The organism is Kribbella sp. NPDC049227 (genome assembly GCF_043197265.1).
Lineage (GTDB): Bacteria > Actinomycetota > Actinomycetes > Propionibacteriales > Kribbellaceae > Kribbella.
Map to the genome: position 1 here is coordinate 111,560 of NZ_JBICST010000010.1, position 115,343 is coordinate 226,902.

General features: G+C 68.7%; 97 protein-coding genes and 1 tRNA gene (2 of these 98 running past the window's edge). 66 read left to right on the forward strand and 32 right to left on the reverse strand.

The window, feature by feature from the left end; translation table 11 throughout:
* From ACGFH6_RS39925 to ACGFH6_RS39940, 4 genes are all read left to right on the forward strand, one after another.
* On the forward strand, positions 1 to 616 hold the 3' portion of the coding sequence (locus tag ACGFH6_RS39925; protein WP_393395421.1) for a carbohydrate ABC transporter permease. Its footprint begins 314 nt before the window's first position; the window shows 616 of its 930 coding nt (coding positions 315-930); its start codon lies off the left edge, out of view; it ends in the stop codon at positions 614 to 616.
* Positions 613 to 1,506 (forward strand): carbohydrate ABC transporter permease, encoded by an 894-nt coding sequence (locus ACGFH6_RS39930; RefSeq protein WP_393395424.1) that lies wholly within the window; start codon positions 613 to 615, stop codon positions 1,504 to 1,506. The genes ACGFH6_RS39925 and ACGFH6_RS39930 overlap by 4 nt, the downstream gene beginning before the upstream one ends.
* Before the next feature lie 33 nt (positions 1,507 to 1,539).
* Complete coding sequence (locus tag ACGFH6_RS39935; protein ID WP_393395428.1) at positions 1,540 to 2,874, forward strand: GH1 family beta-glucosidase; 1,335 nt, start codon at positions 1,540 to 1,542, stop codon at positions 2,872 to 2,874.
* Positions 2,875 to 2,959: 85 nt separating this feature from the next.
* Entirely contained in the window at positions 2,960 to 3,958 is a 999-nt protein-coding gene (locus tag ACGFH6_RS39940; protein WP_393395430.1) for a LacI family DNA-binding transcriptional regulator, read from the forward strand.
* Here ACGFH6_RS39940 and ACGFH6_RS39945 read toward each other — a convergent pair.
* From ACGFH6_RS39945 to ACGFH6_RS39985, 9 genes are all read right to left on the reverse strand, one after another.
* A complete protein-coding gene (locus ACGFH6_RS39945; RefSeq protein WP_393395433.1) occupies positions 3,948 to 4,430 on the reverse strand; it encodes a 2,4'-dihydroxyacetophenone dioxygenase family protein in 483 nt (160 codons plus the stop codon). The two genes, ACGFH6_RS39940 and ACGFH6_RS39945, sit on opposite strands and share 11 nt — an antisense overlap.
* Positions 4,431 to 4,441: 11 nt before the next feature.
* On the reverse strand, positions 4,442 to 5,116 hold the full coding sequence (locus ACGFH6_RS39950) for an SDR family NAD(P)-dependent oxidoreductase (RefSeq protein WP_393395435.1): 675 nt from the start codon (positions 5,114 to 5,116) through the stop codon (positions 4,442 to 4,444).
* A gap of 106 nt (positions 5,117 to 5,222) precedes the next feature.
* On the reverse strand, positions 5,223 to 6,374 hold the full coding sequence (locus tag ACGFH6_RS39955) for a N(5)-(carboxyethyl)ornithine synthase (protein WP_393395438.1): 1,152 nt from the start codon (positions 6,372 to 6,374) through the stop codon (positions 5,223 to 5,225).
* A gap of 55 nt (positions 6,375 to 6,429) precedes the next feature.
* The gene (locus ACGFH6_RS39960) at positions 6,430 to 7,128 is read right to left on the reverse strand and encodes a hypothetical protein (protein WP_393395441.1); all 699 of its coding nucleotides are present in this window, start codon (positions 7,126 to 7,128) and stop codon (positions 6,430 to 6,432) included.
* A gap of 85 nt (positions 7,129 to 7,213) precedes the next feature.
* A complete protein-coding gene (locus ACGFH6_RS39965) occupies positions 7,214 to 7,948 on the reverse strand; it encodes a hypothetical protein (RefSeq protein WP_393395444.1) in 735 nt (244 codons plus the stop codon).
* A 77-nt stretch (positions 7,949 to 8,025) separates the two neighbouring features.
* Positions 8,026 to 9,552: a precorrin-2 C(20)-methyltransferase gene (locus ACGFH6_RS39970; RefSeq protein WP_393395446.1), complete on the reverse strand. Its 1,527-nt coding sequence runs from the start codon at positions 9,550 to 9,552 to the stop codon at positions 8,026 to 8,028.
* Positions 9,549 to 10,184, reverse strand: a complete 636-nt coding sequence (locus tag ACGFH6_RS39975; RefSeq protein ID WP_393395449.1) for a precorrin-8X methylmutase — start codon at positions 10,182 to 10,184, stop codon at positions 9,549 to 9,551. The genes ACGFH6_RS39970 and ACGFH6_RS39975 overlap by 4 nt, the downstream gene beginning before the upstream one ends.
* Complete coding sequence (locus tag ACGFH6_RS39980) at positions 10,178 to 11,281, reverse strand: precorrin-3B synthase (protein WP_393395452.1); 1,104 nt, start codon at positions 11,279 to 11,281, stop codon at positions 10,178 to 10,180. Before ACGFH6_RS39980 ends, ACGFH6_RS39975 begins: the two co-directional genes overlap by 7 nt.
* Before the next feature lie 10 nt (positions 11,282 to 11,291).
* A complete protein-coding gene (locus ACGFH6_RS39985) occupies positions 11,292 to 12,455 on the reverse strand; it encodes an MFS transporter (protein ID WP_393395455.1) in 1,164 nt (387 codons plus the stop codon).
* A gap of 154 nt (positions 12,456 to 12,609) precedes the next feature.
* Between ACGFH6_RS39985 and ACGFH6_RS39990 the strand changes: the two genes are divergently transcribed.
* The 3 genes from ACGFH6_RS39990 (at position 12,610) to ACGFH6_RS40000 (ending at position 15,254) form a co-directional block, all read left to right on the forward strand.
* Positions 12,610 to 13,092 (forward strand): MarR family winged helix-turn-helix transcriptional regulator, encoded by a 483-nt coding sequence (locus ACGFH6_RS39990; protein WP_393395458.1) that lies wholly within the window; start codon positions 12,610 to 12,612, stop codon positions 13,090 to 13,092.
* A gap of 97 nt (positions 13,093 to 13,189) precedes the next feature.
* Positions 13,190 to 14,620: an MFS transporter gene (locus tag ACGFH6_RS39995; protein ID WP_393395461.1), complete on the forward strand. Its 1,431-nt coding sequence runs from the start codon at positions 13,190 to 13,192 to the stop codon at positions 14,618 to 14,620.
* A gap of 22 nt (positions 14,621 to 14,642) precedes the next feature.
* Positions 14,643 to 15,254 (forward strand): TMEM175 family protein, encoded by a 612-nt coding sequence (locus ACGFH6_RS40000; protein ID WP_393395464.1) that lies wholly within the window; start codon positions 14,643 to 14,645, stop codon positions 15,252 to 15,254.
* On the opposite strand, the gene ACGFH6_RS40005 is transcribed toward ACGFH6_RS40000, so the two are convergent.
* The 3 genes from ACGFH6_RS40005 to ACGFH6_RS40015 form a co-directional block, all read right to left on the reverse strand.
* On the reverse strand, positions 15,247 to 16,824 hold the full coding sequence (locus tag ACGFH6_RS40005; RefSeq protein WP_393395467.1) for a carboxylesterase/lipase family protein: 1,578 nt from the start codon (positions 16,822 to 16,824) through the stop codon (positions 15,247 to 15,249). The two genes, ACGFH6_RS40000 and ACGFH6_RS40005, sit on opposite strands and share 8 nt — an antisense overlap.
* Positions 16,825 to 16,941: 117 nt before the next feature.
* Positions 16,942 to 17,700 (reverse strand): precorrin-6A synthase (deacetylating), encoded by a 759-nt coding sequence (gene cobF, locus ACGFH6_RS40010; protein ID WP_393395470.1) that lies wholly within the window; start codon positions 17,698 to 17,700, stop codon positions 16,942 to 16,944.
* Between the two features lie 9 nt (positions 17,701 to 17,709).
* Entirely contained in the window at positions 17,710 to 18,243 is a 534-nt protein-coding gene (locus tag ACGFH6_RS40015) for a helix-turn-helix domain-containing protein (RefSeq protein ID WP_393395472.1), read from the reverse strand.
* 78 nt (positions 18,244 to 18,321) lie between these two features.
* Between ACGFH6_RS40015 and ACGFH6_RS40020 the strand changes: the two genes are divergently transcribed.
* Together ACGFH6_RS40020 and ACGFH6_RS40025 are read left to right on the forward strand one after the other, a co-directional pair.
* Positions 18,322 to 19,878 (forward strand): serine hydrolase domain-containing protein, encoded by a 1,557-nt coding sequence (locus ACGFH6_RS40020; RefSeq protein WP_393395475.1) that lies wholly within the window; start codon positions 18,322 to 18,324, stop codon positions 19,876 to 19,878.
* 98 nt (positions 19,879 to 19,976) lie between these two features.
* A complete protein-coding gene (locus tag ACGFH6_RS40025; protein ID WP_393395478.1) occupies positions 19,977 to 21,059 on the forward strand; it encodes a hypothetical protein in 1,083 nt (360 codons plus the stop codon).
* Between the two features lie 40 nt (positions 21,060 to 21,099).
* Here ACGFH6_RS40025 and ACGFH6_RS40030 read toward each other — a convergent pair whose 3' ends face one another.
* The 3 genes from ACGFH6_RS40030 to ACGFH6_RS40040 are packed head-to-tail and all read right to left on the reverse strand — an operon-like array spanning position 21,100 to position 23,276.
* Positions 21,100 to 21,729, reverse strand: a complete 630-nt coding sequence (locus ACGFH6_RS40030; RefSeq protein WP_393395481.1) for a maleylpyruvate isomerase family mycothiol-dependent enzyme — start codon at positions 21,727 to 21,729, stop codon at positions 21,100 to 21,102.
* A 33-nt stretch (positions 21,730 to 21,762) separates the two neighbouring features.
* Positions 21,763 to 22,950 carry an RNA polymerase sigma factor gene (locus ACGFH6_RS40035; protein ID WP_393395484.1) on the reverse strand — a complete coding sequence of 396 codons (1,188 nt, stop codon included), beginning with the start codon at positions 22,948 to 22,950 and terminating at the stop codon, positions 21,763 to 21,765.
* Positions 22,947 to 23,276, reverse strand: a complete 330-nt coding sequence (locus tag ACGFH6_RS40040; protein ID WP_360446535.1) for a YciI family protein — start codon at positions 23,274 to 23,276, stop codon at positions 22,947 to 22,949. The genes ACGFH6_RS40035 and ACGFH6_RS40040 overlap by 4 nt, the downstream gene beginning before the upstream one ends.
* A 147-nt stretch (positions 23,277 to 23,423) precedes the next feature.
* On the opposite strand from ACGFH6_RS40040, the gene ACGFH6_RS40045 reads away from it, so the two are divergent.
* The 7 genes from ACGFH6_RS40045 (at position 23,424) to frdD (ending at position 28,911) form a co-directional block, all read left to right on the forward strand.
* Positions 23,424 to 23,801: a VOC family protein gene (locus ACGFH6_RS40045; RefSeq protein ID WP_393395487.1), complete on the forward strand. Its 378-nt coding sequence runs from the start codon at positions 23,424 to 23,426 to the stop codon at positions 23,799 to 23,801.
* A 68-nt stretch (positions 23,802 to 23,869) separates the two neighbouring features.
* The gene (zwf, locus tag ACGFH6_RS40050; RefSeq protein ID WP_393395490.1) at positions 23,870 to 25,366 is read left to right on the forward strand and encodes a glucose-6-phosphate dehydrogenase; all 1,497 of its coding nucleotides are present in this window, start codon (positions 23,870 to 23,872) and stop codon (positions 25,364 to 25,366) included.
* A 96-nt stretch (positions 25,367 to 25,462) separates the two neighbouring features.
* Positions 25,463 to 25,696, forward strand: a complete 234-nt coding sequence (locus ACGFH6_RS40055; RefSeq protein ID WP_131356142.1) for a hypothetical protein — start codon at positions 25,463 to 25,465, stop codon at positions 25,694 to 25,696.
* Complete coding sequence (gene frdA / locus ACGFH6_RS40060; RefSeq protein WP_360446539.1) at positions 25,696 to 27,438, forward strand: fumarate reductase (quinol) flavoprotein subunit; 1,743 nt, start codon at positions 25,696 to 25,698, stop codon at positions 27,436 to 27,438. The genes ACGFH6_RS40055 and frdA overlap by 1 nt, the downstream gene beginning before the upstream one ends.
* Before the next feature lie 2 nt (positions 27,439 to 27,440).
* On the forward strand, positions 27,441 to 28,184 hold the full coding sequence (locus tag ACGFH6_RS40065) for a succinate dehydrogenase/fumarate reductase iron-sulfur subunit (protein WP_393395494.1): 744 nt from the start codon (positions 27,441 to 27,443) through the stop codon (positions 28,182 to 28,184).
* Positions 28,181 to 28,561: a fumarate reductase subunit C gene (locus ACGFH6_RS40070; RefSeq protein WP_393395497.1), complete on the forward strand. Its 381-nt coding sequence runs from the start codon at positions 28,181 to 28,183 to the stop codon at positions 28,559 to 28,561. Before ACGFH6_RS40065 ends, ACGFH6_RS40070 begins: the two co-directional genes overlap by 4 nt.
* Positions 28,558 to 28,911 carry a fumarate reductase subunit FrdD gene (frdD, locus tag ACGFH6_RS40075; protein ID WP_393395499.1) on the forward strand — a complete coding sequence of 118 codons (354 nt, stop codon included), beginning with the start codon at positions 28,558 to 28,560 and terminating at the stop codon, positions 28,909 to 28,911. Before ACGFH6_RS40070 ends, frdD begins: the two co-directional genes overlap by 4 nt.
* A 233-nt stretch (positions 28,912 to 29,144) precedes the next feature.
* Here the strand turns inward: frdD and ACGFH6_RS40080 are convergent.
* A tRNA-Arg gene (locus ACGFH6_RS40080) sits at positions 29,145 to 29,216 on the reverse strand.
* A gap of 215 nt (positions 29,217 to 29,431) precedes the next feature.
* On the opposite strand from ACGFH6_RS40080, the gene ACGFH6_RS40085 reads away from it, so the two are divergent.
* The 11 genes from ACGFH6_RS40085 (at position 29,432) to prmC (ending at position 41,413) form a co-directional block, all read left to right on the forward strand.
* Entirely contained in the window at positions 29,432 to 29,617 is a 186-nt protein-coding gene (locus tag ACGFH6_RS40085) for a PspC domain-containing protein (protein ID WP_131356108.1), read from the forward strand.
* A 46-nt stretch (positions 29,618 to 29,663) separates the two neighbouring features.
* Positions 29,664 to 30,194, forward strand: a complete 531-nt coding sequence (locus ACGFH6_RS40090; protein ID WP_393395503.1) for a hypothetical protein — start codon at positions 29,664 to 29,666, stop codon at positions 30,192 to 30,194.
* Positions 30,195 to 30,323: 129 nt separating this feature from the next.
* The gene (gene argS, locus ACGFH6_RS40095; RefSeq protein ID WP_393395506.1) at positions 30,324 to 31,982 is read left to right on the forward strand and encodes an arginine--tRNA ligase; all 1,659 of its coding nucleotides are present in this window, start codon (positions 30,324 to 30,326) and stop codon (positions 31,980 to 31,982) included.
* Positions 31,979 to 33,385 (forward strand): diaminopimelate decarboxylase, encoded by a 1,407-nt coding sequence (gene lysA / locus ACGFH6_RS40100; RefSeq protein ID WP_393395509.1) that lies wholly within the window; start codon positions 31,979 to 31,981, stop codon positions 33,383 to 33,385. Before argS ends, lysA begins: the two co-directional genes overlap by 4 nt.
* Positions 33,382 to 34,674 (forward strand): homoserine dehydrogenase, encoded by a 1,293-nt coding sequence (locus ACGFH6_RS40105; protein ID WP_360446547.1) that lies wholly within the window; start codon positions 33,382 to 33,384, stop codon positions 34,672 to 34,674. Before lysA ends, ACGFH6_RS40105 begins: the two co-directional genes overlap by 4 nt.
* Positions 34,675 to 34,678: 4 nt before the next feature.
* On the forward strand, positions 34,679 to 35,755 hold the full coding sequence (gene thrC / locus ACGFH6_RS40110; protein WP_393395513.1) for a threonine synthase: 1,077 nt from the start codon (positions 34,679 to 34,681) through the stop codon (positions 35,753 to 35,755).
* Positions 35,755 to 36,687: a homoserine kinase gene (thrB, locus tag ACGFH6_RS40115; RefSeq protein ID WP_393395516.1), complete on the forward strand. Its 933-nt coding sequence runs from the start codon at positions 35,755 to 35,757 to the stop codon at positions 36,685 to 36,687. The genes thrC and thrB overlap by 1 nt, the downstream gene beginning before the upstream one ends.
* Before the next feature lie 338 nt (positions 36,688 to 37,025).
* Positions 37,026 to 39,101, forward strand: a complete 2,076-nt coding sequence (gene rho, locus ACGFH6_RS40120; protein WP_393395519.1) for a transcription termination factor Rho — start codon at positions 37,026 to 37,028, stop codon at positions 39,099 to 39,101.
* 108 nt (positions 39,102 to 39,209) lie between these two features.
* A complete protein-coding gene (gene rpmE / locus ACGFH6_RS40125) occupies positions 39,210 to 39,416 on the forward strand; it encodes a 50S ribosomal protein L31 (protein ID WP_130387310.1) in 207 nt (68 codons plus the stop codon).
* Between the two features lie 96 nt (positions 39,417 to 39,512).
* Entirely contained in the window at positions 39,513 to 40,589 is a 1,077-nt protein-coding gene (gene prfA, locus ACGFH6_RS40130) for a peptide chain release factor 1 (RefSeq protein WP_393395522.1), read from the forward strand.
* Positions 40,586 to 41,413, forward strand: a complete 828-nt coding sequence (gene prmC / locus ACGFH6_RS40135) for a peptide chain release factor N(5)-glutamine methyltransferase (protein WP_393395524.1) — start codon at positions 40,586 to 40,588, stop codon at positions 41,411 to 41,413. The genes prfA and prmC overlap by 4 nt, the downstream gene beginning before the upstream one ends.
* Before the next feature lie 2 nt (positions 41,414 to 41,415).
* Here prmC and ACGFH6_RS40140 read toward each other — a convergent pair whose 3' ends face one another.
* The 3 genes from ACGFH6_RS40140 to ACGFH6_RS40150 form a co-directional block, all read right to left on the reverse strand.
* Positions 41,416 to 42,183: a hypothetical protein gene (locus ACGFH6_RS40140; protein WP_393395526.1), complete on the reverse strand. Its 768-nt coding sequence runs from the start codon at positions 42,181 to 42,183 to the stop codon at positions 41,416 to 41,418.
* A 234-nt stretch (positions 42,184 to 42,417) separates the two neighbouring features.
* The gene (locus ACGFH6_RS40145; protein ID WP_393395529.1) at positions 42,418 to 43,032 is read right to left on the reverse strand and encodes a tetratricopeptide repeat protein; all 615 of its coding nucleotides are present in this window, start codon (positions 43,030 to 43,032) and stop codon (positions 42,418 to 42,420) included.
* Positions 43,033 to 43,056: 24 nt separating this feature from the next.
* Positions 43,057 to 44,070 carry an adenosine deaminase gene (locus ACGFH6_RS40150; RefSeq protein ID WP_393395533.1) on the reverse strand — a complete coding sequence of 338 codons (1,014 nt, stop codon included), beginning with the start codon at positions 44,068 to 44,070 and terminating at the stop codon, positions 43,057 to 43,059.
* A 117-nt stretch (positions 44,071 to 44,187) separates the two neighbouring features.
* Between ACGFH6_RS40150 and ACGFH6_RS40155 the strand changes: the two genes are divergently transcribed.
* From ACGFH6_RS40155 to ACGFH6_RS40215, 13 genes are all read left to right on the forward strand, one after another.
* The gene (locus ACGFH6_RS40155; protein WP_393395536.1) at positions 44,188 to 45,015 is read left to right on the forward strand and encodes an L-threonylcarbamoyladenylate synthase; all 828 of its coding nucleotides are present in this window, start codon (positions 44,188 to 44,190) and stop codon (positions 45,013 to 45,015) included.
* Positions 45,015 to 46,133, forward strand: a complete 1,119-nt coding sequence (locus ACGFH6_RS40160; RefSeq protein ID WP_393395539.1) for a glycosyltransferase family 4 protein — start codon at positions 45,015 to 45,017, stop codon at positions 46,131 to 46,133. Before ACGFH6_RS40155 ends, ACGFH6_RS40160 begins: the two co-directional genes overlap by 1 nt.
* Before the next feature lie 205 nt (positions 46,134 to 46,338).
* Positions 46,339 to 46,803 (forward strand): hypothetical protein, encoded by a 465-nt coding sequence (locus ACGFH6_RS40165; protein WP_393395542.1) that lies wholly within the window; start codon positions 46,339 to 46,341, stop codon positions 46,801 to 46,803.
* Positions 46,804 to 46,926: 123 nt separating this feature from the next.
* Entirely contained in the window at positions 46,927 to 47,142 is a 216-nt protein-coding gene (locus tag ACGFH6_RS40170) for a hypothetical protein (protein WP_393395545.1), read from the forward strand.
* Positions 47,143 to 47,239: 97 nt separating this feature from the next.
* A complete protein-coding gene (gene atpB / locus ACGFH6_RS40175) occupies positions 47,240 to 48,022 on the forward strand; it encodes a F0F1 ATP synthase subunit A (RefSeq protein ID WP_393395548.1) in 783 nt (260 codons plus the stop codon).
* A gap of 82 nt (positions 48,023 to 48,104) precedes the next feature.
* A complete protein-coding gene (gene atpE, locus ACGFH6_RS40180) occupies positions 48,105 to 48,329 on the forward strand; it encodes an ATP synthase F0 subunit C (RefSeq protein WP_131356058.1) in 225 nt (74 codons plus the stop codon).
* Positions 48,330 to 48,360: 31 nt separating this feature from the next.
* Positions 48,361 to 48,930: a F0F1 ATP synthase subunit B gene (locus ACGFH6_RS40185; protein ID WP_360446560.1), complete on the forward strand. Its 570-nt coding sequence runs from the start codon at positions 48,361 to 48,363 to the stop codon at positions 48,928 to 48,930.
* A complete protein-coding gene (locus ACGFH6_RS40190) occupies positions 48,930 to 49,727 on the forward strand; it encodes a F0F1 ATP synthase subunit delta (protein ID WP_393395552.1) in 798 nt (265 codons plus the stop codon). The genes ACGFH6_RS40185 and ACGFH6_RS40190 overlap by 1 nt, the downstream gene beginning before the upstream one ends.
* Before the next feature lie 88 nt (positions 49,728 to 49,815).
* Positions 49,816 to 51,453, forward strand: a complete 1,638-nt coding sequence (atpA, locus tag ACGFH6_RS40195; RefSeq protein WP_393395555.1) for a F0F1 ATP synthase subunit alpha — start codon at positions 49,816 to 49,818, stop codon at positions 51,451 to 51,453.
* 6 nt (positions 51,454 to 51,459) lie between these two features.
* A complete protein-coding gene (locus tag ACGFH6_RS40200) occupies positions 51,460 to 52,371 on the forward strand; it encodes a F0F1 ATP synthase subunit gamma (RefSeq protein WP_393395558.1) in 912 nt (303 codons plus the stop codon).
* A 5-nt stretch (positions 52,372 to 52,376) separates the two neighbouring features.
* Entirely contained in the window at positions 52,377 to 53,831 is a 1,455-nt protein-coding gene (gene atpD, locus ACGFH6_RS40205; RefSeq protein ID WP_393395561.1) for a F0F1 ATP synthase subunit beta, read from the forward strand.
* Position 53,832: 1 nt separating this feature from the next.
* Positions 53,833 to 54,237 carry a F0F1 ATP synthase subunit epsilon gene (locus ACGFH6_RS40210; RefSeq protein ID WP_393395564.1) on the forward strand — a complete coding sequence of 135 codons (405 nt, stop codon included), beginning with the start codon at positions 53,833 to 53,835 and terminating at the stop codon, positions 54,235 to 54,237.
* A 132-nt stretch (positions 54,238 to 54,369) separates the two neighbouring features.
* The gene (locus tag ACGFH6_RS40215; protein ID WP_393395567.1) at positions 54,370 to 54,801 is read left to right on the forward strand and encodes a DUF2550 domain-containing protein; all 432 of its coding nucleotides are present in this window, start codon (positions 54,370 to 54,372) and stop codon (positions 54,799 to 54,801) included.
* A 6-nt stretch (positions 54,802 to 54,807) separates the two neighbouring features.
* On the opposite strand, the gene ACGFH6_RS40220 is transcribed toward ACGFH6_RS40215, so the two are convergent.
* Complete coding sequence (locus ACGFH6_RS40220; protein WP_393395570.1) at positions 54,808 to 57,660, reverse strand: glycoside hydrolase family 2 TIM barrel-domain containing protein; 2,853 nt, start codon at positions 57,658 to 57,660, stop codon at positions 54,808 to 54,810.
* Between the two features lie 32 nt (positions 57,661 to 57,692).
* On the opposite strand from ACGFH6_RS40220, the gene ACGFH6_RS40225 reads away from it, so the two are divergent.
* Positions 57,693 to 58,715: a sugar-binding transcriptional regulator gene (locus tag ACGFH6_RS40225; RefSeq protein WP_393395573.1), complete on the forward strand. Its 1,023-nt coding sequence runs from the start codon at positions 57,693 to 57,695 to the stop codon at positions 58,713 to 58,715.
* Here the strand turns inward: ACGFH6_RS40225 and ACGFH6_RS40230 are convergent.
* Positions 58,687 to 60,438 carry a glycoside hydrolase family 127 protein gene (locus ACGFH6_RS40230; RefSeq protein WP_393395576.1) on the reverse strand — a complete coding sequence of 584 codons (1,752 nt, stop codon included), beginning with the start codon at positions 60,436 to 60,438 and terminating at the stop codon, positions 58,687 to 58,689. The two genes, ACGFH6_RS40225 and ACGFH6_RS40230, sit on opposite strands and share 29 nt — an antisense overlap.
* Before the next feature lie 237 nt (positions 60,439 to 60,675).
* Here ACGFH6_RS40230 and ACGFH6_RS40235 point away from each other — a divergent pair, with 237 nt between their 5' ends.
* From ACGFH6_RS40235 to ACGFH6_RS40290, 12 genes are all read left to right on the forward strand, one after another.
* Positions 60,676 to 63,042 (forward strand): Ig-like domain-containing protein, encoded by a 2,367-nt coding sequence (locus tag ACGFH6_RS40235; protein ID WP_393395579.1) that lies wholly within the window; start codon positions 60,676 to 60,678, stop codon positions 63,040 to 63,042.
* 14 nt (positions 63,043 to 63,056) lie between these two features.
* Positions 63,057 to 65,045, forward strand: a complete 1,989-nt coding sequence (locus tag ACGFH6_RS40240) for an ABC transporter substrate-binding protein (RefSeq protein WP_393395582.1) — start codon at positions 63,057 to 63,059, stop codon at positions 65,043 to 65,045.
* Positions 65,045 to 66,043, forward strand: coding sequence for an ABC transporter permease (locus ACGFH6_RS40245; RefSeq protein WP_393395585.1), 999 nt, complete (start codon positions 65,045 to 65,047; stop codon positions 66,041 to 66,043). The genes ACGFH6_RS40240 and ACGFH6_RS40245 overlap by 1 nt, the downstream gene beginning before the upstream one ends.
* 5 nt (positions 66,044 to 66,048) lie before the next feature.
* Entirely contained in the window at positions 66,049 to 67,143 is a 1,095-nt protein-coding gene (locus ACGFH6_RS40250; protein ID WP_393395588.1) for an ABC transporter permease, read from the forward strand.
* A gap of 10 nt (positions 67,144 to 67,153) precedes the next feature.
* Positions 67,154 to 68,155: an ABC transporter ATP-binding protein gene (locus tag ACGFH6_RS40255; protein WP_393395592.1), complete on the forward strand. Its 1,002-nt coding sequence runs from the start codon at positions 67,154 to 67,156 to the stop codon at positions 68,153 to 68,155.
* Complete coding sequence (locus tag ACGFH6_RS40260; protein ID WP_393395595.1) at positions 68,152 to 69,159, forward strand: ABC transporter ATP-binding protein; 1,008 nt, start codon at positions 68,152 to 68,154, stop codon at positions 69,157 to 69,159. Before ACGFH6_RS40255 ends, ACGFH6_RS40260 begins: the two co-directional genes overlap by 4 nt.
* A gap of 11 nt (positions 69,160 to 69,170) precedes the next feature.
* Complete coding sequence (locus tag ACGFH6_RS40265) at positions 69,171 to 70,712, forward strand: ABC transporter substrate-binding protein (RefSeq protein WP_393395598.1); 1,542 nt, start codon at positions 69,171 to 69,173, stop codon at positions 70,710 to 70,712.
* A complete protein-coding gene (locus ACGFH6_RS40270) occupies positions 70,706 to 71,773 on the forward strand; it encodes an exo-alpha-sialidase (RefSeq protein ID WP_393395601.1) in 1,068 nt (355 codons plus the stop codon). The genes ACGFH6_RS40265 and ACGFH6_RS40270 overlap by 7 nt, the downstream gene beginning before the upstream one ends.
* On the forward strand, positions 71,770 to 73,170 hold the full coding sequence (locus ACGFH6_RS40275) for a DUF5060 domain-containing protein (protein ID WP_393395605.1): 1,401 nt from the start codon (positions 71,770 to 71,772) through the stop codon (positions 73,168 to 73,170). Before ACGFH6_RS40270 ends, ACGFH6_RS40275 begins: the two co-directional genes overlap by 4 nt.
* On the forward strand, positions 73,167 to 74,375 hold the full coding sequence (locus ACGFH6_RS40280; protein WP_393395608.1) for a DUF5605 domain-containing protein: 1,209 nt from the start codon (positions 73,167 to 73,169) through the stop codon (positions 74,373 to 74,375). Before ACGFH6_RS40275 ends, ACGFH6_RS40280 begins: the two co-directional genes overlap by 4 nt.
* A 161-nt stretch (positions 74,376 to 74,536) precedes the next feature.
* Complete coding sequence (locus tag ACGFH6_RS40285) at positions 74,537 to 76,441, forward strand: hypothetical protein (protein WP_393395611.1); 1,905 nt, start codon at positions 74,537 to 74,539, stop codon at positions 76,439 to 76,441.
* Positions 76,434 to 77,552, forward strand: coding sequence for a glycoside hydrolase family 28 protein (locus ACGFH6_RS40290; protein ID WP_393395614.1), 1,119 nt, complete (start codon positions 76,434 to 76,436; stop codon positions 77,550 to 77,552). The genes ACGFH6_RS40285 and ACGFH6_RS40290 overlap by 8 nt, the downstream gene beginning before the upstream one ends.
* A gap of 7 nt (positions 77,553 to 77,559) precedes the next feature.
* Here the strand turns inward: ACGFH6_RS40290 and ACGFH6_RS40295 are convergent, their stop codons facing one another.
* From ACGFH6_RS40295 to ACGFH6_RS40305, 3 genes are read right to left on the reverse strand one after another with little or no spacing between them, the layout of a single operon-like run.
* Positions 77,560 to 78,873, reverse strand: a complete 1,314-nt coding sequence (locus ACGFH6_RS40295) for a four-carbon acid sugar kinase family protein (protein ID WP_393395617.1) — start codon at positions 78,871 to 78,873, stop codon at positions 77,560 to 77,562.
* A complete protein-coding gene (locus tag ACGFH6_RS40300) occupies positions 78,866 to 80,164 on the reverse strand; it encodes a RuBisCO large subunit C-terminal-like domain-containing protein (protein ID WP_393395620.1) in 1,299 nt (432 codons plus the stop codon). The genes ACGFH6_RS40295 and ACGFH6_RS40300 overlap by 8 nt, the downstream gene beginning before the upstream one ends.
* A complete protein-coding gene (locus ACGFH6_RS40305; protein WP_393395623.1) occupies positions 80,161 to 81,162 on the reverse strand; it encodes a zinc-binding dehydrogenase in 1,002 nt (333 codons plus the stop codon). The genes ACGFH6_RS40300 and ACGFH6_RS40305 overlap by 4 nt, the downstream gene beginning before the upstream one ends.
* A gap of 123 nt (positions 81,163 to 81,285) precedes the next feature.
* Between ACGFH6_RS40305 and ACGFH6_RS40310 the strand changes: the two genes are divergently transcribed.
* Together ACGFH6_RS40310 and ACGFH6_RS40315 are read left to right on the forward strand one after the other, a co-directional pair.
* A complete protein-coding gene (locus tag ACGFH6_RS40310; protein WP_393395626.1) occupies positions 81,286 to 83,001 on the forward strand; it encodes a hypothetical protein in 1,716 nt (571 codons plus the stop codon).
* Positions 82,998 to 85,667: a family 78 glycoside hydrolase catalytic domain gene (locus tag ACGFH6_RS40315; RefSeq protein ID WP_393395629.1), complete on the forward strand. Its 2,670-nt coding sequence runs from the start codon at positions 82,998 to 83,000 to the stop codon at positions 85,665 to 85,667. Before ACGFH6_RS40310 ends, ACGFH6_RS40315 begins: the two co-directional genes overlap by 4 nt.
* Here the strand turns inward: ACGFH6_RS40315 and ACGFH6_RS40320 are convergent.
* The gene (locus ACGFH6_RS40320) at positions 85,651 to 86,670 is read right to left on the reverse strand and encodes a LacI family DNA-binding transcriptional regulator (RefSeq protein WP_393395632.1); all 1,020 of its coding nucleotides are present in this window, start codon (positions 86,668 to 86,670) and stop codon (positions 85,651 to 85,653) included. The genes ACGFH6_RS40315 and ACGFH6_RS40320 overlap by 17 nt on opposite strands.
* A 190-nt stretch (positions 86,671 to 86,860) precedes the next feature.
* Between ACGFH6_RS40320 and ACGFH6_RS40325 the strand changes: the two genes are divergently transcribed.
* Entirely contained in the window at positions 86,861 to 89,305 is a 2,445-nt protein-coding gene (locus ACGFH6_RS40325) for a pectinesterase family protein (RefSeq protein WP_393395635.1), read from the forward strand.
* A 6-nt stretch (positions 89,306 to 89,311) separates the two neighbouring features.
* The gene (locus tag ACGFH6_RS40330; RefSeq protein WP_393395638.1) at positions 89,312 to 90,538 is read left to right on the forward strand and encodes a hypothetical protein; all 1,227 of its coding nucleotides are present in this window, start codon (positions 89,312 to 89,314) and stop codon (positions 90,536 to 90,538) included.
* Positions 90,539 to 90,540: 2 nt separating this feature from the next.
* Here ACGFH6_RS40330 and ACGFH6_RS40335 read toward each other — a convergent pair whose 3' ends face one another.
* Genes ACGFH6_RS40335 through ACGFH6_RS40345 form a run of 3 tightly spaced genes read right to left on the reverse strand, consistent with a single transcriptional unit; the run spans position 90,541 to position 94,634 of the window.
* Positions 90,541 to 91,827 carry a glycoside hydrolase family 28 protein gene (locus tag ACGFH6_RS40335; RefSeq protein WP_393395641.1) on the reverse strand — a complete coding sequence of 429 codons (1,287 nt, stop codon included), beginning with the start codon at positions 91,825 to 91,827 and terminating at the stop codon, positions 90,541 to 90,543.
* A complete protein-coding gene (locus ACGFH6_RS40340) occupies positions 91,824 to 93,230 on the reverse strand; it encodes a glycoside hydrolase family 28 protein (RefSeq protein WP_393395644.1) in 1,407 nt (468 codons plus the stop codon). The genes ACGFH6_RS40335 and ACGFH6_RS40340 overlap by 4 nt, the downstream gene beginning before the upstream one ends.
* A gap of 12 nt (positions 93,231 to 93,242) precedes the next feature.
* On the reverse strand, positions 93,243 to 94,634 hold the full coding sequence (locus ACGFH6_RS40345; RefSeq protein WP_393395648.1) for a glycoside hydrolase family 28 protein: 1,392 nt from the start codon (positions 94,632 to 94,634) through the stop codon (positions 93,243 to 93,245).
* 170 nt (positions 94,635 to 94,804) lie between these two features.
* On the opposite strand from ACGFH6_RS40345, the gene ACGFH6_RS40350 reads away from it, so the two are divergent.
* The 5 genes from ACGFH6_RS40350 (at position 94,805) to ACGFH6_RS40370 (ending at position 103,722) form a co-directional block, all read left to right on the forward strand.
* Positions 94,805 to 96,205 (forward strand): glycoside hydrolase family 28 protein, encoded by a 1,401-nt coding sequence (locus tag ACGFH6_RS40350; protein ID WP_393395651.1) that lies wholly within the window; start codon positions 94,805 to 94,807, stop codon positions 96,203 to 96,205.
* Between the two features lie 34 nt (positions 96,206 to 96,239).
* Entirely contained in the window at positions 96,240 to 97,247 is a 1,008-nt protein-coding gene (locus ACGFH6_RS40355; protein ID WP_393395654.1) for a LacI family DNA-binding transcriptional regulator, read from the forward strand.
* Positions 97,248 to 97,330: 83 nt separating this feature from the next.
* Complete coding sequence (locus tag ACGFH6_RS40360; RefSeq protein ID WP_393395657.1) at positions 97,331 to 99,454, forward strand: beta-galactosidase; 2,124 nt, start codon at positions 97,331 to 97,333, stop codon at positions 99,452 to 99,454.
* Complete coding sequence (locus ACGFH6_RS40365; protein WP_393395660.1) at positions 99,451 to 102,531, forward strand: glycoside hydrolase family 2 TIM barrel-domain containing protein; 3,081 nt, start codon at positions 99,451 to 99,453, stop codon at positions 102,529 to 102,531. Before ACGFH6_RS40360 ends, ACGFH6_RS40365 begins: the two co-directional genes overlap by 4 nt.
* Before the next feature lie 141 nt (positions 102,532 to 102,672).
* Positions 102,673 to 103,722: a methyltransferase gene (locus tag ACGFH6_RS40370; RefSeq protein ID WP_393395663.1), complete on the forward strand. Its 1,050-nt coding sequence runs from the start codon at positions 102,673 to 102,675 to the stop codon at positions 103,720 to 103,722.
* On the opposite strand, the gene ACGFH6_RS40375 is transcribed toward ACGFH6_RS40370, so the two are convergent.
* The 4 genes from ACGFH6_RS40375 to ACGFH6_RS40390 are packed head-to-tail and all read right to left on the reverse strand — an operon-like array spanning position 103,709 to position 110,836.
* The gene (locus ACGFH6_RS40375; protein ID WP_393395666.1) at positions 103,709 to 106,465 is read right to left on the reverse strand and encodes a hypothetical protein; all 2,757 of its coding nucleotides are present in this window, start codon (positions 106,463 to 106,465) and stop codon (positions 103,709 to 103,711) included. The genes ACGFH6_RS40370 and ACGFH6_RS40375 overlap by 14 nt on opposite strands.
* A 30-nt stretch (positions 106,466 to 106,495) precedes the next feature.
* On the reverse strand, positions 106,496 to 108,931 hold the full coding sequence (locus tag ACGFH6_RS40380; protein ID WP_393395669.1) for a glycoside hydrolase N-terminal domain-containing protein: 2,436 nt from the start codon (positions 108,929 to 108,931) through the stop codon (positions 106,496 to 106,498).
* A complete protein-coding gene (locus ACGFH6_RS40385; protein WP_393395672.1) occupies positions 108,928 to 109,725 on the reverse strand; it encodes an amidohydrolase family protein in 798 nt (265 codons plus the stop codon). The genes ACGFH6_RS40380 and ACGFH6_RS40385 overlap by 4 nt, the downstream gene beginning before the upstream one ends.
* The gene (locus tag ACGFH6_RS40390) at positions 109,718 to 110,836 is read right to left on the reverse strand and encodes a GntR family transcriptional regulator (protein WP_360440191.1); all 1,119 of its coding nucleotides are present in this window, start codon (positions 110,834 to 110,836) and stop codon (positions 109,718 to 109,720) included. Before ACGFH6_RS40390 ends, ACGFH6_RS40385 begins: the two co-directional genes overlap by 8 nt.
* Positions 110,837 to 111,014: 178 nt before the next feature.
* Between ACGFH6_RS40390 and ACGFH6_RS40395 the strand changes: the two genes are divergently transcribed.
* The 4 genes in view from ACGFH6_RS40395 to ACGFH6_RS40410 are tightly spaced (each overlapping or abutting the next) and all read left to right on the forward strand, a layout consistent with a single transcriptional unit that may run on beyond the window.
* Positions 111,015 to 112,283, forward strand: coding sequence for an ABC transporter substrate-binding protein (locus tag ACGFH6_RS40395; protein WP_393395676.1), 1,269 nt, complete (start codon positions 111,015 to 111,017; stop codon positions 112,281 to 112,283).
* Entirely contained in the window at positions 112,280 to 113,149 is an 870-nt protein-coding gene (locus ACGFH6_RS40400; protein WP_393395679.1) for a carbohydrate ABC transporter permease, read from the forward strand. The genes ACGFH6_RS40395 and ACGFH6_RS40400 overlap by 4 nt, the downstream gene beginning before the upstream one ends.
* Positions 113,146 to 114,024, forward strand: coding sequence for a carbohydrate ABC transporter permease (locus tag ACGFH6_RS40405; RefSeq protein WP_393395682.1), 879 nt, complete (start codon positions 113,146 to 113,148; stop codon positions 114,022 to 114,024). The genes ACGFH6_RS40400 and ACGFH6_RS40405 overlap by 4 nt, the downstream gene beginning before the upstream one ends.
* A protein-coding gene (locus ACGFH6_RS40410; RefSeq protein ID WP_393395686.1) for a hypothetical protein crosses the window boundary here: on the forward strand, positions 114,021 to 115,343 show its 5' portion. The gene runs 594 nt beyond the window's last position; the window shows 1,323 of its 1,917 coding nt (coding positions 1-1,323); the start codon lies at positions 114,021 to 114,023; the stop codon falls past the right edge of the window. Before ACGFH6_RS40405 ends, ACGFH6_RS40410 begins: the two co-directional genes overlap by 4 nt.

A 115,343-nucleotide genomic window follows, 5' to 3' on the forward strand; every position in this document is an offset into this window, starting at 1 on the left:
GCTGCTGCTCGATTCGCGCGGAGCTCGGCTCACGTCGTTCACCCGGCTCGGCATCTTCCTCCCGTACGCCGTCCCGGGCGTGATCGCCTCGCTGCTGTGGGGCTTCCTCTACCTGCCGGGAGTGAGTCCGATCCGCGCCGCGTTCGAGGCGGTCGGGCTGCCGGCGCCGGACTTCCTCGGCTCGGGCAGCGTGCTCTTCTCGGTCGCCAACATCGGCATCTGGGGCGGGGTCGGGTTCAACATGATCGTGCTCTACACCGCGCTGCGCGGACTGCCGGCCGAGCTGGACGACGCCGCCAGGGTGGACGGTGCGAGTGAGCTGCAGATCGCCTTGCGGATCAAGGTTCCGCTGATCGCCCCGGCCCTGGTGATGACGGGGATCTTCTCGCTGATCGCGTCGCTGCAGGTGTTCAGTGAACCGTCGACGCTGCAGCCGTTGACCGACTCGATCTCGTTCACCTGGGTGCCGCTGATGACGATCTACCGCGACGCCTTCGTCAACAACGACATCTACACGGCCGCCGCGGCCTCGGTACTGCTTGCCCTGGGCACCTTGGTCGTCTCGCTCGCGGTGCTGAGCTTCCTGCAGAAGCGCGCGTTCGGGGAGGAACGATGAGTACGGCGGTCCTGGAGCGGTCCGGCCCGACGGTGCGATCCACCGAGCGCACCCCTCGGCGTACTCGCTATCTGTCGACGGGGATCTTGTTGCTCGGGGCCCTCTACTGCTTGCTGCCGGTCGCCTGGGTGGTCATCGCCGCCACCAAGGGACCTGGTGACCTGTTCACCACGTTCTCGTTCTGGCCCAGCTTCAACGGCGGCTTCGGCTACAACGTGTCGCACCTGCTCGAGTTCCGCGACGGCATCTTCTGGAAGTGGGCCGGCAACAGCCTCCTGTACGCCGGGGCCGGGTCTTTGCTGTCCGTGGCGATCTCGGTGACGGCCGGGTACGCGCTGGCGAAGTACCGATTCCGCGGCCGGGAGACGCTGTTCCGGTGCATCCTGGCCGGAGTCCTCGTCCCGCAGATCACGCTGGCGGTGCCGCAGTACCTGCTGATGTCGAAGCTCGGCCTGGTGAACTCGTACTGGTCGGTGCTGCTGCCGAGCATCATCAGCCCGTACTGCATCTACCTGTCCCGGATCTACGCGGCCGCGGTGGTGTCGGACGACATGCTGGAGGCCGGACGGATCGACGGTGCGGGGGAGTACCGGCTGGCCTGGTCGATCGGGATGCCGCCGATGATCCCTGGCATGGTGACGATCTTCCTGCTGCAGTTCGTCGCGATCTGGAACAACTTCCTGCTGCCGTACATCATGATCTCCGACGACCGGCACTTCCCGATGACGGTCGGGTTGTTCTCGATGCTCAACCAGGGCGCCAGCCAGCCGGCTCTGTACTCGCTGGTGATCATGGGCGCGTTCCTGTCGGTGCTGCCCCTGATCGCACTCTTCCTGTTCCTGCAGCGCTACTGGCGCATCGACCTGGTCAGCGGCGCCGTCAAGGGCTGACCCGTTCCATCTCTGATCAACGAAGGGCTATCTATGAGTGACGCGCGCTTTCCCGACGGCTTCGTCTGGGGTGCGGCCACCGCGGCGTACCAGGTCGAGGGCGCGGTGGACGCGGACGGTCGTGGTCAGTCGATCTGGGACACCTTCTGCCGGGTCCCGGGTGCGATCGCCGGTGGTGACACCGGTGATGTTGCCTGCGACCACTACCACCGGTACGCCGAGGACATCGGGTTGCTGGCGGACCTCGGGCTCGGCGCCTACCGGTTCTCGATCGCCTGGCCGCGGATCCAGCCCGACGGCTCGGGTGCGATCAACCAGAAGGGCCTGGATCACTACCGCCGGGTGGTGGACGAGTTGCTCACCCGCGACGTCGTCCCGTACGTGACTCTCTATCACTGGGATCTCCCGCAAGCTCTGCAGGACAAGGGCGGTTGGCCCGCGCGCGACACGGCGTACCGGTTCGCGGACTACGCGGCGGTGGTGCACGACGCGCTCGGGGACGTCGTACAGCACTGGATCACGCTCAACGAGCCGAAGGTGTCGAGTCACGCCGGCTACGGCAGCGGCATCCATGCGCCAGGGATCAAGGACTCGGTACTGCGGGATCGCGCCGTCCACCACCTCCTGCTGGCTCATGGCCTGTCGCTGCAGGCGTTGCGCGACGGCCGGCACGCAGCAGGACAACAGGTCGTCGGCCTCACGCTGGATGTCAGCCCGGTCGCACCGGCGAGCGACTCCCGGGCCGATGCCGATGCGGCCCGGCGAGTCGACGTCGACAGCCACCGGTTGTTTCTCGACCCGGTCCTGCGAGGGACGTATCCGATCCACCTCGATGCCGTGCAGGACGGCGATCTCGGACTGATCAGTGCGCCGATCGACTTCCTCGGGATCAACTACTACCGGCGGATCCTCGTGCAGGCCGGTCCCACCGGTGACGAGACCGTCCTTCCCGAGGGCGTTCCGGTGACTTCGGTGAACTGGCCGGTCCAGCCGGACGGCTTGCGTGAAGTACTGGTCGACCTGCAGACCACCTACCCAGCCGTCCCGCCGATCTACATCACGGAGAACGGCGCGGCGTACGACGACGTACCGGCCGAGGACGGGACGGTCGACGACCCGCAGCGGGTGGACTACCTCCATGGCCACCTGAGTGCACTCCGTACTGCGATCGCCGCCGGAGTGGATGTCCGTGGGTACTTCGTCTGGACGCTGCTGGACAACTTCGAGTGGGCCGAGGGTTTCGCCAAGCGGTTCGGCATCGTCCACGTCGACTACGCGACCCAGACTCGTACGCCGAAGACCAGCGCGGGCTGGCTGGGGCGGGTGGCGCGCGCCAACGCCCTGCCGTCGGGAGACAGACCGGCCTGACATGATTGGGCCCGTGGCAGGCAGGGGGACGTCGAGAAGCGAGCCCGCCGCTCACCCGAAATCGCGGGGAGCGGCGCGGCGGGCGATGCGGCGTGGGCCGACCATCGACGACGTCGCCGAGCTGGCCGGAGTCTCGCGCGGCACGGTGTCACGGGTCCTCAACGGTGGCCACTACGTCAGCGCCGCCTCACTCGAGGCGGTCCGGCAGGCGATGGCCGACACCGGGTACACGGTCAACCAGAGCGCCCGCAGCCTGGTGACCAAGCGGTCCAACGCGATCGGGTTCGTGCTCTCGGAGCCGCAGGAGCGGTTGTTCGAGGACCCGAACTTCAGCGTGCTGCTGCGGTCGTGCACGCAGGCCCTGGCCGACCAGGACGTCAGCCTGGTGCTGATGCTGGAGTCCAGCGACGCCGACCGGGACCGGATCCTTCGGTACGTCCGCGGCGGACACGTCGACGGCGTACTGCTGATCTCGTCCCACTTCGGCGACCCGCTGATCGCCGAGCTGGCCGAGGGCGGCGTACCGGCCGTTGCCTGCGGCAAGCCGCTCGCACCCGGCGATGTCCTTCCGTACGTCGCTGCCGACGACCGTGAGGGTGCTCGGCAGATGACGCGGTACCTGGTCGAGCAGGGGCACCAGCGGATCGGGATGATCAGCGCGCCGCAGATCGCCGGGGGACAGGAGCGGTTGCAGGGCTACCAGGACGTGCTCGGGCGGAAGGCGCTCAAGCGGCTCGTGGTCTCCGCGACCGACTACAGCCAAGAGGCCGGCCGGCAGGCGATGGCGAGGCTACTCAAGGCCAGCCCGGATCTCGACGCGGTGTTCGCGGCCTCGGACCTGCTCGCGTCCGGGGCTCTGGTCGAGCTCCGGCGCGCCGGTCGGCGGGTGCCGGAGGAAGTGGCCGTCGGCGGGTTCGACGACTCCCGGATCGCCCGCGAGTCGGACCCGCCGCTGACCACGATCCGGCAGCCGCTCGAGCTGGTGGCCCGGGAGATGGTGGAGGTGCTGCTCCGCCGGATCGACGGCGCCGACGACGGTCCCCGCATCCTGCCGACCGAACTGGTCGTGCGGGCTAGCGGATGAACTGGTCCACGTAGTCGGCGCCGAGGCCGTTCGCGCCGTAGTGGTCGCGGCACAGCTGGATCTTGGTGAACGTGTCCTCGTAGCCGGTCTGGTTGCCGGCCTCGTCGACGTAGATCATCGCGCCGGAGATGTTGAAGAACGTGATCATCTCGGTGCAGTCCTCCGGTACCCGCAGGGTGTGGATCTCGCCCGGCGGCTCGTACACGAACGACCCGGTCTCCGCGACCCACTCGTGCTCGTCGTACTGCCACTTGCCCTTGATCACGTAGCCGAAGACGGCGCTCGGGTGCCGGTGCCGGGACACGATGCCGGCCCGGGTCACCTTCAGCAGGTTGCACCACTGGCCGGTGACCGTGTTCAGCATCAGCGGCCGGAACCACACCCCTGGCGCCTGCTGCACCCACAACCGGTCGTCGTCGGGCACCGCGGGTACGGCGATCTCCGCCGGAACTCCTGCTGAAACCGGGATCATCGACTGCTCCTTCACATGCTCTGGTAGCCGCCGTCCACGGGCAGGACGGCGCCGGTGACGAACCCCGCGTCCGGGCCGGCCAGGAAGGCGATCGCCCCGGCGACCTCCTCGGGCTTTCCCCAGCGGGCCATCGGCGTACGGGAGATGATCCGGTCGGCGGCGGCCGGATCGGCTTGCAGTGCGGCGGTCAGGTCCGTGGCGATCCAGCCGGGTGCGACCGCGTTCACCCGGATGCCGTCGGCCGCCCAGGCGACCGCGAGGGACTTGGTCAGTTGGACGATGCCGCCCTTGCTGGCGCTGTACGCCGGAACGAGCGGACCACCGAAGTAGCTCAGCATCGAGGCGAGGTTGACGATGCAGCCGCGGCTCTCGGCGAGCAGGTCGTGCGCGGCTTCGGCCGCCCGCAGCGCACCGGTCAGGTTGATCTCGAGGACCTCCCGGAACACCTCGGGCCGATGCTCGTCACCGCGGCGGATGATGCCGGCCGCGTTCACCAGGACGTCCAGCCGGTCGAGCGAACCGATCAGTTGCTCGAGTGCGTCGGGCTCACGCAGGTCGAGCTCCACCTCGGACGGGCCGGCATCAAGACCTGCGGCGACGACCTGCAGTCCGTCGGCGCTGAGTCGGCGTACCGTCGCCGCGCCGATCCCGCTGGTGCCTCCGACGACGAGAGCGGTACCGGACATGCAGCTCAGCTTCGTGGTCGCTCGTCCGAGCGGCAAGAAGTACCCGCACGCCGGATCGGCCCGATCCGGAGCACGGGCCGGTCAGGGCTCGTCCGGAAGCCCGGAATCAGAGCCGTGGATGGGGATAGTCGGCGGAGCGGTGCTGGAAGGACAGGATGCCGGGATTCCGGATGACGCCGGCTTCGATCTCGATCGCGGGGCCGAGGGTGGCGTCGGCGTGCCAGGCGTCGGGGCCGTCGAGCACCGGGCGGAGGAAGGGCAGCACGGCCTCGCTGATCTCCCAGGTCGCCGAGTTCCACAGGTACGACGGGCTGTGGTCGACGCCGTAGTAGGTGATGTGGTCACCGACCACGAACGTCGGGTCGCCGAACCCGGTCGGCCGGGCCCAGCTGAACCCCATGCCCAGGTCGCAGGAGACGTCGACGATCAGGCTGCCCGGCGCGAACCGCTCCAGATCCTCCTCGACCAGGAACGTCAGCGGGGCGTCCGGATCCTGCAGCACGCAGTTCACGACCACGTCGTGCTCGGCCAGGAACCCGGCCAGGGGCACTCTGCCCTCGTCGGTGAGAGCGTGGCTGGGGCGCCGCCCGTCGTCGTCGGCGTCGTCGTGGTCGAACTGGATGATCCGGGCCGAGTGGATCGGCGAACCGACCGCGGACACGCCGCGCCCGGTCAGGACGTCGACGTCGTGCACGCCGTGCGCATTCAAGGCGGTGACGGCTCCACGGGCCGTCGCGCCGAACCCGATCACCACCGCCCGCAGCCGGCGCCCGTAGTCGCCGGTCGATCCGATCAGCTCGAGCGCGTGCAGCACGGAGCAGTAGCCGGCGAGCTCGTTGTTCTTGTGGAACACGTGCAGGCTGAACCGTCCGTCGGCACTCCAGTGGTTCATCGCCTCGAACGCGATCAGCGTGAGTTCGCGGTCGATCGCCAGCTGGGTGACCTTGTCGTCCTGGACGCAGTGCGGCCAGCCCCAGAGCACCTGTCCGGTCCGGAGCTCGGCAAGATCCTCGGGCTGCGGCTTCGGCAGCAGTACGACGTCGGACACAGCGATCAGTTCGTCGCGGTCGACGACCCCCGCGACCGACTTGGCCAACTGCTCATCGGAGATCCCGAACCGCTCGCCGTACCCGGACTCGAGGACGATGCGCTGCCGCAGCTCCTCGTCGATCCGGTCGAAGTGGTGCGGATGGATCGGTAACCGGAACTCGTTCTCCTTGCGGGAACGGCCGATGACGCCGAGCGTTGACTGGTCCACGAGGGCCCCTTTGGTTACGGCCTGTTGTAGCACAGACCGCCCGGAGGCCGTTCGTTCAGTCGACGCTGGTGTCGATGCGGCGGTGGTACCGCTGGCCGGCCTTGCCACCGATCAACGCGGCGAGCAGCGTCACCACGACAGCCGCCACGACCGCGATCACTCCACCGGTGGTCAGGGTCTCGTTCGCGATCGGCACCGACGGCAGGTCCACCCGGTCCAGTACGTCGTACTGCGAACCGGCCAGCGCGGCGATCGCCGCGACGACGACCGTCACCAGGAAGCCGATCAGCCAGACGCCGAAGCCCTGCCGCGCACCGTCGAAGCGGGCCAGCCGTCCGGCGACGTACCCACCGTTGTAGTAGGCGATCGCGAGGATCAGCAGCAGGACCGCGCCGGACGCGATGCCGATGGTGCCGGCGTCGGACTCGGCCGCGTTCCAGTCGATGGTGGTCGCGTAGTCGACGGCCGCCGCGACCGCGCCGACGATCCCGGTCAGCAGCGCGATCAGCCCGATCGCGACCAGCCAGCCGAAGAAGGCCGAACCGCTCTTGAAGCCCCGGTACGCCGGATCCACCTCGGTCGCGGCGGACGTCCGGACGTTCGCCCGGTGCAGCGGCCGCGTGTCCCGGTCGTTGTCAACGTCGTCGTCAACGTGGCCCACCGGCCGCGAGTCAGGGTCGTGCTCGGCGCGGCGCAGCGTACGCGTCTCGTCGACCTGCTGAGTGTCCGTATCGTCCCGATATTGCTGGACCATGGTCAGTTCTCCTCACCAGACAGGCCCCGTGTCGCCCCTCCGGTACCCGTCCGGGCGCTGCCCATGCGTGGTCAGGCGGTGACAGCTAGTCCAACAGCGTGTCGATCTTGTCGTGGTAGCGCCGGCCGGCCTTGCCGCCGAGGATCGCGAACAGCAGCGCGAGGACGACCAGAGTCGCGGCGGCGACGATCCCGCCCATGGCCAGGGTGTCGTTGGACAGCGCCACGTCCGGCCGGTTCAGATCGTCGATCCAGCCGTACTGGCTGTTTCCGAAGGCCCCGGCACCGGCCGCGAGCACCGAGAACAGCAGCGCGAGCATCCAGACTCCGAAGCCCTGCCGGCCGCCGTCGAACCGCGCCAGCCGGCCGGCGACGTACCCGCCGGTGAAGAACGCCAGGGTCACCATCAGGACGACTACCGCCGCCGCGGTGATGCCCGCGGCCCCGGGCTGGGACTCGGCGTCAGCGCGGGAGTAGTCCAGGACCTCCGCCGTACCGAGCGCCGCGCCGGCCGCGGCCGCGAGCAGCAGCACCGACATCGCGATGGAGATCAACCAGCCGAAGAAGGCAGCACCGAACTTGAAGCCGCGGTAGGCGAGCAGGTCCGGATCGGTGATGGGCTCGGTGGTGGCCGTCGGTGCCGGCAGTTGGTCCGGGACGATCGTGACGTTGCTCATCGCACGGTGCGCGGCGGCGCGGGCCTCCTCGTAGCGCTGGGTGGTGGTCGCGTCCGAGTCGGGCGCGGCCGAGCCGGGGGCAGTCATGGTGGCGGTGTCGCCGCTGTACTGCGCTGTGGCGGTGTCGCCGTACTGCTGAGCCATCTCCGCTTCTCCTCACTGGTCAGTCTCGCGCCAGACCTACCCAACGGAGTCTGGTCCGACACTGCCGGAGGGCGGATTTAACCGGCCCCTGGCGTGGGCTCACTGTCCGTCGCCGGGTATCGGCGGGGAGTGAAAACCAGGGGGCCGGCCGGGCGGGGCACGGTGCGGGTCTGGGACGACCCGACCAGTAACAGGCAGCGCATGTCAACCTGCTCGGGGTCCAGTTCGGCCAGCGTCGTCACGGTGATCGACTCCCCGGGACCGCCCACATCCCGGCCGATGACGACCGTCGTACCGGGCGAACGGTGTTCGAGCAGCAGGTCGCGGGTGGCGCCGACCTGCCAGGTCCGGGACTTCGACGCGGGGTTGTAGATCGCGATCACCAGGTCCGCCGCGGCGGCCGCGGTCAGCCGCCCGGCGATCACGTCCCACGGCTTCAACCGGTCCGACAGCGACAGCACGCAGAAGTCGTGCCCGAGCGGTGCGCCCACCCGGCTCGCGACGGCCTGCGCCGCGGTCATGCCGGGCAGCACGCGGACGGCGATGTCGGCGTACTCCGGCTCGGACGCGACCTCGGTGACCGCACTGGCCATCGCGAACACGCCGGGATCACCGGACGAGACCACAACCACCTTCGAGCCCTTCCGGGCCAGATCGAGGGCGAACGCGGCCCGCTCGGACTCGACCCGGTTGTCCGACCCGTGCTTGCGCTGACGAGCGCGGTCCGGCAGCCGGTCGACGTACGGGCCGTAGCCGATCAGGTCGTCGGCACTCGCGATCGCCGCCCGGACCTCGGGTGTCATCCACTCCGGGCCGGCCGGACCCAGTCCGACCACGGTGACCTCGCCGTCCGTCGCGGTCCTGGGCGCCGGCGCGGTGAAGGTGTTGTTGATCGGACTCGGGAGCAGCGCGAGCGAGAAGTACGGCACGCTCTCGGGATCCACCTCGGCCAGCGGAGCCGTGCGTTGCGCATCCGTCGTCGCCCGTTCGACGTACCAGGCCTCGTCGGCGCGGCCGGCCAGCTCGAACGCCTCCCGCACGTTCTCGAACGTGCGCCCGAGCTTCATCACCGCGGCCGCATCCGTGTTCCGGAGCCGATCCGCGAGTACGTCGGGCGGCAGCGTGCCCGGCAGCACGGTGAGGATCTCGTCCCGCTCACACAACGGTCGCCCGAGTACGGCGGCCGCCGCGCTCACCGACGTCACGCCGGGGACCACCTCGCACGGATACCGGTCGGCCAGCCGCTTGTGCATGTGCATATAGGACCCGTAGAACAACGGATCGCCCTCAGCCAGTACGACGACGTCGCGGCCGGCGTCGAGATGCGCGGCCAACCGGGCCGCGCAGTCGGCGTAGAAGTCGTCCATCGCACCCTGGTAGCCGCCGGGGTGATCGGTCGTCTCGGTGGTCAGCGGGTAGACCAGGTGCTCCTCGAGCTGGCCGTCCCACAGGTACGGCGCCGCGACCGAGCGGGCGATGCTGCGGCCATGCCGCGCGCTGTGGAACGCGATCACGTCGGCGGCCCCGATCAGCCGGGCTGCCTTGACCGTGACCAGTTCGGGGTCGCCCGGGCCGAGCCCGACGCCCCACAGTCTGCCTGTCACTCTTCCTCGCTTGCGATGGCGTTGACGGCGGACGCCGTGATCGCGCTTCCGCCTCGGCGGCCGCGGACGACGAGGTACTCCAGGCCGAGATCGTTCGCCGCGAGCGCGTCCTTCGATTCGGCGGCACCGATGAAACCGACGGGAATGCCGAGGATCGCGGCCGGTCGTGGCGCGCCGTCCTCGAGCAGCTCGAGCAGTCGGAACAGCGTGGTCGGCGCGTTGCCGATGGCAACGACAGAACCGGCCAGGTGGTCGTGCCAGAGGTCGACCGCCGCGGCGCTGCGAGTGGTCTGCAGCTGTTGGGCCAGTTCCGGGACACCTGGCTGGCTCAGTGTGCAGATGACCTGGTTGTCCGCGGGCAAGCGCCGCCGGGTGATGCCGGCTGCCACCATCTGCGCGTCGCACAGGATCGGTGCGCCGTTCTGGAGTGCGGTCCGGGCGTTCTTGACCACGTTCGGCGACCAGGCCAGGTCCGTGACCAGGTCGGTCATCCCGCAGGCGTGGATCATCCGGACCGCCACCGGTGCGACGTCAGCCGGGAGGTCGCCGAGCGCCGCTTCCGCCCGGATCGTCGCGAACGACCGCCGGTAGATCTCCGCGCCGTCGCGCACGTACTCGAACCCGCTCACCACGTCCCCATCCGCTCACCGTCGATCACATATCCGTTGCCCACGGCAAGTACGTCGACGAACTCGCCGGCCGGCTTGCCACAGCGCCGCTCACAGCCGGACCAGTGCATCGGCCGCTCGTGCCGCGGCAGCCGCGGCGTTACCCGCCGCGCGTCGGCCCGGACATCTGCCAGCGCCTTCGCACACCCAGGCTGCCCCGCACACGCTGTCACACCGTTCCAGGCCGATTCAGGATCTGTGACGAACCCAACCCCGTCCAACCCGGCACCAGCCTCCGCCGGCACCACGACGGACCGCCAAGGAGTCACCCTCAAGTCCTGACCCAGGTGCGCGAGCACTGCGGACTGTTCCTGGCTGAGGCTCCCGAGTGGCACCGTCACCACCAGTGCCGCTCCATGCTTGCCTGCCGCGACCGTGCTCACCGCGGTCGGCAGCTCCTCCGTAGCCTGCAACCCCAGGCGGTCGAGGATCCGCTCCTCACCACGATCGAGCTCCGCGATCCGCCACTCCTGCCCCTCACGCTCCTGCAGGAACGCCTCAGCCGTTGCGACCATCACCTCAGCCACATCACTCCAGCCAACCCGTACACCGCGAGCGCCAAGGCTCAACAGCCCTTCACGCTCATCCACCGCCCGCACGAACACATCCGCCCGCACCCCGGCCAGATCCCCGCGCCCGTCATCCAGCGCGAACAGGAACCGCCCAGGCAGCTCAGCCAACCCGGGCCGGGCACACAGCTCCCGGTCCACCGCAGCCGCCACCGGCAGAACGTCGTACCGGCTGTCCGGGTCCAGACCGGACAGCGGCGACGCCAGAATGTTCCGCACCCGCTCATGCGGCATCGACGGCAACAGCCCGGCCTCGAACAGCCGCTGAGACAGCTCGATCGGCGCATCAGGTGCGAGTCCGCGGATCTGCACGTTCGCCCGCGACGTCAGCTCGAGCCGCCCGTCCCCGAGGTCCGCAGCGGCCGTCCGCAGTACGTCGAACTGGTCGGCGCGGACCACGCCACCCGGCAGGCGAACGCGGGCAAGGCCTCCGTCGGCAGCCTGGTGCACCGCCAGCACACCCGGGCACCGATCCGTCTGAGTCCTCGACACAACCGCGATGCTACGTCCCCGCCTCCTGTGCTCTGGACCACAGCAGCACTCCGGCGGTCAGCGCCGCGCACACCCCGCCCGCGATCATGACGGTCGACACCGACCAGCCGTCCACCACCAGACCGCCCAGCAGCGCCCCGGTGGAGAGCACGGCCTGGAACGAACCGGTGAACAGGACGGTCGCCGCCTCCCGCGAGGCCGGTGCGGCCTTGGCGAACATGTTCATCGAGCAGACCGGCACACCGCCGTACCCGATGCCCCACACGATCAGCAGGGCCACGGCCCCCGCCGGACTGCGCCCCAGGACCGGCAACAGGAGGGTCGCGGTGGCGATGCAGGCGGCGCATCCGGCGAAGGTGAGGTGGACGCTGCGTGCGACCGCCGTACCCGCGATGAGGTTGCCGACCAGGCCGGCTGCGCCGTACACCAGCAGGAACACACCGATCAGCTCCGGCCGGACGACCTCGCGGAGGAAGGGCGTCACGTAGGTGTAGGTGGCGAAGTGCGCCGTCACGAGCATGCAGGTGACAACGATCGCGCCCTTGCTGCGGCGGAGCGCATCCCGGAGTACGGCGAGCCTGGTCACCTGCAGCGGCGGTAGTGGCGGCACGGTGATGTAGAGAGCAGTCAGCGCCACCAGCGACAGCACCCCGAGTACGGCGAACGACGTACGCCAGCCGGCCAGCTCACCCAGGACCGTGCCCGCCGGTACGCCGAGGACCGAGCCGAGGGGGACGGCGGAGAAGATGACTGCGGTCGCGCGGACGGTCCACCGCTCGGGGACGAGTCTCGCGGCCAGACCGGCACCGATCGACCAGAAGCCGCCGACAGTCAGGCCGACGAGGAAGCGGGCCAGCAGTTCGATCCAGTAGACCGGCGCGGCCGCGGCGACGAAGCCGGCGATCGCGAGCAGCACCATCAGTGCGCACAGCATCAGCCGCCGGTCCAGCCGAGCGGTGGCGACGGTGATGACCGGCGCCGCGACGCCCGCGACCAAGCCGGGCATGGTCATCAGCCAGCCGGTGCGTCCGGGCGTGAGTGAGAAGGTGGACCCGATCGGGGTGAGCAGTCCGATCGGCAGGATCTCGGTGGTGGTGATCGTGAAGATCCCCAACGTCACCGCGATGACCCCGAACCAGCGAACGGTCGGCGTCGGTGTTGTCACGACAGTCATGCCACCCAGCGAACCGTCCCGGAACCCCTCACACTGGCGAATTCACGACACCGCCCTGCACGTCGCATTCCCGCTACCGGAGTCGTCGGAGCGCAGGGAATGATTCGGCACGAGATGATCCGGCAGTAGATGATCTCGCGTTACCCTGGAGGTTATGGCGAAGACTCCAGTCCGTACGGTTCCCGACCTCACCGGCTATCTCACACATGCCGGTCATGTCCTCGAGACGCAGTTGTCCGCTGCCCTCGCGGAGATCGGGCTGACGTTGCGGATGCAGTGCGTACTGCGGCACGCCCTGGAGGAGGAGCGCACCCAGATCCAGATCGCCGAACTGGCGTACATGGACAAGACCACGATGGTCGTCACCGTCGACGCGCTCGAAGAGGCCGGGTACGCCGAACGCAAGCCCTCCGCCACCGACCGCCGCGCCCGCATCATCGCGGTCACCCCGGCCGGCGCCAAGATCGCCGCCGAGGGTCAGCGCATCGTCGACCGGGTCCACGCCGAGGTCCTCGAGGCCCTCACCGCCAGCGAACGCAAACCCTTCGTCGACGCGCTCGTCGACCTGGTCGACGGCCACCTCTCGGTCCCGGTCGAAGCCGTCTCCGTCCGCCGCGCCCGGCAACGCACGCGGTAGTCCACACCACGAGGTAGTCCGCAAAAGGATCGTCTAGTACGGAACTATCTGCTACCGTCGTACTTGTTCTGCTTCGAGCTGGGCAAGGAGATGGGTGATGGCAGTGGAAACGGCGGTTCAGGCGGGGCGTCCGGTGGCGGCCGGACGGACGAAAGCCCTGCTGGTGTTGTGCGTCATGCAGTTGATGATCATCCTCGACGGCACCGTGGTGACGGTCGCGTTGCCGACGATCCAGAGTGATCTCGGGTTCTCGCAGGCCGGCCTCGCCTGGGTGATGAACTCGTACCTGATCGCCTTCGCGGGACTGCTCCTGCTGGCCGGACGGATCGGGGACCTGATCGGAAGCAAGCGGGTCTTCCTGGCCGGGCTCGGCCTGTTCACGGCAGCGTCCTTGCTGTGCGGTACGGCGGGCAGCGCGGAGGTGCTGATCGCGGGCCGGTTCCTGCAGGGAGTCGGCGGAGCGCTCGCCTCGGCCGTGATTCTCGGCATGATCGTCGGCCTCTATCCGGCCCCGGGTGAGCAAGCACGCGCGATGGGCGTCTACAGCTTCACCTCGGCCAGTGGTGCGTCGATCGGTCTGATCCTGGGCGGTGTGATCACCCAGACCGTCGGGTGGCACTGGTCGTTCCTCATCAACGTGCCGATCGGCCTCGTCGCGCTCGCGTTCGCCGTACGGCTCCTGCAAGCAGAGAAGGGCCTCGGCCTCACCAAGGGCGCCGACGTACTCGGCGCTGTCCTGGTCACCGCGGGGCTGTCGCTCGCCGTCTACACGATCGTCCAGACGGCCGAGCCCCACGCGGAGCTCACGCGCACGCTTTTCCTGGCCGCCGCGGCGGTCCTGCTCCTGGCCGCGTTCGTACTCCGTCAGGCCCGCAGCATGAATCCGCTGCTGCCGCTGCACATCTTCCGCAAGCGCCAGACCACGGTCGCCAACGTCGTAGTCGTCCTGCTGTTCGCGGCCGGCTTCGGCTTCCAGTTCACCACCGCGCTCTATGTGCAGCGGGTCCTGGGCTACGACTCACTCACCACCGGCCTGGCCTTCCTTCCGGCGCCGATCATGAACGCGCTGATGTCGCTGTCCGTCGCGCCACGCCTGACCGTCCGCTTCGGCCCGCGCACCATGCTGACCGCCGGCCTGGCAGCCTTCCTGGTCGCCCTGCTCTGGATCAGCCAGGCACCGGTCGATGGTTCGTACGTCGTCAACGTCGCACCCGTCCTCGCGGTGATGGGAGCCGGCATCGGCCTGGCCATCCCGGCAGCGATCATGCTCGCGATGTCGGGCGCCGACGCGGGCGACGCCGGACTGGCCTCGGGACTCAACAACACCGCGCAGCAGGCCGGTGCCGCGGTGGGGACCGCCGTACTGGCGACTCTGGCCGCGTCCACCACGACAAGCCGGCTGGCTGACGGTGCGAGCGACGTACTGGCGCTACGGGACGGCTACGGAGTCGCTTGGCTCGCCGCGGCGGCCTTCGTCCTCGGTGCGCTCGTGCTGTCGACCACTCTGCTGAGGGCTCCGCGGAACTGACCGGCCGCTACTGTGGTCGGCCGTGAGTAAGACGAGGAACCCGGACCGGCTGGTCCTGTTCAGCGACGCGGTCGTCGCCATCGCCATCACCCTGCTGATCCTTCCGCTGGTCGAGGTGGTCACCGAGTCCAAGGCGGACGGGCTGGACGCGCCCGAGGTGATCACCGAGCACTGGCCCCAGCTGTTCTCGTTCCTGCTGAGCTTCGTGGTGATCGCGAACTTCTGGCTCGGCCACCACCGGGTGTTCGAGCACGTCCGCGCGTACACCGCACCGATGATGCGGCTGAACCTCGCATGGTTGCTCACGATCGTGTTCCTGCCCTTCCCGACCGAGATCGTGGGCACCTACGAGAGCGACCGGTTCACCGCGGGGCTCTACACCGGGACGATCCTGGTGCTCAGCATCTGCCAGTCGGCGCTCATCTGGATGATCCGCGGCCATGCGGAACTCGAGAACCCGGACTACCCGGTCGGCACCCGGGAGCTGGTCGGCTCCCTGGCGCTGACCGGGTTGACGCTGATCGCCTTCCTGCTCGCGACCCTCGTCCCGGGGGTCAAGTTCTACGCGCTGCTCCTGTTGATCCTCGCCCCGGTGGTACAGCGGGGCTGGGACCTGCTGCGGAAGGTCAGCTGATCCCGGCCCAGAACCCGCAGTGGTGCTCGGTGCTGAGGTTCACCGGCCGGACGCCGGTCTGGTCCGTCGGAGCCAGTGAGAGCCCGGTGACTGTGCGACTCGTCGTGGGGGACCAGTGCGGCCGGTCGGGGCCGTTCGGGTTGCCGGTGCGGGCGAACGCCGTCCAGTAGTCGATCATCTGGTTCGACAGCCGCTGCTGGGGCTCCGGGAAGGGGAAGTCGTAGTTGCCCAGGCTGAAGAGGTACGGCAACTCCGCGGCGTGGATGGCGCCCAGTCCGTCGTCTGCGAGGGGCGAGTGCTTGTCTGCGAACTCGTACGCGTACACCGGTACGCTGCCGGCGGCGTGCTGGTCGCTGGCGAGCTGAGTACAGGACCAGATCCGGTCCGTGGTGACTGCAGTCCACGCTGCCGCGGCAGACTCGTACCGGTTGAGCGGGTACTCACGCAGTACCTTCCCTGCCTGCCGTGCGCCGACCATGTTGGTCACCAGTTGCGGGTAGTTCTCGGCTGTGACGTCGCCGAAGGCAACCAGCCACGCTGCGGCCTCGTCGTGGTTGTTGCCTGACAGGACCGGCACGCGGTGGAACAGTCCGGCCTTCAGCGCCTTTGCGGGACTCAGTGGCATCGCCGCGGTGCCGCCGTACGCGACCTGGGTGAACTGCAGCATGTCCTCGACCAGTACGTCGGACGTCGCGGCCCGGAGGCAGGCGAGCATGGACTGGCCGGGGGTGCAGCCGAGCTTGTCCTTGTTGCCCTCGGCCCATTCCTTGCCGTTGGCCTGGACTCTGCTCACCGGGATGAAGGGGGCGTCGGCCGCCTGGCCCGGGTACTGGCTGTTGTCGTCCCAGTTGAAGTCGCACGAGCCGCTCTGCATGATCGCCTTCGCGAACAGGCCTGTCGCGGTGGGGGAGGTGAGCTGGGCGCACACGCTCATGCCGCCTGCGGACTCACCGGCCACTGTGACGTTGCGCGGGTCGCCACCGAAGGCTCGAGCGTTCCGCTGCACCCAGCGCAGTGCCGCCTGCTGGTCCTGAAGGCCGTAGGTGCCGGACCCCGGCAGGCCCGGGTAACCGAAGAACCCGAAGATGCCGAGGCGGTAGTTGATCGTCACCACGATCACATCGCCGCGGGCGGCCAGCTTGGACGCGCCGTAGTTGTAGCCGGCGCCGGAGAAGAAGCCGCCGCCCGGGATCCACAGCACCACGCCTCGCGGCTTCGCCGACTTGGCTGCGGGGGTCGTGACATTCAGGTAGAGGCAGTCCTCGGTCGAGGCGCCGTCGGGCACTTCCGGGTTGGCCTGCTGCGGACACGGGTTGCTGATCTTGGACTGCCGTACGCCGTCCCACGGTTTCACGGGTTGCGGTGCCTTCCACCGCAACGGCCCGACCGGCGGAGCGGCGTACGGGATCCCGTTGTAGACCAGCGCGTCCCCGACGGCCGTGCTCTGCACGAGGCCGGCATCCGTCCGTACGACAGTCGGTTCCGCGGCCGCACTGGGCTGGGCCGCACTCACCAGAAGAGCAGCCGGAGCAAGCCCGGCCGCAAGTATCGCCAAGAGTTTCGTCGTCATACCCGAAACCCTCGCCGCAACCCCCTACCCACCGCTTCGTCCCGAAGTCCAGCCCACCTACACCTTTGGTCTAGCCGTTCCTCCGCGCTCTCGCCTCCGCCGGCGGAGGCGGTGTGTTTAGCTGCGTCTTCTGAGCAGGTAGGTGTCCATGATCCAGCCCTTGCGGTCGCGGGCTTCGGCGCGGACCTTCTCGATCTCGGGTGCGACCTCGCGGAGCGGGCCGGAGATGAGGAGCTCGTCCGGGGTCCCGAGGTACGCGCCCCAGTAGATCTCGGCATCCTCGTCGACGTACGACGTGAACGCCGTCTGCGCGTCCAGCATCACGACCACGTCGTCCACGTCCTCCGGCCAGGCCTTCGCGAGTCGCCGGCCGGTGGTGATCTGGATCGGCCGGCCCACCTGGTTGAGCCCGACCCGGTGCCGTGCGGCCAGCGTCGACACACTGCTGATCCCGGGAATCACCTCGACCTCGAACGCCAGTTCGCCGCGAGCCAGGATGTCGTCCAGAATCGCCAGCGTGCTGTCGTACAGCGACGGATCGCCCCAGACCAGAAACGCGCCAACCTCATCGTCACCGAGGTTCGCCGCGATCAGCTCGGCGCACACATCGGCCCGGCGCCGCCGCCAGTCGTCAACGGCTTCGACGTACGCCGAAGTGGTCCGATCCCGCTCGGGGTCGCGGCCGACCGCGACCCGGTAGTCCTTGTCCGTGGCGTACCGGCGCAGGATCTCCTCGCGCAGGTCCACGAGCTCCTGCTTGACCTCGCCCTTGTCCAGCACGAAGAACACGTCGACCCGGTTCAGCGCCGCGACGGCCTGCATCGTCACCTGCTCCGGATCGCCCGCACCGACCCCGATCACCAACATCTCCCGCATGCGCGCAGCCTAGACGTCGGGCAACGAGACCAGCGACAGGGTCAGCCGGTCCTTGCCGGGCTTCTGCTGGAGGTGGGGTTCGAGGAGGGCGTTGAGGCCCTCGCGAAGCGTGGCGAGATCATCGGCGTCGACGTACAGGGCGAGTTGGCTGTAGCCCAGCTGCCCGAGCCGCGGGTAGAGGTCGCCGCGCTCGACGAAGCGGTCGAAGTCGGCGGCGAGCCGGGTCAGCATCAGCAGGAACGCCTGCCGGTGCTGCTCCGGCGTCATCGCGCGCGCCTCCCGCTCGTCGATCCGCCCGACCTTCGTCTGGTCCAGCGACAGCGTGCGCTCGGTCGTACCGCGGACCCGCCGCTCGCGCACCACGGTGAGGTAGCCGGCCTCGATCAGTACGGCGACGTGCCGGTAGAGGCTCGTGGCCGGGACGTCCGGCAGGTCGTGCTTGAGCTCGGTGGTGGTCAGCTCGCGGCCCAACACCCGCTGCACGATCCGCCAGCGGACCGGATGCAGCAGCAGATCCGCCACCGGCGTCGGCGACTCCTTCATGGCAAGGCCTCCCATTGATCCCAACTTTGGTAATAATATCTCGAACGGAAGCATTTGCCCTCGACCGAGGAGACTGCCGTGTCGCTCCACTCGCAGTTCATCCACCGTTCGGACCAACCAACCACCCTCTCCCGGCGGACCGTGCTCCGCGCCGCGGCCGCCGCCGTACCGCTGGCCGCCGTACCCGCCCTGCCCGCCGTCGCCGGGAGCGTTCGTGAACCCGCCGCGATCGGCCGCCTCGCGGAGAAGATCGAGGCCGGGATGGCGAAGTACGCGATCCCGGGCGTCGGCCTGGGCCTGTGGTACCGCGGCCGGGAGTACGTCCGCGGCTTCGGCGTGACCAGCGTCGACACGCAGGCGCCGGTGACCGCCGACACCGTGTTCCGGATCGGGTCGACCACCAAGACGTTCACCGCCATGGCGATCATGCGGCTGGTCGAACGAGGCCGGATCCACCTGGACGCGCCGGTACGCCGGTATCTACCGGACTTCACCACCTCGGACTCCTCGGTCGCCGCCCGCGTCACAGTCCGCCAGTTGCTGAACCACTCGGCCGGCTGGCAGGGCGACTACTTCCTCGACACCGGTCAGGGCGACGATGCGCTGGCCGAGTACGTCGCCGGTATGGCGCAAGTCCCACAACTCACGCCGCTCGGCAAGGTGTTCTCGTACAACAACGCGGCCATCGGGATCGCTGGACGGATCCTCGAGGTCGTGACCGGCAAGCCGTACGAGTCAGCCGTCCGCGAGCTCGTCGTCGATCCACTCGGACTGGCCCACAGCCGGTACTTCCGCAGCGAACTGGAGGGCTTCAGCATCGCGGCGTCGCACAACATCGTCGACGGCAAGCCCGTGGTCGAGCCGGCCTTCGACGCGATGCCGCGCAGCCTGCACGCGGCCGGCGGGCTGATCTCGAGCGCCCATGACCAGCTGCGGTATGCCCGCTACCACCTGGGCCACTCCGGGTTCCCGCACCTGCTCACCGACCGATCCCGCCGCGCGATGCAGTCCAACCCGGGTCCCGGCGGCACGCTGTTCGTCGAGCTCAACGGCGTCGGGGTCAGTTGGATGTTGCGGCCGACCGCTGAGGGACCGACCGTCGTACAGCACGGCGGCGACTGGTCCGGTCAGCATTCCGGCTTCCTCCTGGTCCCGAAGCGCGACTTCGCCATCACGCTGCTCACCAACTCGGAGAGCGGTCCGTCTCTGGTGGCTGAGCTGTTCGCCGACGACTGGGCGCTGCGCGAGTTCGCCGACGTGAGCAACCTGCGCGCCGTACCGCGGGAACTGCCGCCGCACCGGTTGGCGGCGTGCGAAGGGAGGTACGTCTCGCAGCAGATCGGCTTCGACGGCCAACCGAGCGACCTCGGGCTGGACCTGGTCGCCGACGACGGCGAGCTGGTCGCCAAGGTCGGCGGCGAGGTCGCGCTCCGGCTCGCGTTCGACCGCAACGGGTACGCCCTCGCGCTCGACCCGTCCGGCCAACCAACCCACATCCGGGTCAACTTCGTCTTCGACGCGAACGGCCGGCCACAGTGGCTCCGCTACGGCGGCCGTCTCTTCCGCCACCAGCCCGCGAACCGTCGGACAACCGGCGTTCGCAAGCCGAACCTCACCCACCCGCGGCTCCTCTGACCGTGAACTCCTGGGGCCCTGTGCAGGCAGGGCCCGGGAGAGCACACTGAGCTCAACCGCCCCTGAACTTCGCCGACAGGGGAGGGAGCGCAGTCGTCATGGCTGTGTGGTGGGGGAACGCGTGGAAGATCGCGGCTGTCGCCATGGTCGTTGCGGCAGGTGGGTGTGGTGAGAAGCAGGCCGACACGGGCGACGCGTCGGAGGTGGTCCGGATTCGCAGTGTGAGCGAGGAGGGCGGCACCTCCGAGACCTTCGAGGTGATCGCTGATCGGAGCGGTAGGTACCGGCTTTCGGTGATCGACGGACCGAGCGTCAGGTATTCCCAGGTCTGGGACGGGAAGGCGCTGCTGATCTACCTTCCCGAGGAGTCCCCGAAGTACCAGCGCATGGAGAATCCCGACAAGGACGAGTTCCCCATCGTCACGTGGTTCTACCGGCCTGACACCGACGAGTTCCGGAAGCTTTGCCCCCAAGCGAAGAAGTTGGGCACGAGGACGTTGTTCGGCCGGACCGCGGTTCGGTACCACTGCGACGAGGTGGTACCGAGCGACACCGATCCGACCGAGCCGCTGGAGGCGCGGGAGATCGCGCTCGACGAGAAGACCGGCCTGCTCATGCGGAACGGCGGAGCCGACGTCGTGACCGAGGTGACGTTCGATCCGGTGATCAAGGCCGACACCTTCTCCACCGAGGTGCCGCCGGGTGAAGACACGCTCCCGACCGAACCGTCCGAGGAGGAGCCGGGGATGCCGCCCGCAGAGCTTCCGGCCGTCGGTGGCGGCTACATCAACACGGCCCTGTACGCCGCTAACCCGTACGTCGTCGTGTCAGGATCGGCGGACGGGATCCGCGCCACACTCGGCCGGGTGCTGCCGATGACGCACGACGGCAAACCGGCCGTGGTGGGCTTCCTCTTCGCGGCCCCGGATGAGGACTGGAAGGGCTCGCTGCTCAACCCCGAGGACGAGAAGGCCTTTGTCGACTCGGTCCTGAAGACGGCGGGAACGTTCCCCGCCCCGGTCGGCGTCGACATCAAGGGTGCGATGGCGGCATCCTTCGCGAGCAGCCCGACCGACGTGACGATTGCGCTGGTGACGGCCGCAGGTCCGTTCGCGCATGTGACGCTTGCCAGCGAGGTGTCCGACGCCGAGCTGCGCAAGTGGATCGCCGAACTGTCCTGATCCTCGGTCCGGGAGCGCACTGAGGGCGGCAGGCTGATGATCAGCGGGAGACGCCTGTCGTGAAGCGACCGGCCGCCGGGCCGGTGAGGTGGCCCGGCGGGAGTGAGCGTCCGGACAGGATCAGCAGCAGGTCCTGAGCCGCGCCGGTGAGGGGTTCGCCGGTGCCGAAGGTCCAGTCCAGGTCGGTCGCGCGCAGCTCGAGTCCGGTGAGATCGACGCCGAAGTACTTGAGCTGGCGTGGCTTCAGGTCGCCGAGGATGTGGCGCAGCCGGTCGGCCGGCACGGTCCGGTCGATGCCGAGGGCAACGGTGATGTCGAGGCCGTGGATCACGTCGTGCGACAGCGCGCCCTCGTACCCACCGCCCGGCGGCTTCCACCCGTGGTGGACGTTGTCGCGCAGACTGGCCGTCAGCTCCGCCGCGCTCAAGGTCGCCGCGTCACGCCGGGCGGCCCGATCGGCGAACCGGTCGAACTTCCCGCGCGCCTTCACCATCCCCAGCAGGAACTGCGGTGTGGAGTAGCGGAACGGCATGGTGATGTGGGCAACGACCTCGCGCACCTGCCAGCCCTCGCACAGGCTCGGCTTGTCCCAGTCGTCCGCGGACAGACCGGCGAGGACGCCGGCGAGGTCGGTCCGCTCACCCGCGACGGCCGCTCGGATGTCAGTCATGATCAATCTCCTTTCGTCCCACCGACGAACGGATCAGGCCCGGACAGACACCTCACTCAACCTTCGTCGCAGAAATCGGCGCTCCGCGTCCGTCCCGGCCAGTTCGATCGCCTCCCGGTACGCCGATGCCGCCTCGGACCACCGCCCGAGGCGCCGCAGGAAGTCCGCCCGGGTCGCCGGGAGCAGGTGATAGCCGGTCAACGGACCGGCGGCCAGGTCGTCCACCAGCCGCAGCCCCACGCCTGGCCCGTCGGCCATGCCGATGGCGACGGCCCGATTGAGCGCGACCACCGGTGTCTGCTTGAGCTGTCCGTACAGGGCCGCGATCTGCGGCCAGTCCGTGTCGGCCGCCGTACGCGCGGTGGCATGACAGGCGGCGATCGCGGCCTGCACCTGATACGGCCCCGGTGCGCCGCGGCGGAGCGTCGTCTCGAGGAGTGCCTCGCCCTCGGCGATCAGATCGCCGTCCCACCGAGTCCGGTCCTGGTCCTCCAACGTGATCAGCTCGCCGTCGGCGGTCAGGCGGGTCTCGCGGCGTGCGTCGTGGAGCAGCATCAGGGCGAGCAGTCCGGCGGCCTCTGGCTCGTCCGGCATGAGCCGCACGAGCAGCCGCGTCAGCCGGATCGCCTCAGCACTCAGACTGCTGCGGACGACATCGGAGTACCCCTCGTTGAACAGCAGGTAGAGGACAGCCAGTACTGCGGGCGTCCGCTCGGGCAGGAGATGCGACGGTGGGACCCGGTAGGGGATACCGGCGTGCTGGATCTTCTGCTTGGCCCTGGTGAGTCGCTTGGACATAGTTGTCTCCGGCACCAGAAACGCCCGGGCGATCTCCGCCGTACTGAGTCCGGCCAGCGTCCGCAGTGTCAACGCGACCCGGGCCTCCATGGCCAGCGCCGGATGGCAGCACGTGAACATCAACCGCAGCCGGTCGTCCGGCACCTCGTACGGCGGGTCAGGCTCGTAGGTCATCGCAGCCACCTCCTGCAGTTTGGCGGTGCCGACCGCTTCCCGGCGTAGCCAGTCGATCGCGCGGTTGCGTGCGGTGGTGGTCAGCCAGGCACCAGGCTTGTCCGGTACGCCGTCCCGCGGCCAGCGCTCCAAGGCCGCGGCGAACGCCTCCTGCGCGGCCTCTTCGGCGAGCTCCCAGTCACCGGTCACGCGGATCAGGGTGGCGACCACCTGGCCCCACTCCTGCCGGTAGATCTCCTCGAACGTCACCTCACCCCCGGCGGTGGCTCCAGCACCGGGCGGATCTCGATGGTGCCGTAGCCCGCTGCCGGGTGCTTGGCGGCGATCTCGATCGCCTCGTCCAGGTCGGCACAGTCGATCAGCACGAAGCCGCCGATCTGCTCCTTGGTCTCCGCGAACGGGCCGTCGGTGAGCAGCAGTTCGTCGTTGCGGACCCGCACGGTCGTCGCCTCCGCCGGCGGCCGCAGTCCGGCACCGCCCGCGACCACGCCGCGTTGCTCCATCTCCTCCGACCAGCCGCCGCAGCCGTCGTTCGCGTGTGACTCGTCACCACAGATCATCAGCAGGTACTTCATGGTCCTCCTCCACAGCCGGTCTCACCCCACCGACGAACGGTCCGGACGGAAACAGACAGCTCCACCGTAGTTCGTCCAGACCTGGCTGAAACGACCTGCCAGGACTAGCGTCGGGCAGCAGTGGACCACCCGGGGAGGGGAATGGCTATGAGCGGCCGAATTGTGCACTTCGAGGTTCCGTACGACGACGGTGAGCGAGCGCGAACGTTCTACCGCGAGGCGTTCGGGTGGAACCTGATGGAGATGCCCGAGATGGACTACACGATGGCGTCGACCGGACCGGTGGACGACCAGGCGATGCCGTCCGAGCCTGGTTTCATCAACGGCGGCATGTTCCAGCGCACGGAGGAGCTCACCCGCCCGGTGCTCACCATCGACGTGACCGACGTGGACGCAGCGCTGAAGACCGTCGAGAGCCTCGGTGGCAAGCAGGTCGGCGAGAAGCTGGCCGTCGGCGACATGGGCTTCGCCGCCTACTTCGAAGACCCGGAAGGCAACATCCTCGGGCTCTGGCAATCCGCCTGACGGCGGAGCGTCACCTCAGGCACTTAGACTGCGGATGTTGGCTTCGGTGGCGTCCGTGGGAGGACTGAATGCCTGACCGTACCCAGACCATCGCGTATCCGGCACCGGGGTCGCGGCCGTCGCGGCGCGACCCGGAGCCGCTGGCGCCGCACGTGATCGTGCTGTTCGGCGCGACCGGTGACCTGGCCAAGCGGAAACTGCTGCCAGGTCTGGCGTATCTGCAGCAGTCCAAGTTCGCTCCCGACGTACGGATCATCGGGTCGGCGACCGAGGACCTGACCACGGACGAGTTCCGGGCCCGGGCCAAGGAGGCCGTGGAGACGTTCGGGACCCACCGGATGAATGACGAGGAGTGCGCGCAGTTCTCGGACCGGCTCGAGTACGTGCCGGTGACCGCGGGCCCCGAGGCGCTCGCCGCCGCGGTCAAGTCGGCGGAGGCGCTGCTCGGCCCGGACGCCTGCCGGCTGCACTACTTGTCCGTGCCCCCGAAGGCGGCCCAGTCCGTGATCGCGATGCTGCGCGACGCGGATCTGGTCGACCACGCGCGGGTGGTGATGGAGAAGCCGTTCGGCGACGACCTGGCCAGCGCGATCGACCTGAACGACTTCGTGCACGAGACCTTCGACGAGTCGCAGGTGTTCCGGATCGACCACTTCCTGGGCAAGGAGGCGGCGCTCAACATCCTCGCGTTCCGGTTCGCGAACGGGTTGTTCGAGCCGATCTGGAACCGCAACTTCATCGACCACGTGCAGATCGACATCCCCGAGGCGCTCGGGCTGGACCAGCGGGCCACGTTCTACGAGCCGACCGGCGCGTTCAAGGACATGGTCGTCACCCACGTACTGCAGGTGCTGTCCTTCGTCGCGATGGAGCCGCCGACCGCACTGGAGCCGCGGGCGATCTCCGAGGAGAAGAACAAGGTCTTCCGCTCGATGCTGCCGATCCAGACCCAGGACGTGGTCCGCGGCCAGTACAGCGGCTATCGCAACGAGGACGGGGTCGCGCCGGACTCCGACACCGAGACCTTCATCGCGATGAAGGTCGGCATCGACAACTGGCGCTGGGCCGGCGTGCCGTTCTACCTGCGCACCGGCAAGCGGATGGCCGAAGGCCAGCGGATCATCTCGATCGCCTTCAAGGAGGCCCCGAAAACGATGTTCCCGGCCGGCTCCGGCGTCGGCTCGCAGGGACCGGACCACCTGACCTTCGACCTGGCCGACTCGTCCCGGGTCTCGCTGTCCTTCTACGGCAAGCGCCCCGGTCCGGGGATGAGGCTGGAGAAGCTCTCGATGCAGTTCTCCACCCAGGAGACCGAGAGCGCGGGCGACGTCCTCGAGGCGTACGAACGCCTGATCCTCGACGCCATGCGCGGCGACCACACCCTGTTCACCACCGCGGAAGGCATCGAGTCGCTCTGGGACCGCTCGGCCCTGCTGCTGGACGATCCGCCGCCGGTGAAGCCCTACCAGCCCGGCACCTGGGGCCCGAACGCGATCCACCAGTTGATCGCGCCCCGAGCCTGGCGCCTGCCCTTCGAACGCGAATGGCGAGAGCACAAGCAGTAGTTCTTCCCGGCGACTCATTGCCGCCGCGAAAACCTAGGCGCACTATCGAGGCGTGATGTAGGTCACAAACGCCTCGAGCGGTTAGGGGGTTGGAGGATGACCGGGACGAAGACCCACCTCACGGGGGAGCGGGCGCCCTGTGGGCGGCTGGGCGATGCGGACCGAAGCCAGGAGGACGACTTCGAGGGCTTCCGGCTCGACGACATGCACTACGCCTGCGGCTGCCGGCACATGCAGCACGAGTTCCATGACGGGAGTGTGCGGATCCGGACCGTCCGGCACGACGGCAAGGTCCTGTCCGACGAGCACAGCGGCGAGCACGAGGCCTGATGACCACCTTCCATGACGTCGTGGTCATCGGGGGCGGCGGCGCCGGGCTGCGTGCTGCCATCGCGGTGGCCGAGACGAACCCGGCGCTGCGAGTGGCGGTCGTGTCGAAGGTCTATCCGATGCGCAGCCACACGGTCTCGGCCGAGGGTGGCGCCGCGGCCGTTGCCGCGGACGACGACAGCCTCGACGAGCACGCGTACGACACGGTGTCCGGCAGCGACTGGCTCTGCGACCAGGACGCCGTCGAGGCGTTCGTCGCCGAGGCGCCGCGCGAGCTGCTCCGGCTCGAGCATTGGGGATGCCCCTGGAGCCGGCAGCCCGACGGACGGATCGCGGTCCGGGCCTTCGGCGGCATGAAGAAGAAGCGCACGTGGTTCGCCGCCGACCGGACCGGCTTCCACTTGCTGCACACGCTCTTCCAGACCGCGCTCTCGTACTCCGACATCGTCCGGTACGACGAGTGGTACGTCACGAAGATCCTGGTCGACGACGGCCGCGCGTACGGCGTGGTCGCGATCGAACTGGCCACCGGGCGGATCGAGACCATCACCGCGAGCACGGTGATCGTGTGCACCGGCGGGTGCGGCCGCGTCTACCCGTTCACCACGAACGCGAACATCAAGACCGGTGACGGCATGGCGCTGGCGTACCGGGCCGGTGCGGCGCTCAAGGACATGGAGTTCGTGCAGTACCACCCGACCGGCCTGCCGTTCACCGGCATCCTCATCACCGAGGCGACGCGGGCCGAAGGCGGCTGGCTGCTGAACAAGGACGGCTATCGCTACCTGCAGGACTACGACCTCGGTACGCCGTCGCCGACGCCGGTGATGCGCAGCATGGAGCTCGGCCCGCGCGACCGGTTGTCCCAGGCCTTCGTGCACGAGGTGGAGAAGGGCCGGACGACCGACACGCCGTACGGGCCGGTCGTCCACCTGGATCTGCGGCACCTGGGTGCGAAGCTGATCGACGCCAAGCTCCCGTTCGTCCGCGAGCTGTGCACGAACTACCAGAACATCGACCCGGTGAAGGAACTGGTGCCGGTGCGGCCGGTCGTGCACTACATGATGGGCGGGATCCACACCGACATCCGGGGTGCCACGTCGCTCGAGGGCCTCTACGCCGCCGGTGAGGTGGCCTGTGTCAGCATCAACGGCGCCAACCGGCTGGGGTCGAACTCGTTGCCGGAGTGTCTGGTGTTCGGCACCCGGGCCGGCCGGGCCGCCGCGGTGTTCGCCGGCCGCTACCGGGTCGCCGTACCCGAGGCTGTGCTGGCGCAGGGCCGGGACGAGGAGCGGCGGCTGTCCGGGGAGCTGGCCCGGCGTGCCGAGGGTCACGAACGGATCGCGGACATCCGCACCGAGATGCAGACCACGATGGAGAACGGCGCCGGGATCTATCGCGACGGCGACTCGCTGGCCAAGGCGGAGCACCGGCTGGCCGAGCTGCGGCTGCGGTACCAGCACGCGGCGATCGACGACCACAGCACGAACTTCAACACCGAGCTGATCGCGTGGCTCGAGCTGGGGTTCATGCTGGATGTTGCCGAGAGCATCATCGCCTGTGCGCTCCGGCGGGAGGAGTCGCGCGGCGCACACCAGCGCACCGACTTCCCGGCCCGCGACGACGATCGTTTCCTGGCGCATTCGCTGGTACGCCGTCAACCGGACGGCACCGGCCGCGTCACGTACCTACCGGTGACCATCACCCGCTGGCCGCCGGGCGAACGCGTGTACGGGAGGTAGTGATGGCAGACGAGATCACCCTCGAGGTCGCGCGCTTCCGGCCCGGGGTGGACACCGAACCGGTCATGCAGTCGTACCAGGTTCCGCTGCGTGAGCAGTGGGCGGTCCTGGACGGCCTCAGCTACATCAAGGACCATCTGGACGGCACGCTGTCCTTCCGGTGGTCGTGCCGGATGGGCATCTGCGGCAGCTGCGGGATGACGGTCAACGGCGATCCCCAGCTGAGCTGCGCCACCTTCCTGACCGACTACGCGCCCGGGCCGATCCGGATCGAGCCGCTGCACAACTTCCCGGTGATCCGCGATCTGGTCGTCGACATCGGTGACTTCATGGACAAGCTACCGAGCGTGAAGCCGTGGCTGATCCGGGATGTGCACAGCCCGCTCGAGGAGGGCGAGTACCTGCAGACACCGGAGCAACTGGAGGACTACCAGCAGTTCAGCATGTGCATCAACTGCATGCTGTGCTACTCGGCCTGCCCGGTGTACGCCCTCGACCAGGACTTCGTCGGACCGGCGGCGATCGCGCTTGCGCAGCGCTACAACCTCGACTCGAGGGACGAGGGTGCCGACGAGCGGCTCGCCGTACTGTCGTCGCCGGAAGGGATCTGGCCCTGCACCTTCGTCGGCGAGTGCAGTGCCGCGTGCCCGAAGGGCGTGGACCCGGCGGGCGCGATCCAGCGGTACAAGCTGACCGCGGCGACCCAGGCGATCAAGGACCTGCTGATGCCGAGGAGCCGGCGGTGAGTGTGTACGAGCGGCCGGTCCACCTGTTGTGGTGGCTCGAGCGCCGTTCCTATCTGCTCTTCGTGCTCCGCGAGTTGAGCAGCGTGTTCGTCGCGTGGACGGTGGTCTACCTCCTGCTGCTGGTCAACGCGGTCAGCGACGGGCCGGCGTCGTACCAGCGGTTCCTGGACCGCAGCGGCGAGTGGTGGATGGTCGCGATCAACGTGATCGCGCTGCTGTTCCTGCTGCTGCACGTGGTGACCTGGTTCGGGCTGGCGCCGCGAGCCATGGTGGTCAAGGCGCGCGGGCGCCGCGTGCCGCCGCGGCAGATCGTTGCCGCGCACTACCTTGCCTTGTTGGTGCTGTCGGCAATCGTCGCGTGGCTGGTGCTGCGATGAACCACCGCCGCTCGCCCGAACCCTTGCTGTGGATGCTGTTCAGCTCCGGCGGCATGGTCGCGGCGTTGATGCTCCCGATCCTGCTCTTCCTGTTCGGCATCGCGTTCCCGCTGGACTGGCTGACACCACCGACGCATGCGCACCTGCACGCCGTACTGAGCAATCCGCTGACCCGGCTGGTGCTGTTCGGCCTGTCCGCCCTGGCCCTGTTCCACTGGGCCCACCGCTTCCGCTACACCCTCTACGACGGCCTACAACTCAAGCGCTACGCAGTACCAATCGTCATCCTCTGCTACGGCGGCGCAGTCGTAGGATCCGTCCTGGCCGCCGCCCTCCTGCTGACGCTCTGACCCAACCGAAGCCGCAACCCCAAGTAACCGACCGCAACCCCGCCGTAGCACCCCAGCAACCCCGCCGTAGGCACCCCAGCAACCCCGCCGTGGGCACCCACAGCAACCCCCGCAATGGGGGGTCCGGGGGGCGAAGCCCCTCCGGGCGGGGCGTGGGGGTCGCACCCCCACAAAACACACCGGGCGATCCACACCTCGCGCACTCCGCGAGCATGAATCGCCCAGATCGTCCGCGCCCCCGGCAGGATTCGAACCTGCGCACCCGCCTCCGGAGGGCGGTGCTCTATCCCCTGAGCTACGGGGGCTCAGGAACGTGCAGAACAGTAGCAGGAAAGTGCGCTGAGTCCCGAATCGGGTGCGCTCCGCGCGCCGCCCGGCGTACCGGTCCCCGGTGGGTCACCGAGCTGGGTGCCCGGGGCACCCTGAGCGGACCCTGGATCGCCGGTGTGGAGGGATCGACTCGGGCGGATTCGGAGTCATAGTGGTGGTAAGTCCATCTGTGGAAAGGAAACCTGAACTCATGGCTAGCACACTGGTTCGCCCGTCGAGCGGTCGCTGGATCGGCGGTGTCTGCGCCGGACTGGCCCGCAGGTTCGGTATCTCGGCCAACACGATGCGGCTGATCTTCGTGGTCAGTTGTCTGCTCCCGGGCCCGCAGGTCCTGATCTATCTGGTGCTCTGGATCCTGATGCCGTCGGAGTACTGACCCCGGCGAACCGCACCCCCGGTGCCCCATGGCAACCTGGCTCGTCATGAGAGCAGGCAGGTGGCGCCGGGCGGGTGCGACGGCGGCCGCCCTGCTCGTCGTGACGAGTGTGGCCGGCGGCTGCCAGGTCGGTCCCGCGCCGCCCGGTCCGGCCGAGATCCGGACCGGTCCGCCGCCGTGGGACGCGCCGCGTGACGGGGTGTCGTACATCGACCGGGCGGGGTTCGAACGTCTCCCGCTCGATTTCTCCGGTCCGTCGCCGTACACGGTGAAGATCGCGGTCTCGGTCGACGGCAAGGCGGTGCAGGTGCCGGCCGGGGTCGGCGTCGACCGGGTCCGCGCCGAGCAGGCCGCCGTACACACGCACACCGCGGACGGTCTGGTGTACGTCGAGGCGAAGACGACCGCCGAGCGCCCCACTCTCCAGCAGTTCTTCACCCTCTGGGGCGTGAAGTACGACGGCAAGTGCCTGGCGGACGCCTGCACCACCCTCACGGTCACCGCCAACGGCAAACCCGTCGCGTGGGACGCCGAGCTGACCCCGAACACCCAGTTCCAGATCACCGCCACCCACTGACGCGAGCACATCGCGTAGCCGTTCGAGCCCGGGACCGGACGGGCGTGATCGTCGGGGCCTCGCGGCGGCGTGTACCGGGCTGTGGATGGTGAGTCAAGGGTTTCGGGGCGGGGCCATTAGGCTGAGGCGGTGACTCCGGAACAGCTCGCTGCGAAGATCCTCCAGGCCCTGGCCGCGCTCGCCGACGACGGGACCATCACCGTCGAGGGCGGGCTGCCGCGCGAGCTGAAGGTCGAGCGGCCCAAGAACCCCGAGCACGGGGACTACGCCACCAACGTCGCCATGCAGCTGGGCAAGCGCGCCGGGCTGAATCCGCGCCAGTTCGCGGAGCTGCTGGCCGGCAAGCTGCAGGACGACGACGCGATCACCGCGGTGGAGATCGCCGGTCCGGGCTTCATCAACATCCGGGTCGCGGCCGACGCCCAGGGCAAGATCGCGCAGGCGATCCTGGACGCAGGCCCGGCGTACGGCGGTTCCGACAGCCTGCACGGCCAGACGGTGAACCTGGAGTTCATCTCGGCCAACCCGACCGGCCCGCTGCACCTCGGCCATACCCGCTGGGCCGCCGTCGGCGACGCCCTGGCCCGGGTGCTGACCGCGGCCGGCGCGAAGGTCAGCCGCGAGTTCTACATCAACGACCGCGGCGCCCAGATGGACAAGTTCGGTGCCAGCCTGCAGGCCGCGGCCCAGGGCGAGCCGATCCCCGAGGACGGCTACCACGGCGAATACATCCTGGACCTGGCCAAGCAGATCGTCGCCGAGGTCCCAGGCATCACCGAGCTCCCCGCCGACGAGCAGCTGATCGCCTTCCGAGAGGCGGGGTACGAGCGTCAGCTGAAGGAGCAGCAGGCCCAGCTCGAGCACTTCCGGACCAAGTTCGACGTCTGGTTCTCCGAGCGCAGCCTGCACGAGCAGGACGGTGTCGGCCACGCGATCGAGAAGCTCCGCGAGCAGGGCCACCTGTACGACGCCGACGACGCGCTGTGGATGCGGACCACGGACTTCACCGACGACAAGGATCGCGTCCTGATCCGCTCGAACGGCGAACCGACGTACTTCGCCTCCGACGCGGCGTACTACGTGAACAAGCGCGAGCGCGGCTTCGACGTCTGCATCTACCTGCTCGGCGCCGACCACCACGGGTACGTGAACCGGCTGAAGGCGATCGCGGCCTGCGCCGGCGACGACCCCGAGCACAACATCGAGATCCTGATCGGCCAGCTGGTGAAGATCCTCAAGGGCGGCGAGGAGATGCGGCTGTCCAAGCGGGCCGGCACCATCGTCACGCTGGCCGAGCTGGTCGAGGAGGGCGGCGTCGACCCGCTGCGGTACACGCTGTGCCGCTACCCGGTCGACTCGCCGCTGACGCTGGACATCGAGGAGATGACCCGCCAGGTCAGCGAGAACCCGGTGTACTACGTGCAGTACGCGCACGCCCGCCTCGCCTCGATCCTGCGCAACGCCGACGAGCTCGGCATCAAGCTGGACGAGTTCGAGCCGGGCCTGCTGAGCCACGAGCGCGAGGGTGACCTGCTCCGCGCGCTGGCCGAGTTCCCGCGGATCGTCGCGACCGCTGCGGAGCTGCGCGAGCCGCACCGGGTCGCGCGCTACCTGGAGGACACCGCGTCCGCGTTCCACAAGTTCTACGACAGCTGCCGCGTGCTCCCGCGCGGCGACGAGGAGGTGGAGCCGGTGCACAAGGCTCGCCTGACCCTGGTCGGCGCGACCAGAACCGTGGTCGCCAACGGGCTGGACCTGCTCGGCGTCTCCGCACCGGAGCGGATGTGAGGGCGCACGAGGCCGGGGCTCTGCACGCGCAGGCCGGGCACCGCGGGCCCGCCTGGCTGAGCACCCCGCGCGACGTCAACGACCTGGTCCCGCAACTGTGGTCGTCCACGGCGAAGAAGTCCGGCGAGGGTTCGCTCGTGGTCGGCGGTGTCGACCTCCGCGACCTGGTCGCCGAGCACGGCAGCCCGGCGTTCGTGCTGGACGAGGACGACTTCCGCGCCCGCGCCCGCGCGTTCAAGCATGCCTTCAAGGATTTCGACGTCTACTACGCCGGCAAGGCCTTCCTCAGTACGACGATCGTCCGCTGGGTGATGGAGGAAGGCCTGAACCTCGATGTCTGCAGCGGGGGTGAGCTGGCCGTCGCGCTCCGGGCCGGCGCCGATCCGAAGCGGCTCGGGTTCCACGGCAACAACAAGTCCGAGCGGGAGCTGAGCCGCGCGCTGGACGCCGGTGTCGGCCGGATCATCGTCGACTCGCAGCACGAGATCACCCGGCTGATCGCGCTGGCCCGGGAGCGGAACACGACCGCGCCGGTGATGATCCGGGTCACCGCGGGCGTCGAGGCGCACACCCACGAGTACATCGCGACCGCGCACGAGGACCAGAAGTTCGGCTTCTCGATCACCTCCGGTGCCGCCTTCGAAGCCGTTGCCCGGGTCAACGAAGCGCCGGAGCTGGAGCTGCTCGGCCTGCACTCGCACATCGGCTCGCAGATCTTCGACTCGTCCGGCTTCGAGGTCGCCGCGAAGCGCGTGATCGCCTTGCACGCAAGGGTTTCCGACGAGCTCGGCGTGGACATGCCGGACCTCGACCTCGGTGGAGGTTTCGGTATCGCCTACACCACCCAGGACGACCCGTCCGATCCGGCGCAGCTGGCCACCGAGCTGGGCAAGATCGTCGAGCACGAGTGCCGCGCCTTCGAGGTCGAGGTGCCGAAGGTCTCGATCGAGCCCGGCCGCGCGATCGTCGGCCCGGCCATGTGCACGGTCTACTCGGTCGGCACGGTCAAGGAGGTCGAGCTCGACTACGGCGCCTCCCGGTCCTACATCTCGGTCGACGGCGGCATGAGCGACAACATCCGCGCCGCGTTGTACGACGCCGACTACTCCTGCACGCTCGCCAACCGGTACTCCGACAGCGAGCCGTCGCTGGCCCGCGTGGTCGGCAAGCACTGTGAGGCCGGTGACATCGTGGTGAAGGACGAGTTCCTCCCGTCGGACGTGCGGCCGGGCGACCTGATCGCCGTACCGGGGACGGGTGCGTACTGCCGGTCGATGGCGAGCAACTACAACCACGTACCGCGGCCACCGGTGATCGCGGTGAAGGACGGTCACACCCGGGTCGTCGTACGCCGAGAGACCGAAGACGACCTGCTGGCACTCGACATGGGGGCGGACGCGTGAACGAGAAACCCTTGAAGGTGGGCCTGCTCGGTTGTGGCGTGGTCGGCACGGAGGTCGTGCGGATCCTGACCGAGCAGGCTGATCACCTCGCCGCCCGGGTGGGCGCCCGGCTGGAGATCGCCGGCATCGCGGTCCGCCGGGCCGGTCGCGAGCGGGACATCGCCGTCGACCCGTCCCTGGTCACCACCGACGCGCAGGCCTTGGTGTCGCGCGGCGACCTGGACCTGGTGATCGAGGTGATCGGCGGGCTGGAGCCGGCCCGCGGGCTGATCCTGTCCGCGCTCGAGCACGGCGCGTCCGTGGTCACGGCGAACAAGGCACTGCTGGCGGAGGACGGCCCGACGTTGTTCGCGGCCGCGGAGAAGTACCAGCGCGACCTGTACTTCGAAGCCGCTGTGGCCGGGGCGATCCCGATCCTGCGGCCGCTGCGCGAGTCGCTCGCCGGTGACGACGTGACCCGGGTGATGGGCATCGTCAACGGCACCACGAACTACATCCTGGACAAGATGGACAGCACCGGCGCCGGGTTCGACGAGGCGCTGGAAGAGGCCCAGGCGCTTGGGTACGCCGAGGCCGATCCGACCGCGGACATCGAGGGCTTCGACGCGGCCGCGAAGGCGGCGCTGCTGGCGAGTTTGGCCTTCCACACCAGGGTTTCCATCGCCGACGTGCACCGCGAGGGCATCACCGACGTGACCGCGACGGACATCGCCTCGGCCCGCGAGATGGGCTGTGTGGTGAAGTCGCTGGCGATCTGTGAGCTGGACGAGACGACCGACTCGGTCAGCGCCCGGGTGTACCCGGCGATGATCCCGGCGAACCACCCGCTCGCCTCCGTCCGGGACGCGTACAACGCCGTCTTCGTGGAATCCAAGGCAGCCGGGCAGTTGATGTTCTATGGTCGTGGTGCCGGCGGCGCCCCGACGGCCAGTGCAGTCCTCGGGGATCTCGTGTCCGCCGCGCGCAACCGGCTCAAGGGTGTGCCGGGGGTCGGCGAGTCGTCGTACACCCAGCGGGCCGTGCGGCCGATGGGTGACGCGGTGACCCGCTATCACGTGTCGCTGGACGTGGCCGACAAGGCCGGTGTGCTGGCGGCGGTGGCCCATGCCTTCGCTGAGCACGACGTGTCGATCCAGACCGTCCGCCAGGAGGGCCGGGGGAGTGACGCGCAGTTGGTGGTGGTCACCCACACCGCGACCGACGCCGCATTGTCCGCAACCGTGGAGACCCTGCGCGACATGGACATCGTTCGTGAAGTCAGCAGTGTGATGCGGGTGGAAGGCGGATAAGGGAATGGCTCAGCAGCGGCCTCATCAATGGCAAGGCGTGATCGAGGAGTACCGGGACCGGTTGCCCGTTTCGGCGGACACTCCCGTGGTCACGCTCGGCGAGGGCGGGACGCCGCTGGTGGCCGCGCAGTGGCTGAGCGAGCAGACCGGGTGCGAGGTCTGGCTCAAGGTCGAGGGCAACAACCCGACCGGCTCGTTCAAGGACCGCGGCATGACGGTCGCGATCTCGCTCGCCGCGCAGGCCGGTGACAAGGCCGTGGTGTGCGCGTCGACCGGCAACACGTCGGCGTCGGCCGCGGCGTACGCCGTCCGAGCCGGGCTGGTCCCGCTGGTGCTGATCCCGGCCGGCCGGATCGCGAAGGGCAAACTGGCGCAGGCCATCGTCCACGGTGCCCGGCTGGTGACCATCGACGGCGGCTTCGACGACTGCCTGCGGATCGTCCGCGAGCTCGGCAAGCACTACCCGGTCGCGCTGGTGAACTCGGTGAACCCGGTCCGCCTGGAGGGCCAGAAGACCGCGGCCTTCGAGGTGTGCGACGCGCTCGGCGACGCACCCGACCTGCACCTGCTCCCGGTCGGCAACGCGGGCAACATCGCGGCCTACTGGAAGGGCTACCAGGAGTACGCCAAGGACAAGCTGACCTCGCGGACCCCGCAGATGTGGGGTTTCCAGGCCGAGGGTGCGGCCCCGATCGTGCGCGGCGCGATCGTCGAGAAACCGGACACCGCAGCGACCGCGATCCGGGTCGGGAACCCGGCGTCCTGGACGCTGGCCGAGGCCGCCCGGGACGAGTCCGGCGGCCGCATCGAGATGGTCACCGACGAGCAGATCCTGACCGCGCAACGTGAGCTCGCCGCCCGCGAGGGCGTGTTCGTCGAGCCGGCGTCGGCGGCCGGTGTCGCCGGCTTGCTGCACGCGAGGGCGAACGGATGGCTGGACGGTGGCTCGACCGTCGTGATCACTGTCACAGGCCACGGCCTGAAGGACATCGACACGGCGCTCGAGCACGCGAAGGTGGACGAGTCCCCGGTCACACCCGCCGACACCGACGCCGTCGCCCGCGTCGCCGGCCTCGCCTGATGCCGGACCAGGTCCGGGTCCGGGTGCCCGCGACCAGCGCCAACCTCGGCCCGGGCTTCGACGCCTTCGGCCTGGCCTTGACCCTGTACGACGACCTGGTCGTCACGCCCGGTGGATCCGGGGTGACCGTCGAGGTGACCGGATCCGGCGAGGGCGAGGTGCCGCTGGACGAGTCGCACCTGGTGGTTCGTTCGATCCGTGCCGGCCTGGACGCGTTGGGTGTGCCGGTGCCCGGATTCACGGTGCGGTGTGAGAACCGGATCCCGCACGGCCGCGGGCTCGGGTCGTCGTCGGCCGCGATCGTCGGCGGACTCGCGGCGGCGTACGGGCTGGCCGGCGTACCGGTGGATCGCGATCGGATCGTCGTACTGGCGAACGAGATCGAAGGGCATCCGGACAATGTGGCCGCGGCCGCACTGGGTGGATTCACGATCGCGTGGACCGAAGGGGACACCGGACGGGCGATCAGATTGGACCCTGTGGACGGCCTCGCCGCGGTGGCCTACGTACCCGACAATCGCGTGCTGACAAAGGAGGCGCGCGGATTGTTGCCTGGCGTTGTTTCCCACAGTGATGCGTCCGCGAATGCGGGGAAAGCGGCATTGCTGGTCGCCGCGATGACCACGCGGCCGGAGTTGTTGCTGATCGCGACCGAGGATCGGCTGCATCAGGAGTACCGCGAGCCCGCGATGCCGGAGAGCCTGGCGCTGGTGCACAAGTTGCGGGGGAGCGGACTGGCCGCGATCGTCAGCGGTGCCGGCCCGACGGTCGCCGTACTGGGCCGCCCAGATGAAACCTCTGCGCCGGCAGGTAAAGCCGCAGGTCAGCCCGCATTCTTCCGCGGTACGCCGGATGCCCCGGACGGCTGGACGCGGTACGACCTGGCCATTGATCCAGTCGGCGTACAGGTCTGGTCGATGGAGTCCGGATAGCGTGCCGGAGCCGCGGGGGGAATGATCGGCAATTGACACGCGTTGTACCCCTCGAGTCAGCAGAACGACCCGCAGTGGTGCTAGTCTCGACTCACCCGATCCCCTCCAGGTGATCGGTGAACTCTCGCCACGATCCGGGCTGTGCTCCCGGCACCCTGTGTTGTGTGGCGACCCTCCAGCGGACTGATCTTGCGCCGCCTGCGCCGGAAACGTCCGGAGGGACTCAGATCGAGCGAGAGCCTCTTGATACCCACGTCGCCGTTTCGTCGGTCGTGGGTGATGATTCCGGGCGATGAGCCTTTCAGGGACATCGTCCATCCGTGTGGGAAGGACCTCACGTGACAGAAACTGTTGAAGCCTCCAGCGGAGCCGGTACGTCACCGGCCCCGGGCACTGACGCCGCGGCCACCACCGCCACGCGTCGCCGGAAGGCCGGAGGCGGCCTCGAGGGCATGCTGCTCCCCGAGCTCAAGCAGCTCGCCGGGACGCTGGGCATCAAGGGCACCGGCGCGCTGCGCAAGGGCCAGCTGATCGAGGCGATCAAGGCCGCCCAGGCCGGTGGCTCCACGGGCGGTTCGCGCCCGAAGTCGAGCCAGCCGACCCTGGACGAGGGTGCCGCCGAGGCGCCCGCGGCCGACGCCCCGGCCGCTCGGGCCGGGCGGGCCGAGAAGCGCGAGGGTGGCAGTCGCCGGACCCGCGCCGCGGCCGAGAAGACCGTCGGCCAGAACGGTGCCGGCCCGTCCGGTGCCGACCACGCCACGGCAGCGCCGGTCGCCGTCGAGGCGCCGGCCGCGCAGGCTCCGGCGCAGGACAGCGCCGCGCAGAACGGCTCCACTCCGGTCGAAGCGGCCGAGCCGAAGACGGCCGAGCCGAAGGCCGAGCAGGGCGGTGAGAGCCGCACCCGTGACAACCGCGACGGTGACCGCAACCGCGACCGGAACCGGGACAGCAACCGGGACGGGAACCGCGACGCGAACCGTGACGCGAACCGTGATCGGGACAACCAGAACCGTGACGGCAACCGCGACCGCAACCGGGACAACCAGACCCGGGGTGGCCAGGACCGCGACAACCAGCGGGACAACCAGCGGAACCGGCAGGACCAGAACGACCGCGGCGAGGAGGGCGAGGGCCGTCGCCGGCGCCGCCGCGGCCGCGACCGGGACCGCACCCGGGAGAACCAGGGCGGTCGCGACACCAGCCGCAACCGGGGCCGCGGCGAGCGGTTCGACCCGGAGCCGACGATCAGCGAGGACGACGTCCTCGTCCCGGCCGCCGGCATCCTCGACGTCCTCGACAATTACGCCTTCGTCCGGACCAGCGGCTACCTGCCCGGCCCGAACGACGTGTACGTCGCGCTGTCGATGGTGAAGCGCTACGGCCTGCGCAAGGGTGACGCGATCACCGGTGCGGTGAAGCAGCCGCAGGAGGGTGAGCGCAAGGAGAAGTTCAACCCGCTGGTCCGGATCGACACCGTCAACGGTGCGGACCCGGAGATCGCCAAGCAGCGGCAGGACTTCAACAAGCTGACCCCGCTGTACGCGACCGAGCGGCTCCGGCTGGAGACCGAGCCCGGTGTGCTCACCACCCGGATCGTCGACATCGTCAGCCCGATCGGCAAGGGCCAGCGCGGCCTGATCGTCTCGCCGCCGAAGGCCGGTAAGACGATGGTGCTGCAGGCGCTGGCGAACGCGATCACCACGAACAACCCCGAAGTGCACCTGATGGTGGTGCTGGTGGACGAGCGGCCCGAAGAGGTCACCGACATGCAGCGCACCGTCAAGGGCGAGGTCATCGCGTCGACGTTCGACCGTCCGGCCGACGACCACACCACGGTCGCGGAGCTGGCGATCGAGCGGGCCAAGCGGCTGGTCGAGCTCGGCCACGACGTCGTCGTACTGCTCGACTCGATCACCCGGCTCGGGCGGGCGTACAACATCGCGGCGCCGGCCAGCGGCCGGATCCTGTCCGGTGGTGTGGACTCGTCCGCGCTGTACCCGCCGAAGCGGTTCTTCGGTGCGGCCCGCAACATCGAGGACGGCGGCTCGCTGACCATCCTCGCGACCGCGCTGATCGAGACCGGCTCGAAGATGGACGAGGTGATCTTCGAGGAGTTCAAGGGCACCGGCAACATGGAGCTGCGGCTGCGCCGCGAGTTCGCCGACCGGCGCATCTTCCCGGCCATCGACGTGGTCGCCTCCGGTACCCGCCGCGAGGAACTGCTGATGAGCAAGGACGAGACCAGCGTGGTCTGGAAGCTCCGCCGGGTGCTGTCCGCGCTCGACGGCCAGGCCGCCCTGGAGCTCCTGATCGGCAAGCTCAAGGAGAGCAAGTCGAACATCGAGTTCCTGCTCCAGGTCAACAAGACGACCCCGTCGGCCGGCGGCGCCCGCAGCACCGACGACGGGAACTGAGAAAAGTCGATTACCAGTTTGCCGCCCGCGGGTGGCAAACTGGTCTGTCGGTTCCGGTTCACGTCCGCATCCGCGGGCGACCCGGGGCACCTGAACCTAGGAGATCCTTTGAAGAGCGACATCCACCCGACGTATGTGGACACCACGGTGACCTGCACCTGTGGCGCCACGTTCACCACGCGCTCGACCGCGGAGAACGGCGTGATCCACGCCGACGTGTGTTCGCAGTGCCACCCCTTCTACACCGGCAAGCAGAAGATTCTCGACACCGGTGGCCGGGTGGCCCGCTTCGAGAAGCGGTACGCCAAGAAGTAGCGACCTCACCGCGCGCCGGTCCGCGAGCCTCCTGGGCTCGCCGACCGGCGCGCGGTTTGTCATGTCAGCGGTAGGTTCCGAAGGGAGGAGTGCACGATGTTCGAGGCGGTTCAGACGCTCAAGGCCGAGTACGCCGAGCTGGAGCGGCAGATGTCGGATCCGGCGCTGCACTCCGACCAGGCCAACGCCCGCCGGGTCGGCAAGCGGTACGCCGCGCTGGCGCCGGTGGTCCGCACGTACGACGAATGGCTGCAGACCGCGGACGACATCGGCGCGGCCAAGGAACTGGCGGCCGAGGACCCGGCCTTCGCGGAGGAGGCGGCGAAGCTGACCGCCCGTCGCGAAGAGTTGGCCGAGCGCCTGCAGGTGCTGCTGGTGCCGCGGGACCCGAGCGACGACAAGGACGCGATCCTCGAGATCAAGGCCGGTGAGGGCGGCGACGAGTCGGCCCTGTTCGCCGGCGACCTGCTGAAGATGTACCTGAAGTACGCCGAGTCGCAGCACTGGAAGACCGAGGTTCTGGATTCCGCGGAGTCCGACCTCGGTGGCTTCAAGTCGATCACCGTCGCCGTCAAGGCCAAGGGCACTCCGGAGCCGGGTGAGGCGCCGTACGCGAAGCTGAAGTTCGAGGGCGGCGTGCACCGGGTCCAGCGGGTGCCGGTGACCGAGTCACAGGGCCGGATCCACACCTCCGCGGCCGGTGTCCTGGTGCTGCCGGAGGCGGAGGACGTCGACGTCGAGATCGACCAGAACGATCTGCGCATCGACGTGTTCCGATCGTCCGGTCCGGGTGGGCAGAGCGTGAACACGACCGACTCGGCCGTCCGGATCACCCACCTGCCGACCGGCATCGTGGTGTCGATGCAGAACGAGAAGTCCCAGCTGCAGAACCGTGAGCAGGCGATGCGTGTGCTGCGGGCCAGGCTCCTCGCCGCCGCGCAGGAGGCCGCCGACCAGGAGGCGTCCGACGCCCGCCGTTCGCAGATCCGGACCGTCGACCGGTCCGAGCGGATCCGCACCTACAACTTCCCGGAGAACCGCTTCTCCGACCACCGCGTCGGCTACAAGGCGCACAACCTCGACCAGGTCCTCGGCGGCGACCTGGCACCGGTGATCCAGGCGCTGACCGAGGCCGACCTCGCAGCCCGCCTCGAGGCCGTCGAATCCCAGTGAGCACCAAGACCCTGGTCGCGGATGCCGCGGCCCGGTTGCGCGACGCGGGCGTCGCCTCACCTGACTTCGACGCCGCGGAACTGCTCGCCTTCGTCACCGGCACCAGCCGGCTCAATCTGGGCGAGCCGACCGAGGACCAGGTACGCCGGTACGACGAGCTGATCGCCCGCCGCGCGCAGCGCGAACCTCTCCAGCACCTGACCGGTACGGCGGCCTTCCGCTATCGGGAGCTGGCGGTCGGGCCTGGTGTCTTCGTGCCGAGGCCGGAGACCGAGGTGATGGTCGGCTGGATCCTCGATCGGCTGGCCGATGTACCTGAGCCGCTCGTTGTCGACCTGTGCACCGGCTCCGGCGCGATCGCGGGTGCGGTCGCAACCGAACGTCCCGACAGCACGGTCCACGCGGTCGAACTGTCGCCCGAGGCTTGCGTCTGGGCCCGCCGCAACCTGGCCGGTACCGGTGCGACCCTCCATGAGGGCGACATCGACGGATGTCTCCCGGAGTACGACGGCCAGGTGGACGCGGTGATCGCGAACCCGCCGTACATCCCGTTGACCGCCTGGGAGTCCGTCACCGCCGAGGTCCGCGACCACGACCCGGCATTGGCCCTGTGGTCCGGCGACGACGGCCTCGACGAGATCAAGGTCGTCGCGACCACCGCGGCCCGCCTGCTCAAACCAGGTGGTTGGTTCGCCTGCGAACACGCCGACGTACAAGGAGAATCGGCTCCGGCCGTGTTCACCGCCACCGGGTCCTTCGCCGAGGTCCGCGACCAACTGGATCTCTCCGGCCGCCATCGCTTCAGCACGGGCCGCAAGATCTAGCCCTACTCGTGGACCACGAACTCCGGGTGGGGTTTGAGGGCGAGGACCTGAGGTGGCGTCATCAGCGGACCGTGCCGGGCGTCTTCGGTGTAGAAGAGTTTGAAGCCGGCGTGCACAGACGGTGGAAGGGTGGCCGTCAGCTTGCCCCAGGTCTCGAGTTTGTCGATGCGGGCGCCGATGCCGTCGACGGACTTGATCGTGACGACGCCGGGGTGTTTCGTCAGCGCCTTCTCGTTGCTGACGATGCGGGTGGAGAGCTGGTGGAAGACGAACACCTTCTCCGGCAGGTCGTTCGCGCGGACCAGACCCGACAGGTACGACGCGATGCTGTCGAGCTCGGCGCCGGTCGTATGACCGAAGACGCGGCCGGGGACCTGACCCGGACCGACCGCCCACTCCGGGTCGAACGCCAGCCCGACGTCGGGCTCCTTCAGCCAGCGTTCGAGCCGCTTCACCTCGGGCAGGATCTTCGCCCGGCCCGGCTGGATGTCCAGCAGCAACAGCATCTTGTGCTTGCGTGCGACCGTCAGGTACTCGTCGATCGCCGCGTCGGCCAGCCGTCCGCGATACAGCCCGTCCTTGCCCGGCGACCCCTTCGCGACCACCGCGATGAGCTCCATCACCGGCTGCGGTGTCCGCCCGGCGGCGTACGACTTGGAGAGCTTCTCCAGCGTCGCCGCCTTCTTCTCCAGGTCCTTGTCCAGTGGCCCGAGTGCGGGTGAGCCGGGGAGGCCGACGTACCCGACGAGTTGGTACTTCGGGAAGATCACGCGCCCGCCCCGCGGCAACTGGCCGTTGGCAGGTGGAGCAGGAGGCGGTGGTGGTGTCGCCTGTGCGGACGGACTGGGGCCTGTGTTTGTCGGCGTAGATGTAGGTGTGGAGGCGACCTTCGCGGGTGTATCGGTGCACGCGGCCACGCCGACCAGCACGCCGGCCATGGCCAGCACCTCACAAACTCTCCGCATCGCTCCAGCCAACCACGAACCGCGCAGGAACCAACCCACTCACGCTGCCGCGCGGGTCCGGGCCAGGCCGTCGGCGGCGCGCGTGATGACCGATTCCTGCCCGTCGTCGAGAGCGAGCTCGAGCGCCCGCGTGAAATGCGGACGCGCCTGCCCCGGATCGCCCTTGGCCAGCAAGGTTTCCGCGAGCCGGAGATGCGCGTTCTGCTCGGACTGCCGCGAATCGCTCTCCAACGCCAGTGCCAGCGACTTCCGGCCGACCTCCAGCGCCTCCGCCCACTGCCCCCGCCGCGTGTACGCCGTACTGAGGAAGGCGTACGTGTAGATCAGGCTGCTGACCAGAGCCTCGAATCGACTCAGGTCCACCGCATCCGGTGCGATCCGCAGGCTGTAGCCGTCCCGGGTGCGGATCAGCACACCTTCCGGCAGCAACTTGCGCAGCCGGTAGATGTACGGCGGCACGATCTGTCTGCCGGTCGACGGCGGGGCGTCACCCCAGACGAGGTCGACCAACTCGTCCGGGGTGATCACCTGGTTCGGCCGCAGTGCGAGAACGGCGAGCAGTGCCTGCTGCCGGATCGGCCCGAGGTCAAGCCGACGGTCTCCCGACCAGCCGTGCAGTGGGCCCAGCAGGTCCAGCCGCAGGTCGCCCGTCACGCCCCGAAGGATAACGTGGAGCGATCAACCGGCTACGTAGGAGTCGATCTCCTGCAGCAGGGCGTGCTTCACGGAGTCCTCGGCGAACGACACCCGGACGGCGGTCTTGGCGAGCTCGGCGACACCGGCCTCGTCGAGCTCGAGCAGACGGGCGGCGACGGCGTACTCGTTCGTGAGGTTGGTGCCGAACATCGGCGGGTCGTCGGAGTTGATGGTGACGACCAGGCCGGCGTCGACCATCGCGCGCAGCGGGTGCTCGTCGTACGACGCGACCGCGCGGGTGGCGATGTTCGACGTCGGGCTCACCTCGAGCGGGATCCGGTGCTCACCCAGGTAGTCGACCAGCGCCGGGTCCTGCATCGCCGACGTACCGTGGCCGATCCGCTCGGCCTTCAGCACCCGGACCGCGTCCCAGATCGTCTCCGGACCGGTCGTCTCACCCGCGTGCGGCACGCTGTGCAGCCCGGCGGCGAGCGCGGCCTCGAAGTGCGGCTGGAACTGCGGCCGCGGTACGCCGATCTCCGGTCCGCCGAGGCCGAACCCGACCAGGCCCTCCGGCCGGATCCTGGTCGCGATCCGTAGCGTCTCGTCGGCGCCCGGCACCCCGTCCTCACCGGAGATGTCGAAGATCCACCGCAGCGTGATCCCGAGTTCCTTCTCGGCCGCGACCCGCGCGTCCTCGATCGCCTCGCAGTACGCCTCGGGCGCGATCCCACGGACCACCGACGTGTACGGCGTGCAGGTCAGCTCGGCGTACCGCAGGTTCTGCGCGGCCATCTCGCGGGCGACCTCGAAGGTCAGCAGCCGGACGTCCTCGGGCGTCCTGATCAGCTCGACGACGCTCAGGTAGACCTCGATGAACTTGGCGAAGTCGGTGAACTGGAAGTACTCGGCCAGCGCGGCCGGATCGGCCGGCACCGGCGACCCGGGGTGCCGGGCGGCGAGCTCGGCGACGATCCGCGGCGACGCGGACCCGACGTGGTGGACATGCAGTTCGGCCTTCGGCAACCCGGCAAGGAACTCACGCGACACAGTCATGCCGGGATCCTAGGGACCCCCGGCCCGATCCGCTGGAAAGCTCACAATCACTTGTCAGGATCCGCCGGGCCGTGGCCCGGCTGGAGTCGCGGGGGTCGCGAGTGGCACGATGCGTGCGTGAGTGAGCGCTTCGACTTCACCGGCGACGAGCTGGCACCGGCCTATCGAGCGGCCGTGGATGCCATCGAGGCCGGCGACCTGGTCGTCCTTCCGACCGACACCGTCTACGGGATCGCCGCGGACGCCTTCAAGGCGGACGCCGTCCAGCGGCTGCTGGATGCCAAGGGCCGTGGCCGGGACATGCCGCCGCCGGTGCTGATCTCGGTGGTGGAGTCGCTGGACGCGCTCGCCACCGACGTCCCCGACGACGGCCGCACGCTGTGCCAGGAGTTCTGGCCCGGCCCGCTGACGGTGATCTGCCACGCGCAGACCTCGCTGATGTGGGACTTGGGCGAGACCAAGGGCACGGTCGCGCTGCGCGTGCCCGACCACGAGAACACCCGCGAACTGCTCTCCCGGACCGGTCCGCTCGCGGTCAGCTCGGCGAACAAGAGCGGCCGGCCCGCGGCGCTTGACGTGTACGACGCCGAGGAGCAGTTGGAGGACACGGTCGCGGTCTATCTGGACGGCGGTACGGCGACCGGTGGGCAGCCGTCCACGATCGTCGACATCACCGGCGACACGCCTCACGTCGTACGGCTCGGCGCGCTGTCGCTGGAGCAGCTCCGGGCCGTCGTCCCGGGCGTCACCAGCTACCTGGACGACGAGAAGCCGGACGACGAGCCGGAAGAGAAGAAGGACGAAGAGCCGGACGAAAAGCCGGACGTAGAGCCGGAAGCGAAGGACGAACCGGAAGACGAGCCAACCGAACGTCCGGTCGGGGCGTCCAAGCAAGAGGACGACCCGAAGCCGACGAAACCGGATGATGTGAGGCCTGCGGACTAGTGCGCGAGTATCTGCTGGTCCTGTTCGTGGCGATGGCCACGACCTTCCTGCTGACCGGCGTGGCCCGGCAGATCGCGCTGCGGTACGGCGCTGTCGCGAAGGTACGGGCCCGGGACGTGCACAAGGTTCCGATCCCGTACTTCGGCGGCATCTCGATCCTCGGCGGCCTGATCGCCGCGTTCGCGGTCGCGTCCAGCCTGCCGTTCCTCGGCAACAGCCTGCAGGTCGCGCACGACGCCCGGGCGATCCTGATCGGCGGCGTGGTGATCTGCGCCGTCGGCGTAGTCGACGACCTGTACGAGCTGGACGCGATCACCAAGCTGGCCGGCGAGGTGCTCGCGGTCGGCGTGATGGTTGTCCAGGGCATCCAGTTGTACTGGCTCCCGTTGCCCGGCGGTGTGGTGTCGCCATCGGCCGCGCAGCTCGCCGTACTGACCGCCGGCATCCTGCTGGTGTCCTGCAACGCGGTGAACTTCGTCGATGGCCTGGACGGCCTGGCCGCCGGCGTCACCGCGATCGGGGCGACCGCGTTCTTCATCTACTCCTACCTGCTGAACTTCGAGCAGAACCTCGACCGGGCCACGACCTCGACCCTGATCACGGTCGCGCTGGCCGGTGCCTGCCTCGGCTTCCTGCCGCACAACTTCTTCCCCGCCAGGGTCTTCATGGGCGATTCCGGTGCCCTGCTGATCGGCCTGATGCTGGCCGCGTCGACGATCAGCCTCACCGGCCAGATGGACCCGAACGCGGTGCCGTACGAGGTCGGCGGCTCCAGCCTGCTGCCGGCGCTGCTCCCGCTGGTCCTGCCGATCGCCGTGCTCGCGATCCCCGCGCTGGACCTGACGATGGCCTACGTACGCCGTACCAAGGCCGGCCGGTCGCCGTTCGCGGCGGACAAACTCCATCTGCACCACCGGCTGATGCAACGCGGCCACTCGCACCGCCGCGCGGTCCTGCTGATGTACCTGTGGACCGCCCTGATCGCCTACGGCGTGGTGGTCCTCGGGCTCGTCCTGTTCTGGTGGACCGCTCTGATCGTGCTGGCCGTCGCGGTCACCGCGGTCCTGCTCACCACCGGTCTGCCGGGGCGGTCCCGGAAACCGCTCGCCAAGATCTGATCCAGAACGACCAGGGACCAGACCACTGGTCGGTGTGGCCTACCGATAGGGTGTTCGTGTACAGCGGCAGGACCGCTCGTTTTGCTGACCGTGCAGACTTTGTGCTAGTTTTCACAAGCACCAGCAAAGAACAGCGACACCCCTGACCCCGCCCACCCGACGACCGAGCCGCGAGACCCGGTCGCCAGCAGGACGGAACCAGCAGATGGCTCCCTCGGCTCACAGCCCGAAAGTCGCCGGCCAGGCCACTCGGCACCCGGCGCTGGCAATGCTGCGTGGCGCTCTGGTCGCCGCGCTCGTCGTCGGCGTCAACGCGGCCGCGGTGTCCACCGTCGCGGCCGGTCTGCCCGGCCTGTGGGGCGCGTTGCTGGGGTTCTTGATGGTCGTCATCTTCTCCGGCGCGGGCCTGCTCGCGCTGCACCTGTCCCGCCGTACCTCCCCGACGATGCAACTCGCCGTCGCGATGGCGTCGTACACCGGCCGGATCGCGATCTTCGGCGGCCTGCTCGCGGTCGCGCTGAGCTCGGACGGCCTGGCCAGGCACGTGAATCTGACCGTGCTCGGCATCTCAGCGCTGGTGGTCGTGATGGGCTGGATGGCCGGCGAGATCTGGGCCTGGTCGCGGCTGCGCATCCCGATCTACGACCTCGACGGCGAGGTGACCGCATGACCACCTTGGGTAACGGCTTGAACGAGCGGAGCGAGTTCATCATCAAGCGCCTCCCTGCTGTGGTGAGGGTTACGGGAGCCGATGTGACCGGTCGTGTCGCGGACTGGTACCTTTCGGGTGCCAATGAGCGAGCACGAGGATCCGAAGCCATCACCCGGCAATGCGGGCGACGGCTGGCGGGTCCTGTCCTACTTGATCGGCGGTGTCGTCGTGTACGGCGCCATCGGGTTCGGGTTGGATCGCCTGCTAGGCACCCAGTTCTTACTCCCGGTGGGCATCGTCCTCGGTGCCGGGCTCACCGTTTTGTTGCTGCACTTCCGGTACGGGTCGCGGTCCTGACCCACGCCGGGTCTGACGTTGTTGACCGCCATGCCCTGAGCCGCCCTGCCCTTAGCCACAAGGCGTCCGACTTGAGCACGACGCGAGAGGAGACCCGGTGATTGCCGGCGTTCCGACCGAGTTCACCCCGCCCGGTCCCGAAAGCTTCGACCTTCCGCCGATCATCGACGGCGTGGACTGGTTCACCAAGCCAGTGCTGGTGTCCGCCCTGACTGTCGTCGTGATCATCTGGTTCTTCTGGGGTGCGTCCCGCAAGGCGGCGATCGTGCCGAGCAAGCTGCAGTTCGCCGGTGAGCTCGGGTACAACTTCGTCCGCAACTCGATCGCCCGCGACGCCATCGGCAGCGCGGAGCACATGCGCTTCGTGCCCTACCTGTGCGGCCTGTTCTTCTTCATCCTGCTGAACAACGTCGCCGCGACCGTCCCGCTGGTCCAGTTCCCCACGTTCAGCCACATCGGCTGGGCGTACACGGCGGCGATCATGACCTGGGTGATCTACAACGCGGTCGGCATCAGGAGGCACGGCACCTGGGGCTACTTCAAGCTCCAGACCATGCCGGCCGGCGTGCCGGTCTGGCTGATGCCGCTGATGATCCCGATCGAGTTCATCTCGAACATCCTGGTCCGGCCCGTCTCCCTGAGCCTGCGGTTGTTCGCCAACATGTTCGCCGGCCACATCCTGCTCCTGGTCTTCGTGCTCGGTGGCGAGTACCTGGTCTTCGAGACCAGCAACATCGCCCTGGCCGGCGTCGGTGTCGTGACCTGGCTGATGGGCCTCGCGATCGCCGGTCTGGAGCTGTTCGTCCAGTGCATCCAGGCGTACATCTTCGTCGTGCTGACCGCGCAGTACATCGGCAGCGCGATCGCCGAGGAGCACTGATCCGCAGTACCTGCACCGCCCCACAGACCGTAGTAACGGAAATCCGGATAGCCGCTATCCGTACCGAAAGGAACACACTGCAATGACCGCACTCGACATCACCGGCAACATCGCAGTACTGGGTTACGGCCTCGCCGCGATCGGCCCGGGCGTCGGCGTCGGCCTGATCTTCGCCGCCGTGATCAACGGCACCGCGCGGCAGCCGGAGGCGCAGAGCAAGCTGCAGTCGATCGCATGGATCGGCTTCGGCGTGACCGAGGTTCTGGCGATCATCGGTATCGCGCTCGCCTTCGTCTTCCGTACCTGAGCTACTTTCCTCCGACTGACAGGATTCAGACATGTTGACGAAGGTGCTACCGCTGGCCGCGGAGGGTGAGCAAGTCAACCCGCTGGTGCCACACACCGCCGAGATCATTTTCGGTTTCGTCTTCCTGATCCTGCTGGCCATCGCCTTCGCCAAGGTCGTCGTGCCCAAGTTCGAGAAGGCGTACGCCGATCGGACCCAGGCGATCGAAGGCGGGATGGATGCGGCCAAGCAGGCCCAGGCCGAGGCGAAGGCGGCTCTGGACAAGTACAACGCGCAGCTGGCCGAGGCCCGGCAGGAAGCGGCGAAGATCCGCGAGGACGCGCGTGAGCAGGGTGCGCAGATCATCGCGGAGATGCGTGAGCAGGCGAACGCCGAGTCCGAGCGGATCGTCACCCACGCGCGGACCCAGATCGACGCCGAGCGGGCGCAGGCCGTGGCCTCGCTGCGGGCCGAGGTCGGCACGATGGCGACCACGCTGGCCGGCCGCATCGTCGGGGAGTCGCTCGAGGACGAGGCGCGTCAGCGTCGCACCGTCGAGCGGTTCCTGGCCGACCTCGAGGCCTCCGAGTCCGCACGTCAGGCCGTCGGAACGGACGGCTGATGCGCGGCGCATCGAACGAGTCACTCGCCAAGGCCCGGGAGGCCCTGGCGAGTGTCACGGTGACCGATGAGCTCGGGACCGAGCTGTTCTCGGTGGCCAAGCTGCTGGACGGCACGGGCGCGCTCCGGCGCGCACTGACCGACCCGGCCCGGCCGCGGGACGCCCGCGTCGCGCTGGTCCAGCAGTTGCTCGGCGGGAAGATCTCCACCCCGGCGGAGGAGGTCCTGACCGCCGCCGTGGCCGGCCGCTGGGTCAGCAGCCGCGACCTCGCGGACGCGCTGGACCAGCTCAGTGTCGAGGCCGAGGTGGCGTACGCCGACACCCGGCGCAAGCTGGACGACGTCGAGGACGAGCTGTTCCGGCTGGACCGGATCGTCGCGGTGGAGCGGGGGCTGAGCGACAAGCTCAGCGACCACAACATCCCGCTCACCGCCCGGCAGCAGCTGCTCGCCGGACTGCTGCAGGGCAAGGCCGACGCCGCCACGATGCGGCTGGCCGAGCGTGCGGTGGACGGACGCGGCCGGAGCTTCGCGGCGTCGCTGCGGTCCTACCAGGTCGCCGCGGCGGCCCGGCGCAACGCCAGCATCGCCACCGTCCGGGTCGCGACCGACCTCTCCGAGGCCGAGCGCACCCGGCTGGCCGAGGCACTCGGCCGTCAGTACGGCCGGGACATCCAGCTGAACGTGATCGTCGACCCCAACGTGGTCGGCGGCGTACGGGTGGACATCGGCGACGAAGTGATCGACGGAACCATCGCGGCCAGGCTCGACGAAGCGCAACGGCGCATCGCGGGCTGAACCCCCTTAACGACATAAAGCGGCGCTAGGGGTCGGGAAAGCCTTTAGAGCCACAACAGGCCAGCAGGGTCAAGGAAGCAGGAACACAATGGCTGAGCTCACGATCAGGCCGGAGGAGATCCGGGACGCCCTGGATCGGTTCGTCACCGAGTACCAACCGGCGGAGGCGGCCCGCGAAGAGGTCGGCACCGTGGTCGACGCGGGTGACGGTATCGCGCACGTCGAGGGCCTGCCCTCGGCGATGACCAACGAGCTGCTCGAGTTCGAGGACGGCACCCGGGGCATCGCGCTGAACCTGGACGTCCGCGACATCGGTGTCGTCGTCCTCGGTGAGTTCGACGGGATCGAGGAGGGCCAGCAGGTCCGCCGGACCGGCTCGGTGCTGTCGGTGCCGGTCGGCGAGGGCTACCTCGGCCGCGTCGTCGACCCGCTGGGCAAGCCGATCGACGGCCTGGGCGAGATCAAGGACCTCGAGGGCGACCGCGCGCTGGAGCTCCAGGCGGCCGGCGTGATGGACCGCCAGGAGGTCCGCGAGCCGCTGCAGACCGGCATCAAGGCGATCGACGGGATGATCCCGATCGGCCGCGGTCAGCGCGAGCTGATCATCGGCGACCGCAAGACAGGCAAGACGGCGATCGCGGTCGACACGATCATCAACCAGAAAGCGAACTGGGAGTCCGGCGACCCGAAGAAGCAGGTCCGCTGCATCTACGTCGCGGTCGGCCAGAAGGGCTCCACGATCGCCGCGGTCCGCGGTGCGCTCGAAGAGGCCGGCGCGATGGAGTACACCACCATCGTCGCCTCCCCGGCGTCCGACCCGGCCGGCTTCAAGTACGTCGCGCCGTACACCGGCTCGGCCATCGGCCAGCACTGGATGTACCAGGGCAAGCACGTGCTGATCGTCTTCGACGACCTGACCAAGCAGGCCGAGGCGTACCGCGCGATGTCACTGCTGCTGCGCCGCCCGCCGGGCCGTGAGGCCTACCCGGGTGACGTCTTCTACCTGCACAGCCGTCTGCTGGAGCGCTGCGCGAAGCTGTCCGACGAGCTCGGCGCCGGTTCGATGACCGGTCTGCCGATCATCGAGACCAAGGCCAACGACGTGTCGGCGTTCATCCCGACGAACGTCATCTCGATCACCGACGGCCAGATCTTCCTGCAGTCGGACCTGTTCAACGCCAACATCCGGCCGGCCATCGACGTCGGTATCTCGGTGTCCCGGGTCGGTGGCGCCGCGCAGGTCAAGGGCATGAAGAACGTGTCCGGCTCGCTGAAGATCGACCTGGCCCAGTTCCGCGCGATGGAGGCGTTCGCGATGTTCGCGTCCGACCTCGACGCCACCTCCCGCCGGCAGCTCGACCGGGGTCAGCGGCTGGTCCAGCTGCTCCGTCAGCCGCAGTACTCGCCGTACCCGGTGGAGGAGCAGATCGTCTCCATCTGGTCCGGTACGACGGGCAAGTTCGACGAGGTTCCGGTCGACGACGTACTGCGCTTCGAGCGGGACTTCCTGGACTACCTGCGCCGGGAGAGCAAGGTGCTCGACAGCATCCGCGAATCCGGTCTGTTCGACGACGACTCGGCCCAGGCCGTGACCGAGGCGCTGAACGCGTTCAAGCCGACCTTCCAGACCTCCGAGGGCACCCTGCTGGGCACCGAGGCGGAGGCCGAGGCGATGGACGAGGCGGACGTCGAGCAGGAGCAGATCGTCCGGCAGAAGCGGGGCTGATCGACCGTGCCAGCCAATCTGCGGGAGCTACGCGATCGCAAGGCCTCGGTCTCGACGATCAAGAAGCTCACCCGGGCGATGGAGCTCATCGCGGCGTCCCGGATCGTCAAGGCGCAGCAGCGCGCCCAGGCGGCCGGTCCGTACGCGCGTGAGCTCACCCGTGCCGTGTCGGCGGTGGCGACGTTCTCGAACGTCGACCACCCGCTGACCACCGAGAAGCCCGACCCGAAGCGCGCCGCGGTGCTGCTGATCACCTCCGACCGCGGTCAGGCCGGGGCGTACTCGGCCAACGTGATCCGCGAAGGGGAGCGGCTGAACCAGCTGCTGCACGAGGACGGGAAAGAGGTCGTCCCGTACCTCAGCGGCCGCAAGGGCATCGCGTACTACACCTTCCGGCAGCGCGACGTCGCGCAGTCGTGGAGCGGTGACTCCGACGCTCCGTCGTTCGCCCGTGCGCGGGAGATCGCCGACGCGCTGATCGAGGCCTTCCTGACCCCGACCGAGGACGGCGGCGTGGACGAGATCCACATCGTCTTCACCCGGTTCGTGTCGATGCTGACCCAGCGCGCGGACGTGATCCGCCTGCTGCCGCTGGAGGTCGTCGAGGGCGAGGAGGCGCCGGCGGCGGACGACGTGCTGCCGCTGTACGAGTTCGAGCCGTCCGCCGAAGAGGTGCTCGACGGGCTGCTGCCGAAGTACGTCGCCAGCCGGATCCACTACTGCATGCTGCAGGCGGCCGCTTCCGAGCTGGCCAACCGGCAGCGGGCGATGAAGTCGGCGACGGACAACGCGCAGGACCTGATCGAGAAGCTCACGCGGGACCTCAACCAGGCCCGCCAGGCCCAAATTACCCAGGAAATCAGCGAGATCGTCGGTGGCGCCAGCGCGCTGGCCGACGCGAACGCCGGGAGCGAGTGAGAGAGATGACTGCCACGGTTACCGAGAAGAACAACGAGGCCGGCTCGACTGCCGTCGGTCGCGTCGCCCGGGTGATCGGCCCGGTCGTCGACGTCGAGTTCCCAGCGGACACGATGCCGGACATGTACAACGCGCTCGAGGTGGACATCACCCTGGGCGACACCACCCAGACGATCACCCTCGAGGTCGCGCTGCACGTCGGCGACAACATCGTCCGGGCGATCTCGATGAAGCCCACCGACGGCCTGGTCCGCGGCGTCGAGGTGCGCGACACCGGCTCCGCGATCTCCGTGCCGGTCGGCGACGTCACCAAGGGCCGGGTCTGGTCCGTGACCGGCAAGTGCCTGAACCAGGACGAGTCCGAGTTCGAGATCGCCGAGCGCTGGCCGATCCACCGCAAGGCGCCGGCCTTCGACCAGCTCGAGTCCAAGACCGAGATGCTGGAGACCGGCATCAAGGTCCTCGACCTGCTCACGCCGTACGTGCAGGGCGGCAAGATCGGCCTGTTCGGCGGTGCGGGTGTCGGCAAGACCGTCTTGATCCAGGAGATGATCTACCGGATCGCCCACAACTTCGGCGGTACGTCGGTGTTCGCCGGCGTGGGCGAGCGGACCCGCGAGGGCAACGACCTCATCAACGAGATGGAAGAGGCCGGCGTCTTCAAGGACACCGCGCTGGTCTTCGGTCAGATGGACGAGCCGCCGGGCACCCGGCTGCGGGTCGCGCTGTCCGCGCTGACGATGGCGGAGTACTTCCGCGACGTCAAGGAGCAGGACGTGCTGCTCTTCATCGACAACATCTTCCGGTTCACCCAGGCCGGTTCCGAGGTCTCCACGCTGCTCGGCCGGATGCCGAGCGCGGTGGGTTACCAGCCGAACCTGGCCGACGAGATGGGCGTGCTGCAGGAGCGGATCACCTCGACCCGGGGTCACTCGATCACCTCGATGCAGGCGATCTACGTGCCCGCGGACGACTACACCGACCCGGCGCCGGCCACCACGTTCGCGCACCTGGACGCGACCACCGAGCTCTCGCGTGACATCGCCGCTCGTGGTCTGTACCCGGCCGTGGACCCGCTGACCTCGACGTCGCGGATCCTCGACCCGCAGTACATCGGCCAGGACCACTACGACGTGGCGGTCCGGGTGAAGCAGATCCTGCAGAAGAACAAGGAACTGCAGGACATCATCGCCATCCTCGGTGTCGACGAGCTCTCCGAAGAGGACAAGATCACCGTCGCGCGGGCGCGCCGGATCGAGCAGTTCCTGTCCCAGAACACCTACATGGCGGAGAAGTTCACCAACATCCCGGGCTCGACGGTGCCGCTGAAGGACACCATCGAGTCGTTCAAGAAGATCACCGAAGGCGAGTGCGACCACATCGCCGAGCAGGCGTTCTTCAACGTCGGTTCGCTCGAGGACGTCGAGCGCAAGTGGGCCGAGCTGCAGAAGGAAAACTGACATGGCCGACGAAGCTGCCAAGCACCTCGAGGTCGCGCTGGTCGCGGCCGAGCGGACCGTGTGGCAGGGTCAGGCCAGGATCGTCATCGCCCGCACCACGGACGGTGACGTCGGGATCCTGCCCGGCCACGCGCCGCTGCTGGGCCTGTTGCAGGGTGGCACCGTCCAGGTGCGGACCGTCGACGACGAGTACTTCGTCGCGGCCGCGCCGGACGGCTTCATCTCGGTGGCGAACGACCGGGTCTCGATCCTGGCCGAGAACGCCGAGATGGGTCACGACATCGACCTCGAGGAAGCCCGGCGCGAACTCGAGGAAGCGCTGGCGACCGGCAGCGAGACCGATGCCGACTCCGACGAGGTCCGCCTCGCCGAAGCCCGGGTGAGGGCCGCCGAGAAGACGGCCTGACCGGGGCGGTGGGGTGGGCCGCCGATGGCCCACCACCCACCTGCCATAATCGAACATCGTCACTGACAGTACGGTTCTCCGGGGTGCCCGGGGCAGTACGCTATCGGGCACCGGGAATGAGGTCGGCAAGGTATGAGGACAGTCCTCGATGTCGTCGGGGTCTGTCTGCTTGCCGCCGTACTGCTGATCATCGCGTTCGCGTGCCGCCGTCGCTGGTTGTCCAGGGACGGCGGCACTTTCGATTGCAGCCTGCAGTTGGCCGAGAAGGACCACGGCCGCGGCTGGGCCCTCGGCCTGGCCCGCTACGTCGGTGACGAACTGCAGTGGTTCCGGGTCTTCAGCCTGGTCTGGTGGCCGAAGCTCGTCGTCAACCGCCACCAACTCGAAGGCATCACCACCCGCCGTCCGATGGGCAACGAGCCCCTCGTCACGTACGCCGGCCACGTGATAGTCGACGCCGCCCTCCAAGACCGCACAGTCCACCTCGCCATGACCGAAGAAGCCCTCACCGGCGTACTGGCCTGGGTGGAATCCGCCCCACCCAGCAGCCAGACCTATCACTGACCCTGCTCAGCCGAGGCTGAAGCGGAAGTGGTGTGGCCGGGGTTGTAGGTCGTGGGGCGGGAGGATCGGCGCGCCGCTGGTCGGGCTGCCCAGGCCGTGCTGCAGGGCGTCCAGGGTCATCCAGAGGTGATCGGTGGGCACCAGATCTTCTCGATGCCCGGCGTCTGCCAGTTCGGCGAGGGTCCATCTGCGGAGAGTCAGGGCCAGGTGCGGCTCGGCGGTCAGCGTGAGCTTCCCGGCGGTCCCGGACAACTCTGCCCAGCGGACGTCGCCGCGTGCGCCGTTCTCCTGGGGGTAGATGTACGGGACCTGGAGGTCGTCGATCGTCGAGGTGTAGCGGCCGACCCGCGCGGCCGCCCGGGAGTCCGGGTACGCCTGACCGGGGCCGAGGCCGAACCAGGTCACGCGGTCGAACCCTGCCGGCAGGCCGAACGTCACCCCGAGGCGCGCCCACGGCACGGTCCATTCGCCGACCGGCTCGACTTCGACGTCCGCGGTCACCCGATCGCCGTCCGAAGTCCAGCGGTACGTCGTCAGCACCCGAGCGTCAGTGGCCGCGGCGCCGACCATCGTCACCACGACCAGTTCGTCCCCGGTCGGCTCCACCGACACCGTCCGGTACCGCAACCGATGCAGCCCAGCGGCAGCCCATCTCGCCTTCCGATCTCGCGTCGTCGCGTCCCACGTCCGGGCGTCGTGTTGAGTAGGCGCCCGCCACAACTCCAACGGCACGTGCACCACCTCCCAGCCGGACAACCCGAGCAGGCGTCCCGTCCTCCCGCAGAATCGCCCACCCCCCAGCCGGACCTCGCCCTCCGGCCCGATCCGTCTGATGGGCTGACCCACCGGACGGTGGGTTGGGGCGAGCGGCGGCGCGAGTCGTGACTGGGTGAAGGCGATCTCGTGGCCCGTGGATGCCCAGGCGGTGTCGGTCTTCAGTACTGCGCGGACCGTCAGCCAGCGTTCACGGTTCTGCATCGGCGCGGTGATCGAGGGGAGGGGGACGGTTGCCTCGCCGCCTGCTGGGATCGTGGGGAGGTCCAGAGTGCCGCGGGCGATGACCTCGCCTTCGTCTGCGGCTGACCACTGGAGTGACAGGTGTGACGTGTCCAGGACGTCGTACCTGTTGGCGAGGCGGAGGGTGTTGGCGGTGATGGTGAGGTGGACGGGCTCGAAGGCTTTGCGGACTTCGAGGAGGACTGGCTGGGGAGTGAGGTCGGGGAAGACGAGGCCGTCGAGGACGTAGTTGCCGTCGTGCAGTTCCTCGCCGAAGTCACCGCCGTACGCATAGGTGCCGTCCGGCCGCAGGATGCCATGTTCCATCCACTCCCAGAGGAATCCGCCTTGGCACCGCTCGTACCGGTGGAACAGTTCCTCGTACTCCGGCAGTCCACCAGGACCGTTGCCTCCGGCATGCGAGTACTCGCACAGCACGAACGGCATCGCCCGCCGCCGTGCGTCCAGCACCGGATCGTCCAGCGGCGGCTCGGCCCGCTTCCCGATCTCCTCGACCTCGGCATGAGCGGCGTACATCCGGCTGTACACGTCCACGTCCGCACAGCTCGGATCGCCTTCGTAGTGCAGCGGCCGCGACGGATCCCGCTCCCGCGTCCACTCCGCCATCGCGGTGAGGTTCCGGCCGATCCCGGCCTCGTTGCCCAGCGACCACATCACCACGCACGGGTGGTTCTTGTCCCGCTCGACCATCCGCCGCATCCGGTCCACCGACGCGTCCAGGAAGCGCGGATCGCCGGCAGGGTTCCCGTGCCAGTCCAGCAGGAAGAAGCCGTGGGTCTCGTAGTCGCACTCGTCCATCACCCAGAACCCGAGTTCGTCGCACAGCTCCAGCAGCCGCGAGTCCGGCGGGTAGTGGCTGGTCCGGATCGCGTTGATGTTGTGCTGCTTCATCACCAGCAGTTCCTGCCGCAGCCGCTCCTCGGGTACGACGCGGCCCAGCACGGGATCGTGCTCGTGCCGGTTGACCCCGTGGAACAGCACCCGCCGGCCGTTGACCGTGAGCACCCCGTCGACGATCGCCACCGTGCGGAATCCGATCCGCAACGCGACGCTCTCACCGGCGGTCTCCACCACGGCGTCGTACAAACGCGGCATCTCCGCCGACCACGGCTCGACCCCGGGGATCGTCAGCGTCTGGCCGGCCGGCGCCTCGACCTCCAGCTCCGCGATGCGCACGACCGCGCCCGGCCCGGCCTCGACCTTCAGGATCCCGGCACCATCCGCGTAGTCCGCATGCACGAAGACATCGCCCACCCCGTCGACCGGCCGTGCGATCAGCGTGACGTCGCGGAAGATCCCCGGCAGCCACCACATGTCCTGATCCTCGAGATAGCTCCCGGATGACCACTGGTGCACGCGGACCGCGAGCACGTTCCGCCCCGGCCGCAGTACCTCACCGACCGCGAACTCGGCCGGCACCCGGCTCCCGCGCGTCACCCCGAGCTCCACCCCGTTCAGCCACACCCGCGCACACGAGTCGACGCCGTCGAAGCGCAGTACCGTCGGTCCACTCCACGACGGCGGCAGCTCGAACACCAGCCGATGGTCGCCGGTCGGGTTCTCGGTCGGCACGTCCGGCGGATCGACCGGGAACGGATAGGCCTGATTCGTGTACGCCGGCCGCCCGTGCCCGTACATCGGCCAACTGGACGGCACCGGAAGAACGGCCCAGTCCGAGTCGTCGAAGTCGTCCCGCTCGAACCCATCGGGCGCCTCGGCCACCGACTCCGCAAGGTGAAACCGCCAGCTCCCGTTCAGACAGATCGACGGTGCGTCGGTCCGGATCGCGGCCCGCGGAGCCAGTACGCCGTACCCGGGTCCAGGGTCTTCGTAGTAGGTCATTCGAACCTTCCGATGCGGTTAGCATGCTGAGCATGACGACGGCGAGCGCGGGAGAGGGCCCACGCCAAGGGGTCCGGCGGCAGCCGTCGGCTGAGCAGCTGCGGCTGCTCACCAAGGTCGCGAAGCTGTACCACGAGCAGGGCGTGCGCCAGCCGCAGATCGCCGCGCAGCTGCACATCTCCCAGCCGCGGGTGTCCCGTCTGCTGAAGCAGGCCGTGGTGGCCGGCATCGTTCGTACGGTCGTGATCCCGCCGAGCGGCGTACACACCGAGCTCGAGAACGCGATCGAGCAGCGCTACGGGCTGCGCGAGGTGATCGTCGTCGATGCCAGTGGTGAGGACGACGCGCACATCATCCCGGCGCTCGGCGCGGCCGCGTCGGTGTACCTGGAGACCACGCTGACCGGCGGTGACCGGATCGGCATCTCGTCCTGGAGTTCGACGCTGCTCGCCACGGTCGAATCGATGACGCCGCGGCCGACGCAGGTGGCTGAGGAGGTCGTCCAGGTCCTCGGCGGCGTTGGCAACCCGGCTGCTCAGGCCCGCGCGGCCCGTCTGGTCGGCCGGCTGGCGGATCTCACCGGTGCGGTGCCGGTCCTGCTGCCAGTGCCCGGTCTGGTCGGCAGTGTGAGCGCGAAGCGCACGCTGATGAAGGACCCGGTGGTCACCGAGGTGATGGATGCCTGGTCGCGGCTCACGCTGCTGCTGGTCGGGATCGGCAGTCTCGAGCCGTCGCCGCTGCTGAAGGAGAGCGGCAACGCGATGACCGCCGAGGACCAGAAGGTCCTGCGGGACCAGGATGCGGTCGGCGACATCTGCCTCCGGTTCTTCGACGAGGCCGGCCAACCGGTCCGCTCCGAGCTCGACCAGCGGGTGCTCGGTCTGTCGGCCGCTCAGGTCCGCAGCGACGACCTCCGCAGCGTGGGGGTCGCGGGCGGTATGCGCAAGTACGCCGCCATCCGCGCCGCACTGCTGGGTGGATGGGTCGACGTACTCATCACCGACCGCTCGGTCGCCGAGCGCCTGGCTAACGAGCATCGACCCACACAGTCATAGGACCGACCGTCCGATTCGCCCACGCGTAGTAGGGGACCGCGGTCAACGTCTGCCCGTCCCGCGCCGGCACCTCGACCGTCGTCACCCCGCCAAGCAGTTCCGGCCGTTCCCGCTCGACCAGATCGCCCGCCACCACAGCCGTCTCATCCAGTACGACGTCCTGGTCGACCTGCTCGAAGCAGTACACCAACGGCCCACGCTCGATCGCCACACACCCGCGCACCGAATCGATCCGATCGTCCGGCTGAGTACGCCGCGCCTGTACCGGCAGTTCCAGCACCACTTGGTCGCCAACAGACCACTGCCGTCGTAGCGGCCCGGAAACGCTGGAACCATCTGCCCAGGCAGGGATGCGAAGACCCAGCGTCCAAGGCTCCGCCGGCGACTCAGTGATGGTCACCGTCACCCGACCGTGCCACGGATAGCGCGTGGCCATCTCGAACCCGACCCTGCCAACGGGCAACTCAGCGGTCACCACAGCCGGTGCGTAGAGGTGCACCTGGACTCCATCGGCGTCCGAAGTCGCCACGAGCTGGTCGAGTGAGGACAGAGTGCGCATGACGTTCGGCGGGCAGCACGCCGTCCCGTACCACGGCTGCCTCCCCGCGACCGCGGAACGCTGGTCGTCGGAGTACGCGTGCTGCCGCACCTTCAACGTGTTGACGTAGAAGAAGCTGTCACCGCTCAGCGAGACCCCCGAGATCACCGCGTTGTACAGCGTCCGCTCGATCAGGTCGGCGTACTTGCTGTCGCCGGTCGCGAGCAGCAGCCGCCAACTCCACTGCACGCTGGCGATGGCCGCGCAGGTCTCGCAGTACGCCGTGTCCGGTGGCAACTCGAACGGGTCGCCGAACGCCTCGCCGTACCACCGCGACCCGACGCCACCGGTCAGGTACGTCTGGCTGTCGGCCATCGTCTGCCACGTCTCCCGCAGCGCATCGAGCAACTCGGCGTCACCAGTCTCGACCGCGACATCGGTCGCTCCAGAGGCCAGGTACAACGCCCGTACGGCGTGCCCCGCGAGTGTCCGCACCTCGCGCACCGGCAGATGGTCCTGGAAGTACGCCGGCCCGTGGTGCCCGGGAGGTACCAGCAACCCGCGCCCCCGCGCCTCGACGAAGTACGACGCCAGCTCCAGGTACGACGCCGTCCCGGTCTCGCGGTACAGGTCGACCAACGCCATCTCGATCAACGGATGACCGTCGACGCCTTCCATGCGCCCGGGCCCGAAGGTCTTGCAGAGCAGATCGGCGAAGCGGCACGCGACCTCGAGCAGCGTGCGATCGCCGGTGGCGCGGGACTGGGCGACCGCGGCCTGCAGCAGGTGGCCCGCGCAGTAGAGCTCGTGCCCCTTCTCCAGGTCTCCGAACCGCCGGCCGCCGAGTGCCAGTCGCGTGTGCGTGTTCAGGTAGCCGTCCGGTTCCTGTGCCTGTGCGACCAGTGCGCTCGCAGTCGTCTGCCAGGTCGCGAGATCTTCGGCCGGCTCCCGGGTCTGTTCCCAGGCGACCGCCTCGAGCCACTTGTAGACGTCGGTGTCGGCGAAGAGCTTCCCGGCGAAGGGCGGCTCCTGCCCGGGCGCGCGACGGAAGTTGCCGAGAGTTCCGGCCTCCTCGAGCCGCATCCCGGCGGCAGGGATCGTCGACGTCCGGTTGATCTGCTGGCGCTCCCGCCAGAAGCCGCCGGTGATCTTCGTGGCACCGAGGGGGAGCGGGCGAAGGGGCATGGCTGACAGGAAACCATCAGGGCGAAGGCTCCGGCAAGACTTCGGTGCAAACGATTGCCGACGAGCGATCCTGTGACTGCAAACGATTGCAAATCATCCGCGTCATGCTCTTGACACTCCTTCGTAACCTCGGCAACCATGAGGCCGTCGATCCATTCGATGCCGACTAGATATTCAATCTGGTGCTCAATCGGCAGCCGCCCCTGCGAAAGTGAGGCCCAAAGTGAGGCGTGGACGATGACCGAAATCCCCTCCGGCTGGACCCGGCGCACGTTCGTCGGAACGACCGCCGCCGTCGGCGCCGCTGCCTCTCTCGGCATCGCCCCGACGGCCTCGGCCCAGACCGTCCCGACGGCACGCACCGCGGCAGCCGACGATCAGCTGCCCGCCTTCCCCGGTGCCGAGGGCGCCGGCAAGTGGGCCAAGGGTGGCCGCGGCGGATCCGTGTACGAGGTGACCACACTCGCCGACTCCGGCCCGGGATCGCTCCGCGAGGGCGTCTCCGGCTCGGACCGGACCATCGTGTTCCGGGTGTCCGGCACGATCGAGCTGAAGTCCCAGCTGCTGATCGCCGGCAACAACCTCACCATCGCCGGCCAGACCGCGCCCGGCGGTGGCATCTGCGTCTCCGGGTACGGCACCGGGATCAAGGGCAGCGCGCACGACATCGTGATCCGCTACGTGCGGTTCCGGCTCAGCGACCGCAACGAGATCGCCGACGACGCCTTCAACACCAACGTGCCGGGCTCGGTCAGCCCGGAGATCCGCAACCTGATCATCGACCACTGCTCGTTCAGCTGGGCCGTCGACGAGTGCCTGTCGCCGTACGGGAACTTCGACGTCACGATCCAGTGGTGCATCGTCTCCGAGGGCCTGGCGCTGTCCGCGCACCCGAAGAACCGGCACGGGTACGGCGGTATCTGGGGTGGCGAGCGCAACACCTACCACCACAACCTGATCGCCCACCAGGGCGGACGGCAGCCGCGGTTCGGCTACACCGAGGGCATCAACCTCGAGGTCGACCACTTCAACAACGTGGTCTACGACCACGGCTACACCTCGGTGTACGGCGGTGAGTGGGCCAACGGCATCAACATCGTCGGCAACTACTACAAGCCCGGCCCGACCACCCTGGGCGAAGTGGCACCGGTCATCGTGAGCGCCAACCGCGGCGGCCAGTGGTACGTGGCTGGCAACCACGTCGACGGCCATCCGGACGTCACCGCGCACAACCGGCGTGGCATCCGGTACCCGATCGGCGGCATCGTCGAACTGTCCGAGCCGCAGCCGATCCCGGGGACGTTCGACCCGGAGCCGGCGGCCAAGGCGTACGAGGCCGTCCTGGCGAACGCCGGTGCGATCCTGCCGCGGCGGGACGCGGTCGACGAGCGGGTCGTCAACGACGTCCGCAACGGCACCGGCCGGTTGATCAACTCGCAGAAGGAGGTCGGAGGCTTCCCGCCGCTGGTCCAGACCGAGGCACCGCTGGACTCCGACCACGACGGCATCCCGGACTGGTGGGAGCAGGCCAACGGCCTGGACCCCAACGACCCGTCCGACGCGCAGAAGATCGCGCCGAACGGCTACACCTATCTGGAGAACTACCTCAACTCGATCGTGCCCGACCCGGTCGGCAACCCGAGCGTGCGGATCACCAGCCCGCGGCACAACCAGACGATCCCCGGCCGGACCGCTCCAACCGTGACCGTGCAGGCGGACGCCGCCGCGGACAAGGGTGGCGAGCTCGCCACGGTCGAGTTCTTCGCCGGCGACCAGCTGATCGGTACCGCGACCAAGGCGCCGTACCAGATCCAGTGGAAGGACGTTGCCGACGGCACCTACTGGCTGACCGCGCGGGCGACGGACCGGAACGGGACCGCGACCCAGTCGGCCGCGGTGCCGGTGCATGTCAACCTTCAGGCCGGTACTCCGGGCTGGACGTCCGCCTCGGTCGGCAAGCCGGTGGTGCAGGGCTCGGGCAGCCTCGACGGCGGGATCCTCACGATCAAGGGCTCCGGCCGGATCCTGGGCCGAACCGGCAACTTCCACTACGTGTACCGCAAGCTCCAGGTCGGCGGTGCTGGATCGGTCGCCCAGATCACCGCCCGGCTGGACAAGATCGCGAAGGTCGCCAACGGCATCACGGCCGGCCTGATGATCCGCGACAGTCTGGACCCGGCCGCTCCGTTCATGTACGGCGGCGTCGGGTTCGGCGTGGCCGGCGGGATGGGCACGGTCGGCGACAACGCGAGCGGAGCGCCGGACGTCACCGACGACGGCGGCATGAAGGCGCAGGCGATCCGGATCCAGACCGACGGACCGATCCCCAGCGTCGGCCCCTGGCCATGGGACGACAGCTACCTCGACCCGACCAAGCAGTACTGGCTACGGCTGCTGCGGCGCGAGCGCCCGCAGGCGCGTGAGGTCGAGTTCGAGGCCTTCATCTCCACCGACAAGACCACGTGGGACCGCTTCGGCTACGAGAAGCTCGTGATGCCGAGCCGGACCTTCTACATCGGATTCGCGATCGACGGCGGCAAGGTGGACAACGACCTCGTCGACTACGGGACCGCGCAGTTCAGCAACATCTCGGTCGAGCAGTGAGGCAGGAAGCGAAGATGTCCCGAGAGCAACGAACGATCGGCCGGCGCCGGCTCCTGCAAGGTGGCCTGGGTCTGCTGGCAGTGGCGACAGTCCCTGGCTGCGGCTTCTTCGACACCAAGCCGGCCGGCTCCGGTGCGCAGGTCGCCGCGGCCGGCGAGAAGGAGTCGCCGATGCTGAAAGCCCTGGTGGACAAGGGTTCCCTGCCACCGTTGGAGCAGCGGCTGCCGAAGAACCCACCGGTGATCAAGCCACTGGAAGGCAAGGCGCAGTACGGCGGCACCTGGCGCTCGGCCATGCTGACCCAGGAGGACACCCAGTGGCTGTGGAACGGCCTGGCGTACGAACCGCTGGTCCGCTGGAAGTCTGACAAGACCGGCAAACCGGGGTACGACGAGATCGAGGCGAACACCGCCGAGTACACGGTCGATGCCGACAGCAAGGAGATCACCTTCACGCTGCGCGAGGGCCTCAAGTGGTCCGACGGCAAGCCGTGCACCGCGGACGACCTGCTGTTCACGCTGCTCGAGGTGCAGTGCGACACGGGGTTGCACCCGGACGGCATCTACGACGCCTTCGCCTCGCCCGACACCGGCAAACTCGCCAAGATCGAGAAGGTCGACGACCGGACCGTCAAGCTCACCTACACCGCGCCGCAGCCGTCGCTGCTCAGCCAGATCGCCGACGGCATCTTCCTGCGCGAGGGTGCCTACGGGATGCTGCTGCCGAAGCACTACTTCCAGCAGTTCCACCTCAAGTACAACAAGAATGCGAACGCGCTCGCGAAGAAGGCGGGCGTCGGCAGCTGGACCGACCTGTTCGCGCAGAAGCAGAACCCCTGGACGAACCCCGACCAGCCGACGCTCGCGCCGTGGAAGGTCACCACCGCGCTGGGCAAGGGCTCCGCGGTCACCCTGACCCGGAACCCGTACTACTGGAAGGTCGACGACCAGGGCCGGCAGCTGCCGTACATCGACGCCTGCCGGGTCGAGGTGGTCCAGGACGCCCAGGTCGAGCTGCTCAAGGTGATGAACGGCGAGTTCGGCATGCAGTACCGCAACTTCGGTACGCCGCAGAACAAGCCGGTGGTGGCGCAGAACCGCGAGAAGGGCGGCTACCGGATCTTCGAGGTGCCGACCCAGCTCACCAACACGATGCTGATCGGCATCAACCAGACGCACAAGGACCCGGTGAAGCGGGCCCTGTTCGCGAACAAGGAGTTCCGGATCGGGCTGTCGTACGCGATCAACCGCAAGGAGATCATCGACGCCGTGTACGCCGGCCAGGGGGAGCCCTGGCAGGGTGCTCCGCCGAAGGACTCGCCGTACTACAACGAGCAACTGGCCACGCAGTACCTGGAGTTCGACGTGGCCAAGGCGAACCAGCACCTCGACGCCGCCGGGCTGACGAAGAAGGCGGCCGACGGACGGCGGCTGGGCGCGGACGGCAAGCCGGTATCGGTGACCGTGCTGGTGAGCGAGTCGTTCCCGGATCACGTCGAGGCGATCGAGTTCGTCAAGAAGCGCTGGCTCGCGGTCGGGGTCGAACTGCGGACGCAGGCCGTCAGCGAGGACCTCTACAAGGAGCGGGTCAAGGCCAACGACCACGACGCCGGCACCTGGACCAGTGGCACCTTCGTGCTCCCGACCGGCACCGGCGGTGACCACTACTGGGTGCCGACCAACGACGGCAGCGCCCGGTACGGCGTCGGCTGGGCCCAGTGGTACCAGACTCACGGCAAGGAAGGCATCACGCCGCCGCCCGAGGTGCAGAAGCAACTCGACCTGTTCACCAAGGCCCGGCAGGAGCCGGACCCTGCGAAGACGCTCGACCTCGGCAAGCAGGTGCTGCAGATCGCGGCCGACCAGTTCTACTACATCGGCACCAGCAGCGTCCCGAACACCTACGGCGTCGTGAAGAACGACTTCCACAACGTCCCGGACCAGATGATCGAGGCAGTTGCCCCCGGCATCGTCCACCCCGAACAGTTCTCGATCGGGGCATAATGCTGCGCTTCCTCGTCCGGCGGCTGCTGTGGATGGCGGTGACGCTGGCGGCCATCTCGTTCGTCACGTTCGTCGTCATCAAGCTGCCGCCGGGCGACTACACCTCGACGGTGATCGCCAATGCCGAGGCCCGCGGCCAGGACATCCCGGACTCGCAGATCGCCGAGCTGAAACGGCACTACGGGCTGGACAAGCCGTTCATGGTCCAGTACCTGACCTGGATCTCCGGCGTGGTGCTGCATGGCGACCTCGGCCAGTCGTTCGCGTGGAACCAGTCGGTGGCCAGCCTGATCGGCAACCGGGTGCTGCTGTCGATGGTGCTGTCGATCGCGAGCCTGCTGTTCGTCTGGGCGATCGCGTTCCCGATCGGCATCTACAGCGCCCTGCGGCAGTACTCGCCCGGCGACTACGTCGCGTCGTTCCTCGGCTTCATCGGGATGGCCGTGCCGGAGTTCATGCTCGCGCTGGTGATGATGTACGTCGGCTTCCGGTACTTCGGCCAGAGCGTCGGCGGACTGTTCTCACCGGAGTACGCCGATGCCGCGTGGAACCTGGGCAAACTGCTCGACCTGGTCTCGCACCTGTGGATCCCGATCGTCGTGGTCGGCGTGGCCGGCACCGCCGGGCTGATCCGGATCACCCGGGCCAACCTGCTCGACGAGTTGCACAAGCCGTACGTCGCGACCGCGCGGGCCAAGGGACTGCCGGAGTGGAAGCTGTTGCTCAAGTACCCGGTCCGGATGTCGCTCAGCCCGTTCTTCAGCACGGTCGGCTGGTTGCTGCCGGGCCTGATCAGCGGCGAGACGATCGTGTCGGTCGTGATGAGCCTGCCGACCAGCGGTCCGCTGCTGCTCGGTGCGGTGAAGAGCCAGGACATGTACCTGGTCGGCAGCTTCGTGCTGATCCTCAGCACGCTGACGGTGATCGGCACGATGCTCAGCGACCTCGCGCTGGCCTGGTGGGATCCGCGGATCCGCGCCCGGTTCCAGAAGGGATAGGCCGGATGCTCCAGCAGAATGCTGCACCGCAGACCACGGTCTCGCAGACCCAGTGGCGGTTGATGTGGCGGCAGTTCCGCCGGCACAAACTCGCCCTGATCGGTCTGATCGTCCTGGTGCCGATCTACTTCGTCGCGGCCTTCGGGGGGTTCTTCGCGCCGTCCGGCAGCGACACCGCCCACACGTCGCTGCCGTACGCGCCGCCGCAGCGGCTGAACGTGTCGACCGAGCACGGCCTGTTCGTCTACGGCTTCTCGTCCACCCGCAACGACGAGACGTTCGAGCAGACCTTCACCGTCGACAAGTCGAAGATCATCGACGTCGGGCTGTTCGTGCACGGCGACGAGTACAAGATCCTCGGGGTGATCCCGTCCGACATCCACCTGATCGGCCCGACCACGGCGAGCGAACCGTTCTTCCTGCTCGGGGCCGACCAGTCCGGCCGGGACCTGCTGTCCCGGCTGATCCTCGGCGCGCGGGTCTCGCTGTCGATCGGCCTGGTCGGGGTGTTCGCCAGCTTCCTGCTCGGCATGCTGATCGGCGGCATCTCCGGGTACCTGGGCGGCCGGGTCGACAACGCGATCCAGCGGGTCATCGAGTTCATCATGTCGATCCCGACGCTGCCGCTGTGGATGGCCTTGTCGGCTGCCCTGCCGGGCAGTTGGGGACCGTTGACCCGGTACTTCGCGATCACGGTGATCCTCTCGCTGATCGGCTGGACCGGATTGGCGCGCGATGTGCGGGGCCGGTTCCTCAGCCTGCGCGAGGAGGACTTCGTGATGGCCGCGCGGCTGGACGGTGTCGGCCGCGGCGGGATCATCTTCGGCCACATGGTGCCGTCGTTCGCCAGCCACATCATCGCGTCGGTGTCGATGGCGGTGCCGCGGATGATCCTCGGCGAGACCAGCCTGTCGTTCCTCGGCCTCGGTCTGCAGCCGCCGGCGGTGAGCTGGGGCGTTCTGCTCGAGGGCGCGCAGAACATCCGGGCCGTCGCCACCGCTCCCTGGCTGCTGACCCCGGGCCTCGCGGTCGTGGTCGTCGTACTGGCCATGAACTTCGTCGGCGACGGTCTCCGTGACGCCGCGGATCCCTACAAGTAGGAGGACTCCGATGGCTATGCCTTTGCTGGAGGTCCGGGACCTCAGGACTCACTTCGAGCTCGAGGACGGTGTGGTCAAGGCCGTCGACGGTGTCGACCTGACCGTACGGCGTGGTCGCACGCTGGCCGTGGTCGGTGAATCAGGCTGTGGCAAGAGCGTCACCGCACGGTCGATCCTGCGCCTGGTGGAACGCCCGGCCCGGATCGTCGGCGGCGAGGTGCTGCTGTACGGCGACGAGTCCGCGGGCGACCCGGAGGATCTGCTCGCCGCGAAGGACCGGCGGCTGCGGCAGGTGCGGTGGGCCGACATCGCGATGGTGTTCCAGGAGCCGATGGCGTCGCTCAGCCTGGTGCACACCATCGGCGACCAGATCGTCGAGGCGATCCGGCTGCACGAGAACGTCAGCAAGGCCGTGGCTCGCGAACGAGCGGTCGAGTTCCTCGGCCGGGTCGGCATCCCGGACCCGAACCGCCGGGTCGACTCGTACCCGTTCGAGCTCAGCGGCGGCATGCGGCAACGCGCGATGATCGCGATGGCCTTGTCGTGCCGGCCGCGGCTGCTGATCGCGGACGAGCCGACCACCGCGCTCGACGTGACCACGCAGGCCCAGATCCTCGATCTGCTGCAGGATCTCCAGGAGGAGTTCGGCATGGCGATCATGCTGATCACGCACGACCTGGGTGTTGCCGCACAGGTCGCCGACGAGGTCGCGGTGATGTATCTCGGCGAGGTCGTCGAGCACGGTCCGGCCACCTCGGTGCTGACCGATCCCAAGCACCCGTACACCCAGGCGCTGGTGCGCTCGGTGCCGCGGCTCGGGCAACGGGGTCGGGACCGGCTGGCCGCCGTACGGGGGAGTGTGCCGCCGCCGTACGAACGGCCCTCGGGATGCCGGTTCCATCCGCGCTGCGACGCGTTCATGGCCGGCAAGTGCGACGAGATCGTGCCCCTGCGGGTGCGGTCCGGCGACATCGACGTCGCCTGCCTGCTGTACGGCGAGGAGGACCGATGAACCTGTTGACGACCGAAGGCCTGACCATGCATTTCCCGCTGCACAGCGGGTTCTTCGGAGGCAACCGCGGCGTGGTGAAGGCTGTCGACGGAGTCGACCTGTCGATCCGGGCCGGCCGGACGCTCGGCCTGGTGGGCGAGTCGGGCTGCGGGAAGACGACGCTCGGCCGCTGCATCGTGCGCGCCTACGAACCGACGTCGGGCAGCATCATGTTCGACGGCGTCGATCTGGCTCCGCTCACCGAGAAGCAACTGAAGCCGTACCGCGCGCAGGTGCGGCTGATCTTCCAGGACCCGCACTCCTCACTCAATCCGCGCAAGACCCTGCGCGACATCATCGCCGAGCCGTTGCGGGTGCACGGCGGCGGCAGTCGCGACGAGATCGACGACAAGGTCGGCGCGCTGCTGCGTCGCGTCGGGCTGCGAGCTGAATACGCGCACCGCTACCCGCACGCGTTCAGCGGCGGTGAGCGGCAGCGCGTGGTGATCGCGCGGGCGCTGGCGACGGACCCGCGGCTGGTCGTCGCGGACGAGGCGGTCAGCGCACTCGACGTGTCGGTCCGGGCCCAGATCCTCAACCTGCTGAAGGACCTGCAGGAGGAGTCCGGCCTCACCTACCTGTTCGTCTCCCACGACCTCGGCATCGTCGAGCACGTCGCCGACGACGTCGCCGTGATGTACGTCGGCAAGCTCGTCGAGAGCGCGTCGACCGAAGAGCTCTACACCAAGCCCCTGCATCCCTACACCGAGGCGCTGCTGAGCGCCGTCCCGGATCCCGATCCGGCCTCGCGCGGACAGCGGTCGCGGATCGTCCTGCGCGGCGAGATCGCGGACCCGTCCAAGGTGCCGGCCGGCTGCCCGTTCCATCCACGGTGCGGGTACGCCGAAGCGCGGTGCCGCACCGAAGTACCTCAGCTGCGCGAGGTCGGCGGCCGGCGGGTCGCCTGTCACCTCGCCGAACAGCTGGATCTGAAGGGCGTCCTCGCGGACGCCACCGCCCCTTAGAAAGGCTCACCATGTCCGACACCCAGCACACTCCCGGCAGCAGTCCGGAGGACAAGACCCCCGGGTTGTCCCGGCGCGGCTTCGTCCGGAACACCGCCCTGATCGGCGGCCTCGCCGCCCTCGGCGGTGCACTCCAGGCAGCCCCGGCGGCGGCCAGTTCGACCACCGCCACCCCTCGCGCCGGGGCCCGGTCCGCGGCCGGCACCGTCGAGATCCCGAACAAGTACGGCAAGCCCTTCTCCGTCGACGACGACGAGGTGTTCGTCTTCGCGGTCAACTTCAAGCCGTTCGAACTCGGCGGCGACGACGACGGCCGCGAGGCGACCCGGTACTTCGACGCCGTGTTCGGCGACGCGATCCGGGCCAAGTTCCCCGAGGTGAAGCTGAAGTACGCCACCTGGGACTACCCGATCCGCTACGAGGACATCGCCAAGGCCGGCCGGGTGCCGGACCTGATCATCGACGACCCGCGGACCCGGATCGACCGCGACCTCGAGCCACTCGGCTGGGTCCAGGACATGACGTCGATGGTGCAGCAGGGCGGAATCGACCTGTCCGCGCTGAACCTCGGCTCGGTCGAGCTGGTGAAATCACGCTCCGACGGCGGCCTGTACGGCGTACCGCTGTTCATCGACGAGCACGTGCTGCTCTACAACAAGCAGATCTTCGACAAGTTCGGCGTCCGCTACCCGCGCGCCGGGTCGACGTACGACGAGATCTACAAGATCGCCAAGCGGCTGACCCAGCAGGACGGGATCCACCACTACAAGGGCTTCATGCAGCACCCGGACAACTACCTGGCGCTGAACCAGCTCGGTCTGTACCCGTTCGTCCCCGGCGACAGCGAGCAGCCCGCCCCCGAGGACATCAAGGTGAGCCTGACCACCACGGAGTGGAAGCGGGTCGCCGACAACATGCACCGCTTCCTGATGCTGCCGGGCAACGGCTTCACCACGGTGGACGACTTCTTCAAGGGCGACATGAGCTTCCCGGGCCACCTGGCGATGGCGGTCCACACGCTGTCGAAGCTGAACGCCTACGCGCTGAGCTCGCTGTACGTCGAGGAGGACGACGCGGCCGACTACGCCGAGTGGGCCAAGAGCGTGAGCATCGGCGTCACCTCGATGCCGGTGCTGTCGCGTGGCTCGACCGCGATCTACCAGCCGAACGCCCGGGCGGCGTTCATCCCGCCGCAGTCGCAGCATCAGGCCGAGTCTCTCGACATCCTCAAGTACCTGGTGTCGGAGGAGGCGCAGACGCGGCTCTCGTCGTACGGCGTCAAGGCGGTGCGGCAGACGGATGCGGTCGTGAACGCGTTCGGTACGGCGATTCCGGAGCTGCAGGGGATCGATACCTCGGGCGTGTACTGGGGTGACAACGCGGTGGTGAAGAACTACCAGAACACCGAGTACTGGGACATCCCGCTCTACAAGGTGTTCCGGCAGCACGTGCTGATCGACGGCATGGACGTCGACTCGGCGCTGCAGGTGGCCGAGCACCAGGACATCCCCGACTACATCAAGGCGCAGGTCGCCGCCGGACTCACATGGTGATCGATCCACGCTTCGACGGTCGCCTCCGGGACGGCGTGGCGCTCCTGCCGACGCTTCACCCGGGCGACAGTCACGCGGCGACCCTGGTCGAGACTCAGGCCGGTGATCTGTTGTGCGCCTGGTTCAACGGGCCGGGGGAGGGGGAGCCGGACACGAGGATCGTCTTGTCCCGGCTCCCCGCCGGCTCGGACACCTGGACGGTGCCGGTGCCGATGTCGTCGGACCCGGACCGATCCGAGCAGAACCCGGTGCTGTTCGTCGCGCCGTCCGGTGAGGTGTGGCTGCTGCACACCTCGAACGAGCCGCACGACCAGAGCACATCCCGGGTGCTGCGCCGCGTCTCGCGCGACGGCGGGCTGACCTGGGGGCCGAGCGACGTCCTGTTCGGCCACCCGGGCAGCTTCGTCCGCAACCCGATCGTTGTCCTGAGCAACGGTGATTGGTTGCTTCCGGCCTACGACTGCGACCGGAACGGCGAGACGACGGTCGTCCAGCTGAGCGGCGACCGGGGACGCGGCTGGACGAAGGTCGACATCCCATCGGGACTGGGCCAGGTGCAGCTGAGTGCGGTCGAGGTCGCGCCGGGCGAGCTGCTCGGGTACTTCCGCAGTCGTGCGGCGGACCGGATCCACCGGTCCGTGTCGAAGGACAGCGGCCGGACCTGGTCGGCGCCGGAGCGGACCGCGTTGCCGAACAACAACTCGGCGATCCAGGTGCTGCGGTTGGCCGACGGCCGGCTCGTGCTCGTGTTCAACGACTCGTCGGCCGAGCGGGACCAGTTCCGCTGGGTGCCCGACGGGAAGGGCGGCGTACGGCGGAAGACGCTGCGGACTCCGCTGACACTGGCGCTGTCCGAGGACGACGGCGCGTCCTGGCCGTACTGGCGGAACCTGCAGGTGCAGGACGAGGAGTACCGCGACAACGAGTTCGGGTACTCGTACCCGACCTTGTTGCAGACCCGGGACGGCCGGCTGCACGTCGCGTACTCGTACCTGCGCAAGACCATCAAGCACGTGATCCTGACGCCCGACTGGATCGAGGCGGGAGACCGACTGCCATGACTGTGGAGCGGTGGGGAGTGCACGAGCTCACCCTGACCGGACCGGCCGACGGGAACCCGTTCGCCGACGTCGAGTTCCGGGTCGCCTACCGGTACCGGAACCGGGTGCTGACGGTGGACGGCTTCTACGACGGCGACGGGGTGTACCGGGCTCGGTTCAGCCCGGACCGGGAAGGGGAGTGGACGTACGTCACGAGCAGCTCCGCACCCGAGCTCGACGGTCATCGCGGTACCTTGCTGTGCGTCCCGCCCGGCCCGGGCAACCACGGGCCGGTCGGGGTGCGCGGCGCCCATCATTTCGCGTACGCCGACGGCAGCCGGTACGACTGCATCGGGACCACCTGCTACCACTGGACGTACCAGTCCAAGGATCTGCAGGAGCTGACGCTCGCATCGTTGCGGTCGGCACCTTTCGACAAGGTGCGGATGTGCCTGCTGCCGACCGACGGCATGCGCCCGGAGCGGACGCCGTTCGCGGGGTCCACGCCGGGGTCGGTCGACGTCAGCCGCTTCGATCCGGCGTTCTTCGCCGACTTCGAGGCGCGGGTCGCCGACCTGCAGTCGCTGGGGATCCAGGCCGATCTGATCCTGTTCCACCCTTACGACCGCGGGGTCTGGGGGTTCGACCGGATGACGGCCGCGGAGGATGCGGCGTACCTGCGGTATGTGGTCGCGCGGCTGGCGGCGTACCGGAACGTCTGGTGGTCGCTGTCGAACGAGTACGACTTCAACCGGGAGAAGACGATCGCGGACTGGGATCGCTTGCTGCAGTTGGTGCAGCGGTACGACCCGTACCAGCGGCTGCGGTCGATCCACAACGGGACCAAGATGTACGAGGTCTTCACACCGTACGACTTCGGCAAGCCGTGGATCACCCACCAGAGCGTGCAGCACTGGGACGGCGCCGAGGTCGCCGCGTGGCGGGCATGTCCGAAGCCGGTCGTGATCGACGAGATCGGTTACGAGGGCAACGCCGGACGCCGGTGGGGGAATCTCACGGCGGACGAGATGGTGCACCGCTTCTGGCAGGGCATGACAGCTGGCGGGTACGTCGGCCACGGCGAATCGTTCGTCGATCGCGAGACGCGAGCGTGGATCTCGGTCGGCGGGCGGCTGTACGGGGAGAGCCCGGCGCGGATCGCGTTCCTTCGCTCGGTGTTCGCCGAGCTGCCGCGGCTGCCTTCCGGCGAACTCGATCCTGAGCACTGCGTCCTGCACTACCTGGGCGACCGTCAACCGTCGGCCGTCGAGCTGGACCTTCCGTCCGGCGATCCGTTCCACTTCGACCTGATCGACACGCGGGCGCTGATCATCACGCCTGTCGCCGGTTCGTACTCCGGCTCCTGTCGCATCCCGCTCCCAACTCACCCCTACCTAGTCCTGCGAGGCACTCGATGACCGAGGTTGAACGCTGGGGCGTACTCGAGGTGCAGGTCGACGGCCCGGTCTCGACGGTGTTCCGGCACGAGTCCGGCGAGTCCGCCTACGCGGAGTCCTTCCAGGCCGACGACCGCTGGCTCATCCGCTTCATGCCCAGTCTGGAAGGCACCTGGCACTACGCGCCGCCGGGCACCACCGTCGCCCCGCACACGTTCACCTGCACCCCGGCGACGTCGTCCGGGCCGATCCGCTCGTCCGGCACCACTTTGCGGCGTGCCGACGGGACGGCCTACCACCCCCTCACCACCACCTGGTTCGACCAAGGGGCCGACGACCGTTGGGCCGAGGCATGCCGTGCTCTGGCCGCCTCACCCTTCACCCGCGTCCGCCTACTTGCCCGCTCCGGTTGGGGCGACCGCCTCGATCGTCAGGTCCGCGACTTGCTCGCGGCTGGCGTCGACGCCGAGATCCTCTTGCCCTCCGACGAGCCGGCGATCCGCCACCTGGTCAACCGGCTGGCTGCTTACCGCAACGTCACCTGGTGCCTATCTGCCACCCCGGCCGCCCGCTACCTGGCCGAGCTGATCGCGGAATGCGACTCCAGCAACCACCTGATCGCCATCCACGCAGCACCAGAAGCCGTGGACCCCGGTCCACCGTGGTTCACCCACCTCAGCGTGCCGCTCGAGAACCTGCGTGGTGTCTCGGCCCTCCGCCGCGACTACGCCAAGCCCGTCCTCGTCGACGCCTGCGGCTACGAGGGCGACGGCACCACGCCAGCGACCAGCCTCAGACCGGAAGAGCTGCTCACCCGCATCTGGGAGGGAACCGTCCGAGGCGCCCACGTCACCCATGGCGAGTGGTACGTCGGCTCCGACGGCGGACCGTGGTCGGCGGGCGGAATCCGCCCGACCGGTGTGGTCGCGCAGCGGCTGCGCCTGCTCCGGGAGGTCCTGGACGAGCTGCCCGACGGAGTGGAGCCCATCGACGACTACCGGGACGCTCCGACGCTCGCCGTACCTGGCAGCTACTACCTGCAGTACCTCGGCGAGCACCAGTTCCCCGAGCGCACCTTCACTCTTCCCGCCGGCAGCTACCAGGTCGACATCCTCGACGTCTGGAACCACACCGTCCGCCGCACCCACGAGACAGTCACCGACACCCTCACTGTCCGCCTCCCTGGCACCCAGTACCAGGCCATCCAGATCCGCCGGGCCTCCTGATGCCAGCCCTCACGTCCGGCCCTCGCACCGCTGAACTCCGCCGAACCTCTGACGGAGTAGTCCTCCACCTAGGCTCCGTCGACGCCAGTACGCCGTACCTGGAACGCCCGGTCGCCAAGCTGCTGACGTGCTCATCCGGGCGACCATGGCAGCCCAACGTGATGCAGACGGAGGGTTGGTGGATCTCGCGGCGGCCGGGTGAGCATCGGGCCGGCTGCCGCACCGGACCCGTCGCGGTCGAGATCCGGCTGTCCTTCGACGCGGTCGATCGGCTTGACCTGGAGCTCCGGTGGCGCAACACCGGCCAACGGCGGTTGGGCGATCTGGCTGTCGGGCTGATGCTCGACCTGGGCCGCGTCACCGACAGCCAGCTGACCGTCCCCGGACTGATCTACAACGACAACCCGTCGGCGGACCCGGCACGCGCCGTACCCCGGATCGGTCCAGAGCCCGGCGGGGGCTTCGTCGCCGAGGAGGACCGGCTTCCGATCCCCGGCGTGAACCTGGAGTGGCGGGCCGGTCGCGAACGCCGTTGGCTGAGCGTCTTCTCCCGCCCAGAGCCTCGGCGATCCGGCGACGGGCAGGTCCGCTACGGCTCGCTGGGAGTCGTCCGCCAGGAAGGGCCCGTCATCGCGGCGCTGAGCGGCGTACTGATGTTCGACGGCAAGCAGGACGTCCGGTACGTCAGCAAGGCCGAGACGGAGTCGACCGAGGACGGCTACCTGACGTTGCGGCCGGGTGAGGAGTACGTGCAGCGGCTTGTCCTCGACTGGGGACCGCAGGAGTATCGCGGGCACGCCTTCCGCGAGCTCGTCCGGACCGGCCGTTCACTCTTCACCGAGCCCGGCGCGCACCCGCTCGGCCTGGATGACGTCGTCGCGCGCAAGACCATTGCCTTGGACAACAGGTGGTACCGGGACGGGACAGTGGCCGGGTACACCAAGTTCAGCGACGTCGTCGGCAACGGCCCGGCGAAAGCACGGCACTTCATGTACGGCTGGACCGGCCAGGCACTGAAGCTCGCCTGGTGCGACGCCCGGGTCGGCTTCGAGACCGGCGAGCGGACCAGGATCGACCGCTGCCGCGCGGCCGTCGAGTTCTACCTCGCCGGCAGCTCGACACGAACGCCCGGGCTGCGGCACAACGCGTACCAGGTCGGCAGCCGCCGCTGGACCAGCTTCCGCAGCGGCGGCCGCGCGATGGTCTCGAGCCGCGCGTACGGCGAGACGATCGCGGACCTGGCGGAGATCATCACACTGTTCCGCGCCGAGGGTGAGCCGGTACCGCCTTCCTGGCCGGATGCGCTCGCCGGGGGACTGAAGTTCCTGCGCGGCGCGCTGCTCCCGGACGGCACGTTCCCGATCGGATGGCGTCTCGACGGCAAACCCGCCGCGTCCACACTGTCCGCGGCCGGCATACCGTGTGTGCTGGCGACGCTCAAGGCGTCCGTCGTCCTCGGGGACGACTGGCTGTTGTCGGAGGCAACGACGTGGCTGACTCGGTATCACGGGCAGCACGCGCGGACTTTCGACCGCCCGTTCGCGCGCTCCACCCTCGACGCCGCCTGCGAGGACAAGGAGGCGGGGATGTACTACTTCCTCGCCGCCTACGAGTTGTTCCGCCTGACGGGGGACGACCTCTACGCGCGGTGGGCCGAGGTCGCTGCCGACTGGCTCCTCACCTGGGTCTACGTCTGGTCGCCCGAACTGGACCTCGACTCTCCGCTGCGAGCGGCCGGCTTCAACGCGATCGGCTGGCCGGCCGTCAGCGTCCAGAACCATCACCTGGACGCGTTCTTCCCGACGTACGAACTCCTGGACTTCGGCCTCACCACGAACCGCCCCGACCTGGCCGGCGCGGCCCGCACCACGATGGGTGCCATGAGCCAAGGCATCTCTGCCGGCCCTGGTGACTGGGGCTTCCAGATCCCTGGCGAACAAGGCGAAGCGTTCTTCCAGACCCACTGGCAGCGCCGAGGCCACAGCAACACCTGGAACCCCTCCTGGGTGATCGCCGTCCCGCTCGCCAACGCCCTCCGCATCCGCTCCCTGGAGTCACATGACTGACCACGTCATCACGGAGTACGGCGCCCGCCCGGACCAGGACTGCACAGAAGCCATCGAACGTGCCATCAAGGCGTGCGAGCTGACCGGTGGCCGGGTCGTGGTGCCCGCCGGCCTGTTCCTCACCGGCCCGATCCGGCTGCGGAACAATGTGGAGCTCCAGGTATCGGCCGGAGCGACCTTGCGGTTCTCGACCGAGCGTTCGGCGTACCCGATGGTCCGCACTCGGTGGCAGGGGATCGAATGCTGGAGCTACTCGCCACTGATCTACGCGTACGACGAGGTGAACGTCGCGGTGACCGGGACCGGGACACTGGACGGTGGTGCTAGCTCGGACAACTGGTGGCGGGACACCAAGCCGGTCGACGACTGGAACCGGCTGCTGCGAATGGTGGACGACGGCGTACCGGTCGACGAGCGGGTGTTTCCACCTGGGCACGGATTCCGGCCGAGCTTCATCCAGCCGCACAGCTGCCGGCGGGTGCGGATCGAGGACGTACGGATCGTGAACGCGCCGATGTGGGTGGTGCATCCGGTGTTCTGCACCGATGTACTCGTCCGCGGCATCACCATCGACAGCCGCGGCCCGAACAACGACGGCTGCAACCCCGACTCCTGCCAGGATGTCGTGATCACCGGCTGCTCCTTCGACACCGGCGACGACTGCATCGCGATCAAGTCCGGCCGCGACGCCGACGGCCGCCGCGTCGCCCGCCCGTCGGCGAACATCCTGGTCGAGTCCTGCCGCTTCGGCACCGGCCACGGCGCCCTCACCATCGGCAGCGAAACCTCCGGCGGCATCCACACCATCCACGCCCGAGACCTCCACATCACCGGCCCCGCCATCGACCACGCCCTCCGCATCAAGACCAGCCCCCACCGCGGCGGCCTCATCGAGCACATCACCCTCCGAGACACCCAAGTCGACTCCGTCACCACCTCCGCCATCCACATCACCACCAACCACGCCACCCCCACCCCACCACCGACCCCCTTCCCCCCAACCATCCGCCACATCACCATCACCAACCTCCAGGTCCACTCCGCACCCCGAACCCTCGACATCCACGACACCCCCACCTCCCCGGTCTCCGATCTACACCTGCTCCCGTAAGTACTGTTCAGGCCTGGCGTAGGGCGTCGAAGAGGTTTGGGGCGCCGAGTTGGCCGGGTTTGAGGAGGAACTGGGTGCCGTTGAGCTGAGGGTCACCGGTGATGGCGGTGCAGAGGGTGAGGCCTTGGCCTAGGTGGCTCGGGGTGGTGGGCGATGGTTCCAGCGCGGTGACTCCGAGATCGCGGAGTACACGGCCGGACGTGTCGCCGCCGGCGACCACGACCCTTCGCACCTGGGTGTTACGAACGACTTCCCGCACGACTGCGGCGAGTTCCTTGCTGAAGGCACCGAGCAGCTCGCCCGTGGCTCGGCCAGTTGCCTCGCCCGTGTGCACCACGACGCCAGGTGCACCAGCGTTCAGTGCGCGAACTGCTTCGGCGGCGACCGCGGGTGAGCCGTCGGACACCGCGGCCGGTCGGTAGGTGAGCGGCAGTGAATGCCAGCCGGACGCAACTGCGCGGGCGATCTGTTCGGCGGTCCGAGGCGACTGGCTGCCGGAGACGACCAGCACCTGGCCGGCGACGCCGCCTACCTGCGCTCGGCCATCTCGGCCATCCCGGCCAGGCATCGCGTGGTTCGTCTGCTGCGTGGTCGGGGTGGTGAGGGCTGTGGCCAGGGCTTTGGAGAGGCCGCCGGAGCCTATGGCGAAGGCGGGGGTGGTAGGTGGGATGAGGATTGTGCGGGCAATGGCTTGGAGGTCGGCATCTGTTAGGGCGTCGAGGACGAGGGCGTCGTACGTCGACTGGGCGTCGTGGGCGGGGAGATCGGCATAGGACGTTAGGTGGATGGCGCCGATGCGGAGGTTGGTTTGGTTCGCCAGGTGTAGGCGGAGGTCGGATTCGCGCATGGGGGTGGCGGGGTGGGATGACATGGTGGGTTGTCGGTCGAGGCGGTGGATGGCGCCTGCTTCGGCGGCGAAGTGGTGGCTGAAGACTGTGTAGCGGCCCAGGTCTGGTTGTGCGATGAGGATTGGTACGACGGCTGGGCCGAAGATCGAGCGGCCGACTTCCAGGGCGCGGCCAAGGCTGCCGAGGGTGGGGGAGGAGTCGGCGGTCGAGCAGACCTTGTACTGAACGAAGCGCGGACCGAGGTCGCGCAGGGCCTGGAGGATCGGGCGGATCTCGGCTTCCTGCTCGTCGGGTGGCAATGAGCGCGCGACCCCGGCCACCCCGATCACGTCGTACTGCCGGGCCAACACCTGCAGCTCGTCCCACGCAGGCATCGTCACCAGCAGGACACCACTGAGCCCCACCCGGGTGAACTGGGCCAACGCATCCGTCGATCCCGTGAAGTCGTCCCCGTAGAACGCAACCTCAACCACGCCCGCCTCCGTCCGCCCCGGATGCGCCGGCTGCGGTGGAGGTGGCAGCGCCGAAGGTTTCCAGGGCTCGTTGGAGGGCGGGGATCTGGTGGGCGGTTTCGGTGAGGTCGCCGCCGGAGGTCGCGCATTGCCAGGCGGCTCGCAAGGCGGTGACGCCGGCGGCGGGGCCGTCGGCGTGGCCGTGGATGCCGCCGCCGGCGAGGACCAGGAGGTCTGTGGTGCCGGTCCGACGGTAGGTTTCCGGGGCTAGGCCGGGGGTCTGGCCCGATGAGAGGACGGGGAGGGTTTGGTACCCGCCCAGGAGCGGTTCGCGGACTGCGGCGATTGAGCGGAGTACCTCGTCGTCTGTTTCGTAGAACTTGTTGGACAGGCCGTTGGTGTGGAGGTGGTCTGCGCCGGCCAGGCGCGCCAGCTTCGACCAGGCTACGAAGTCGATGCCCAGTTGTGGTGCTCGCGTGAAGACGCCGGTCATGGCGCGGTGGCCGTGGATGGGGAGGGCGCAGCGCTCGCGCAGCCACGCGAGGCCGGGCAGGCCGATGAGGTTGATGCAGACCATGACGCAGGTCCCGCCGGCGGCGTGGACCAGGTCGTGGTTGGCGGCCATCCGGTCCAGGTCGTCGGTGATGTTGAAGGCGTACATCGGGCGTCGTCCGGTGCGGGCCGCGACTTTGTCCAGCTCCTCGGTCACCACTCTGACTCGGTCGGCGAGTGGTGAGTGTGGTGGGTTGCCCATCAGTTCGTCGTCTTTGATGAAGTCGATGCCGGCCTCGGCCAGTTCGCGGACGAGGATGCGCAGCTCCTCGGGCGGCAGGCCGATGCTGGGCTTCACGATGGTGCCGAGCAGTACGCCGTCTGGTCGGTTGAGCAGCTGACGGGTGCCGATGACGCCGTACTGCGGACCTGGGTAGCGTCCCGCGAACGCGTCGGGCAAGGACAGATCGAGTAGCCGGATGCCGGCGAGTTGGCGGAGTTCGAAGAGGTTGCCGGCGACCGCGGCCAGAAGGTTCGGCAGGGACGGGCCGAAGTTGTCCAATCCGAAGGCGATCCGCACCACCCCACTCCGCCGCCGCGCCCCCGCCGGCCGGATCGCACCAGGAAGATCGGCACCCGAGGATGCGGCGGGCTCGATCCCGACCACTCGGGCTGCGAAGCGGTTGCGTAGTTCGGGTGTCTCACGGGCGACTGCCACGAACGTGCCTGTTGACTGTTCGCCTGCCATCACCTCCGCGGCCTGCTCCAGCGGGAGGTAACTCTCCACCAGGTACGTCGCGACGACCTCCGACCGGCTCATCGGGTCGGGTCGATCTGCGTCTTGACGTGGTCTGAGCCGGCGTCGATCGCCTCGAGTACTCCGGGCACTTCGCCCAACCCGACCACCGACGTGATGTACGGCCGGACGTCCAGCACACGATGGTTCACCAGCCGGGCCGCAGCAGCGAAGTCCGCCGGCGTGTAGATCGTCGACCCCTGGATCGTCACCTCCTTCAGCACCACAGGATTCAGATCCACCGTCAGAGACGCACCGAACATCGGCAGCAGCACCACCTGCCCCCGCGGCCGGCACAGCGCCAACGCCTCAGCCAGACAACTCGGATGCCCGGACGCCACCACGACCACATCGAACCCGTCCCCACCACTGACCCCAGCCCCGACAACCTCCAAGTCAGACGGATCCACCACCGCGTCAACGCCCTGCGACGCAAGGAAGTCCCGATTGTGCTGCTTGATGTCACTCACCAGCACCGCACGAGCCCCACGCTGCCGCGCAACAGCAGCCGCCAGCGCCCCGATCGCCCCACCACCGAGCACAGCGACCGCATCACCCGCCCGAACCCCGGACGTCGAGCGCCAGGCCACCGCGACCGGCTCGATCATCGCGCCCTCGTCGTACCCGATCTCGTCGCTCAACGGCACCAGCACTCGCGCCGGCGCCGCGAAGTACTCACTCAGCATCCCGGGCCATCCGCCGCCCGGGACCCGTTTGTGCACGCACAAATGAGGATTCCCGGCCTCGCAGCGTGTGCACTCCCAGCACGACAACGCAGGCAGCACGGCGACTCGATCGCCGATGCCGAAGCGCGAGTCGCCCGACGCCACCACCTCCCCGGCGCCCTCATGTCCGAGCACGACCGGTGGCTTCCGGAACGGGTGGTGCCCGAGCCAGGTATGCAGGTCGGACCCGCACAACCCGACCGCACGCATCCAAAGCAGCACGTCTCCACCAACGTCCGGATCCGGCACCTCACTCACCGAGACCTGTCGCGGTGCCTCCAGCACGGCTGCCCTCATCAGCATTCTCCTTCGATCGGGTCCCGCCAGTCTCCGCCGGGAAACCTCAAGAAAACAAGGCCGATCAGCCAATCTGTGGATAGCCCGTTGACATCGCCGCGGCTGGGGGTAAAGGTTTTCCTCATGGTGACGATCCCGGCGACCCTGCTGCTCGAGGAGCGGGCCGCGCTGGCGATGAACGCGGTGACCGGCCTGGCCGACGAGGACCTGGGCGGCATCCCGTTCTTCAGCGCGAACCTGCTGTCCCGTCCGGCCCGGCTGGACCACGGCGACTGGGACTACGGCTCCAGCCACGGCCGGCTGACCGATGCGATCCTGCTGGCCCGCCAGATGACCGGCGGCAACCCGCAGTGGGACCCGCACTGGGACGTGATCGCCGACCGCTACCGGGAGACCCTGTTCGCGCTGCTCGGCGAGGACGGTCTGACGTACCGCCGCGTCCACCCGCGCGGGCACTGGCTGCCGAACGCCAATCTGATCGACCAGCGCGCCACTCTGCTCGCCCTGACGACCACGGTCGTCGCCACCGGCGATCCGGAAGCACAGAAGGCAGCAGACGCACAAGTCGCGGCACTGAAGCGGATCGCCATCAAGGAACGCGACGTCTGGTTCTACCCGGCCTCGGAGTTCACCACCGAAGGCTGGCCCTCGTCGAACGCCATCGACCTCCACCTAGCACCGGACCCCGCGTCCTTCTCCGGCCGCCTGATCATGCCGCTGCTGCGGTACCACCAGGCGACTGGCAACAGCGACGCCCTCGAGCTCTGCGAGTGGTTCGCCCGTCTCATCATCGACAAGAGCGGCGTGTTCCTCCCCGACGGCAGCTTCAACCCGGCCCGCGCGTACCGCAGCGGCCACTTCCACACGCGCGTCGGCACGCTGGAGGGATTGGCCAGACTCGCGAGGCACACCGGCGACCACGGACTGACCGAGTTCACCAGACGCAGCTACGACTGGGTGCTCACCCAGGCCACCAGGTACGGCTGGACACCAGGTGACCTGGCCGACCAGCGCTACGAGCACGAGACCTGCTCACTCGTCGACCTCATCGGACTGGGTGCGACGCTCGCCGGCAACGGACTGACGTCGTACTGGTCGGTGGTGGAGCGATTCGTCCGCAACCACCTCGCAGCGTCGCAGTTGCGCGACGTGAGCTGGGTGGAGTCCGCCCCGGACCGGTCAGGTGACGAGCCGGGCTGGCGGACGTACGTCGACGTGGGCGAGCGAGTCCTGGGCGCGTTCTGCGGGTACGGCGCTCCGAACGACTACGTCTCCGACGTACCCCTGGGCCGCGGCCACACCAACGACGTACAGGCGTGCTGCGTCGGTTCCGGCGTTCGCGGACTCTTCTGGGCGTGGAACAGCATCGTCACCGGCGACGCGGAGGTCACCCGCGTCAACCTGCTCCTCACCCGCGCGCATCACGCAGTCGACGTCCTGAGCCACCTGCCGGTAGAGGGCAAGGTCGAGCTTCACATCAACGAGCCGGTGGAGGAACTGCGTGTCCGCATCCCCGAATGGGCGGGGTACGCGCGGCTGACGCTCGACCGAGGCGACGAGACACGCACCGGCGCCGAGCGCATCTGGGCGCCGGACGGCTACCTCGCGATCCCGCAGCCGCGGCCCGGGGAGCGGATCACGGTGACCTTCCCGATGGTCGAGCAGACCACGACCGAGCTTGCCGCCGGCAACGAATTCCGGACCACCTGGCGTGGCGACGACGTGGTCGCGATCGATCCGCCCGGCCGGTCCCGGCCCATGTACGGCGATCGGCCGGAACACGCCGGCGGTCTGCGCGACTACCAACTCCACCGACCCGAGACGGAGTGGTCCTGGTGACAACAGGCTGGCTGCTGACCGATCCACCGACAGTCGAGGCACTGACGCCGTACGACCTGCGCTGCGAGCACCGGACCATGCCGCTGGGCATCGGGTCCTACCGTCCCCGGCTGAGCTGGCGGTTGGCGTCACCGCTGCGTGGCGACCGCCAGGACGCGTTCCGGGTCCGTCTGCTGCGTGACGGCGTACAGGTCTGGGACTCAGGTTGGCGGACCGACGACCAGACATACGTCGACCACGGTGGCGCACCGCTCACGTCGCAGACCGACTACGTGTGGACGCTGCAGGTCCGGGACGCCGCCGGCGCCCAGGCCGAGGCATCGTCGACGTTCGCCACCGGTCTCCTCAACAAAGAGGAGTGGGAGGCGCACTGGCTCGAACACGACTACGACACCGATCCGAAGTTCGAGCCCCCGGTCGACCGTGCAGAGCCGCGGTCGGTGCGCCAGGCCACCATCGCACCGCCGCGCTACTACCGCCGCTCCTTCGAGCTGAAGCAGCCGGTCGCGAGAGCCCGCGTCTACGCCACAGCGCACGGCCTCTACCAGCTCAGCGCCAACGGTCAGCGCGTTGGTGCCGACGAGCTGACACCAGGCTGGACGGACTACCGCGAGCGCCTCGCCTACCAGACGTACGACGTCACGCACCTCCTGCGTGAGGGCGAGAACGTCATCGGCGCGGTGCTCGGTGAGGGCTGGTGGTCCGGGTACGTCGGCTGGGACACGCGCAGTCACGCGCACCACTACGGCAAGAAGCCGCAACTGCTCGCGCAACTCGTGGTCGACCACCCCGATGGCTCCCGCACCGTCGTCGCGACGGACGCGAGCTGGGTCGAACGCCCCGGTCCGATCCGCTTCGCCGACCTATTGATGGGCGAGTCGTACGACGCCAGACTCGAGCTTGGCGACTGGTCGAGCCCTGGGTACGACGCCGCCGGCTGGGCGCCCGCGGGAGACATGGGCGCCGACCCGTCGACGCTGATCGCCGCCACCACCGAACCAGTGCGCGTCACCGAGGACCTGGCGGCCACCGAGGTCACGGCGCGTGCGCCCGGCCGCTTCATCGTCGACCTCGGTCAGAACATCGCCGGTCGGATCCGGCTGCGCATCCGTGGCGCACAGGCCGGCGACCGCATCCGCCTGAGACATGGCGAGATGCTCGAGTCCGACGGAGAGCTCTACACCGCCAATCTCCGCACCGCCGACGCCACGGACTACTTCGTCAGCGCCGGCGCCGCAGAGGAGTACTTCGAGCCGATCTTCACCGTCCACGGCTTCCGGTACGCCGAGATCGACGGCTACCCGGGCGAGCTCACCACGGATGACGTGACCGGTCGGGCGCTCCACTCCGACACTCCGGTGGCCGGGCGCTTCGAGTGCTCCGATCCGGGCGTCAACCAACTGCTGAGCAACATCCGCTGGGGTCAGCGCGGCAACTTCGTCAGCGTCCCGACCGACTGCCCGCAGCGCGACGAGCGACTCGGCTGGACCGCGGATGCGCAGATCTTCCTGCCCACCGCGGCGTACCAGGCCGATGTCCTCACCTTCTTCGACGGCTGGCTCGCCGACCTCGCCATCGCACAGACCGACGACGGCGCGATCCCCGACGTCATCCCGCATGTCATCACCGGACGCCACGGCACACCGGCCTGGGCCGACGCGGCGACCATCGTGCCGTGGACGCTCTACCGCATGTACGGCGACGATCGCGTACTGCGGAAGGCCTGGCCGTCGATGCGGCGCTGGGTCGACTACGTCCACCGCGCCAACCCGGATCTGATCTGGCGCAACCGCACCAGCGGGCACTACGGCGACTGGCTGCAGGTCGGCGTCCGCACTGACCGGGACGTCCTCGCGACCGCCTACTTCGCCCGCAGCGTCGAGTTCACCGCCGCGGCCGCTCGGGTGCTCGGTCTCGAGGAGGAAGCCGTCGCGTACGGCGAGCTGTGGGAGCAGATCGGGCAGGCATTCCGGAAGGAGTTCGTGGATGCCGAGGGCAAGGTCCGTGGTGACACCCAGACCGGCTATCTGCTGCCACTGGCCTTCGGACTGCTTCCCGAAGAGGAGGTGGCGGTCAAGCACCTCGTCGCTGACCTGGAGCGGAGGGACCGTTCACTGACGACGGGGTTCGCCGGAGTCGCGCTGCTGTGCCCGATCCTGACGAAGTACGGGCACTCCGACCTCGCGTACGACCTGCTGCACGACGACCGGTATCCGTCCTGGGGTTACTCGATCAAGCACGGCGCGACGACGATCTGGGAGCGCTGGGACGGCTGGACCGAGGAGAACGGCTTCGGCCCGGTCGCGATGAACTCCTTCAACCACTACTCGCTCGGCTCGGTCGGCGAATGGCTGTACGCCGACGTCGCCGGGATCAGCCAGTCACCGGAGTCGGCCGGCTTCCGGGACCTGGTGATCAGGCCGCGCCCCGGCGGCCGCCTGACCTGGGCGCAGGGCTCCTACGACACACCGGCGGGCAGAGTCTCCACTCGCTGGGAGGTCACCGACGGCGTACTCCGTCTGGATGTCGTCGTGCCACCGGGAGCGACCGCGACGGTCCACGTCCCAACCCCGGACCCCGACTCGGTCCGCGAGTCCGGACAGCCACTGGGTCAGCAGGTGTGCACAGTCAGCTCAGGCACCTACAGCTTCACCGCGACGGCTTGACCGTACGACGCCGTCGCGGCCGGGCCGTCGACCCCCGAACCACCAGCTCACCCGACAGGTGAGTGGTCGCCGTCGAGGCGGTGGGACCGAAGTGCTGCCACGCCTGGCGGCCCAGTTCCACCGTCGAGACGGCGTACGTCGTCAGTCCGGGGTCGGTGTGGGCGCTCATCGGAGCGTCGTCGATACCGACCACGGACAGGTCGTCCGGCACCGTGACACCCAGCTCTCGCAGCCGGCTCAGCACGCCCACGGCGACGTGATCGTTGAAGGCGATCAGTGCGGTCGGTTCGTGGGTCAGCGCCTCGTCGACCGCCGCATACCCGTCGCGGAGCGACGAGCCGCACGCCACCCGGGTCACCGGCAGACCGGCCGCGCGGAAGCCACGCTGCCGTTGCTGATCGGACCAGGCGGTCGCCGGCCCTTCCAGGTAGACGATCCGCTCGTGCCCGAGCGACGCCAGGTGGGCACACAGCTCCCGGACTCCGTGGTGATAGTCGACGACCACAGCCCCGACGGACGGATGGCGCAGAACCCGGTTGATCAGCACCAGCCGGCGGCTGGCCTCGGCGACCTCCTTGAGCTGTGGAGCGCTCATCCGCGGCGCACACAGCAACAGGCCGTCGACCCAGCGCGCCAGCTCGATCGCGGACCGGTACTCCTGCTCCGGATCCTCCTCGGTCCCGGCGACCAGCGTGTGATGCCCGTCTCCGGCGGCTTCGGCCGCGATGCCCTTCAGGATCTCCGCGAAGTACGGGTTGCCCAGGTCGGGCACCACCACGCCGATGGTCTGACTGCTGCCGCGCAACAGCGTCTGCGCCGCGGGGTTGGGCCGGTAGCCGACCGCCTGCGCAGCCGCGCGCACCCTGTCCGCCACCTGGGGCGAGACCGGCTTGCCACCGCTGAGCACCCGGGACACGGTCGCCGTCGACACCTCCGCGAGCCGGGCCACGTCGTGGATCGTGGCCCGGCCGGCGGAGGTTCGGTCGCTGGTCGGCTTTCTCACCGGATCATTGGACCATGTCCGCGCCACGATCGCTGCCACCACAGCGATGTAAACCTTTTCCCGTTTCCGCCCGATTCTGCCTTCCGAGGTCTTGACGCAGCCTCGAAGCGCTGCGACGGTAGCCGAGGAAAAGGATTACCCGCCCACCGCCCCGGGCATCTGCCACGGCGGTCCGCGCGAGGAGACCACCGTGAGAAACCGCCTGTTCAGCCTGTGCCTGGCCGTCCTGCTGGGCCTCGCGACCCTGACCGTGCCGGCCGGTACGGCGACCGCTGCCGCCAACCCGGCGACGTTCGGACCGTTCGATCCGCGGATCGAGCTGGACGGTCACTGGGGCCGCGACGACGACGTGGCGATCACGGTGAACTCCGGCTCGTCGCTGAGGTTCCGCTTCACCGGTGACCGGCTCGGCGCCTGGTTCGACACCGAGGCGATCACGAACCCGGCCCAGCTGTACGTCGCGATCGACGGCGGCGATCCGGTGCTGGTGAAGGTCGACGAGGACCACAAGGTCTTCGCCGAGGGACTCGATCCGGCCTTCGCGCACACCGCCGAGATCGTGGTCAAGGACGTGGACGAGTACGCGAACCGCTGGACGGTGCCGCTGCAGTCCGGCGTCGTACTGGAGAAGATCGAGCTGGCCCCCTTGGCACAACTGGTCCCGTTGCCGACGACGGCCGAGCATCGCATCGAGTTCTACGGCGACTCGATCACCCAAGGCGTGATGGCCTTGTGTGCGGAGCTCGGCAGCGACTGTGCCGACGGGAGCAAGAGCTACCCGCATCTGGTCGGTGAAGCGTTCGGCGCGGACACGAACCAGGTCGGCTTCGGCAAGCAGGGCATCCTCCAGCCTGGTCACGGCAATGTCGGCACCGCGGCAGACTCGTTCGGCTGGAACCTGGCCGGCTTCCCGGCCGAGCCGGCCGACCCGGGCGCGGTCGTCGTCAACTTCGGCACGAATGACACCGCCTACGACAGCGCCGAGTTCACCCCGGCGTACCTCGCCTATCTCCACAAGATCCGCGCCGCCGATCCGCGCGCCCTGATCGTTGCTCTGCGCCCCTTCAACGGCACGCACGCCGCCGACATCGCCGCGGCGGTCCGCGCCGCCAAGGACCGAAGGATCGTGTACGTCGACACGACCGGCTGGCTCGGACGGGACGACTACAACGGCAGCACCCACCCCAACGTGCAGGGCCACCAGGTCGCTGCCGCCAAGCTGACCACGGTGCTCGAACATCTCACCGGCTGGCAGCCGAGCAACCCAGGTGACACGGCGAAGCTGTCACCAAGAGGTACGGCGAACGCCACCTGCTCGGACACCCCGCTGACGATGACCTTCCGCGGGCCGGTCCGACTCGGTGTCCGCGGCAGACTTCAGATCCACAAGGCCGGCGGCGAGGTCGTCGACACCATCGACCTCGCGGACCTCACGTCGTACCAGCGCTCGGTCGGTGACGCGCGGACCGACTTCGGTGAGCTGCACACGTGGACGTACCAGCCAGTGGTCGTCGACGGCCGGACCGTATCGATCCATCCGCACCAGCGGCTCGCGCCCGGGCAGGTGTACTCCGTGACACTCGATCCAGGGTTCGTCGTCGGCCATCCCGGGATCACGAAGGGCTGGACGTTCCGGAGCCGGCAGGACCCGCGGACCGACGGCCGGTTGAGTGTCAACGGCAACGGTCACGCGGACTTCTGCACAGTGCAAGCGGCGATCGACTTCGTGGCCGAGGGCGACAAAGCGACGATCGACGTGGCGCCGGGCCTCTACCGTGAGCTGGTCTGGGTCCCGCCGACCAAGCCCGGGATCACCATCGTGGGCGCGGGCGCCGGCCGAACGGTGATCGGCTACCCGAACAACAACCTGCTGAACGGCGACTCCGCGATGGCGAACGTGCCGATCGAGCAGGCGTACTGTCAGCGCCGCGTCATCCCGCAGTCGGATCGGTTCAACTGCTGGCGCGCTGCGATGGGCGTGTTCGCCGACGACTTCACGATGACGGACGTGACCGTGCAGAACCTCACGCCGTACCGCGGGTCCCAGGCCGAGGCGTTCTTCGGCAACGGCAACCGGATGGTGCTCGCCCGGGTCCGGATCCTCGGGTACCAGGACAGCCTGCGGCTGCAGGGGCAAGCCTTCGTGACCGACAGCTACGTCGAGGGCGATGTGGACTTCGTCTGGGGGACCGGAGGTGTCTTCATGCAGGACTCGGAGCTGAAGGCGCTGCACGAGGGCTACTACAACCAGGTCCGCAACACCGACAACGGTCCCGGCAACATCTTCCTCCGGGTCCGGCTGACCCGGGCTCCCGAGGTGCCTGACGACAGCGTGTTCCTCGCGCGGGCCGAGCTCAGCCGGTTCCCGACCAGCCAGGTCGTCTTCATCGACTCCGCGATGGACAGGCACGTGAAGACGACCGGCTTCCAGATCACCAGCCCCAACGACTGCGCGGCCGCCGGTCAGGTCCGGTTCTGGGAGTACCACAGCACCGACCTCGCCGGCCGCCCACTCGACACCAGTGCACGACTGGCGTGCTCCCGGCAGCTCGGCGACGACGAGGCGGCGCACCTGCGCGACCCGTCGTCCGTCTTCGGCGGCTGGCACCCGGTCGTTCCCCGCCCCGAAAGGTGAACCAGAATGAGCATCGTCAATCGCAGATCCGTGCTCGGAGGAGCTCTCGCCGTGACCGCCACCACCGCAACCGGCTGGCCGGCTGTGGCGTCCGCTGACACACCCACCGCACCGGCGGGCGGATCGGCACCGCGCCCCGTCGCGCCGGTGAACGCCGAGATCGCCGCCGCCCACGCTGCGGTGTACAAGACTCTGCCTGAGGTCGTCGTCGGGGTCGACGTCGAGGACCTGATGAAGATCCACACCGCCGCGGACGCCGACGCGCTCCGTCCGCAGCTGGTCGCCCAGGTCTGGAAGGACACCGGTGTCATGCCGACCGGACTTCCGGCAGTACGACGCGACGTCGGTGTGCCGGCCGAGTTGCCCGCGTTCACCGGCGTCCGTCGCTACGACCGGCTCGAAGTGTCGATGCCGTTCGGGTACGTCGCGACCGTCTTCGTCCTGGAGCCGACGCGGAGCAAGCATCGCCGGGTCGCGTTCTACCACAACGGGCACGGCGAGCCGCTCGACACGATGCAGCGGGTGGCGCAGGGGCTGCTCGACCACGGCTACACGGTGCTGCTGTTCGCGATGCCGTTCTACCACTGGAACCCGAAGACCATCCAGGACCCGGCCGACCCGTCGGTGCAGCTGCAGCCGTCACACAACGATCTCCCGCAATGGGAGTCCGAGGAGTACTCCCCGCTCGCGCTGTTCCTCGAGCCGCTCGCGGTCTCGGCGAACTACGTTCAGAAGACCTACCGGCCGTCGTCGGTGCAGATGGTCGGGTTGTCCGGCGGTGGCTGGGCGACGACCATCTACCCGGCGCTCGATCCGCGGATCACCCGGTCCTACCCGACGGCCGGATCGTTGCCGTTCTTCGTCCGGCCGGGCTCGCCGAAGCCCAGCCCGACGCGCGGGGACTGGGAGCAGCGGCAGGACATGCAGCCCGGGTTCTACGGACTGGCCGACTTCCCGGACCTCTATGCGCTCGCGGCGGTCGGGAGGAACCGCCGGCAGCTCCAGATCCTCAATCGCTTCGACGAGTGCTGCTTCAACGGGGTCGGTCACCGCTCCTACGAGGCAGCCGTCCGGCAGCGGATCGCGGTCATCGGCACCGATGCCGTCAGCAACGAGTCGAACGGCCACTGGGAGCTGCTCGAGGACGCCACCCACGGCGATCACACGATCAGCCCGTACGCCCTGTCCGTCATCCTCTGGGACCTGGACGTCCACTGCGCCCACCTGCCGTGAGGTCAGCGGAGCTGGTGGACGTCGGTGATCGGGCGACCGTTGACGGAGACGTTGTCGAAGCTCAGCGCCGCGTGCTGCACGGTGCTGGGTGCGTCCACGGTGAAACTGCAGTCGATCAGCCGGAAGTCCTCGATCGGTGAACGCCGGTAGCCGCGCAGCATCAAGGCGTTGCGAGCCCGCTCGACCTTGATGCCGCGCAGCTCCACGTTGCGCACGTACGGCGTGAGCGGCCCGGTGTCACCCTCACCGCGGAAGAAGTTGCACTGGACAACCTCCTTGGTGAGGTTGGAGATCGTCAGGTCCTTCAGATAGACGTTCTCCGCGAAGCCGCCGCGAATCGCGTTGGTCTTGATGTACAGACCGAAGTACAGGCTCGGACCGCCGATCGTGCAGTCGCGGACGAACACGTTGCGGATCCCGCCGGTCAGGTCGGACCCGAGAGTGATCGCGCCGTACTTGACCCGCATCACGCACTGCTCGATCAGGACGTCCTCGGTCGGTACGTTCACCAGCAGCCCGTCCGCCTCGCGGCCGGACTTGAGCGCGACACAGTCGTCGCCGGCGTCGAACGTGCAGCCGCGGATCACCACCGAGCGGCACGACTCGAGGTCGACGCCGTCGTTGTTCGGACCCTGGCTGTCGATGACGACGTCCTGCACAGTCACGTTCCGGCACAGCACCGGATGGACCTGCCAGAACGGCGACCGGACTATCGTCACGCCTTCGATCAGCACGTTCGTGCATTCGTACGGCTGGATGAAGCTCGACCGCAGGTGGTGCCCGCCGCCGTACACCCGCTCCGTCACAGGGATGCCGAACGCCGCCTGCTGGCGCAGCTGTCCGAAGTCCTCGTCACAGGTGTGGAACCAGCCCCACCAGTTGTCCCAGCCGGCCTGGCCGTCCAGCGTGCCCGTGCCGGAGATCGCGATGTCGGTGCACCCATTGGCGTAGATCAGCGGCGAATAGTTGTAGACCTCGAGCCCTTCGTACCGCGTCTTGACGACCGGCAGGTACTGCATCGGATCGGTGCTGAACAACAACGTCGCGCCGTCGGACACGTGCAGGTTCACCCCGGACCGCAGGTGGATCGTGCCGGTGTGCCAGCTCCCGGGAGGTACGACGACCCGGCCGCCGCCGGCCTCGTGACACGCGCGGATGGCGTGGGCGAGGCCGGCGGTCGCGTTCTCCGGCGTCGCGCCGTACTCCGTGATCGGGAAGTCGCGATCGGGGAAGACTGGCGGTCGGACGTCGGCCAGGATCCGGTCGGCGCCCGACCAGCCGTCCGTCACAGCAGTTGCGCCGGGTCGGTGATCTTCTGGCCGTTGACGGTGAAGTTGCGGAACGACATGTCGACGTCCTGGATCTCACTGACGTCGTCGATGCTGGTGAACGTGCAGTCGATCAACCGGAAGTCCTGGATCGGCGAGCGCGGGTAGCCGAACATCGAGAACGCGTTGCGGGCGTGGCCGACGGTGATGTTGCGCAGTTCGACGTTGCGTACCCGTGGCGTCAGCGGACCGGTGTCGCCCTCGCTGCGGTAGAAGTTGCAGGAGACCACCTCTTTGGTGAGGTTGGAGATCTGCAGGTTGTCGAGGTAGATGTTCTCGGCGTAACCGCCGCGGACCGAGTTGGTCTTGATGTACAGACCGAAGTACAGGTTCGGGCTGCCGACCGTGCAGTTGCGGACGAACACGTTGCGCACGCCACCGGTCATCTCGCTGCCGATGGTGATCGCGCCGTACCGGATGTTCAGCGTGCAGTTCTCGATCAGGATGTTCTCCGACGGCACGTTCACCCGCAGGCCGTCGGCGCCGCGGCCGGACTTGATCGCGATGCAGTCGTCGCCGCAGTCCAGGACGCAGTCGCGGATCACGACGTACTGCGAGGACTCGGGGTCGATGCCGTCGTTGTTGGGACCACGGCTGTCGATGTGGACGCCGCGCACGGTGATGTTGCGCGACAGCACGGGGTGGATCTCCCAGAACGGCGACCGCAGGATCGTCACGTCCTCGATCAGCACGTTCCGGCAGGACTGGGTCTCGATGAACGCGGCGCGCAGGAAGTGGCCGGCGCCGAACACACGATCCTTCACCGGTACGCCGTCCTCGGCCATCTGCTGCAGGGCCTGCGCGTCCGGGCTCGATGGACCGACCCAGGACCACCAGTCGTCCCAGGTCGCACCGCCGTCGAGCGTGCCGGTGCCGGTGACAGCGATGTTTTCGCAGTCGCGGGCGTAGATGAGCGGCGAGTAGTTCATGCACTCCGCGCCCTCGAAGCGGGTCAGTACGACCGGCAGGTACTGCGCCGGATCAGTGCTGAACAGGAGCGTCGCGCCGTCCGACACGTGCAGGTTGACGTTGGACTTCAGGTGGATCGCGCCGGTGCTGAAGGTTCCGGCCGGTACGACGACCCGTCCGCCACCGGAGCGGTGACATGCGTCGATCGCCTTCGCGATGGCAGCCGTCGCATCGGTCGTGCCGTCTGCGATCGCGCCGAAGGCCGTGATCAGGAAGTCGCGGGGGCGGAAGCGCGGAGGGCGGGTGTGGCGGAGGATGTCGCCGACGTGACCCCAGCCGGGGCCGGTGTCGGGACCGGCTGCTGCCTCACCGGTGCCGAGGAAGGCGGCGCCGGTCGGTGCGAGTGCGGCTCCGGCACCGAGCCTGAGGAAGTTCTTGCGGCTGAGCTTGTCCATCGAGAGGCTCCTTCAGTTGTCCACGCGGGTGCCGTTGATCCAGACCTGGTCGAGTCGCAGCCCTTCGACGTCCTGGATCACGTTCTCCTCGCTCATCGCGTCGAAGCGGCAGTCGTGCAGCCGGATGTCGCGGAGCGGGTCGTCGGGCAGTCCGAGCAGGTTCAGCGCCCGCGGCGCCGTGGCGGCGGTGAGTTGGCTGATGCTGATGCCGTGCACGTCCGGCGGGTAGGCGCCGGTGGTGACGTTGGCGTAGTTGAGCACGATCTCGATCACCGAGTCCGCGGCCTGCCCGACCGTCACCCGGCGTACGTCGATGTTCGCGATCGTGCCGCCGCGGTCGGGATTGCTCTTGATCCGGATCGCGCGCTCCAGCCGCGGGCTGCTCATCGTGCAGTCGCGGACGAAGATGTCCATGATGCCGCCGCTGGTCTCGCTGCCCGCCGTCACGCCGCCGTTCCCGTCGGCCATCTCGCAGTCGCGGACGACGGCGTACCGCGTCGGCACGTTCACCCGCCGGCCGTCAGCGTCCTTGCCGGACTTGAACGCGATGCAGTCGTCGCCGGTGGAGATCGTGCAGCCCTCGATCAGGGCGTCGGTGCACGACTCGGGATCGATGCCGTCGTTGTTCGGCCCGTTCGGGCTGTCGACGACCACGTCCCGGATGGTCACGTTGCGGCAGAGCACCGGGTGGATGTTCCACATCGGCGAGTCCTTGACCGTGATGCCGTCGAGCAGCACGTTCGTGCAGCGGTTGAACTGCAGCAGGTTCGGCCGGAGGTAGTGCCCGGCGCCGAACACCCGCTCCTTCACGGGTACGCCGGCCGCCGCCAGCTGGATGAGCAGTGTCTTGTCGGGCGACTCGTTCGGCGGCGGACCACCGGTCCAGTCCCACCAGTGCGTGTCGTCTGCCCGGCCATCGAGAACACCGCTGCCGGTGACCGCGATGTCGCGCTGTCCGTAGGCGTAGACGAAGGGGGAGTAGTTGTAGCACTCCGTCCCCTCGTAGCGCGTTGCCACCACGGGCAGGTACGCCGCCGGGTCCTGGCTGAACGCCAACCGCGACCCGGCAGCCAGGTGCAGGTCGACCCGACTGAGCAGGTGGACGGCGCCGGTGCGGAAGTTGCCGGCCGGTACGACGACGTGGCCGCCGCCGTGCCGGTGACACGTCTCGATGGCGGCCCGGATCGCCGCCGTACAGTCGGTCGAATCGTCGCCGACCGCGCCGAAGTCGGTCACGTCGTACCACCGATCACGGAAGCGCGGTGGACGGATCCGGCGCAGGATCGCGTCGACCTGGGGATCCGGGGACGGTCGGCCGGCGGCGGCCGGGGCGGTACCTCCGCCGACGATCGCGAGCGCTCCGCCGGCCAACAGGAGAGTACGGCGACGAACTGGGGCGGACATGCTCAGCCTCCTCGAGACGCAGTGCAGAGTGCAAACGATTGCAACCGATCGTGCCGTCGTCGGCCCGTGGTGTCAACGGCTGGCGCGGACGAACTCTTGACCGGCCCGGAATCTCTTGGATACTTGCGGGCAAAGGTTTGCCCGCACAGCTCGAACGGAAGGTGCCGCCCATGCATCCCACTCGCCGTCAGATCCTCGGCGCCGGCCTAGGTGGAGTAGTTGCTGCAGGCATCGGAGTACCCGCGCTCGCCTCCGGCGCCGGTCCCGAGCAGGCCGTTCGGGCGCGGATCCGGCCGCCGCGATTCCGTGACGCGTGGTTCCCGATCACGTCCTACGGCGCCACGCCGGCGGATGCGACCGCCGGGATCAACGCGGCGATCCGGGCCTGTCACGAGTCCGGCGGCGGCCATGTCGTCGTACCTCCGGGTGTCTGGCACACCGGAGCGATCCAGTTGCTGAGCCGGGTCGACCTGCATCTGCAGCGCGGTTCGACGCTCCGGTTCAGCACCGACCCGGCCGCCTACCTCCCCGTCGTCCGGACCCGGTGGCAGAGCGTGGAGGTCTACAACTACTCGTCGCTGATCCGGGCGGAGGGCCAGACCGACATCGGCATCACCGGTGCGGGTGTCCTCGACGGCGCGGGGGACAACGAACACTGGTGGTACCTGATCGGCAGTGGTCAGTACGGCTGGCACACCGGCCTGCCGAACCAGCGCGAGGACTGGGGCGAGCTGGAGCGGATGAACAACGAGCAGGTCCCGGTCGAGCAGCGCGTCTTCGGTGCCGGCCACTACCTCCGGCCGAGTTTCATCCAGCCCTTCCGGTGCACGAACGTGCTGATCGAGGGCGTGACCGTGCTCAACTCGCCGATGTGGACGATCCATCCACTGGAGTGCCACAACGTCACCGTGCAGGGCGTGACAGTGCGCAACCTCGGCCCGAACGGCGACGGCTGTGACCCGGAGTCGTGCACCGACGTCCTGATCCGCGACTGCACGTTCGAGACGCACGACGACTGCATCGCGATCAAGTCCGGCCGGGACGCCGACGGCCGGCGGCTCGGTCTGCCCTCGCGCGGGATCCTGATCGAGGACTGCACCTTCGTCAGCGGCGGTGCCGCGGTCGCGATCGGCAGCGAGATGAGCGGCGGGGTCGAGGACGTCTGGGTACGCCGCCTGCACATGCCGGCCGACCCGGCCGCGGAGGAGGCGTACGTCCAGTGGGTGCTGTGCGTGAAGTCGACCTCGACGCGCGGCGGGTATGTACGCAACGTGGACTTGTCCGACGTGGACTCCCGCGCGTGGATGTATCGTCCCCTCGAGATCACCTTCAGCTACCAGGGTGGTGGCGACCAGTCGCTGTTCCCCGACGTCCGCGACATCCGGTTCGACCGGGTCCGGGTGACCCGGGCCGAACGGGCGTATCGCATGGTAGGAGCAGAGACGCAGCGGATTCGTTCCGTGGCGATCACGAACAGCACGTTCGACCAGGTCGCGGCGGAAGCTGTCGTACAGTACGCCGACGATGTGACGATCCGGAACGTCTGGATCGCGGGCACGAGGGTGGGGTGACGAAACCCCGCCCCGCAGAGGTGAGAGGTGAGTGGTGGCGGAGCGGGTTCGGCTGATCGACGTGGCGCGCGAGGCGGGCACGTCGGTGTCCACGGTGTCGCGGGCGCTGAACGGTTCCGACCTGATCTCTCCCGAGGTCGTCGCGCACGTGCGGGCGGTGGCCGGAGAACTGGGCTATCGCGCCGACAAGCGGGCGCAGGAGTTCAAGCTGGGCCGGCCGTTGACGGTCGGCGTGACCGTGCCGGACCTGACGAACCCGTTCTTCTCCGAGGTTCTCAAGGGCCTGGCGGCGTCGGCGCGGGCCGGCGGCTACCGGCTGCTGATCGGGGAGAGCGGCGAGGATCCGGCCGAGGAGCTGCGGCTGGTCGAGGAACTGGTCGACCACTCCGGTGCGCTCGTGCTCTGCAGTTCGCGCCTGACCCGCGCCGGCCTGGAGAAGGCGCTCGCCCTGCCGGTGCCGGTGGTGTGCATCAACCGGACCGTGAAGAACGCGGGCGCGGTCGCGATCGACTACCGGGCAGCGAGCCGGCTGCTGCTCGAACATCTCACCGGTCTAGGCCACCGCAGAGTCCTGTACGTCGGCGGTCCGGCGTCCTCGTGGTCCGACGGTGAACGCCGCCGGACGTTGCGTCGTACTGCGCGATCCCTCGATGTCACGCTGGACGAGATGGACGGCGGCTGGGCCGGGAACCACGGGTACGACGCCGGGCCGACCGTGCTGAGCAGTCGCGCGACCGCGGTGATCACGTTCAACGACCTGGTCGGCGTCGGGCTGCTCAGCTGGATGCACGACAACGACGTCGACGTCCCGGCCGAGTTGTCGGTCGCGTCGTACGACGACATCCCGATCGCCGCGTACGCACGGCCGCCGCTCACGTCGTTGCGGAATGAGCGGGCTCGGCTGGGGGAGTTGGCCTGGGAGCAACTCGCCACGCGCCTGGCCGGGAATGACTGGCCGCGGCCGGATCTGCTCACGCCGGAGCTGGTGATCCGGGCCAGCACCGGTCCGGCGCGTCGCCGGGCCCGGATCCGTACCAGCTGAACTCCCTGCGCGGGACTCCCTGCCTTTGTTTCCTTGCGTGCAAACGATTGCACAGGGATCGCGGCATGAGTTAGCGTCTACTCATGCTGCCGCCACGTGTTGTGCTCGGGACGGCCTACTACCCCGAATACCTGCCGCGGGAAGCCGGCGACCGGATCGGCACCGATCTGGAGCTGATGACGGCGGCCGGTATCACCGCCATCCGGGTCGGTGAGTCGGTCTGGTCGACCTGGGAACCACGAGACGGCGTGTTCGACCTCGAGTGGATCCTGCCTGTGCTCGACGCGGCCGGTGAGCGCGGGATCGACGTCGTACTCGGGACTCCGACGTACGCCGTACCGCCATGGCTGCAGCGTGCTCATCCGGAGATCGCGGCTGAGCGCCGTACCGGGGAGCGGGTGCCGTGGGGTATCCGCCAGGAGGTGGACTTCGGGCAGCCGGCGTTCCGGTTCCACGCGGAGCGGGTGATCCGGCGGATCGTCGGGCGGTATCGCGACCATCCGGCCGTGATCGGCTACCAGGTCGACAACGAGCCCGGGGTGCTGCTCGCGCACAACTCGGCGGCGTTCTCGACGTTCGTTGCTCGCTTGCGGGCGACCTATGGCGAGGTCGAGGCGCTCAACGCGGCCTGGGGACTGACGTACTGGTCGCATCGGCTGAGCGACTGGTCCGAGCTGTGGCGACCGGACGGGAACAGTACGCCGTCGTACGACCTGGCGTGGCGACGGTTCCAGGCGGAGCGGACGACCGAGTTCATCGGGTGGCAGGCGGAGTTGGTTCGGGAACTGCGGCGGCCGGAGCAGTTCGTGACGACCTGCCTGGCCTACGATCGGCCCGCGGTGGCCGACGTACCGCTGACGTCGCGGCTGGACGTTGCGGCGGGCAACATCTATGTAGACGTGCAGGATGGTCTGGAGCGGCCGGCGCGACCGTCGCGACTCGAGGTCGGGTGGATCGGGCGGAGCGTCGCGGAGCTGTTTCTGGCGGCGGACCGCCTGCACGGGTCGCGCGGCGAGCCGTTCCTCGTCACCGAGACGAATGCGACGTCGATCGGTGGTTCGCATCAGAACCGGCCGCCGTACGACGGTCAGCTGCGGCAGCTCGCGTGGGCGTTCGTGTCGCGTGGCGCGCGGATGGTCGAGTACTGGCATTGGCACTCGATCCACCACGGTGCGGAGACGTTCTGGGGTGGAATCCTCGGCCACGACCTGCAACCGGGCCGGGTGTACGACGAGATCGCGGTGATCGGGGACGAACTGGCGCGGGCCGGATCGTCGGTCGTCGGGCTGCGGCCCGACGTCGATGTGGCTGTCGTGTGGTCGGTTGAGAGCGATTGGGCGCTCCAATTCCAACCGCCGCTCGCGCATGCGGGTGGTGCGCCGGACAGGTCGTCGTACCGGACGATCGTCAGCGCCTTCTACACCGGCATCCTGGACGCCGGCCTACGCCCCGGCGTCCTACCCGTCGAGCACCTTGGCGACGATCCCGCGGCCCTGGTCGCGCAGTACCCGACCCTCGTGGTCGCCGCGCTTTACATCGCGTCGGATCGACAACTGGAGGTCTTACGCGAGTACGCCCGAGCCGGCGGCCACCTGATCATCGGCCCACGCACCGGCTACGCGGATCCGGAGGCTCGCCCCCGCCCCGAGCCCGCCCCACCTCGCCTGGCCGAGGCAGCCGGCCTCCACTACCAGGAATACGAGAACCTCGCCGAAGACCTACCGGTCAGCGGCCTCGAAGGACACGCCACGCGCTGGGCGGAGACACTGCTCGTCGACGACGCCGATCCGGTCGCGTGGTTCACCCATCCCGCCGGCGACCAACGACCGATCGTCACCACCAAGAGCTGGGGAGAGGGTCGCGTGACCTACGTCGGCACCGTCCCGGACCCGGCTCTTGCAAGAGCGATCGCGTCCCTGCCCGCCCGCTCCTGTCCCACCGACGGCGATGCCTCCCCTGTGCCCGCTACCTCCACCGACCGTGCCGCGGGCGCAGGCTCGCCGTGGAGTGAAGTGCCGGAGGCTGTGACCGCTTTGTCTGCGGTCAACGGGGTGGGGGAGCGGTTGTGGTTCGTGCACAACTGGTCCAGAACGGCGGTGGTTGTTGAAGCACCGGCGGACATGGTTGATGTGCTGGGTGGGGGCCTGGTGGCGCGGGTCGAGTTGGGGGCTTGGGATGTTCGGGTGTTGCGGGAGGGGCCGGCATGACTCCGTACTACGAGGATTTGGCGCCGGGGAGCGGATGCCGGGAGCCACGGGCCTGGTTGAGGTCTTCGCGGCCGCACGTGTGTCTCAACGGGCGGTGGGAGTTCAAGTTGTGGAGTGGTCCGGCTGAAGCGCCGGCGGATGTGATGCGGGCCGACGTGGACGTGGACTGGGATGAGTTGGAAGTCCCGGGGCATTGGGTGCTGCAGGGGCATGACCGGCCTCGGTACACGAACACCGCGTTCCCGTTCCCGATCGACCCGCCGCGGACGCCGGAGGCGAACCCGACCGGCGACCACCGTCGCTGGTTCGACCTCGCGGACGACTGGCCTCGAGCTGGCGCCGTACTCCGCTTCGAAGGCGTCGACTCCTGCTTCAAGGTCTGGCTCAACGAGACCGAGGTCGGAACGGCGAAGGGCAGCCGGCTCCCGAGCGAGTTCGACGTTGGCGAGCTGTTGCAGCCGGGGCGGAACCTGCTGGTGGTGAGAGTGCACCAGTGGTCGTCGGGCAGCTACCTCGAGGACCAGGACATGTGGTGGCTGCCGGGGATCTTCCGCGACGTGACGCTGCTCAGCCGGCCGCTCATCGGCGACGTGTTCGTCCACGCCGACTACGACCACCTGACCGGCGCCGGCACGGTGCGAGTCGACGTCGAACCGTCGTCCGCGCAGATCACGATCCCTGAGCTCGGGCTCGAACTGCGATCAGCCGAGAGCGTCACGATCCCACGTGTTGAGCCATGGACGGCCGAAGGACCGCGCCTGTACGACGCCCAGGTCGCAGTCGACGGCGAGACCGTGGACCTGCGGATCGGTTTCCGCACCGTCGCGATGACCGACGGGCTGCTCACAGTCAACGGGGAGCCGCTGTTCTTGCGCGGAGTGAACCGTCACGAGCACGACGAATGCCGCGGGCGGGCGATGACGGTCGAGGCGATGCGGCAGGACCTGGTGCTGATGAAGCAGCACAACGTCAACGCGGTCCGTACGGCGCACTATCCGCCGCATCCCGCCTTCCTCGACCTGTGCGACGAGCTCGGGCTGTGGGTGATCGACGAGTGCGACATCGAGACCCACGGCTTCATCTACACCGACTGGCGCGGCAACCCGGCCGACGATCCGGACTGGGCGCCGATGATGCTGGACCGGATGCGCCGGATGGTGGAGCGCGACAAGAACCATCCGAGCGTGATCGTCTGGTCGCTGGCCAACGAGAGCCACCGCGGCCGGAACTTCGGCACGCTCGCCGAGTGGACGCGCGAGCGCGATCCCGGGCGCGCGGTGTTCTACGAGCGGGACCGCAGCTACGAGTTCTCCGACTTCTACAGCCTGATGTACACGCCGCTCGAGGATCTCGAAGCGATCGGCACCCGGACCGAGGACGTGCCGCCGGAGACCGAGGACGACCCCGAGTTGGAGACCCGCCGCCGTGGGTTGCCGTTCCTGCTCGCGGAGTACGCCCATGCCATGGGCAACGGTCCCGGTGGGCTGGCCGACTACCAGCGTGTCCTCGAGCGGTACCCGCGACTCCAGGGCGGGTTCGTCTGGGAGTGGATCGACCACGGTCTGCTGTTGCCCGGAGCAACCGACCATGTGTACGGCGGCGACTTCGGTGAGCGGGTCCACGGCGCCAACTTCTGCATCGACGGGCTCCTGTTTCCCGACCGCACTCCGTCACCCGGGCTGGCCGAATACAAGAAGGTCATCGAACCCGTCCGGATCACCGGTCCCGATCCCCTCACCATCCACAACCTCCGAACCTTCGCCTCCCTCGACGACCTGGAGTTCGTGTGGTCGGAGGAGGTGGACGGTGAGGAAGTCAACTCCGGCCGCCTGGAGGTGCCCGAGCTGCAGGCAGGATCCACCGTCGACCTGCAGCCACCGGTCGACCTGCATCCACCGGTCGAGATGCATGCCCCGGCCGAGGTGCGTACGCCGGTTCGGCGCTGTGCGGACGGGGTGCCGGTGGTGGCGCCGGGTGGTGAGCGGTGGTTGACGGTGCGGGCGGTGCTGGCGAAGGACGAGGCGTGGGCCGCCGCCAGACACGAGGTCGCTTGGGCCCAGTTCCGCCTGGACGGCGGAAGTGCGGAGGACCAGCACGGTGCGCGGAGCCCGGCCCAGCCGGAGCGGGTTGTGTCGGGCGGGGTGGAGCCGCGGCGGGTCGTGCCGACCGGGGTGCATCCGGAGCGGGTTGTGTCGGGTGGGGGTGGAGGGCTGGTTGTTCTCGGGGTGGGGGAGTTTGAGCGGAGTAGTGGTCGGCTGGTTCGGCTTGGGGGGATCGAGGTTGACGGGCCAGAGCTGGACTTGTGGCGGGCGCCGACGGACAACGACTGCGGGCAAGGTGGTCGGAACGGCGTTGTAGGGGAGTGGCGGGCGGCTGGGTTGGATCGGCTGTTGCATCGCGTGGACGGCGTCGAGGTTGGAGAGCAGGAACTCGTCGTGCGGACCCGGGTAGCCCCCGACGGGCTTGGGGTCGGGGTACGGGCGACGTACCGGTGGACTCTCCACGATGCGTTGCGGCTGACGGTTGAGGTGGAGCCTGAGGGCGAGTGGAGTGGTACGGCGGTGACGCCGCGGTGCGGGAGTTGGCCGCGGGTCGGGGTACGGATGGCGGTCCCGGGCAACCTGGACACAGTCCGATGGTTCGGAGGCGGGCCGGGAGAGGCGTACGCCGACAGTCGGGAGGCTGCCCGAGTCGGGCGGTACACCAGCACGGTCGACGAGTTGCAGACGCCGTACGTCGTACCGCAGGAGAACGGATCGCGGATCGACGTGCGCTGGGCAGAACTGACCGATGCCCAGGGCAACGGCCTGCGGGTTGAGGGAGCGCCGTACTTCCAGCTCACCGCCCGCCGGTGGACGACCGAGGATCTCGAACGCGCCCACCACCGCTCCGACCTGACCCCGCGCGACCACGTCTACCTCAACCTCGACCTGGCCCAGAACGGGCTCGGCTCCGCGTCCTGCGGTCCACCCGCGACCCCGCAGCACACCCTCGAGCCGGCGCCATACACCTTCACCCTCACGTTCCATCAATTCGGTCGCAGCCCCGAACACGCTGTGGGACGATCGGACGCATGATCATGAACTTCTTCCGACTGAGCTAGCTCCCCGCTGGCCAGTCCGAGGCTGTAGCGGTCGTGTTCGACACGACCGGCCCGAGGCCGGCGATGCGGGAGCGGACCACCTGGCCGCTCCCGACCGCTGACCGGGAGACCTTTCATGCGATCTGCGCGCAGAGTCGCGGCAGAATCGATCACCCAAGCCCTCCGCACCGGTTCGCAGCCGGTGGTCCTCCTGCGAACCGTCACGGGCTTGGAGCAACTGGCGGCCGAGGAGTTGGCCACGGCCGGCCACCGGGTGATCGACCTGTCCAAACGACAACTCATCGTCGAGCCCACCGCGGCGACGATCATCACCAGCCCACCACGCCTGGCCGACGACCTGTTCGTCGTCCAGGCCGCCGTTCCCGATCCGGGGCGCACCAAGCAGGATCTCGCAGCGGCCGTCACCGAAGCCTGCGCACAGCTGACTCACGATGCGGGGGACTTCGCGGTGACAGCGTCGTCCCTGGGCCGGCGCAACCACAACCGGTTCGACATCGAGGACCTGGCCGGCGGACTTATCCAGGAGCTGTCCGGCGCCAGGTACCACTCGCGCCGTGCCGGCGAGGCTCCGCCGGTCGAGCGGACGGAGTGGCGGGTCATCCTCGACGGCAAGACGCTGTGGATCGGCGTCCGGCCGTACGACGTCCCGTTGCACCGCCGCGTCTGGCGCCAGCAGACGGTCACCGGCAGCCTGCATCCGCCGGTGGCCGCCGCGATGGCCCGGCTGGCACGCATCACCCCGGGGCGCAGGGTCCTTGATCCGTTCTGTGGTGCGGGGACGCTGCTTCTCGAAGCACAGGCCATCGAGCCAGGAGCGATGTACCGCGGGATCGATCGGGAGGCGATCGCCGTCGCGGCCGCGCGGATGAACTCGCCGCGCGACTCTGCCGTCGTCTGGCGCACCGGCGACGCGGCACGACTCGACGGTCCGGTGGATCGCATCCTCACGAATCCACCCTGGGACGTCCGCTTGGGGATCGGAAGCTTCACGCCGTACCTGGCGCAATGGCGCGAGATCCTCGCGCCGGACGGGCTGGTGGTCGCGATCCTGAACCACCAACAGGCGGCCAGGATGATCGGGGATGCCGCCTGGCGGGTCATCGACGTGTACGACGTCGCTGTCGCCGGGCAGCATCCCCGGATCGTCGTGGCTAGCGTGGGGTGACGAAGGTGATGTAGGTCGAGTTGCCCTTGTCAACGATCCCGGAGTTGGCCCCGAGCGCCAGCTGCCCGGCCGGTACGTCGCGCTTGAACAGGATGAGCCGTTGATCGGTCGTGCCAACGGTCTCGCCGGTCCGGGTGAACGAGCTGAGCCATCCCGGCCACCAGTTGCCCTCGCCCCTTGGGTCGAAGGCGACGTACACAGTGGCCGGCTGGCTCAGATCCAGCGTGACGTAGTCCGTGGGACCGGTCGCCTTCGAGTCGTCGTTGGCGCCCGGTACCAACGCCCGCCCGGTCAGCTGCGTCGGTAGATCGGTGATCGTGTAGCTGCGATCCACATAGATCGGCGCGCCGGTCTGAGCCTTCACGAGGTTCGACAGCTTCTCCGGCGTCCGCACACTGACCAGATCGCTGAGCAGCGGCGGCTCACTCGCAGGTACGCCGAGCATCCGGTTGCCGACCGTCTTCACCGCGTTGGCCGGCGCACCGGTCAACGGCACGAACCGGAACGACGACAACGGCACAGTCACCCGCTCCACGACGTACGACGCATGCGCAGCCACCGGGACCGTCAAGACGTCAGCAGTCGTCGGCGCCACGACAGCCCGGCCGTGATCATCGATCACACGCACCTGCTGACCGGGCCAAGGGTTGCGCACCCGAAGCGTGTCCTTGCTTCCGGCTTCGATCCCGACCAGATCCGGTACGCCGCCGCGCACCTCGGTGCTGATCCGGTGACCGCCCTCGATCTGCACCGACCCGGACACGTCCCAGTCGCTCGGCCACGCCGGCGCGACGTCGACGACACCGTCGTACGACTGCACCAGTGCCTCCTGCAGACCGGTGGTCACGACCCCGCCCCACTCGTTGTAGAAGCTGTGGTTGCGCACCGCTTCCTGACCCGGCCGGTGGACGGTGAAGCCGTTCGGATAGATCTGGAAGTCCGCAATCCCCTTCAGCAGAAGGCGCTTCACCTCATCCGACTGTCCCAGACGCGCGGCCCACGTGGCATCCATCCCCCAGTCCTTGTCCTGCGGATAGACCCGCTGCCGGTACGTCGCCTGCATCAGACCAGAGGTCTCGTCGAACAGACCCCACGGCCAGAGTGCCTCCATCTCCGGGTTCTGCGTGTTGTGCGCCTCTTCATCGGTGCCGGACCATGCGAGTACCTCCTCGCCACCACGCTGCACGGTCCGGAACGGCGGCAGTTTCCCGACCGCGTCACGCAGCTGACCGGCGAACGCCCCATCACCTCGCGCCGAGGCGAGGTCGGCAACGATCGGAAAGATCACCCGCATCCCGGCGAGGTCCGGTGCGGGGTCGTTGGTGTCCCACTGCACCTCGAGTGCGTTCACGTGCTCGAGATGCAGGTAGCCGTCCTCACCTGGTGTCAGCGCCGACAGGTAGAAGTCCGCGACGTCCCGCATCAACGGGTAGCTGCGGTCGAGCAGCGCCCGGTCGCCGGTGTAGCGGTACTGCTGCCAGATGTTGTTCACCAGTTCGGCCCCGCTGCTCAGGATGCGGGTCGTGTAGTTCGGCTCGGACGTGTTGTCACAGCCGTCCGCGGTCCCGTCGTACCGCAGGAACTCGGGCACGCAGATCCCGCGCGCGCCGGTCCAGTGCGTGCGGGTCCACTCCTTCATCGCCGCGGCCTGGTCGAGATAGAAGTCGAAGTACGGCGCGTTGAGATCGCCGATGCCCGCACCGAGATTCGCGGACACGAGCATGCGCAGGTTGAAGTGCCAGTACGCATCCTGATCCCAGTCGGCCTGGTCCTGGGACGACGAGAACATCCGGACCACGGCGCCATGGGTGCTCGGCACCGGGCCACGCATCGACGCGGCCATCGTGTAGAGCTGCAGCGTGCGGAGGTTCTCGACGTACTCGCCGGTGCCGTCGGCGGACGTGATCCGCATCGGCGCCGCCTTGGCCCAGTAGTCATGCCACCACGCGAGATGGTTGCTGTGCGACTCGACCACCGCGTGGCGAGCGGCCGCCTTCACATCGCCGCCTTTGTACGACGGTACGCCGACGACGAGCCGGAAGCTGCCGTCGCGATTGGGCCGGAAGGTGAGCCGGACCGTCAGCGGGTCGACCACGGTCGCGGACACGTCCCGGGCCCGCGCGGTCAGTGCGGCGACCGCTCCGGTGACACCTCCGGATGCGTCGTCCTTGAAGGTCTCTGCCAGCGCTGCGACCGCACCGGCCGCGCTGGTGGTCGGCGTACGACCCGGCCAGAGCTTGAGATCAGCGGTCTGCGTCTTGCCGGGATCGGCACCGGTGACCTCGAGCACGAACTGGTCGGCATCGGCGCGCACGTACGAGCGCGCCGACATCCCGCCACCGCTCTGGACGAGCTGGCCGTCGTACAACGCCAACCGGCCCTTGTAGTCGGACGCGCGCATCAGCGGATCGAGACCGGGTACGACGAGCCGGCCGGCGGACTTGAGATCGGGGAAGGTGTCGACCCGGTTGAGCTGGGCGCTGAAGCCCTTCTCGGCCCAGACCGCGGCACCGAGGACGCCGTTGCCGAGTGGCATGGCCTGGTATGCACGCCAGGCCGGTCCTTCCTGGACGAGATCGGATCGAGCGACGAGGCCGGCCGGATCGGTGCGCAGGGCACCGTCGTGCCAGGCGGTGGCCGGGCGGGGTTCGGTCTGGGGGTTCGGGCCGGCCGCGGCGAGCGAACCGGTGCTGGTGGCGAGCAGCGTGACGAGTATGGGCAGGGTCCATCGACCAACAGGCATGCTGGAACCTTTCGGGGCGGTGACGACGGGTCAGGGGCGCGGCTCGACGAAGTAGTCGACGCCCCGCCGGGTGCGGAACTCGACGACGCCGTCCTCGGGTCGCGCGAAGGCGACCGGACCGGCGCTGGACTTCACGTCGACCCGTACGCCGGTGCGCAGCCGCAGCCGGTTGCCCAGCAGCGAATGAATGCGAGCCCGGGTGAGCTTGCCCTCGGACCAGGACAGATCCAGGTCGAAGCCGCCACGAGCCCGCAGGCCGCGGATCCGTCCATCCGCGAAGGCGGCGGGCAGGCAGGGAAGAAGAGCGACCTCGCCGGAGTGGCTCTGCATGAGCATCTCGGTGATACCGGAGATGCCGCCGAAGTTGCCGTCGATCTGGAACGGTGGGTGCAGGTCGAACAGGTTCGGCGCGGTACGTCCGGGAGCGAGGAGCTGCGTGAGGTGCTTGTATGCGTTGTCCGCTTCGAGCAACCGGGCACGCAGGTTCAGCTTCCAGGCCAGCGACCAGCCGGCCGTGACCGCAGGACCGCGCAGTTCCAGCGACTTCCGGGCCGCATCGGCGAGCTCCGGCGTACGGCGCGGGGTGACCTGGTCGCTCGGGAACACGGCCCACAGGTGTGAGACATGTCGACTCGTCTCCATCGCGGCCTCCTCCCAGTCGATCAGCCACTCCTGGATCTGGCCGAGATAGCCGATCTGGATCGGCGCCAGCCGGGACCGTGCCTCGGCCACCTGCGCGGCCATCGCCGAGTCCTTGCCGAGCAGCGCGGCGGCCTGGCCGAACACCTTGAACAGGTCGTGCAGGATCTCGGTGTCCATCGTCGGGCCCGCGCACATGCTGACGCCGACGTTGTCGTAGTCGTGGTGCTTCAGCTCGGGTGAGTGCGACGGGCTGGTCACCAGCCAGCCCGTCTTGGCGTCGGTCTGCAACTGGTCCACGAAGAACTCCACCGACCCGCGCAGCACCGGGTAGTACTGCCGCAGCATCTCCAGGTCGCCGGTGTACTCGTACCGCTCCCAGAACAGCAGCGACAACCACGCGCCCCCGGTCGGCCAGACACCGTAGAACGCGAAGTCGACCGGAGCCGTGCCTCGCCACCCGTCGGTGTTGTGGTGCGCGACCCACCCGGGAGCGTCGTACATCGTTGCGGCCGTCCGGGCCCCGGACTCGGCGAGCTCGGAGATCATCTGGAACAGCGGATCCCAGCATTCCGCGAGGTTGGCCGGCCCGGCCGGCCAGTAGTTCATCTCGCAGTTGATGTTCAGCGTGAACTTCGACTGCCACTCCGGCAGCATCTTGTAGCTCCAGATGCCCTGGAGGTTGGCCGGTTGCCCGGGGCTGCGTGAGCTGGAGATCAGCAGATACCGGCCGAACTGGTAGTACAACGCGGCCAGTTGCGGGTCACCGCCGTCGCGGAACGCCTGCACCCGTTGGTCGGTCGGCAGCGCGACCGCGTCCGACGTACCGAGATCGATGTCCAGACGCCCGAACAGCCGGCGGTAGTCCTCGACGTGGTCGTGCCGCAGCCGCCCGTACGCCGGACGCTCCTCGGGCAGCGGTGCTACGGCGCGCGCCACCTGGTCGGCGCTGACGTCCTGGTAGTTGCGGTAGCTGGTGCCAACCGAGAAGACCAGCGTGACCGCGTCCGCGCCGGCGACCGAGAGTTTGCCATCGGCAACAGTCGTCGAACCACCCTCGGCGAAGGCACGGAGGAGCGCGCAGAACTTGACCGAGCCGGTCAAGCCCTCGGCGTCGCCGCTGATGCCGTTGAGCGCCAGCGTGCGGTCGTCGAAGCGGTCGGCGGTTGCGGCCTGTTCGGTGCTGAAGCTCGCGTCGAAGGTGAGTGTGGCGCGCGTGTCTGCCGTCAAACGCATCACCAGGACTTGCGCCGGATGACTGACGAAGACCTCGCGCGTGTAGCGGACGCCGGCATGGACGTAGGTGACAGAGGTGATCGCGGTGGTCAGGTCAAGGTCGCGTCGATAGGAGGAGACACCGGTGTCGGTGATGCCGGGGAAGGTCAGCGTCAGGTTGCCGACCGGCTGGTACTGCATCTGCTCGGTCGGGCGGCCCATGAAGTGCTCGTCGGCGAGGTTCTGCGCGTCGAGGTACTTCTCCTCGGCGATCAGCCGGCGGATCTCCGGCAGCACCTCGCGCCCGACCGGGTCGTCGTACTGGTGCGGGCCGCCGGCCCAGATCGAGTCCTCGTTGAGTTGCAGTTGCTCGGTCGCGGTCCCGCCGTACACCATCGCGCCGAGGCGGCCGTTGCCGACGGCAAGTGCTTGGAGCCATTCGGTGGCGGGCTGGGTGTACCAGAGTTTCAGCGGATTGGTGTCGCTGCCTGGAGTCGGCGGGGCGGCAGCGGCCGCGGCCGCGAGCGGATCGGTGAGTGCGCCGGCGACGACAGCGGTGCCGGCCGCGGCGCCGGCGGTCCGCAGGACCTGGCGTCGGGTGTATTCGGTCATGGGGCGGTCTCCCTGGGGCGGTAGGTGCGCTGGGCGGTGCCGCGGAACACGTCGTTGTGCGTGGCGGAGGGGAGCAGGTCAGCGGTACGGCGGACAACCTCGGAACGGCCGGCCGACAGGGTGCACACGGGCCAGTCCGAACCGAACATCAACCGGTCGCTGCCGAACAGATCGAGGGCGACGTCGACGAGCTCGGCGAGGTCGTCGGGCGGCAGGTGGGCGGTCCCGGAGAGCTTCACGGTCACGTTCGGGCACTCGGCGAGAGCTTGGAGGCCGGTGCGCCAGGTGGCGTCGGCGGTCGTGGGGTTGCCGAGATGGTCGAGCACCAGGCGTGCCTCGGGTACGACGGAAGCGAGTCGGGCGGCGCCGATCAGGGCGGGTGGGCGGAGGAGGAGGTCGATGGCGAGACCGGCGTCGGTGGCGGCTCGCACCCCGCGGACATGCGCGGGATCGGTCAGGGCATCGGGGTCGGTCTGGTCGGCCGGTGGGCTCCGGATGCCGACCAGCCGGGGGTCGCCCGGCAGATCGGCCGGCAGGTTGCGGAGGTCGAACCACCCGACGACGCCGGCCACCGAAGGTGTGGTGGCCGCGAGATCGAGCAGGTCGTGGACCTCGGCGGGGTCGGCGTCGGCCTGGACGAGCACCAGGCCGGGGAGCCGACCGTCGGACTGGCCGGGAGGCCGGTCGGCGGACAGATCGGCGAGAGTGAAGTCGCGGCGGAGGGGATGACCAGTGGGCAGCCACGGGAGGGCGCGCCGTGCGGTGTCCCACACGTGCACGTGGGCATCAATCATGGCGGCCCGCGGGTCTGGTGATGGAGCTTTCGCCGCGGGCGTGGGCAGAGAAGAGGCGGGCGGAGTCCTCGGGGTCGGTGCCGGACAGCACCTCGATCAGGTCGAGATGCCGCCGCGCCATCAGGCCCCAGTCGCCGGCGTACATGGCGTTGGAGACCACCTGCAGGTTCCACAGGGCGGGCTCGAGAGTGCGCCAGACGCGCAGCAGCATCGAGTTGCCGCTGGTCGCCAGGACTTGCCGGTGGAAGCGCAGGTCGGCCTCCCGGAACGCGCCGATGTCGTGGTGATCGGCGGCGTCGGTCATCCGCTGCACCTCGATCCGCAGCAGGTCCAGCTCTGCCTGCGGGACGTTCCCGGTCGCACGCCGGGCGGCCGCGCTCTCCAGCAGCACCCGGACCTCGCGCGCCTCGCGGGCCTCGACCTGCGAGATCTCGGTGACGAAGTTCCCCAGCCGCGGCCGGTACGTCACCAGTCCCTCGTGGGCGAGGCGCCGTACGGCCTCCCGGGCGGGTGTCTGGCTGGTGCCGAGGACGCGGGCGATCTCGGACTCGACCACGCGCATGCCAGGGGCCAGTTCGCCGGACAGGATCCAGCCGCGGATCGCCTCGTAGACACGATCGGACAGCAGCTCGTTCTCACTCGACGGCGGGGGAGCGGGTTGCGTCGCGTGCAACGCCAGCCCGCCGCCGCCGGTGCGATGCCGGTGCAACTCCTCGCGGCGACGGCGCGAGACGGTCGACTGCGAGACGCCGTACGTCGCCGCAATCTCGCGCGTCGACGGCAGGTGTCCGGAATCGGCCATCGATGTTGTCGCCACCGCGCCGAGCTGGATCCGGTCGACCATCCGGGGCCGGCCGCTGCGCATGCCGTCGTCGAGACCGGCCATCCCCATCCGCAGGAACCGCCGCCGCCACTTGCCGACCGTGCCCGGAGTGACCGCGAGCAGGTCCGCGACGTCCTTGTTCGACTCGCCCTCCGCGCAGGCGAGCACGATCCGGCTGCGCAGGCGCATTGCTGCACTGGTCTGGGGACCGGAGGCAAGATGGGTCAGCGCGGCCCGCTCGGCCGACGACAGGGTCAGCGGCGATTTGGGTCTTCCGGCATCGGGCATGGCTGCATGGTGACCCCGCTCACGTCGTTCTGTCGACCCCATATGGCACGGACTTCTGACTCAGAACGTCCAGTTTGCCGTTTATACGTTGACACTTGAGCGCGGTCCTCTGCATCGTCACTCGATAACGACGCCCCGGCCGCCCCCGATGCCGGGTTGATCTGAGGAGGACCCGGAAATGGCTCGATCGGTTCGGCGGAAGCTCGGTGTGCTGACGTCTGTCGTGATCCTGGTGGGCGCGGCAGGCTGCGGTGGTGGCGGGTTCGAGGACGAGGGTTCGGCCGGTGCCGCCACCGGTGAGGTGCGGATGCTGGTGAACATCACCCCCAACCTGACCAAGGGGTACTGGGAGGGACTGGTCAAGCCGTTCGAGGACGCCAACCCCGGCGTCGACGTGAAGATCGAGGCACCGACCGGCTCGGGCGTGAAGGATTCGCTGCCGCAGCTGCTCGCGGCCGGAAACGCTCCGGACGTGGTCGAGACGCTGATGGCCGACAAGGTGCTCGCGCCGCAGATGCTCGAGCTGACCGACCAGGCCTGGACCAAGGACACACCGCTGGCGCAGCAGGCAGCGCTGGACGGCAAGGTCTACACCGTCGGCGTCGGCCAGCAGGCGCAGTCGCTGGTCTTCTACAACAAGGACGCGTTCACCAAGGCCGGCATCGCGTCGCCGCCCAAGGACCTCGACGAGCTGACCGCCGCGATGGGCAAGCTGAAGGCCGCGGGCTACCTGCCGCTGCAGACGGCCGGCGACTACGTGACCGGGTTGCAGCTGCTGCAGCTCAGCGACCCGTCGATCGCCACCAAGCACCCGGACTGGTACCAGCAGGTCGGCTCCAAGCAGCTCGGCGTCGGCCAGAGCATGCTCCCACTGCTGCAGCGCTACGAGTCCTGGATCAAGAGCGGGTACGTCGACAAGAACGCGCTCGGCCTCGACGACGTGAACGCGCAGACCAACTTCCTCACCGGCAAGTCCGCGATGTACATCATGGGCAGCTGGTTCGTCCGTACCGCGGAGAGCCAGAAGCCCACCTTCGACCTGGGCGTGTTCGCCGCGCCGACCGAAGCCGGCCAGCCGTACCCGGGTCCGCAGGGCGTGACGATGGCCGCGCCGTACATGGTGCTGAAGTCGACCAAGCAGCGTGACCTCTCGGTGAAGCTGGTCCAGTTCCTGGTCACCGACCAAGCCGCCGTACAGAGTCAGCTGGCGCAGGACGGCAACTTCCGGAAGGGCTTCACCGACAAGCTGACGCCGCTCGGCAAGCAGGTGCAGGACATCCTCGACCAGGCGCCGAAGGGCGTCGCGCAGGGCGAGGGATACGGCGCCAACACCCTGCCGTCGGGCTTCAACGGCGAATGGAACAAGGCGGTCCAGAGCCTCTACACCGGCAAGAGCGCCAAGGACGTGGCCACCCGCATCGACAGCTGGATGGGGTCGAAGTCGTGAGAGCGCGACTGACCACGATGAGTATGGTCGGTCCCGCCCTGGTGCTGTTCGTCGTCATGCTCGTCGTCCCGGTCTGTCTCTCGGTCTATCTGAGCCTGACCGACTGGAACGGGTACAGCGCGAACCCGGTGGTGGTCGGCGTGCGCAACTACCTCGACCTCGCGCAGAGCGAGGAGGCGCTCCGGGCGGGTTGGGTCACGCTGGTGATCGCCGCGGTCGGGACCGTCCTCCTGAGCGTGCTCGGTCTCGGCTTCGCCCTGCTGGTGAACGGCGCGTCCCGGCTCAACTCGCTCTTCCGCGTGATCCTCTTCTATCCCCACGTGCTCAGTGCCTTGGTCGTCGGGTTCCTGTGGAGCGCGGTCCTCGGTACGTCGGGTGTCGTGAACGGCTGGCTGACCACCAAGGGCGCCGAGGTGCTGCCGTTCCTGTCCAACCCGAACTGGGCGCTCGCGAGTCTCATCGGCGTACTGGTGTGGGCAGGGTTCGGCGTGAACGTCGTGCTCTACCTCGCGGGTCTGCAGACGGTGTCGAAGGATCTGCTGGAGTCCGCCCGGATCGATGGTGCGTCGGCGCGGCAGACGTTCCGCAATGTCACGCTGCCGGCGCTCGCGCCGGTGGTCACCGTGAACCTCGTGCTGTCGCTGGTGACGCTGCTGAAGACGTACGACCTGGTCGTGTCGCTGACCGGTGGTGGTCCCGCCGGTTCGACGCAGACGGCGGCGTACCTGATCCTGTGGGACTCGTTCCACAACAACGCGCTCGGGTTCGGGTCGGCGCAGAGCGTCGTGCTGATGATCGTCACCGCCGGTCTCGCTCTGACGGTCGCGCGGCTGCGATCCAGGGCCGATCAGGGAGTGCAGGGATGAGCGCCATTCGCATGCCTCGAGTGGCGACAGTCCAGTTCAGACCGATGCGCACCAAGGGTGCCGGCCGGATCGCGTTCCTGATCGTGACCAGCGTGCTGATGCTGGTGCCGATGTACCTGCTGGTGGTCAGCGCGTTCAAGTCGCAGCAGGACATCCTGGCCCACCCCTTCTCGTTGTCGCCCGACCAACTGACGACGCAGTACCTGCAGAAGGCGTGGACGAACCCGGACTTCAACATCCTCAAGGGGTACGCCGTCACCGCGCTGTTCGTGGTCTCGGTGAACGTCCTGTCCGTCGCGCTGGCCGGCCCGGTCTCGTACGTGATCGCCCGCCGCAGTGAACGCCGCTACCGCATGCTCCTGCTGCTGTTCGTGGCCGGCACGTTCATCCCGAGCCAGGTGCTGGTCATCCCGGTCGTCTACACCCTGAAGTTCCTCGGGCTGATGGGGACCATCCCGGGGTTCGTGCTGTTCGAGACGACGCTGACCCTGCCGTTCTCGATCTTCCTGTACGCCGGCTACATCATGACGATCCCGGCCAGCCTGGACGAGGCGGCCGCCGTCGACGGGGCCGGCAAGCACCGGATCTTCTGGTCGATCGTGTTCCCGCTGATGAAGCCGGCGGTCGTGACGATGGTCATCCTGAACACCTTCTCGGTGTGGAACGACTTCGTGAACCCACAGATCATCCTCGGCCCCGGCAGCGGTCTCTACACCGTCACCACCGGTGTGTACGCCGCGGTGAGCCAGTACTCGACCGACTACACGGTCGTGTTCCCGACGCTGCTGCTCGCGGTGGCTCCGTTGCTGGTGGTCTTCGTGCTGCTGCAGCGGCACGTGATCAGCGGCCTGACTGCGGGGGCGACCAAGGGATGACCGAACCGATTGTCGCCGAGACACCCATCGGCACCCCGCCCGCGTGGGCGATCATGCAGCGCCGCCTGTTCGACGTGATGGACGAGGGCTGGTGGCTGTTCCGCGAACGGTACTGCCTGCCCGACGGCAGCCTGCGCTACGCCGGACCGGTGCAGAGCCGCGACGGCGCGGACGACTTCTACGAGGCGTTCGTGAACTGGCCCGTGCTCTACCAGCTCGGCGGTGCGGACGACCTGATCGACGTGGCCAAGTGGCATTGGGAAGGCGTCACCCGCCAGCTCACCGACCTGGGCTTCCTGGTCGACGAGTTCGAGCGCGGTTACGACTGGTTCCACATCGGCGAGTCGATGATCTTCTTCTACGCCTTGTGTGCGGCCGATCCGGGCGACGAGGTGTTCCGCGAGCGGGCGTACCGGTTCGCGGAGCTCTACCTGCCCGGCTCACCGGCGGGCAACTACGACCCGGCGACGCGCACGATCCGCGCACCGCACAACGGCGGTGGTGGTCCGCGCTGGGGCATCAACGACGAGTGGCGTTCGTACGGCGCCGACCTGACGAACATGCGGATCTTCGGGCTGCCGCTGCCCGGCGTACCGGGGATCACGAGTTGGGACGACCTGAAGGATCCGGCGAACGCGGACCTGATGGGTGCGGAGATGATCCGCCGCCAAGGTGCGGGCGACAGCGCGGTCAACCTGGCCGCCACAACCCTGACGGCGAACGCGTGGCTGTACGACCACAACGACCGGTTCGCCGCGTGGACACTGGAGTACCTCGACGCCTGGCAGGAAAGGGCTGCAGCCAACGACGGACTCGTCCCGGACAACGTCGGGCCCAGCGGGATCGTCGGCGAGTTGCACGACGGCCGTTGGTACGGCGGCAACTACGGCTGGAACTGGCCGCACGGTGTCTACAGCGTCGGCTCGGCCGCCTGCATCGCGGCACTGAACGGCGCGGTGCTGACCGGTGACTCCAAACGGCTCGACATCGCCAGGCACCTGCTCGACCACCTGTACGAGCGCGGCATCACGGGCGCGGTCGACGAGACCGAGCTGAGTATCCGGGACCGCTGGCAGGCCGAGCTCGGCGACGACTGCGCCAAGCCGACCCTCCTGATCCCGAATCGGCATGGGGACGACGGCTGGTTCGACTACCAGCCGCCGCAGCTCGGGTTGCCGATCTGGTTGTGGCAGGCAGCGTTCGAGTCCTCGGACCGCGATCGGCTGCGGCAGCTCAGGGAGCGCAGCGGCTACGACTGGCGAACCGTGCGCGACTTCCGCAACAAGGAGGACGCCGGGCACGAAGCACCCTGGCTGGCC

Coding starts and splice junctions, on each gene's coding strand:
- ACGFH6_RS40085 (WP_131356108.1), top strand. CDS start 29,432: ATGGCTAGCACACTGGTTCGCCCGTCGAGCGGTCGCTGGATCGGCGGT.
- ACGFH6_RS40375 (WP_393395666.1), bottom strand. CDS start 106,465: ATGCCTGTTGGTCGATGGACCCTGCCCATACTCGTCACGCTGCTCGCC.
- ACGFH6_RS40380 (WP_393395669.1), bottom strand. CDS start 108,931: ATGACCGAATACACCCGACGCCAGGTCCTGCGGACCGCCGGCGCCGCG.
- frdA (WP_360446539.1), top strand. CDS start 25,696: ATGACCACCTTCCATGACGTCGTGGTCATCGGGGGCGGCGGCGCCGGG.
- atpD (WP_393395561.1), top strand. CDS start 52,377: ATGACTGCCACGGTTACCGAGAAGAACAACGAGGCCGGCTCGACTGCC.
- ACGFH6_RS39935 (WP_393395428.1), top strand. CDS start 1,540: ATGAGTGACGCGCGCTTTCCCGACGGCTTCGTCTGGGGTGCGGCCACC.
- ACGFH6_RS40065 (WP_393395494.1), top strand. CDS start 27,441: ATGGCAGACGAGATCACCCTCGAGGTCGCGCGCTTCCGGCCCGGGGTG.
- ACGFH6_RS40240 (WP_393395582.1), top strand. CDS start 63,057: ATGTCCCGAGAGCAACGAACGATCGGCCGGCGCCGGCTCCTGCAAGGT.
- ACGFH6_RS40040 (WP_360446535.1), bottom strand. CDS start 23,276: ATGAAGTACCTGCTGATGATCTGTGGTGACGAGTCACACGCGAACGAC.
- ACGFH6_RS40395 (WP_393395676.1), top strand. CDS start 111,015: ATGGCTCGATCGGTTCGGCGGAAGCTCGGTGTGCTGACGTCTGTCGTG.
- ACGFH6_RS40235 (WP_393395579.1), top strand. CDS start 60,676: ATGACCGAAATCCCCTCCGGCTGGACCCGGCGCACGTTCGTCGGAACG.
- ACGFH6_RS40055 (WP_131356142.1), top strand. CDS start 25,463: ATGACCGGGACGAAGACCCACCTCACGGGGGAGCGGGCGCCCTGTGGG.
- ACGFH6_RS40330 (WP_393395638.1), top strand. CDS start 89,312: ATGAGCATCGTCAATCGCAGATCCGTGCTCGGAGGAGCTCTCGCCGTG.
- ACGFH6_RS40300 (WP_393395620.1), bottom strand. CDS start 80,164: ATGAGCCGGTCGGAGGTCGTCGCGACGTACCTGGTGGAGAGTTACCTC.
- ACGFH6_RS39965 (WP_393395444.1), bottom strand. CDS start 7,948: ATGGCTCAGCAGTACGGCGACACCGCCACAGCGCAGTACAGCGGCGAC.
- ACGFH6_RS40165 (WP_393395542.1), top strand. CDS start 46,339: ATGGCTCCCTCGGCTCACAGCCCGAAAGTCGCCGGCCAGGCCACTCGG.
- ACGFH6_RS40250 (WP_393395588.1), top strand. CDS start 66,049: ATGCTCCAGCAGAATGCTGCACCGCAGACCACGGTCTCGCAGACCCAG.
- ACGFH6_RS39945 (WP_393395433.1), bottom strand. CDS start 4,430: ATGATCCCGGTTTCAGCAGGAGTTCCGGCGGAGATCGCCGTACCCGCG.
- ACGFH6_RS40170 (WP_393395545.1), top strand. CDS start 46,927: ATGAGCGAGCACGAGGATCCGAAGCCATCACCCGGCAATGCGGGCGAC.
- zwf (WP_393395490.1), top strand. CDS start 23,870: ATGCCTGACCGTACCCAGACCATCGCGTATCCGGCACCGGGGTCGCGG.
- ACGFH6_RS40225 (WP_393395573.1), top strand. CDS start 57,693: ATGACGACGGCGAGCGCGGGAGAGGGCCCACGCCAAGGGGTCCGGCGG.
- ACGFH6_RS40255 (WP_393395592.1), top strand. CDS start 67,154: ATGGCTATGCCTTTGCTGGAGGTCCGGGACCTCAGGACTCACTTCGAG.
- ACGFH6_RS40090 (WP_393395503.1), top strand. CDS start 29,664: ATGAGAGCAGGCAGGTGGCGCCGGGCGGGTGCGACGGCGGCCGCCCTG.
- ACGFH6_RS39990 (WP_393395458.1), top strand. CDS start 12,610: ATGGCGAAGACTCCAGTCCGTACGGTTCCCGACCTCACCGGCTATCTC.
- atpA (WP_393395555.1), top strand. CDS start 49,816: ATGGCTGAGCTCACGATCAGGCCGGAGGAGATCCGGGACGCCCTGGAT.
- ACGFH6_RS39985 (WP_393395455.1), bottom strand. CDS start 12,455: ATGACTGTCGTGACAACACCGACGCCGACCGTTCGCTGGTTCGGGGTC.
- ACGFH6_RS40385 (WP_393395672.1), bottom strand. CDS start 109,725: ATGATTGATGCCCACGTGCACGTGTGGGACACCGCACGGCGCGCCCTC.
- frdD (WP_393395499.1), top strand. CDS start 28,558: ATGAACCACCGCCGCTCGCCCGAACCCTTGCTGTGGATGCTGTTCAGC.
- ACGFH6_RS40365 (WP_393395660.1), top strand. CDS start 99,451: ATGACTCCGTACTACGAGGATTTGGCGCCGGGGAGCGGATGCCGGGAG.
- ACGFH6_RS40210 (WP_393395564.1), top strand. CDS start 53,833: ATGGCCGACGAAGCTGCCAAGCACCTCGAGGTCGCGCTGGTCGCGGCC.
- thrB (WP_393395516.1), top strand. CDS start 35,755: ATGCCGGACCAGGTCCGGGTCCGGGTGCCCGCGACCAGCGCCAACCTC.
- ACGFH6_RS40005 (WP_393395467.1), bottom strand. CDS start 16,824: ATGACGACGAAACTCTTGGCGATACTTGCGGCCGGGCTTGCTCCGGCT.
- ACGFH6_RS40350 (WP_393395651.1), top strand. CDS start 94,805: ATGCATCCCACTCGCCGTCAGATCCTCGGCGCCGGCCTAGGTGGAGTA.
- ACGFH6_RS39930 (WP_393395424.1), top strand. CDS start 613: ATGAGTACGGCGGTCCTGGAGCGGTCCGGCCCGACGGTGCGATCCACC.
- ACGFH6_RS40390 (WP_360440191.1), bottom strand. CDS start 110,836: ATGCCCGATGCCGGAAGACCCAAATCGCCGCTGACCCTGTCGTCGGCC.
- ACGFH6_RS40280 (WP_393395608.1), top strand. CDS start 73,167: ATGACCGAGGTTGAACGCTGGGGCGTACTCGAGGTGCAGGTCGACGGC.
- ACGFH6_RS40290 (WP_393395614.1), top strand. CDS start 76,434: ATGACTGACCACGTCATCACGGAGTACGGCGCCCGCCCGGACCAGGAC.
- ACGFH6_RS39940 (WP_393395430.1), top strand. CDS start 2,960: ATGCGGCGTGGGCCGACCATCGACGACGTCGCCGAGCTGGCCGGAGTC.
- ACGFH6_RS40270 (WP_393395601.1), top strand. CDS start 70,706: ATGGTGATCGATCCACGCTTCGACGGTCGCCTCCGGGACGGCGTGGCG.
- thrC (WP_393395513.1), top strand. CDS start 34,679: ATGGCTCAGCAGCGGCCTCATCAATGGCAAGGCGTGATCGAGGAGTAC.
- ACGFH6_RS40185 (WP_360446560.1), top strand. CDS start 48,361: ATGTTGACGAAGGTGCTACCGCTGGCCGCGGAGGGTGAGCAAGTCAAC.
- cobF (WP_393395470.1), bottom strand. CDS start 17,700: ATGCGGGAGATGTTGGTGATCGGGGTCGGTGCGGGCGATCCGGAGCAG.
- atpE (WP_131356058.1), top strand. CDS start 48,105: ATGACCGCACTCGACATCACCGGCAACATCGCAGTACTGGGTTACGGC.
- ACGFH6_RS40025 (WP_393395478.1), top strand. CDS start 19,977: ATGGCTGTGTGGTGGGGGAACGCGTGGAAGATCGCGGCTGTCGCCATG.
- ACGFH6_RS40230 (WP_393395576.1), bottom strand. CDS start 60,438: ATGCCCCTTCGCCCGCTCCCCCTCGGTGCCACGAAGATCACCGGCGGC.
- ACGFH6_RS40310 (WP_393395626.1), top strand. CDS start 81,286: ATGGTGACGATCCCGGCGACCCTGCTGCTCGAGGAGCGGGCCGCGCTG.
- ACGFH6_RS40260 (WP_393395595.1), top strand. CDS start 68,152: ATGAACCTGTTGACGACCGAAGGCCTGACCATGCATTTCCCGCTGCAC.
- ACGFH6_RS40030 (WP_393395481.1), bottom strand. CDS start 21,729: ATGACTGACATCCGAGCGGCCGTCGCGGGTGAGCGGACCGACCTCGCC.
- prfA (WP_393395522.1), top strand. CDS start 39,513: ATGTTCGAGGCGGTTCAGACGCTCAAGGCCGAGTACGCCGAGCTGGAG.
- ACGFH6_RS39995 (WP_393395461.1), top strand. CDS start 13,190: ATGGCAGTGGAAACGGCGGTTCAGGCGGGGCGTCCGGTGGCGGCCGGA.
- ACGFH6_RS40220 (WP_393395570.1), bottom strand. CDS start 57,660: ATGACCTACTACGAAGACCCTGGACCCGGGTACGGCGTACTGGCTCCG.
- ACGFH6_RS39960 (WP_393395441.1), bottom strand. CDS start 7,128: ATGGTCCAGCAATATCGGGACGATACGGACACTCAGCAGGTCGACGAG.
- ACGFH6_RS40370 (WP_393395663.1), top strand. CDS start 102,673: ATGCGATCTGCGCGCAGAGTCGCGGCAGAATCGATCACCCAAGCCCTC.
- ACGFH6_RS40245 (WP_393395585.1), top strand. CDS start 65,045: ATGCTGCGCTTCCTCGTCCGGCGGCTGCTGTGGATGGCGGTGACGCTG.
- ACGFH6_RS40275 (WP_393395605.1), top strand. CDS start 71,770: ATGACTGTGGAGCGGTGGGGAGTGCACGAGCTCACCCTGACCGGACCG.
- ACGFH6_RS40345 (WP_393395648.1), bottom strand. CDS start 94,634: ATGTCCGCCCCAGTTCGTCGCCGTACTCTCCTGTTGGCCGGCGGAGCG.
- ACGFH6_RS40265 (WP_393395598.1), top strand. CDS start 69,171: ATGTCCGACACCCAGCACACTCCCGGCAGCAGTCCGGAGGACAAGACC.
- ACGFH6_RS40015 (WP_393395472.1), bottom strand. CDS start 18,243: ATGAAGGAGTCGCCGACGCCGGTGGCGGATCTGCTGCTGCATCCGGTC.
- ACGFH6_RS40150 (WP_393395533.1), bottom strand. CDS start 44,070: ATGACTGTGTCGCGTGAGTTCCTTGCCGGGTTGCCGAAGGCCGAACTG.
- ACGFH6_RS39950 (WP_393395435.1), bottom strand. CDS start 5,116: ATGTCCGGTACCGCTCTCGTCGTCGGAGGCACCAGCGGGATCGGCGCG.
- ACGFH6_RS40340 (WP_393395644.1), bottom strand. CDS start 93,230: ATGGACAAGCTCAGCCGCAAGAACTTCCTCAGGCTCGGTGCCGGAGCC.
- ACGFH6_RS40305 (WP_393395623.1), bottom strand. CDS start 81,162: ATGAGGGCAGCCGTGCTGGAGGCACCGCGACAGGTCTCGGTGAGTGAG.
- ACGFH6_RS40190 (WP_393395552.1), top strand. CDS start 48,930: ATGCGCGGCGCATCGAACGAGTCACTCGCCAAGGCCCGGGAGGCCCTG.
- ACGFH6_RS40360 (WP_393395657.1), top strand. CDS start 97,331: ATGCTGCCGCCACGTGTTGTGCTCGGGACGGCCTACTACCCCGAATAC.
- ACGFH6_RS40405 (WP_393395682.1), top strand. CDS start 113,146: ATGAGCGCCATTCGCATGCCTCGAGTGGCGACAGTCCAGTTCAGACCG.
- ACGFH6_RS40285 (WP_393395611.1), top strand. CDS start 74,537: ATGCAGACGGAGGGTTGGTGGATCTCGCGGCGGCCGGGTGAGCATCGG.
- ACGFH6_RS40215 (WP_393395567.1), top strand. CDS start 54,370: ATGAGGACAGTCCTCGATGTCGTCGGGGTCTGTCTGCTTGCCGCCGTA.
- ACGFH6_RS40045 (WP_393395487.1), top strand. CDS start 23,424: ATGAGCGGCCGAATTGTGCACTTCGAGGTTCCGTACGACGACGGTGAG.